This window comes from Leifsonia sp. CL147 (genome assembly GCF_900114565.1).
GTDB lineage: Bacteria > Actinomycetota > Actinomycetes > Actinomycetales > Microbacteriaceae > Leifsonia.
Genome location: NZ_FOTM01000006.1, coordinates 74,247 through 189,589, shown reverse-complemented (window position 1 = coordinate 189,589; position 115,343 = coordinate 74,247). Strand labels below are relative to the sequence as shown.

Here is a 115,343-nt window from a genome sequence, read left to right as displayed (position 1 = left end):
TCAGGAACGCCAGGAAGACCGCGGCCAGCACGACATCCAGCGGGTCGAGCGGCGCCCGGTGCTGATACGCGGTCCAGGCGGGGAGCGCGATGAGCAGGAGCAGCACGTTCTGGTAGATGACGATGAAGAACAGGTTGAACGCGTGGAAGGCCCCGGGGGTCATCCGCGCCCGCAGCACCTGCCAGCGGTAGTCCTCGCCGCCCGGCGCGTAGCCGCCCTTGCGCGCGAAGTTGAACGTCAGCCGCGCACCCCAGAGGGTGACGAGCACAGCCATGAGGGTGAGGCGCGGGTTGCCCGGACCCGCAGCGAGGGCGAAGACCCACACGTAGACGACCGGGATGATCGACCAGATGCGGTCCACCCAGGAGTGCTCGCCGGTGACGAGGGACGACACCCAGGTGAGGATGCAGGCCGCGACGAGGATCCAGAGGCAGACGACGAAGGGCTCCACGTGCACATCCTAGAACCCCGGATGGCCGCCGGGAGCGCCCCGGAACCTTCTGGAGGCTCGCTGCGCCCGGTCAGGGCTGCAGCACCGAGAGCACGTTCCCGGCCGGGTCGCGGAACCAGGCGATGTCGGGTCCGCGGTCCGCCGAGCGGCCGCGGGCGATCCCCTTCTCGTCGGTCGGCAGCGACGGATCGTCGTAGATCCGGGTGACGACACCTTTCGCGTTGAGGTCGTCGACCGCCTCATCGATGTCGGCGACGACCAGGTTCAGGATGGTGAACGTCGCCGGGACATGGTCGGCCTTCGGATAGACGAAGACATGACCGCCGGAGGGCAGCTCGAGGTCGAGGTTGCCCATGGGGCCATCCGACACCGTGAGGCCGAGGGTGCCGGCGTAGAAGGATTTGGCGGCGGGGACGTCGTCCACGCTGAAGCCGGAGAAGATATCGAGTGGGGTGACCATGGCGACCACTCTGCTCGTGACCGTCGAGCCGTGTCTATAGGGAATCCGAAGCTGTGGACAACGGGGTTCCGGGCAGGAGGACTGGGGAGGAGGACCGGCGAGGGACCCGTGCGCGCTCAGACGAAGCGCACGGCCTCCTGGAGCCGGGTCCGCAGCTCGAACGCACGGTCGACGCTCTCCCGGCCGGCAGCGTTCGCACCGTCGCGCAGCACGCGGGGCAGAAGGGAGCGGCGCACCAGCATCGAACCGGCCAGCCGGCCCCGGCGCACCACGTCGAACGGGAGCTCCAGGTCGCCGTCCGGCACCACGACGATGTATCCGGTGAAGCGGACCCCCGCCCGTCGTCCGAAGGTCTTGGCCGAGTGGTACAGGTCGTGGAACGGCGCATCGCCGGGCGCTATGCCCTCCCCGACGACCTCGCCCTTGGCGAGTTTGACGGGTCCGCCCCAGTCGGCCGAGCGGAGGGCGAACAGCCCGGCCGGCCCGAGCACGATGTGGTCCAGCTTCTCGGCGGAGGATGAATGGACCTCCACGTCGTTCCAGAGGGTGAAGCCGATCCCGAGGCCGGTGACCGCGCGGGCCGTCGCCTCCTCGGCGAGCGCGACGGCGAGCAGCTGGCGGATCTCGCGGGGAGCCGAGCGCACGAGCCCCGGATCGTACGGGTCCCGGTCGTCGGTGCCACGCCCCATCCACTCGCGCATCAGTGTGAGGAAGCGCTCGCGGGAGCGGCCGCCGGGATGTCCGTAGCTGCGGGCGCGGACGGTGGCGCCCCGTTGCGACGGGCGTCCTGCGTGGAAGGTCGCGCTGAAGCCGCCGGAGGCCGACTCGCCGGACACGGCATCCACCGTGATGCTCTCGCCGCGGTCGTAGCGGGCACGGTCGTCCGGGTCGCCGACGAGCTCCCAGGCCTGCTGGACCGCCTGGAACGCCGCAGCGGTGCCTCCCGTATCGGGATGCGTCTCGCGCAGGAGCCGGCGGTAGGCGCGACGAAGGTCGTCGTGGCTGACGTCCGGGCGGACGCCGAGCACCTCATACGGGCTGGGCGAGGCCGGAGAATCGCTCATCGCTCGGTGTTCGCTTTCGGTACACGGTGGTCGGATTTCTGACAGTAGCGTGCTTATCCACAAAAATGGCCCAATTCGAATTGCGGCCGGAATCTGACCGCATGCGTTCATAGGCTGGAGGCAACCGAACACACGAAAGGTGGAACATCATGACCATCAGCGACTGGCGCATCGAGCTCATCATCGTCCCCGTCACCGATGTCGACCGCGCGAAAGCCTTCTACGTGGATGCGCTGGGCTGGAACGCCGACCACGACCAGCGGGTCTCGCCCGAGCTCCGCTTCGTCCAGATCACTCCTCCCGGATCGGCCTGCTCGATCGCCATCGGGCAAGGCATCACGGACATGACGCCCGGCACCATGAAAGGCCTGCAGATCGTGATCCCGAACGCGGATGACGCACTCGCGCACCTGACAGAGCACGGCGTCGAGGCGCGCGGCGTGGCCGAGCTCGCCTGGGGACGCTTCGTCGAATTCACGGATCCGGACGGCAATGCGTGGAGCCTGCAGGAGCTGCCGCCCCGGCCGTAGCGAACATCCACGTCCGGCTGGATGGCTCGACAGACCGAACGTCCTGTACGTTGCTGGAATGGGCAAGCTCATCTATGGGGGTACCACGGAGATCGGTTTCGAGGACCGCGTCCTCGCGCACCTGCAGATCGTGATCGGGCTGAAGCTCCGGCGCAAAGAAGGCTTCTTCTTCTCGTGGCGGGATGAGCAGGGCGTCGGCGACGGGCGCAGCGCGATCTGGATCGACCCGGCCATCCCGCTGCTCTTCCGTTACAGCGGAGGGCGCCACCCGCGCATCAACAAGACCTGGCTCGAGCAGCTCACCATGTCCTCCAACAGCGCGCAGGGCCTGCAGCTGACCGAGGAGATCGGCGCGCTCGGTGCCGACGAGGTGGATGCGGACTCGCCTCCCGGCCACTGACCCCGGCCACTGACCCCGGCGGCCGCGCGGCAGCCGCTGAGCTCAGTGGCGAGGACTCTCCCCGATAGGCGAGTCCTTCGTCGTTTCGGGATCCGGCCATACCGCGTGTGCCGGATGACGTTCACGTGCGATCGATCCGGACATTTCCGGACAGGGTGATCTTGGTCCGATCGTTGCCGCGCCCGTAGCCTCGCGGACGCCACCGGGAGTCGGTGGCGCCCGAACGAGAGAGAACGAATGCGGATCGCAGAACCGGTCGAACGCGACGAGTCCATGGAGTCCGGCGGCGTCACACATCCTTGCGCGGCCGTGCTGCCTCACAACCATGAGGTGGCGGGCCGGTGAGTGTGGTGGAGTTTTCGGCGGATGCTTGGCAGGCGTCGTCGCCGGGCCTGCAGAGGGGACTTGCTCATCGGGTTGAGGCGGTGAGTGAGTTGTTGCAGGGGTTGGATTCTCTTGCGGGTTCTGCGCAGATCAGTGGTGAGGGTGCGGATGCGATGCGTGCATATATCCGTGAGGTGCATGTGCCGATCTTGCAGTCATTGTTGGTGGGTTTGTCGACGTTTCAGACCGCGATCGGTGTGTATTGGCGCGGGTATGCGCAGGTGGATGCTGACGGCAACTTCCGGCTGGTGAGGGACGAGTACGAGATGCATCTGGCCCGACTGGATCGGGGGGTGGAGCAGGTGCAGGGGTTCGGGGACCAGTTGCGCCGGATCACAGCGGACGCGTCCCATCTGGTGTCTCTTGGCGGAGTGGGCGCGGTGGGGCAATTACTGGATGCGTTGCAGGGGATGCACGCGGTCGCGAGGGCCCAGAAGGACGCTTGGGAGGCTTATGAGGCCTCCGATCCGGGGTTCGGGCAGGTGCGGACCCTGATCGCCGAGTTGGGCCGGATAGTGAAGAACGTGGGCGCTGTCTCGGTGGGGCGGGGACGCTCCTACACGGCGGGGAGTTTCGGAGCAGAGCTGGACCGGTTGGGGGAGATGATCTCGGGCATGTTCGAGTATTGCAAGGAGAATCAGAAAGTCGCCGCCCAGGGGTGGGAGAGCATGTTCTCCGGGTACGCGGAGGATGTTGAGGCGGCCCGGCGGGAGCAGGCCGCCCAGGACCTGTTGTGGGACGGGTTGCAGATACTCGCCGGCGCGGTGGTCACCGTGATTGGCTTGGGGTTGACCCCGTTCACCGGCGGTTCTCCCTCGGCTTGACCGTTCTGGGTGGTTCGCTGCTGGTCGGTGGGGTCAACAGTGCGATCAACCACGCCTCGATCGCGACAAGCGGGCAAGAACTCAACCTGACCGGGATGGCCAGCGACGCCGTCGGGAAATGGTATGACGCGAACGTAGTGAAACCGGCCGCCGACTCCGGCAGCTGGGCGTTGCAGTTCCTTGCCGGTGTCGGCTCCGGCATCGGGGACGCCATCAGCGGCGGAGCCCAACTCAACGTGCATCAGATCGGGCAGGGCCTGACCAGCCTGTTCACCGACCAGAGCGCTAGGGACCGGTTATGGAACCAGCTGACCACCATCGCAGCCCAGGTCTTCACGCTGAACCCGGCCGCGACCGGGCAACTGGTCGGGAGCCTGCTCCCCGGCACGGCAGCCTTGAAAGCAGCCCGCGCCGCCGGCCCGATTGGCAGGGCCGGCGAACTCGCCGGCGCCCTCGGCAAACCCGTCACGATCGGAACCGCAGGCAAAGCCACCAGCGTCCTCAACGGGATCAAGAACCACCTCGGCGAGGGCACACCCGTCGTCAGCAAAGACTTCACCCCAACAACGAAAATATTCACCTCTTCCGACCCTCATGTCGCGGAAGCGGCGGGCGCGATTGAAAAGGCCATGCCGGGAGCGGTCAAGAATGTAAACGGTGACGTTCACATGATGGACGGACTCAGCCGAGAAGTTGATATCGACCTAGGTTCTCTCTTCGTGCAGGTCAAATCGGGCAACGCACGGGGATTGACGGGTCAAATCCAGAAAACGGTTGGCAGCACTGGCCGGACTACAGTCGGATACGCGCCCGACATGCCCACTGGTGCCTGGGAATCGGCAGCTAGACAAGGGATACCGATTGCGCGCACACCTGACGAGCTGGTTGCCATAGTGAAGGAGCTGCGATGAAAAGCGCGCTGGTCCTATCTGAAGACATGAATCTGTTTGAACACTTCGCGGCACTCATCACTGCCAACGGCGGTGTGCGCTCAGAGGACGGCGTCGCGCAACTTGTCGACCCCCAAGGAAGGATGCTTACCCTCTTCCATCTTGAGTCGGACAATGATCTCACCCTTCCGCCGACTCGGGTTGTTGGGATGTCTCCACCTGCATCGCTTACGTCGCTTGCCGTTTGCTCGGTGGAGTGCCGCTGGGAAGCGATGGTCGTCTACTGGGTCAGAAGGGTCGCAATAGAGACGACGTCAGAGGTTTGGTTGCTTGACAGCGATGGCGTGCTTTGGTCATCTGAAGCCGTCGACGCAACTGCTCTGCGGCTGTGACATCGTAACGGGTGCTGATACCAAGGCCATTCTTTGGCTTGCCATTGAAGACTCCGCTTAAGCGGCAACTGTTTTTCCCCTATGAAACCGATCCGGTCAACGCAACGAGAAGGACCCCGCACCGTCGGGTGCGAGGTCCTCGTCGTCAGCGCCTCAGCGCAGGTACTCGAGCAGCTCCGGGCAGCGGAGGCGCTTGAGGCTGCGGGTCTCCAGCTGCCGGACGCGCTCGCGGGTGATCCCGTAGACCTCGCCGACCTCATCCAGAGTCATCGGCTTCTGTCCGTCCAGGCCGAAGCGCATGCGCACCACCTTGGCGTCGCGCGGCGGCAGTTCCCGGAGGCGATCCTCCAGATCGCGGTGCCGGAACTCCACCTCGACCGCCTCCGGCGGCCCGGCGAAGTCACCGTCCTCGATCAGATCGCCCAGCTCCGCACCCTCGTTCTCACCCACAGGAACCGCCAGCGACACCGTCTCGGAGTCGCTCATCTGCAGCTTGTGGACTTCCGCCGGGTCGAGGTTCGACGCCTCGGCCATCTCCTCCAGGGTGGGGGTGCGGCCGAGCTCGCCGCCGAGGTCGCGGCGGATGCGGTCCAGCTTGTCGATCTTCTCGACCGTGTGCACGGGGATGCGGATCAGCCGGGCCGTGTCCGCGATCCCGCGGAGGATCGACTGGCGGATCCACCAGGTGGCGTACGTGGAGAACTTGTTGCCTGTGCGGTAATCGAACTTCTCCACCGCGCGCACCAGCCCGAGGTTGCCCTCCTGGATCAGGTCCATCACCGGGAGGCCGCGGCCGGCGTAGCGCTTGGCGATGCTGACCACCAGGCGCAGGTTGGCCTCGATGAAGCGCTCGAACGCACGCTTGCCGTCGTCGGCCAGGTACTGCAGTTCGCGCTTCTCGCGGGGGGTCAGGTTGGGACGGATCGAGAGACGCTCACCGGCGAGCACTCCCACTTCGATCCTCTTGGCCAGAGCCACTTCCTCGTCGGCCGTCAGCAGGCGCGTCCGCCCGATCGAGTTCAAATAGTCCCTGACCGGGTCACTGGTCACTTCGAGAGTAGTCATCGTGTCATCCCATCAGCCCGTCTTCAAACGGGCGCTGCCATCGTTGGTGCTCTCACTCCTGCGGCCTCCGCCCCTCACGGAGAGGAGGTCGTGAACAACGATAGGCAGCACACCCTGTCCCCCGACAAGGGGTTGACACGGGGAGCCGGGGTACGCTAGGCGCCCGCATACGATGCTCAGGCCAATTTGTCAAGTCTCGCCACAAAATACACAGGTTGTTCGGATCTGACGGTGGCCGCCGGTCCGCCGTCAGCTCGTCGAGAGGAGCTCCAGCAATGCCGGCTCCGGCGCACGGCCACCCGAGATGTCGATGACCTCGCCGTTGCGGTAGCGGTCGAAGACACGCGGGTCGATGTAGCTGTTTCGCGCGATGGCCGGCGTGTTGCCCAGGGCGGCAGCGGCCTCGTTGACGGCGGCGACGATCCGCTTCTTCCGCTGCCCGTCGGTGCCCGCCACCCCGAGTTCGGCGAGCGCCTGCGCCGCGACGATCGTGCCGTGCAGCGTCCGGAAGTCCTTCGCTGTGAACTCCCCGCGCGTCTGCCGCCGGATGTACTCGTTGAGGGAGGCCGGGCGGATGGTGTGCCAGGTCGAGTTCTTCCAGGACAGCAGGCGCGACCGGGGCCCGCGCAGCGCCTGGATCTGACGCAGCAGCTCGGCCAGGTCCGCATCCGTGATGGTGCTGATCCACTTCTGCGCCGACTTGGCGGGGAAGGTCAGGGTGATCTCGTCCCCGTCGATGCGGGCGTGCCGGCAGAGCAGCGTCGTCAGTCCCCGGCTTCCGTTCGCGTGCAGGTACTCCTCGCTGCCGATCCGGACGCTGCCCAGATCGATGATGCGGAACGCCGCGGCCAGGATGCGGTCCCGTCCGAACCCCTCCTCCCGCAGGTCCATCGTCACCTTCCGGCGCGCTGACGGCAGTGTCTCCGCCAACTGTGCCGCCCGATCGAACTTGAGGCGGTCCTGATGCAGCCGCCAGGCGTCGTGGTAGCGGTACTGCCGGCGGCCCGCCTGGTCGGTGCCGACCGCCTGGATGTGCCCCCGGGCGTCGGGCGAGATCCACACGTCCTTCCAGGCGGGAGGGATGACCAGCGACCGGATGCGCTCCAGCTCGCGGTCGTCGACGATCCTGTTGCCCGCTTCGTCCTCGTAGACCGGACCTGCGTCGGTGATCCTGCGGTGGTAGCCGGGGCCGGACGGGTTGCTGCGCCGCAGGCGCGTCACGCAGGCTTCTTCGCGGACTTCTTGGGCGCAGCCTTCCGCGCGGTGGAGGTGGACGCGGTGGACTTGGATGCGGTCGACTTCGCCGCGGTGGACTTGGACGCAGCCGACTTGGACTCGGCCGACTTGGACGCCGGCTTCTTCTCCGCGCCCGACGAGCCCGGCTTCGACGAGCGGCTCCGCTCCACGCTGCGCTGCAGCGCCTCCATCAGGTCGATGACCTCGCCTCCGCCCTTCTTCTCGGGCTCCTCGCCGAAGGTGGCCGCGGTGTCCACGCTTTCGCCCTGCTCGAGCTTCGCATCGATGAGCTTGCGGAGCTCCTCCTGGTACTCGTCGCTGAACTTCTCGGGCTCGAAGTCGCCGGCGAAGCTCTCCATCAGCGCGCTCGAGAGCTGCAGCTCGCGATCGGTGACCCGCGGCGACTGCTCAAGGGCCGGGAAGTCGGCCGCGCGGATCTCGTCGTGCCACAGCAGCGTCTGCAGCACCAGCACGTTGCCCCGGACGCGCAGCGCGCCGAGCCGGGTCTTCTGGCGGAGGGCGAACTCCACGATGGCCGTGCGCTCCTCATCCTCGAGGGTCTTGCGCAGCAGCGCGTACGCCTTGAGGGACTTCGAGTCCGGCTCCAGGTAGTAGCTGCGGTCGAACATGAGGGGGTCGAGCTGGTCGTTCGGCACGAACTCGACGACGTCGATCTCGCGGCTCCGCTCCGCCGGCAGCGAGGCGAGGTCCTCGGCGGAGAGGATCACGGTGCGCTCCCCGTCGTCGTAGGCCTTCGCGATGTGCTCGTAGGGGATGACCTTGCCGTCGATCTCGCAGCGGCGCTGATAGCGGATGCGGCCGCCGTCCGCGTCGTGCACCTGGTGCAGCGGGACGTCGTGATCCTCGGTCGCGCTGTACACCTTCACCGGCACGTTCACGAGCCCGAAGGTGATGGCGCCCGTCCAAATGGCCCTCATGTGCCCATCGTGTCCGGGGATGCGCTCATTTTCAAGGAGTGACCAGGGAATGCACGGAGGGCTTACGGTGATGGCATGGCCGCGCATGACACCGAGGTCGTCGAGATCGACGGCCGTCGCCTGAAGCTGACCAACCTCGACAAGGTCATGTATCCGGAGACCGGGACGACGAAAGCGGACATCTTCGGGTACTACAACGCCGTCGCCGACGCGATGATCCCGTACGTCCGCGACCGGATCGCCACGCGGAAACGGTGGGTGCACGGGGTGGGGACGCCCGACGATCCCGGCTCGGTGTTCTTCCAGAAGGACCTCGACCCGGCCTCCACGCCTGAGTGGGTGCGGCAGGCGACCATCCAGCACTCCTCCGGCCCGAAGACGTACCCGCTGGTGAACGACCGGGCCACGCTGATCTGGCTGGCGCAGATCGCCTCGCTCGAGATCCACGTCCCGCAGTGGCGGGTGGCGCCGGGTGGCGAACGGCAGAATCCCGACCGGCTGGTGCTCGATCTCGATCCCGGCGAGGGCGTGCAGCTCACCGAGTGCGCCGAGGTCGCCCGGCTGGCCCGCGCCATCCTGACCGACATGGGGCTGAACCCGATGCCGGTGACCTCCGGGTCCAAGGGAATCCACCTCTACGCGGCGCTCGACGGCTCGCAGACCAGTGACCAGATCTCGGCGGTCGCGCACGAGCTGGCGCGGGCGCTGGAGGCGGACCACCCGGATCTCATCGTCAGCGACATGAAGAAGTCCCTGCGCGCCGGCAAGGTGCTCGTCGACTGGAGCCAGAACAACGGAGCGAAGACGACCATCGCGCCCTACTCGCTGCGGGGCCGCTTCCAGCCCACGGTCGCAGCCCCACGGACGTGGCGGGAGCTCGCATCCCAGGACCTGCGACACCTCGACTACCGGGAGGTGATGGAGCGGCTGAAGCGGCGGGGCGACCCGCTGGCCGAGTTGTACGCCGGGCACGGCGGGCACGCGGGACCTGAGTCCGAACCCGATCGGCTGTCCACCTACCGCTCGATGCGCGACGCGAGCAGGACTCCCGAACCTGTGCCCGAAGATCGGCCGGATGCGGGCGAGGGACGCTCGTTCGTCATCCAGGAGCACCACGCCCGCCGGCTGCACTGGGACTTCCGGCTGGAGAACGACGGCGTGCTGGTCAGCTGGGCGCTGCCCAAGGGCACTCCCACGGACACGAAGCAGAACCACCTCGCTGTGCACACCGAGGACCATCCCCTGGAGTACGGGAGCTTCGCCGGCGACATCCCGCACGGCGAGTACGGCGCGGGCCACGTCGACATCTGGGACCACGGCGACTACGAGCTGGAGAAGTGGCGCGACGACGAGGTGATCGCGACGCTCCACGGTCAGCCCGACGGGGGGCTCGGCGGGGCGCCGAGGAAGTTCGCACTGATCAGGACGGGACGCGACGGCGACGAGAAGAACTGGCTCATCCACCTGATGAAGACGGAGCCGGACGGCGGGGAGCGTGCGGCAGCCCCGGGGCCGGCGATCACGGGCGATCCCATCTCCCCCATGCTCGCCGCGCTGGGCTCGGAGGCGGACGTGACCGACGAAGGCGACTGGGCGTTCGAGATGAAGTGGGACGGCATCCGCGCCATCGCCGCGGTGCGCCAGGGCAGGCTCCGCCTCACCACGCGCAACGGGAACGACGTGACCGGGACCTATCCCGACCTCGCCGGGCTCGTCGACCTCGCCGGCTCGCACGACCTCGTCCTCGACGGGGAGATCGTCACCCTGAACCCGAAGGGGCGGCCCGACTTCGGCCTGCTGCAGACCCGGATGGGCCTGACCCGGCCGGGCGACGTGCAGTCCGCGCTCAAGCGGGCGCCTGCGCACTACCTCGTGTTCGACGTGCTCGAGGCGGATGGGCGCACGCACACCGGCGACCGGTACGACGCGCGCAGGGAGCTGCTCCTCGATGTCCTGCATCCGGGCCCCCACGACCCGGTGCAGGTGCCTCCCGCGTTCGACGGCGACCTCGAGCACGCGATCGAGTCCAGCCGGCAGCTGGGACTCGAAGGCGTGATGGCGAAGCGCCGGGACAGCACGTATTCCGTGGGCCGACGCAGCCGGGCGTGGATCAAGATCAAGCACCACCAGACGCAGGAGGTCGTCATCGGTGGCTGGACTCCGGGCAACGGCCGCCGCGAGAACACCATCGGCGCCCTCCTGCTCGGGATCCCGGACGGCGACACGCTTCGCTATGTCGGCAAGGTCGGGACCGGGTTCACGGACCGGGTGCTCGACGACCTCCTGGCCAAGCTGGGCGAGTACGCGGTGAAGACCAGCCCGATGGAGGGTGTGCCGACGGCGGATGCGCGCGGCGCGCACTGGGTGCGGCCGGAGCTCGTCGGCGAGGTGGAGTTCGCCGAGTGGACGGGGCCCGGGAGGCTGCGTCAACCGTCGTGGCGAGGACTTCGCCCGGACAAGCGCGCCGATCAGGTGGTGCGGGAGAGCTGAGCGCGCGGCGTCCTCGCGGGGCCGTCTCGCCCTGCGACCTCGCCGGCGCCGGTCAGAACCGCGGCTGCTTGCTGAGGTGCACGGCCGCGGTCGAGAACACGACGCCGCCGAGCATGATCACCACGGTGACGGCCTGCAGCAGCACCTGGAAGAACGGCAGGAACGGCGTCACGGACACCCAGAGCCAGAGGATCGCGCCGATGAGCGTGATCACGTAGCTGAAGGTGCGCCGCGCGTACAGCGCGTTCAACGACACGACGGTCGCCGCGACGGTGACCTGGAAGAAGGGGAGGAAGGAGCCGGCGTGGCCCGACCAGGTCGCGACGAGGCTCCAGATCCCGAGGACCAGTGAGACCAGCACCACGATGGTGGCGAGCAGGTTGCCGAGTGCGGTCGGCAGGGTCGTGCTCAGGCTGCGGACGAGCGAGCCGTGCTCGTCGCTGCCGGGGACGACGGCCTGGGGATCATGGGGCTGGGAGATGACGTGCGTGCTCACGCCGTCGATCCTATCGCCCGCGCGGGCAGGCGTGGGCGGCGACGCGTGCGTGGGCGCGTGGATGCGCGGGACGAGGGTCGATGTGCCCCGCGCGCGTCGGCGTACATTGACGACATGGCCGCCTCCCGTCACCGACCGCACCGGCGCATCCCGCTCCCCGCCCGCCTGAAACGGATGGATGCGCGGGTCGCGGCACGCATCAACGCCCGCACCACGGGGGCTGCGTCCGACGGGTTCTGGCGCGGCATGACCCGGGCCGCCAACCACGGCAAGCTCTGGTTCGGCGTGGCCGCCGCGCTGCTGGTGCTGGGACGTCCGCGTGCGGCGGTGCGCGGACTCGCGTCCCTCGGCCTCGCGAGCCTTTCGGCCAACGTGATCGGCAAGCGGCTGATCGGCGGCGACCGTCCGGCGCTCACGTCCATCCCGATCGCCCGGCGCCTCGAACGCTCCCCGACCTCGCCGTCGTTCCCCTCCGGCCATACGGCGAGCGCCGCCGCCTTCGCCACCGGCGTCGGACTGGAGTGGCCGGCTGCCGGGGCCGCACTTGCACCGGTCGCCGCAGGCGTCGGCTACTCCCGGCTGCACACCGGAGCCCACTGGATGTCGGATGTCGCGGGAGGGGCCGCCATCGGAGCGGGCGCAGCCCTGGCTCTACGGGCGGTCGCGCCCGCCGTGAAGCCGGTCGTGCGGCGCGATCCCCCGACCGCGCGGATGGTCGGACTGCCTGCCACGGAAACCGGCGAGGGCGTCTTCCTCGTGGTGAACTCCACGTCCGGACGCGGTCTCATCCGGCCGGCCCCGGGTCCGCTGCTCCGCGAGCGGCTGCCTCAGGCGCGCATCCACGAACTGAGCGACGGCGAGGATGCCTCGGCCGTCATCCAGCGGGAGCTCGGCTCACCGTCGCCGCCCGCCGTGCTCGGAGTCTACGGAGGGGACGGGACCGTCGCCGCGGTGGCGCAGGAGGCGCGCGCCGCCGGCCTCCCGCTGCTCGTGCTCCCCGGCGGAACGTTCAACCACTTCGCCAAGGCGGCCCTGCTCGACTCGGTCGATGCGGCACTCGGCGCCCTCGCCGCCGGCAGCGGACGGGAGGTCGACGTGGCGGACCTCGGGTTCGCCGACGGCGAGACCCGGACGGTGCTCAACACGGCCTCGGTGGGGATCTATCCCTCCTTCGTCGAGGAGCGCGAAAAGCACGAGAAGCGGCTGGGCAAGCCGATCGCGGCACTCGTCGCCGCCATCCGGGTGGTTCGGCGCAGCAGCCCCCTCGAAGTGGAGATCGACGGACAGCGCAGGCAGGTCTGGTCGGTCTTCGTCGGCGTCGATCGCTACTACCCGGTCACGGTCGCGCCGATCGAGCGCCGGCGACTGGACGACCATCTGCTGGATGTGCGCATCCTGTTCGCCGGCGGACGCCCGCGCACGCGGGGCGCGGTCGCGCTGGCCTTCGGCGGGCGGACCGACGCGCTGGTCGCCCGCCTGCCGTTCCTGCAGGGGCCCCCGGCGCTGGACGCGCGGACCGTGCCGGAGATCACCATCGCGGCCCGCGGCGAGGACCCCGGGTACGCGCACGACGGCGAGGCATCGACCGCGACGCCGGGCGAGCCGAAGCGGCTCACGGTCCGCATCCGGCCGGGCGCACTGCGGGTGTACTCGCCGCGCGCGTAGTCGCGCCCTCCCGACGCAACATTCGTCACGAATGTCGCCCCCGCGGCCTCCCAACGCAACATTCGTCACGAATGTCGCCCTCGCGCCCTCCCAACGCAACATTCGTCACGAATGTCGCCCTCGCGGCCTCCCAGGGCAACATTCGTGACGAATGTCGCCTGGGGCGTCAGGAGGGGACCGGCAGGCGGGTCGGCAGGGGTTCGGGCGCGGCGGGGCCCACGTAACGTGACGACGGGCGCAGGATCTTGCCGTCGGCCGCCTGCTCGAGGATGTGCGCCGTCCACCCGACGACACGGGCCGCCGCGAACGTCGGCGTGAACAGGGAGCGAGGGATCCCGCAGAGTTCCATGACGACGCCGGCGTAGAACTCCACGTTCGTGTGCAGCTCGCGTCCGGGCTTCAACTCGGCCAGGAGCTCCTGCACGCGCCGCTCGACCTGGACGGCGAACTCCACGCGCGGTCCCCCGAACCCTTGCGCGAACTCGCGGAGCATCCGCGAGCGCGGGTCCTCCGTCCGATAGACCGCGTGGCCGAACCCCATGACCCGGCCGCCGTCCGCGAGCGTGCGCCGCACCCACTCGTCCGTCCGGTCCGGCGTGCCGATCTCATCCAGTGTGTCCAATGCCCGGCTGGGTGCGCCTCCGTGCAGCGGACCCGCGAGGGCGCCCAGCGCGCCCACAACCGCCGAGGACAGGTCGGCGCCGGTCGAGGCGATGACGCGGGCGGTGAACGTGGATGCGTTGAACCCGTGGTCGATCGCCGCTGTCATGTAGGCGCTCAGCGCGTGCTCCTGCTGCGGCGTCGGCACCCGGCCGGTCACCAGGTAGAGGTAGCTGGCGACGTGTCCGAGATCGTCGCGCGGCGGCAGCGGTTCCCGCCCTTCCGCGAGCGCGTGAAGGGACGCGAGCAGCACGGGCGTCACGGCGGCGACGCGGATCGCATCGTCGAGGCGCTGATCCGGCCCCTCGTCGTAGAGCGGGCGCTCATGATCCGCGGCGGCGACGGCGGCAAGGGCCATGCGGAGGCCGGCGAGACCGTCACCCTCCGCTGTGAGGCGTGCAATCGCGGGCAGCATCGCGCTGACGCCCGCCGGGATGCCGCGCGAGGCGCGGATGCGGGCGCGGAACGCCTCCAGCTCGTCCGCAGACGGCAGGCCGCCGAAGAGGAGCAGGTGCCATGCCTCCTCGAAGGTCCGCTCGCGGGCGAGGTCGACGGCGGAGTACTGCCGGTAGTGGTAAAAGCCCTCGTGCCCGCGCACATCGCCGAGTTCGGTCCTCGCCGCGACCACGTTGGTGAGCCCGCGGGGCACATCGATGAGGGTGTCGTCCATCCTGTCCATACCGGTAGTGTGAGCGTGGATGCAACACCTCGTCAACGTTGATCGGATCAATATGGATGCGCTGCCGCGTTTGACCGCCGAACAGACCGCCGAGCGCCTCGGCGTCAAGCTCGAGACCCTGTACGCCTACGTCGCCCGGGGCCGGCTCGGCCGCGAGCGCAACGCGGACGGATCCAGCTTCGACCCGCTCGAGGTCGAACGGTTCGCCGCGGGGAGGCGCCGTCGCACCGTGACCGGGACGGCCCACTCCGAAGGCCGTCCGCTCATGGTCATCGAGACGAGCTTCGCTCTGATCGAGGACGGCGAGCTCGCCTACCGGGGCCGGCCGGTCGCCGAGCTCGCGGGCGAGAGCTTCGAGACGGTCGCGCGCTGGGCTCTCACCGGCGACTGGGATGCGGCGGCGCGGTTCACGCCGGGTGCAGGAGTGGAGGTGGCGCGCGTGCTCGCGGACGCACTCCCGGCCTCCGCCGGCGACCGCGATCGACAACTCGTCGCGGTCAGTGCATTCGCGGCGGCGGATCCGCTGCGCGCCTCCATCGATCCGGCGGTGGTCGCGACAGCTGCCGAGCGGCTGGTCGCCGGGATGGTGGCGGTCCTGCCCGAGCGCGGCCACGCCGACCCGGAATCAGACACGACGACCCCGGATCCGCTCGCCCGACGGCTCTTCGCCCGCCTGACCGGCACGGCACCATCCCGGGCCGACGTCGAGCTGCTCAACGCGGCCCTCGTGGTGCTGCTCGACCACGACATCGCCGTGTCGACCCTCGCCGCCCGCGCCGCGGCTTCGGCGCGGGCCACGCCCTACGGCGTCGTCATCGCCGGACTCGGTGCGCTCGACTCGCCGCTGCACGGCAACGCCAGCCGCGCCGCGTACCGCCTGCTCGAACGGGTCGCGCGCGGCGAGGACCCCGCGCGCGCGATCACCGACACCGTCGTGAGCACCCACGGGCCGGTTCCCGGTTTCGGCCAGCCGCTCTACCCCGACGGCGACCCGCGGGCGCGCATCCTGCTCGGGATGCTCGCCGGCGATGAACGGCACGCGGCCGTCTCGGCGGCGGTGGAGGCCGTGTCCGGCGTCATCGGGGACCGGACCGGAGGCCGTCCCAACGTCGACCTCGCACTGGGCGCGCTGGCACTGGCGCTCGGGATGCGCGACGATGCCGGCGAGGTCGTGTTCGCCACCGCGCGTGCGATCGGCTGGGTGGTGCACGCCCTCCACGAGTACGCGCAACCGCCCCTGCGGCTGCGTCCGGTCGGGCGCTACATCGGTCCGTGACGATTCTCCAGGGCGCTGAGGTCAGCGGCGCAGTGCCTTGCGCGCCAGCCAGTTGCCGAGGAACTGCGCCGCCTGCACGAGCACCACGATCGTGATGACCGCGATCCAGGTGACCGCCCAGTTGTACCGCTGGTAGCCGTAGGAGATCGCGAAGTCGCCGAGGCCACCCCCGCCGATGCTGCCGGCGATCGCAGACAGGTCCACGATCGCGACGAAGATGAACGTGTAGCCGAGGATGAGCGGGCCGAGAGCCTCCGGGATGAGCAGCGTCGTGATGATGCGCCACGGGCTCGACCCCATCGCCCGCGCCGCCTCGATGACGCCCGGCTCGATGGTGACGAGGTTCTGCTCCACGATCCGCGAGATGCCGAACGTCGCGGCGATCGTCATCGGGAAAATCGCCGCCGGCGTTCCCAGGAACGTGCCGAGGACGAGCTGCGTGAGCGGCGCGATCGCGGTCATGAAGATGATGAACGGGATCGGCCGGATGAAGTTCACCACCACGTTGAGGACGGCGGACAACGCCCGGTTCTCCAGCAGCCCGCCGCGACGGGTGGTGTAGAGGAGGACGCCGAGGGCGAGGCCCAGGATGCCACCGAGGACGAGCGTCGCGACGACCATCCAGAGCGTCTGCCCGATGGACTGGAGGTACACGGGCCACAGGGTCGGCCACTCGGTCATGCGGCCACCTCCTCGACCTCGGTCACCGAGCGGAGGTCGGCGATCAGTGCATCCACGTCCGCCGGCTCGCCGAGCAGCTCGAGGGTGAGACTGCCGAACGAGCGGCCCTGCAGCGCCGAGATGCCGCCGTAGACGATCTCGAAGCGGACATTGTGCCGTCCGACCGCATCCGACAGCACGGAGCCGAGCCGGCCGTCGTCGTGGATGCGCGCGGACACGATGCGGCCGGCGTGCTTGCCGCGCAGTCGCTCGATGTCGGCCTCGCCCGGCCGGTTGCGCAGCACGGTGCCGACGAAGCGCTGCGCGGTCGGGGTCCGAGGGTCGGAGAACACCTGGAAGACGCTGCCCGACTCGATCACGCGCCCGGCGTCGAGCACCGCAACGCGATCCGCGATGGAGCGGACCACCTCCATCTCGTGCGTGATGACGACGATCGTGACCCCGAGCTCGCGGTTGACCCGCTTGAGCAGAGCCAGGACGTCAGACGTGGTCTCGGGATCGAGCGCGCTCGTCGCCTCGTCGGCGAGCAGGATGTCGGGGTTCGTAGCGAGGGCCCGGGCGATTCCGACGCGCTGCTTCTGCCCGCCGGACAACTGGTCGGGATAGCTCCACGCCTTCTCGGTCAAGCCGACGAAGGCGAGCAGTTCGGCGACCCGCTGCTTGCGCTTGTCCGCGGGCCAGCCCGCGACCTTCAGCGGGTACGCGACATTGCCGAACACCGTGCGGGAACGGAACAGATTGAACTGCTGGAAGATCATGCCGATGCCCGCGCGGACCCGGCGCAGCTCGCGCTCGGTGAGCGTGGTCAGGTCGCGGCCCTCGACGATCACCGAGCCGGCGGTCGGATGCTCCAGCGCGTTGATCAGTCGCACCAGCGTGCTCTTCCCGGCTCCCGAGTAGCCGATGATGCCGAAGATCTCACCGCGTCCGATCTCCAGATCGAGTCGGTCGACGGCGGGAACCGCGGCGTCACCCGAGCCGAAGCTCTTGGTGACGCCACGGAACTCGATGATGGGAGCCGCGGTGTCGCTCGCCGGCACTACTTCGCCGCCTGGATGGTCTTCTTCAGTCCGTCGAGGATGCCGATCAGGTCGGATTCGGGCCGCTGGACGATGACCGCGGTGTTCTTGGACTCCGCGAGGACCGCATCCGTGACGGCCTTCGTGTGGTAGAGCTCGGCGATCTTCTTGTACGTCGCGTTGTCCTTGTCCTTCGCGCGGGCGACGAAGGCGTTGACATAGGGCTCGGCCGTCTTCGACGTCGGGTCGTCCTGGAAGATCGCCGACTTGGGATCGATGCCTGCGGTCAGCGCGAAGTTGTTGTTCACGATGGCACCGTCCGCAGAGCCGAGCGCAGGCGCCGTCTGGGCCGCATCCACCGGGATCACCGTCACCTTGGACGCCGAGGCCTCGATGTCAGCCGGAGTCGCGAGCGTGCTCCCGCCGTTCTTCAGCTTCAGGAGGCCCGCCTTCTGCAGCACGAGGAGGGCGCGCGCCTGGTTGGTGGCATCGTTCGGGATGGCGATGGTGCCGCCCTGAGGGATGTCCTGGACGCTCGCGTGCTTCTTCGAGTACAGCGGGAGCGGGACGACGAGCGTCGAACCGATCGGGACCAGATCCTGCTTGGTCTGCACGTCGTAGTTGGCGAGGAACTGCAGGTGCTGGAACAGGTTGAGGTCGATCTGGCCGTCGGCCAGCGCCGGGTTCGCCTGCGTGTAGTCGCGGAAGTTCACGGTCTGGATGTCGATGCCCTCCTTGGCCGCCTCCTGCTTGAGGACGGGCCAGTACGGGGAGGACGCCTCGGTCGTGCCGATCTTCACGGTGACGGTCTTCGCCGTCGCGCTGCCCGAACCGGTGAGATTCACGACGACGAGTACGACCGCCGCGATCACGGCGACGACGGCGATGCCGATTCCGACGAACCAGCCGGTGCGCGAGCGCTTCGGCTTCTCCGGAAGTGCGGGGGTGGGTGGGGTGGCGTCGGACATGGCTGTGCCTCTCTCGTGAAGGGGAAGGGGTGCCGGCGGACGGTTGGCGGCACACCGAGCCTCTCGCGAGCCTGGGACATGGGTCAAAACGTCTTGCGAACTATGACACCGATGTCGTTCCGGGTGGCGGCACGCGGGGATCCGGCCCACCAGGGTGTCGGTGCGCCGGGTCCGCTCCGGCGATCAGGCGTTCTGCGTGGCCGGGGCGGCCTGCAGGATCCGGACCATATTGCCCGACGGGTCGCGGAAGGCGCAGTCCCGCGGACCCCACGGCTGGTCGATCGGCTCCTGGAGCACTTCGGCGCCGGCCGCCCGCACCTTCTCGAATGCGGCATCGAGGTCGTCGGTGCGGAAGACGATCGGACCGAGGGAGCCCTTGACGACGAGCTGCTGCAGCGCGTCGCCATCGGCCTGGGAGCGGCCGGCGTGCGGGTCGCTGAGGACGACGGACGCGCCGTCGTCGCCGGCGACACCGAGCGTGATCCAGCGGTGGTCACCGGAGGTGACATCCTGGATGACGTCGAGACCCAGGGCGTCGCGGTAGAAGGCGAGCGACTCCTCGGGGTCGAGGACGGTGATCTGCGAGTACTGGAGTGAAGTGGTCATGACTCGACTCTAGGAAGAGGCCAGCAGGGGCGCTTCTCCAAAACTGCTTTCTGTGGAGAAGCGGTCACGGATGCGGTCTGTGGACGGACCCCGACGCGGCCGACCGCGCTCAGACGGCCCGCGAGCGGACCGGACGGGTGCGTTCCTTCGCGATGCAGTCCGGCATGGCGAGCACTGCCGCATGCTCGCGAGCCCGGTACTCGGTCGGCGTCATCCCGACGACCTCGCTGAACTTGGAGCTGAAGGAGCCGAGCGAGGTACAGCCGACGGCCATGCAGGCGTCGGTGACGCTCATCCCGCCGCGGAGGAGCGCCATCGCCCGCTCGATGCGGCGGGTCATGAGGTAGCTGTACGGGGTCTCGCCGTAGGCGGCCCGGAACTGCCGCGAGAAGTGCGAGGGCGACATGTAGGCGCGGGACGCCATGGTCGGGACGTCGAGCGGCTTGGCGTAGTCGCGGTCGATCAGGTCCCGGGCCCGGCGCAGGTGCGCCAGCGTCTGCAGCTCTTCCGGTGACACGCCCCGAGCGTAACACCGCCCGCACCCGCCGGGCAGGCCTCCGGAGGCCGGCGGGCTGTCCGATGCGAGCCGAATGTCCGGGCGCCACCGACGAACGGCCCGTCACCTCGCACTACCCCACTGTGCAGCTACCCCACTGTGCCGCTACCCCACTGTGCGCGTTACCCCACGGCGATGACCGCCGGCCGGTCCGCCGGCTCGACGAGGCGGATGAACGCGCTCAGCTCCCCCACGCCGGCCGGCGTCGTCGGCAGGAACTCCGTCAGTTCGGGCGAGTGCACGAGGTAGGCGGACCATTTCGCCCGCGAGATGGCCACGTTGAGCCGGTTCTTCATCAGCAGGAACGACATGCCGCGCGGCACGTCGACCGCGGACGATGCGGCGAGACTGACGATGGCGACCGCCGCCTCCTGCCCCTGGAATTTGTCGACCGTACCGACCCGCACCCCGCGGTAGCCCTCGGCGTCGAGGAGGGCTCGCACCTCGGCCAGCTGTGCGTTGTACGGCGTGACGACGATCACGTCGTCCTCGCCGAGCGGGTCGTCGTCCCGCCCGGTCTCCGGGTCGGTCCAGGAGCGTCCGAGGAGGTCGCGTACCAGGTCGACGACGATCTCCGCCTCCTCCGGCGACGCCGTGGAGTTCCCCACGTGGAGGACGGGCACGGGATGCACTCCCGGGGCCACCCCGCTCAACTCGCGCTCCGACGCGCACGCGTGGGCCCGGAGTTTGCCTTCGTACGACAACACTGAAACGGCTTCCGCGAGGGCCGGATGCATCCGCCGCGTCTCCGCGAGGAAGTACCCGTACTCGGGCGGTAGGACGTCGTGCCCGTCGCTCACCCATCCGAGCGCCGAGCCGTCCACCGGTTCGGGATGTCGCCCCTGGCTGACCTGCGGCAGTTGCTGCGGGTCTCCGAGCAGCAGCAGGTTCTTCGCAGCGACGCCGACCGCGATGGTCGAGGCGAGCGAGAACTGGCCGGCCTCGTCGATGACGACGAGGTCGAGGCTGCCCCGCGGCACACGGGCCGCGTTGGCGAAGTCCCACGCCGTTCCGCCGAGCACGAAGCCGCGCTCCTCGTTGACGCCGGCGAACTCGAGGTGCCCGTTCGCAGGCAGCCAGGTGAAACGATGCGTGACCTCGGTCTCGACGTCGGCGCCGGCATCCTCCGCCTTCGGTCCGCCGCTGGCGGATCCCGGCGCCTTCCCGACCATCGAGGCATCGAGCCCGGCGGTCACCACGCGGTCGAGGAGGTTCTCGACGACCGCGTGCGATTGCGCCACCACCCCGACCTTCCAGCCGTGCTCCGCGACGAGGCGGGCGATGACGTGAGCGCCGAGGTACGACTTGCCCGTCCCGGGCGGGCCCTGGACGGCGAGGTACGACCGGTCGAGGTCGAGGAGGCTCGCCACGACGGCCTCGATCCGTCCGTCTCCGTCGTCGCTCTTCGGCTCCGATCGCGAAGTCTCCGATCGCGACGTCTCCGATCGCGACGTCTGCGACCGCGAAGTCTCCGGTCGCTCCGGGCCTACGGCATCCTCCGGCGTCAAACTCCCCGACCGTGTCCGCGGCGGCGTGCGCCGCAACAGGTCGATCGTCGCGTCCACCGGCCAGGCCTCATGGTGACGGGCGATCAGGAGCGCGGTCCCCCACTCGCGGATCGCCTCCCCCAGCCTTCGGGAATCCGGCGGAGCAGAGGGCGTGAGCGCGCTCGGGAGCTCGCTGTACGGCGGGACCTCGGGCGGAAGCGTCTCCCGGACGACGATCGACCCGTCCGGGAGCGCGTCGATCACCGAGACCGTGCGTGCCGCCCGCGATCCGGGCTGTGCGCGCGACTGCCGGAACGGACCCGGGTACTCGTAGAGCAGAAAGGGGCCGGTGCGCTCGCTGACCCGGACCGTACTGCCCGCGCCCCACGACCCCGAGAGCAGCAGTTCCCGCCGCTCGACGCGCTGCCCTTCGTCGCAGTACCAGTCGCGGATCACGGCCGCCTTCTCGACAACCAGGACGTCGCGGGTCTCGGCCCATTCCTCGATGGGCTGGACGAGGCGCGCGAAGTGGGACTGCCAGAAGCTCTTCTGCTCGCGCCGGTGGAAGTCGATCGCCGCCGCGGCGAGCGCCATCGCGCGACGATCGGGACTGCGGCCCGGATCGAGCGGGTCGCCCGCGAAGGCCAGGAGACCGGCGCGCAGCGGCGACTCCTCGGCCGCCAGCTCGGTCTCCTCCATCGGCGCCGTGCCGATCGGGACGCCGTTCTCCTCCGCGCGGGCGATCAACCAGTCGCGCAAGCGCAGGGTCGAGACGCAGTCGTAGCGGTTGTACTGCCCGATGTCGTCGAGGAGCTGCTGCGCCTCGTCGAGGCGGCCGAGGGCGAGGAGATCGCGAGCGTTCGCGTACTCGGTGATGGAATCGGCGCCGTTGGTCACCTCACTCTCGCGCAGCTCGTCGCCCATGTAGAGCGGCTCGAGCTTCTTGATCGAGTACGAGCGCGAACCGATACGCACCGCCTTGCGCACGAGCGGATAGAGGTCGACCATCACGTTGTCGCGCAGCAGGCCGTCCACCTCCTCCTCGCCGACGCCGTGCCGTGCGGCCAGGGCGAGCAGATGCGTCTGCTCGTAGGCGGCGTAGTGGTAGATGTGCATGCCCGGGTGCTGTGCCCGGCGCTCTCGCACGAACGCGAGGAACGCCTCCAGGGCCACCCTCTCGGCCGCGAAGTCATGCGCCCAGAAGGCGGTGAAACGCTCCTCCTGATCGACCAGGCCGAAGAGGTAGTCGAGGTTCCACCGTTCGCCCGCTCCCTCCGTATAGAGGGGATCGCCTTCGAAGTCGAAGAAGATGTCGCCGGCATCGGGCTGCGGCAGGACGGCGAGCACGGGAGCGTTGAAGACGCGGATCGGCGGCGGGCTCCCGGGCGCCGCCTGCAGCTGCAGCCGCGCCTGCTCCCTCAGTCCGTCGAGCGTCCCCTCGGGGATGCCGTCGATCGCTCCGCTGGATGCGGCGAGCGCGTCGATCGTCGCGATGCCCGCCGCGAGCAGGTGCTCGCGCTGGGTCACGCGCATCCCGGCGACGAGGAGGACATCCCGCGACTCCTGCACCTCGGCGTCGCACGTGTCGCAGCGACCGTCCACGGTGAATCGCGGATCGCCCCAGGCGACCGGTCCCGCATCGGCGACGTGCTCGTGGATGATGGACAGCAGCCGGGCGCGCCGCTTCCGGTACACCGGCTCGATGTCGGCCAGTGAGTGCTCGCTGACCGAGCCGTCGCCGAGCAGCAGCTCGACCGTGTCGTCGACGTCTACACCCATCCCCCGCAGCTGCTCCGCATAGGCGGCCAGCTGCAGCAGCGCCGTGACCCGTGCGCTGCGCGCGAGCTTGGAATCCTGCACGCGGTACCGGCCATCGGGCATCCGGACGACGAAGTCGGCGAAACCGACGAACGATCCGTCGAAGAAGGTCGCCTGGAACACGACCTGCGCCCCGCGCTCGAATGCCTCGGACGTACGCCTGACGGCCTCCGCCAGCGACTCCCCCGTCAGCTGCGGCGGACGCTCGATCTCGGCGACGCCGGCGCCGAACCGCTCGCGGTACCGCTCCAGGATGCGGTGCTCGTGCTCGTCGCCCATCCGCGACGACCGCATATACATCGGGTCTTCGATCACCTCGGTCTTCTCGAGGCGACCGAGCTTGACGTCGACCGTCCGGAGGAAGGCGAACTCGCACTTGGACGCCTCGGTGAGGTCACTGGCGCTCGTGACGATGATCCCGTCGAGCAGGAACACGGCGACCTCCTTTGCCGGACGATGCCGGCAGCTCAGCACGGCTGACCGCCGTGGTGGGCGACCATCCCGTCACCCGCCCTGCGAGACTATCGGCGACCACCGACACAGCGACCTTATCCACAGGCCGGGCCTGCGAGGCGAGCGGTTTGGCCTCCTGTGGTCAGTGGCCCTTCGCTGCGGCCTTCATCGCACGCTTGTGCTCGCGGACGCGCGTGAGCGATTCGGCGTCGACGATGTCCGCCACCGAGCGGTACCCGGGCATCCCGTAGTCGCCGGCCGCTTCCTGCCAGCCGGCGGCACTCAGCCCCTTCTGCTTGCCGAGCAGGGCGAGGAAGATCTTGGCCTTCTGCTCGCCGAATCCCGGAAGGGCCTTGAGGCGGCGCAGCACTTCGGCCCCGTCGGGCTCCCCCTGCGTCCAGATCGCCGCCGTGTCGCCTCCCCAGTCCGAGACGATCGCCGCCGCGAGCGCCTGCACCCGAGCGGCCATCGACCCCGGGAACCGGTGCACCGCCGGCGTCTGCTTCATCACCTCCGCGAGGTGCTCGGGATCGGTCCCGGAAACCGTCGCCGGGTCGAGCGACCCGAGCCGGTCGCGGAGTTTGGCGGGGCCGGCGAACGCGGTCTCCATCGGCACCTGCTGGTCCAGCAGCATCCCGGTCAGCAGAGCGAACGGCGACTGGTCGAGGAGGGCGTCCGCTTCAGGATCGCCGGTGATGTTCAGAGCCATGGACTCATGCTGCCACCCGCGACCGGACCGCCGCCACAGCGGTCAGCAGCGGTCAGGCGCGGAGTCAGTCCTGGGATGCCACCAGCTGCACCCGGAGCGAGTCCACCCGGGTGGTGATCACGTCGTCCGCCGCCCAGCGCTGCGCGAGCCGGGCGAGGATCGCATCCAGCTCCTCGCGCGTCAGACCCGCCGCGAGCGCCAGCCGCACCACGAGCTCCTCGCCTGCGAGCCGACTGGCCGGGTCTCCCGCGACGAGGGTGACCTCATGGACCCCGAGCTCCGGGCCGATGGAGGCGCGGAACGCCTCCGCCACCCCCGGGTCGCGGTCGCTCGGCAGCCAAGGGGCGCCCTGCGCCACCGCCCACACCGCCGGGCGGCGCAGCACGAACTCCGTCTCGGACGTCGGGTCGAGGACGATCAGCTCGGTGCCCTCCGCCGCGGCGGCGAGCGCCACCCGCCGCCCCGCGGTCGGGACGGGGCGGGCAGCGGGATTCCAGGCCCGCAGCGCGGTGACGGACGTGAAGACCGGTTGCACCGTCCGTCCATCCGGGCCCGCCACGGTGACGATGGACAGCTCCTGCGTCTTGTCGACGAGCATCCCGGCCGCGTTCTCGCCCTCCTCGCCCAGCTCCGCCATCAGAGGAACGAGCAGTCGCGCATCGCGCAGAGCGTCCACGACGGCTTCGGCACCCGCCTGTCCGGCACGGAACGCAACCAGTGCGGCGAGGAGCGCGGGAGGAGCCGAGCCGTCATCGTCGGCGAAGGGCGCGTCCTCGAAATGCCGGCCCTCCCACGACTGGCCGGCGGAGTCCGCGAGCGAAGCGGCGAAACCCGCCAGCCGTGCGGCGCCGGTATCGCTGGGACGCGGTGCCTGCGTGGATGCGTCGGTCACGCTCTCCGGGACCGCGTCGCCCTCCGGCTCGGCGTCGCCGCCTGGCTCCGCGCCGCCCGCGGGCGACACCGCGTCACCGTCCGGCGACACCGCGTCATCGCCCGGCGACACCGCGTCATCGCCCGGCGACACCGCGTCATCGCCCGGCGACATCCAGCGCCTCGGGCAGCGTGAACGCGCCGGCGTAGAGCGCCTTCCCGACGATCGCGCCCTCGAGCCCCAGCGGAACGAGCTCGCGCAGGGCCGCGATGTCGTCGAGGTTGGAGATGCCGCCCGACGCCACGACGGGACGCTCCGTCCGATCGAGCACCAGGCGCAGGAGGTCGAGGTTGGGGCCGCGCAGCGTGCCGTCCTTGGTGACGTCCGTGACGACATAGCGGGCACACCCCGCGTCCTCCAGCCGGTCGAGCACCTCCCACAGGTCGCCGCCCTCGCGCGTCCACCCGCGCGCCGCGAGCGTCGTGCCGCGCACATCCAGTCCCACCGCGATCGCCTCGCCGTACTCGCTGATCGCACTGGCCGCCCACTCCGGGTTCTCCAGCGCGGCGGTCCCCAGGTTGACGCGGGTGGCGCCCGCCTCGAGGGCCTGCGCCAGCGATGCGTCGTCGCGGATGCCGCCCGACAGCTCGATCTTCACGCCGTGGACGTGGTGGATGACACGCTTCAGCAACGAACGGTTCTCGCCCCGGCCGAACGCGGCGTCGAGGTCGACGAGGTGGATCCACTCGGCGCCCGCGTCCGCCCACTCGGCGGCCGCATCCACCGGGTCCCCGTAGCTGGTCTCGCTGCCCGCCTCGCCCTGGGTGAGGCGCACGGCCTGGCCATCGGCCACATCGACCGCGGGAAGGAGGACGAGTGGGGGCGTGCTGAGAAGATCGGTCATGTGGTTCCTCGTGTCGGTCCGCGCATGCGGAGGGGGTGCACCCGGGGCTAGAGCGAGCCGATCCAGTTGCGGAGCAGCTGGATGCCGGCGCGGCCGGACTTCTCGGGGTGGAATTGCGTCGCGCTCAGCGGCCCGTTCTCGACGGCGGCGATGAACGGCGAGCCGTGCTCGGCCCAGGTCACTCGCGGCTCCGGGAACGGAGGGGTGGTCTCCAGCGTCCAGACCTGAGCGGCGTAGGAGTGGACGAAGTAGAAGCGCTCGTCCTCGAGCCCCGCGAAGAGGGCGGAGTCCTGGGGCGTCCGGACGGTGTTCCAGCCCATGTGCGGAACCACCTCGGCGTGGAGCCGCTCGACCGTTCCCGGCCACTCGCCGAGGCCTTCGGTCTCGACGCCGTGCTCCACGCCCCGCTCGAACATGACCTGCATGCCGACGCAGATGCCGAGCACCGGACGGCCCCCGGCGAGACGCCGGTCGATGACCTCGTCGCCGTGGGAGGCGCGGAGGGCCTGCGTGACCGCGGCGAACGCGCCGACGCCCGGGACCAGCAGCCCGTCGGCCTCCTGCGCACGCTTCCGGTTGCCGGTCAGCTCGACCCGCGCGCCGGCGGCCTCCACGGCCTTGACCGCCGAGTGGACGTTGCCCGTCCCGTAATCGAAGACGACGACCTCCGGCGTCCGGCCCAGGGTCACAGCGCGCCCTTGGTGGACGGGATGCCGGTGACCTGCGGGTCGTACGCCTTCGCCTGGCGGAAGGCGCGGGCGAACGCCTTGAACTCGGCCTCCGCGATGTGGTGCGGATCGCGACCGCCCACGACGGTGATGTGGGTCGTGAGGCGGGCGTTGAACGTGATCGCCTCGAAGACGTGCCGCACCATCGAACCGGTGAAGTGGCCGCCGATGCGGTGCAGCTCGAAGCCGGCCGGCTCTCCGCTGTGCACCAGATACGGGCGTCCGGAGATGTCGACGACCGCCTGGACGAGCGCCTCGTCCAACGGCACGAGCGCGTCGCCGTACCGCGAGATGCCGGCCTTGTCGCCGAGTGCTTCCAGGATGGCCTGGCCGAGGACGATGCCGACGTCCTCCGCCGTGTGGTGGACGTCGATGTGGGTGTCGCCGGACGCGCGGATACGCAGATCGGTCAGCGAGTGCTTGGCGAACGCGGTGAGCAGGTGGTCGTAGAACGGGACGCTCGTCTGGATGTCGGAGGTGCCGGTGCCGTCGAGGTCGAGGCTGAGCTCGATGCTCGACTCGCTCGTCTCCCGCGTGACCGTGGCGGCGCGATTCGTCATGCGTCCGAGTCTACCGGGGCGTTCTCGTCCCGCTCCGGGGCCTCCTCGACGGAGGCCGCTGCCGTCGGCCGGCCGAGAGCGGCCAGCGCGTCGAGGAACGCGGTCGTCTCCTCCTTGGTCCCCGCGGTCACCCGGAGGTGGTGCGGGATGCCGACATCGCGGATGAGGATGCCGCGCTCGGCGAGTGCCTCGAACACGGCGTGCGGGTCGTCCACGCCGCCGAAGAGCACGAAGTTGCTCCCGCTGGGGTGGGGTGTGTAACCCAGGCCGGCGAGCTCCGTGACGAGCCGGTCGCGCTGCCGGCGGATCTGGCCGACCATCGCGAGCATCTCGTCCGCGTGCGCGAGCGCCCCGAGGGCGGCCGCCTGGGTGAGAGCCGACAGGTGGTACGGCAGGCGCACCAGGCGGAGGGCGTCGGTGACGGCCGGGTCGGCGGCCAGGTATCCGACACGTGCGCCGGCGAACGCGAACGCCTTGCTCATCGTCCGGGAGACCAGGAGCCGGGGCCGGCCCTCGAGAAGCGTCAGAGCGGAGGCGGCGCCGTCGGGCAGGAACTCGGCGTACGCCTCATCCACGACCACGATTCCGCGCGCGGCCTCGTAGGCGGCCTCGATCGTGTCGAGGCCGAGAGTTGTGCCTGTCGGGTTGTTCGGCGAACAGAGGATGACGATGTCCGGGTCGAGGCGACGGATCTCTGCGGCCGCCGTTGCGGGCGAGAGCTCGTAATCGGCGTCGCGCACTCCGGCGAGATACTCCGTGCCGGTGCCCGAGGCGAGCAGCGGGTACATGGAGTAGGTCGGAGCGAACCCCAGGACGCTGCGACCGGGTCCGCCGAACGCCTGCAGGATCTGCTGCAGCACCTCGTTCGAACCGTTGGCCGCCCAGATGTTGTCGGCAGTGAGGCCGTGGCCCAGGTACCGCGCGAAGGCCTCGCGCAGCTCCGTGAACTCCCGGTCGGGGTAGCGGTTGACCCCGCCGATCGCCGTGACGATCCGGTCGACGATGTCGGCTGCGACGTCCGCGGGCACCGGATGCGTGTTCTCGTTCACGTTGAGCGCGATGGGCACCGGACGCTGCGGAGCGCCGTACGGGGAACGACCGCGCAGGTCATCCCGGAGCGGCAGCTCGGAGAGGGAAGTCACCCGTCAATCGTACTGAGCGACCACGGCCCGGCCACGCCGGATGACGTTGTGTGCCGACACCGCTTCACCGCCTGCCCACTCCGCACGCGAGGAGTGCGCTGGAATCGGAGGACTTCTGGCGTGGGAGGGCCGGGATCACCTCCCTTTCGAGGCTGCTGCCGGGCCAGCCAGCGAGAACTCCTCCGTTCTCAACGCACCCCACCGCACCCGACCGCGCCTCAGCGGGCGGATGCAGCCGGCGGAACGGGAGGAGATTCCGTCGCCAGACGCGGTCAGCGCGAGGAAAGGGAGGACACTGAGCCCGGATCCCGCCCGACTCCCTCCCTTTGCTACCCGGCCCCGCGGGAGTCTGCTACTCGGCCCGGAGGGTGTCTGCAACCCGGCCCCGCGGGAGTCGCATCGGTCCGAGATCGAGCGCAGCCGTGACGACAGAACGGGAGGCGCCGCGCAGGGCCGCTAGTGCGCGTACTTCGCGGGGACGGCGAGCTGCTGCCCGGGCGAGACGACCGCCGAGTCCAGGCCGTTGAGGGAGACGATGTCGGCGATGACATCCCGCGGGTCCGCGTCCGGCGCGACGCGCTCGGCGACGGACCAGAGGGAATCGCCGGACTGCACCGTCACGTACTGGAAGCTGACGTGCGTCTGCTGACTCGTCGCGACGGCGCCGCCGCCGTTGAGCGCGAACACGAGCGCGCCGATCACCAGCGGAAGCGCGACGAGAGCGGACAGCACGGCACGTCCGCGTCGCGTGAGCCGCAGCCGCACGCGGGCGGTGGCGGGCAGCGGCGGGACGGCGTGCAAGCGTGGCGAGGACGCCGCCGACGCTGCGCCCGCGGACCGCGGGAACATCGTGGGTGCTGCATCGCTGATCAGTGCTGCGCTCATGACCGTGACCTCCTCAGACTCGCGGGTGCGAAACTGTGTTCCGAATGTATCTTCGAATGTCGAAAACCGCAAGACGCCCTGTTGTGGGGACTTTCCGGAGGAAGTTCGCGACACACTCGAACACATGTTTGTCTTCCTCTCGTGACGCGGATACAGTTTCGACTGTCTGAGAACATCAGATCAGGGACCACCGACATTCCTGCCGGGGAGCCCCTGGGGGACGGCCCACGTCAGGAGAGGACGCCCGTGTCGAACGAGAACCAGGCCCGCGGAGGCACGCGCCGCCGCAAGAACCTGAGCGACAAGCAACTGGCGATCCTCGATGTGATCCAGCGCTCGGTCAGCCAGCGAGGCTATCCGCCGAGCATGCGCGAGATCGGCGATGCCGTCGGGCTCTCCTCGCTGTCCTCGGTGACGCACCAGCTCAACCAGCTCGAGCTGAGCGGCTACCTCCGCCGCGACCCGAACCGGCCGCGGGCGCTCGAGATCCTGATCGACCTGCCCTCCTCGTCATCCCCGGCCCCCGACTACGAGAACCAGACGCCCGTCGGGGACGCGGCGATGGTGCCCCTGGTCGGTCGGATCGCGGCCGGCATCCCCATCACCGCCGAGCAGCAGGTCGACGAGGTCTTCCCCCTCCCCCGCCAGCTGGTCGGGAACGGCGAGCTGTTCATGCTCAAGGTCGTCGGGGAGTCGATGATCGACGCCGCGATCTGCGACGGCGACTGGGTCGTCATCCGCGCTCAGAACACGGCGGAGAACGGGGACATCGTCGCGGCGATGCTCGACGAGGAGGCGACGGTCAAGGTCTTCCGCCAGCGCGACGGGCACACGTGGCTGCTGCCGCGCAACTCCAACTTCGAGCCGATTCTGGGCGACTTCGCTCAGGTGCTCGGCAAGGTCGTGGCGGTCCTTCGCGCCGTCTGAGCCGGCCCGCGGCGCCGCGAGCTCAAGCCCAGCCGCGCCGCCAACCCCAGCCGAGCCGTCAGGCCCAGCCGAGCTCGCCGAGCCGCTGGTCGGAGAGCCCGAAGTAGTGCCCGATCTCGTGCACGAGGGTCACCCGGACCCGCGCGCGCAGTTCCTCCTCGGTCGCCGCGGACGCCTCGAGGTTGTTGCGGTACAGCGTGATCCGATCCGGCAGCTCGCCGAACCCGTACACCGACCGGCGCGTCAGCGGGCGTCCGCTGTACAGTCCGAACAGCCGTGGCCGCGCCCCGGGAGGCTGGTCCTCGATCAGGATCGCGACGTTCTCGAGCGGCCCGACCATGTCGTCCGGCAGCGCTTCGAAGATGTCGCCGACCATCCGCTCGAAGTCCTCGTCCGGGATGCGCACCATGCGCTCATCCTGACACGGCGGCGGCCCCGGTTCGCTGTGCGCGTACCGGGGCCGCCGTCGTTCTGGGACAGGACCGGTCAGGCCGTGACCGCCGCGCGCTCGCGCACGGCCCGCGTCGCCTCGATGATGTTGCGCAGCGACGCGACCGTCTCGTCGTATCCACGCGTCTTCAGCCCGCAGTCCGGGTTCACCCAGAGCTGGCGGCCCGGGATGGCGCTCAGCGCGGTCTCGAGCAGCTCGGTGACCTCGGCGACCGACGGCACGCGCGGCGAGTGGATGTCGTACACGCCCGGCCCGATGCCGTGCTCGAAGCCGGAGCTCTGGATGTCGTGCACGACCTCCATGCGGCTCCGCGCCGCCTCGATGCTGGTCACGTCGGCGTCGAGGTTGCGGATCGCGTCGATGACCACGCCGAACTCGGAGTAGCAGAGGTGCGTGTGGATCTGCGTCTCGTCCGCGACACCGGCGGTGGCGAGGCGGAACGACCCGACCGACCACTCCAGGTAGTCGCCCTGCGCGGCCTTCTTCAGCGGCAGCAGCTCGCGGAGGGCGGGCTCGTCCACCTGCACGACGCGGATCCCGGCCTGCTCCAGGTCGGCGATCTCGTCGCGCAGCGCGAGCGCCACCTGGCGGGCGGTCTCGCCGAGCGGCTGGTCGTCGCGCACGAAGGACCACGCGAGGATCGTGACCGGGCCGGTCAGCATCCCCTTCACCGGCTTCTCGGTGAGGCTCTGCGTGTACGCCGACCACTCGACCGTGATGGGCGCCGGGCGCGACACGTCGCCCCAGAGGATCGACGGGCGCGTGCAGCGGGAGCCGTACGACTGCACCCAGCCGTTCTGCGTGACCGCGAAGCCGTCCAGGTTCTCGGCGAAGTACTGCACCATGTCGTTGCGCTCGGGCTCGCCGTGCACGATGACGTCGATCCCGATCTCCTCCTGGAGGTCGACGACGCGCTTGATCTCCTCGCGCATCCGGCCCAGGTACTCGGCCTCGGTGATGAGGCCCTTGGCGAGCTGGGCGCGGGCGCGCCGGATGTCCGGCGTCTGCGGGAACGACCCGATGGTCGTCGTGGGGAGGAACGGCAGCGCAAGCGCCTCGTCCTGGGCCGCCAGGCGCGAGGCGTAGTCGCCGCGGCGGAAGTCCGCCCGGGTCAGCGCGGCCTCGCGCTCGCGCACGGCCGGAACGCGGACGCCCGGCGCGGACGCACGGTCGGCGAGCGCAGCGGTCGCAGCGGTCAGCTCGTCCTGGATCGCCTCGTGCCCGTCGACGATGCCGCGCGCGAGCACGGCGACCTGGGCCACCTTCTGGTCGGCGAACGCCAGCCACGACTTCAGCCGCGCATCCAGGTTCGGCTCGTCGTCCACATCGTGCGGAACGTGCAGCAGCGACGTCGACGTCGAGACCGCGACGTCGGGGCTGAGCGAGAGGAGCTCGGTGAGCGTCCCGAAGGCCGCCTCCAGGTCGCCTCGCCAGATGTTGTGGCCGTCGATCACGCCGCCCACGATCGTCTTCCGGCGAAGAGCGGATGCGGTGGCCGCGTCGAGCCCCGAGGGAACCGTTCCGCGGACCAGGTCGAGGGAGATCGCCTCGACCGGCGTGGCGGCGAGGACGGGGAGGGCGTCGTCCAGGCTGTTGTAGGGCGCCGCGACGAAGATCGCCGGCCGGTCGGCTGCTGCACCCAGCTGGTCGTAGGCGGTCCGCACGGCGGCGAGCACCGCATCCCGGGACTCGTCGATGCTCTCGCTGACGAGGGCCGGCTCGTCCAGCTGCACCCACGGCGCTCCGGCGGCGGCCAGGCGGGCGAGGAGCTCGCGGTAGACGGGCAGGAGGTCCGCCAGCCGCGACAGCGGGCGGAAGCCCTCCGGCGCGTCGTCGCTCGGCTTGCTGAGCAGCAGGAACGTGACCGGCCCGACCACGACGGGGCGGGTGACGAATCCGGCGGCCCGGCTCTCCTCGAACTCGCGCACGATCCGGTCGGAGGCGAGGCGGAAGTCCGTCTCCGGCCCGATCTCCGGCACCAGGTAGTGGTAGTTCGAGTCGAACCACTTGGTCATCTCCAGCGGCGCGTTGTCCCCCTCGCCGCGGGCGATCGTGAAGTAGCCCGCCAGATCGAGCGACCCGTCGGCCGCCGCGAGCGCGGCGAAACGCGACGGCACGGCACCGACGGTGACGGCCGCATCCAGCACCTGGTCGTAGAAGCTGAAGCTCTCGGGGATGGAGGCGTCGGTCCGGCCGAGGCCGAGCGAGGCCAGGCGCTCCCGCGTCGTCGCGCGAAGCTGTGCTGCGGTCGCCTCCAGCTCGTCGGCGCCGATGCTGCCCGCCCAGAAGGCCTCGACGGCCTTCTTGAGCTCACGGCGGCGGCCGATGCGCGGGTAGCCGATGATCGTGCCCGCCGGGAAGGGGGCTCGTGTGCTGTCGGTCATGCTGGTTCCTTTTCAGTGGCCGATTTCTCGGGGAGGGTGCTGTCACGGTGGTCGGAAGAGGGGAGGGCGCCGATGCGGTCGAGAACCGAGAGGACCGCCTCGTGCTGGTTGAACGTATACAGGTGGAGGCCGGGAGCGCCGCCCGCCAGGAGCCTCTCGCCGAGGCGAGCGGCCCAGGCGACGCCGATCTCGCGCCGGCCCTCGTCGGTCGGCTCGACCTCCAGCTCGATCGCCAGATCGCTCGGGAGGTCCTCGCCGCTCAGCTCGAGCATCCGCTTCAGGCGCGCGGGGCTGGTGACCGGCATGATGCCGGGCAGGATGGGGAACGCGACGCCGGCCTCGGCCGCACGCTGCGCGAAGTGCAGGTAGTCCTCGGCGTGGAAGAACAGCTGGGTGATCCCGAGATTCGCGCCGGCGGCCTGCTTGGCGAGCAGCGCGTCGATGTCCTGCGACACGGAGTGGGAGGACGGGTGCCCGTTCGGGAACGCGGCGACGGCGATCTGGACGTGCTCCCGGTGCTGGAGCACGGCCTGCGCGCGCAGCTCGGGCACGACCAGCTCGCCGTACGGCGACCGCTCGGCCTGCACCCGGTGGATGAGCTGCACCAGCTCTGCTGTCGTCCGGATGTCGCCGATGCCGTCGTCGCCCTCCGGCAGACCGGCGGGCGGGTCGCCCCGCACGGCGAGGAAGCGCCGGACGCCGGCATCCAGGAACTCCCGGATGAGCCGGTTGGCCTCCTCATGCGACGAGCCGACGCAGGTCAGGTGCGCCATCGGGCTGACGTCCGTGTTGTCGATGATGTAGCGCAGGACCTCGAGGGATGCGCTGCGCGAGGAGCCGCCGGCACCGTAGGTCACCGAGATGAAGTCCGGGTGCGTGGCAGCCAGGCGGTCGATCGTCGCGGGAAGGGACGCGGCCGCACGCTCGGAGCGCGGAGGGTACAGCTCGAAGGAGTACCGGACGTCGGTACAGCTCATGGAATCCTCGGAGGGTTGACAGCGGCACGGGACACCCCGCACACAGGCTTGCGGGATCGCACGGGCGGGTGCCGGGCTCGGCTGTCGCACCACGTCAGCGGTCGCCCGCTTCGGTTGACTGGCAATCTAGCAAGCGGAGAGGCCGGACGGAATCGTCCGCGTCATCCTTCGACACAGTCGGTCCCGTCCGGCCTCGATTCCGCTCGCCGGGCGTGCTGGCCGCGGCGTTCGGCCTATGCTGTCGGCGTCACTTCGAACGGTTCGAACGCCGCGTGGTACTCCGGCATGATCCGGGCGGTGACGCGCGTGCCCTCCTCCACGTACTCGGTCGAGATGACCCGGCCGCGCTCGTGCAGAGCCGAGATCAGGTCGCCGCGGTCGTACGGCACGACCAGCTCGACCTGGAGGGACGGGTCGGGCAGCAGCCGCGCGATCGCGGCGAGCACCTCATCCACGCCCTCGCCGGTGCGCGCCGACACGAAGATCGCATCCGGCTCGAGACCACGCAGGACCAGCCGGTCGTCCGCGGGGATCAGGTCGGCCTTGTTGAAGACCACGATCTCCGGGATCTCCCGCGCGCCCACCTCGCCGATCACGTCGCGCACCGTCGCCAGCTGCGACGCGGGGTCGGGATGCGAGCCGTCCACCACGTGGAGGATGACGTCCGAATCGGCGACCTCCTCCAGCGTCGAGCGGAACGCCTCCACCAGCTGGTGCGGCAGGTTGCGGACGAAGCCGACGGTGTCCGCCAGCGTGTAGAGGCGGCCGTCGGCCGTGACCGAGCGGCGCACGGTCGCATCCAGCGTCGCGAACAGCGCGTTCTCGACCAGCACGCCGGCCTTCGTCACGCGGTTCAGGAGGCTCGACTTCCCCGCGTTGGTGTAGCCGGCGATGGCCACCGACGGCACCGAGTTGCGGTTGCGGTTCGCGCGCTTCGCCTCGCGGGCCGGCTTGAAGCCCGCGATCTGCTTGCGCAGCCGGGCCATCCGGGTGTGGATGCGGCGGCGATCCAACTCGATCTTCGTCTCACCGGGACCGCGCGAGCCCATGCCGGCTCCCGCGCCGCCCACCTGGCCACCGGCCTGACGGGACATCGACTCGCCCCACCCGCGCAGACGCGGCAGCAGGTACTCGAGCTGTGCGAGCTCCACCTGCGCCTTGCCCTCACGGCTCTTGGCGTGCTGGCTGAAGATGTCGAGGATCACGGCCGTGCGGTCGATCACCTTCACCTTCACGACGTCCTCCAGCGCGCGGCGCTGGCTCGGTGCCAGTTCGGTGTCGGCGATCACGGTGTCGGCGCCCAGCGCCCGGACGATCCCGGCCAGCTCCTCTGCCTTGCCCCGGCCGAGGTACGTGCTCGGGTCGGGATGCGGACGGCGCTGCAGCAGTCCGTCGAGGACGGCCGCTCCGGCCGTCTCGGCGAGAGCGGCGAGTTCGCGCATCGAGTTCTCCGCATCCTGCAGCGAACCCTGCGAGTAGACGCCGATCAGCACGACGTTCTCCAGGCGCAGCTGCCGGTACTCGACCTCGGTGACGTCCTGCAGCTCGGTCGAGAGGCCGGCGACGCGGCGGAGGGCGGCGCGCTCCTCGCGCTCCAGCTGCTCGCCGTCGTGGAGGCCGCCTGCAGTCGTGTCCGCCTGCAGAGCCTGAGCGCGGGACGTGTCCCCGCCGAAGAGCGTCACCGTCGCGCGGTTGTGCTCGGTGGCGAGCACGCGGGCGACGACGTCGTCGGCGGCGTGGTCGCGGGTGTCAGTGTCATCAGTCATTCAGTTCCCCTGATCCGGGTTAACCCTAGTTTGTTCGTGTCCTGTACGGTCTGCATATGGCCAGCGGAGATCACTACTTTTCCCCGGCGCCCGAGAGCGAGCTGAACCTGCGCCCGTTCACCGCGCGCCTGGCCGGGCAGAGCTACGAGCTCATGACGGCCAACGGGATCTTCAGCCCGGAGCGCATCGATATGGGCACACGTGTGCTGCTGGACCATGTCCCCGCGGCGCCGCCCGGCGGTCAGTTGCTCGACCTCGGCTGCGGCTGGGGGCCGCTGGCTCTCACACTTGCTCTCGAATCCCCTCACGCGACCGTCTGGGCCGTCGATGTCAATACCCGAGCGCTGGATGTGGTGCGCAGGAATGCGCAGAAGCTCGGTCTCACCAATGTAAACCCCGTGACGCCCGATAATGTTCCGGACGACGTCCGATTCACGACGATCTGGTCGAACCCGCCCATCCGGGTCGGCAAGAACGAGCTGCACAACATCCTGGAGCGCTGGCTGCCGCGTCTGGAGCCCGGCTCGGATGCGTGGCTCGTCATCCAGCGGAACCTGGGCAGCGACTCCCTCCACCGCTGGATGCAGACCACGTTCCCGGAGCTGTCCACGAGCCGCGCCGCCACCTCCAAGGGCTACCGCGTCCTCCGCGTCCGCGCCCGCCCCTGACGTCCTGCCCCCTGCGCCCCACCATCGAGTCCGCAGAGACTGCACGCTCGAGGGGCGTGTCGCGTGCAAACTTTGTGTACTCGACGGTGGGGCTTGGGGGGCGGGGGCGGGTCAGGCGAGGTCGAGGGTGCCGGTGAAGGTGAGGGCGGCGGGGCCCGAGAGGGCCACGTGCTCGCCGTCCTCAGTGGGGAACATGCGGACGCCGACGGTTCCGCCGGGGACCTCGACGCGCCAGTTGTTCGGCGCCGCCTCTCCGGCCCAATAGCGGACAGCGAGGGCCGCGGCCGCCGCTCCGGTACCGCAGGAGAGGGTCTCGCCGCTGCCGCGCTCGTGCACGCGCATGCGGATCCGGCCGACGCCGTCCTTCACCAGCGGATCGAGCGGCACCACGAACTCCACGTTGGCACCGTGCTCCGGAACGGGATCCAGGTGAGGGATGTACGAGAGGTCGGCGGCCTCGAGCTCGGATTCGTCGGCGAGGGCGACCACCACGTGCGGGTTCCCCATATCGATGCCGAGGCCCGGACGCGCGACGGGCAGCTCCTTCGCCCGCACCAGCGGCTCGCCGCCCGCGAGGTCCCAGCGGCCCAGGTCGACCTGGAAGCCGTTCGTGCTGCGTTGCACATCGCGCACCCCGGACCGGGTGCCGATGGCGAGCGTCGCGCCCTCGTCCAGCTCCGCGAGTCCGGTCTCGAGCAGGTAGCGGACGTAGACGCGGATGCCGTTGCCGCACATCTCGGCGGGCGAGCCGTCGGCGTTGGAGTAGTCCATGAACCAGGTGGCGCCGTCGTCCTCCGCCAGCGCCGCCTCCCCTTCGGGCAGGTGCTCGGAGCGGATCGCGCGGATGACGCCGTCGGCCCCGACGCCGAAGTGGCGGTCGCAGATCTCGGCGATCTGCGCCGGTGTGAGCGGCAGGCGTCCCTCCGGGTCGGAGTACAGCACGAAATCGTTGCCCGTGCCCTGACCCTTGGTGAAGTGGATGGTCGCCATGCGTCCCAGCCTAGCGATCCTCCGCGGGTGCTCCGTCGACGCCTGAGCCGTCGACGAGCGCGAGCGCCGCATCCACCAGATCGGGGGCGTCGTAATCGAGCCACCGGATGCGGGGGTAGCGCTTGAACCAGCTGACCTGGCGCCGCGCGTAGCGGCGGGTCAGCTGCTGGGTCTGCGCGATCGCCTCGGCGCGGGTGAGTTCGCCGCGGAGCTCGGCCAGCGCCTGCGCGTAGCCGATGGCGCGGCGCGCGGTGACGCCGCGGTCGAGGCCGCGCGGGATCAGGTCGGTCACTTCGGCGAGGAGCCCGTCGGCCCACATGCGCTCGACCCGGGCATCGAGCCGCGCAACGAGCTCGTCCCGGGGAGCGGCGAGGCCGACGATGGCGGTGCGCTCATGCCAGAGCGGTGCCTCGTCCGGGAGTGCGCCGCTCACCGCTGTCCCGGTGAGTTCGGCGACCTCGAGCGCGCGGACGATGCGACGGCCGTTGCGCGAGCCGATTCGTGCCGCGGCGCCCGGGTCGAGCTCGGCGAGACGCTGGAACAGCATCCCGGGTCCGTGCTCCGTGAGCTCCGCCTCGAGCCGGGCGCGGAGCTCGGGGTCGGTTCCGGGGAAGCGCAGGTCGAAGAGCACGCTCGAGACGTACAACCCGGAACCGCCGACGAGGATGGGCACCGCGCCTCGCTCCAGGATGTCCCGGATCGTGGACCGCGCCTGGGCTTGATAGGCGGCGACCGTCGCCTCGTCGGTGACGTCGAGCACGTCGAGGAGGTGGTGCGGGATGCCGCGCCACTGGTCGGACGGCAGCTTGGCCGTTCCGATGTCCATGCCGCGGTAGAGCTGCATCGCATCCGAATTGACGATCTCGGCCGGCTGCCCTGCGGCGAGGAGGCGTTCGGCGACGGCGAGGGACAGGTCGGTCTTGCCGGTCCCCGTCGGGCCGACGATGGCGACGAGCGGCCGAATGGATGTCTCGCTCAGCGCTGCGCGTCCGTCGGGTCGTAGATCGGCATCGTGCCGACGCCCGGCGACGTGAGTGGTTCGCGCACGCGCAGGCTCGGGAGACCGAGCGAGACGCGGCCGGCCGAGGCGCCGGCCTCCGAGCCGTGCGCGGGGACCGCACAGGACTCGGCCTCCGCGCGATCCCAGGCGTCGCCTGCGCGCGTCCGGCGGATGCGCAGTGGAGAACCGTCGGTCGCATCGGCGATGAGGTGATGCGGCGCCGCCTGGGTCACACGGACGGTGACGACATCGCCGGGGCGCGGCGTCGCAGAACCGGCCGGTACGTCGAAATGAACGAGGCGGCTGTCGCGCGCGCGTCCGCTGAGCCGGTGGGTGTCGGCGTCTTTGCGTCCTTCGCCGTTGGCGACGAGCAGCTCGACTTCGCGACCGATCAGCTTCTGGTTCTCTTCCCAGGAGATGCGCTCCTGCAGCGCGGCGAGGCGCTCGTAGCGGTCCTGCACGATCTCCTTGGGCACCTGGTCCGCCATGGTGGCGGCCGGTGTGCCCGGTCGGATCGAGTACTGGAACGTGAAGGCAGATGCGAACCGTGCGGCCTCGACGACGCGCATCGTCTCGAGGAAGTCCTCTTCGGTCTCGCCCGGGAAGCCGACGATGATGTCCGTGCTGATGGCGGCGTCCGGCATCGAGGCGCGCACGCGATCGAGGATCCCGAGGAACTTCTCGGAGCGGTAGGACCGCCGCATGGAGCGCAGGATGCGGTCGGAGCCGGACTGCAGCGGCATGTGCAGCTGCGGCATGACGTTCGGCGTCTCCGCCATCGCGTCGATGACATCGTCCGTGAATGCGGCGGGATGCGGACTGGTGAAGCGGATCCGCTCCAAGCCGTCGATCTGCCCGGCCGCGCGCAACAGCTTGCTGAACGCCTGACGGTCTCCGAACTCGACGCCGTACGAGTTGACGTTCTGGCCGAGGAGCGTCACCTCGATGGCGCCGTCGTCCACGAGCGCCTGGATCTCGGCGAGGATGTCCCCCGGCCTCCGGTCCTTCTCTTTGCCTCGGAGGGACGGCACGATGCAGAACGTGCAGGTGTTGTTGCAGCCCACCGAGATGGAGACCCAGCCGGAGTACGAGGAATCCCGCTTGGTGGGGAGTGTCGAGGGGAACGTCTCGAGCGATTCGAGGATCTCGATCTCCGCGGCGTCATTGTGACGGGCGCGCTCGAGAAGGCTCGGCAGCGAGCCCATGTTGTGGGTGCCGAACACGACATCCACCCAGGGCGCCTTCTCGAGGATGACGTTCTTGTCCTTCTGTGCGAGGCACCCGCCGACCGCGATCTGCATGCCCTCGTGGTGCCTCTTGACACCCGCGAGGTGTCCGAGGTTGCCGTACAGCTTGTTGTCGGCGTTCTCGCGCACGGCGCACGTGTTGATGACGACGATGTCCGCTTCTTCCCCGTCGGCCGGGATGTAGCCGGCCGCTTCGAGGGAGCCGCTGAGTCGCTCGGAGTCGTGGACGTTCATCTGGCAGCCGAACGTGCGCACCTCGTACGTCCGCGCCCGGCCGTCCGGGCGGACGGCCGCCTCCGAGGGCTCGATGACGCTGCGTTGTTCCAGGATGCTCATGATGGCGACAAGTCTACGCAGCCGTCACTGGAAGCGGACGCCCGAGCCGCCACGGGAACGTCGGCCGCTGAAGGCGGCCTCCATCGCCTGACGGACGACCTCGGACGCGTATCCCTTGCGGGCGAGAAACGCGTGCAGCCGCCGGCGTGCCGTCTCGTCGTCGTAGCCTTCAAGCTGGCCGATCCGCTTCGTGGCGAGCTCGATCGCGCGTTCCAGCTCATCGTCCTGGCCGATGTCGGCCAGGGCCAGCCCGATCAGCTCGGGGTCGATGTGGCGGCGCTTCAACTCCTGCTCGATCGCCGAACGCCCCAGTCCCTTGCGGCTGTGCTGCGTGAACGCCAGCGTCGTCGCCAGGGACGCATCGTCGATCACACCCAACGTCTCGAGCCGGTCGAGCTCCGGACCGTAGACCTCCGGCGGGATCTCGCGACGGATCAGCACCTGTTCCAGTTCCCACCGCGACATCCCGCGCCGTGCGAGTTGGCGGATGGCGACGCCGGACGTCTTGCGCGCCTGGCATGCCGTCTCCTCGTCCTCCTCAGCGGCAGCTTCTGCCGTTGTCGAGCTGGGTCCCCCGCCCCAGGTGTTGTTCCACCCGCCGTTGGACACCGTGGAGTCGCGTTGCCTGCTCTCACTCGGCCGGCCGGCTCGTGGCTCGCCGCCACTCGGCTCTGCGGAGCGCAGTCCGACGACCGGACGAGCGACCTTCCCCCGCGACGGATGGTCGTCGCCGGCGCTCCGGCCCGGCGCGGATCGCCGGAGAGGAGTCACCGGAGCGAGACGCTCCTGCGCGTCGCCCGACGACGCGTCGCCCTCAGACGACGACGGAAACTTCACCACCACGAGGATCTCCTTCGGGAGGCGACGGACACGCTCAAGCGCCCTTGCGCGCCTGCAGCTTCTCTTCGATCGACCCGACGTTCGACGGCGCTTCCACCACCGCGTTCGGGTCGGCGACGATGCCCAGCTTGATCTTGATCTTCTGCTCGATCTCCGCCGCGACGTCCGGGTTCGCGATCAGGAAGTTGCGCGAGTTCTCCTTGCCCTGGCCGAGCTGGTCGCCCTCGTAGGTGTACCAGGCGCCCGACTTCTTGACGAGACCGTGCTCGACACCGAAGTCGAGCAGGCTGCCCTCACGCGAGATACCGACACCGTAGAGGATGTCGAACTCGGCCTGCTTAAAGGGCGGAGCCATCTTGTTCTTGACGACCTTGACGCGGGTTCGGTTGCCGACCGCTTCAGTGCCGTCCTTCAGAGTCTCGATGCGCCGGATGTCGAGGCGGACCGAGGCGTAGAACTTGAGCGCCTTACCACCGGCCGTCGTCTCGGGGCTGCCGAAGAACACACCGATCTTCTCGCGCAGCTGGTTGATGAAGATCATCGTGGTGTTGGTCTGGCTGAGACCGCCGGTGAGCTTGCGGAGCGCCTGCGACATCAGTCGGGCCTGAAGGCCGACGTGCGAGTCGCCCATCTCGCCCTCGATCTCGGCGCGCGGCACGAGGGCCGCCACGGAGTCGATGACGATGAGGTCGATGGACCCCGAACGCACCAGCATGTCTGCGATCTCGAGCGCCTGCTCACCGGTGTCGGGCTGTGACACCAAGAGCGCGTCGATGTCGACGCCGAGCTTGCGGGCGTACTCCGGGTCGAGCGCGTGCTCGGCGTCGATGAAGGCGGCGATGCCGCCTGCGCGCTGCGCGTTGGCGATCGCATGGAGCGTCAGCGTGGTCTTACCCGACGACTCCGGGCCGTAGATCTCGATGATGCGGCCGCGCGGGAGACCGCCGATGCCGAGTGCGACGTCGAGTGCGATCGATCCGGTGGGAACGACCTCGACCGGTGCACGCTCGTCGCTGCCCAGTCGCATGACCGAGCCTTTTCCGAACTGGCGGTCGATCTGCGCGAGGGCGGTCTCAAGCGCCTTCTCGCGGTCTGCGGGTGATGGCATTGCGGTTCTCCTTCGTGGCTTCGCTACGGTTCGACTCTAGGAGTGACGTCCGACACTCGAAGCGAAGGACGTGCGATCTGTGGACAACCGGTTTTCGACTGCCGTTGTGAAGAAGTGTAGCCAGATCCGAACATATCTTCGAGAGGTCGGGATCGGCGTGTCGCAAGCCCTCAGCGCTTGGGCGCGGGCTTTCCCGCCCCGTACCAATGCGAGGCCGGCACCCCGGCCTCCTTGCACAGGGCCAGCCAGACCTCGCGCGGCGCTCTGCCGGCGGCGAGGGCCTCCGCGGCTGTCCGGCCACCGAGCTCGCCGAGCACGAGATCGGTGAGGAGCGCCTGGCCGTAGGAGCGGCCGAACTCGTCCGACACGGCTCGCTGGAACTCGCTGAGCTTCATGGGTCCTTACTTCAGAAGAGTGGAGGGAGGGAAAACGAAGGACGCCCCGCAGTCGCGGGGCGTCCTCCCAGGCGTTCTGATCAGCGCGCGACCAGATCCGAGCCCATCGCGGTGACGAACTCGTCCGGAACGGTATCCGGAATCACCGGCTCGAGACCCTCGAGGACGGCGATCCGATCACCGACCTCGCGCATGATGACGGAGACCGGGGTCTCCAGCGCGTCGGCCACCGAGGCGAGGATCTCACTCGACGCCTCCTTCTGACCGCGCTCGACCTCGCTGAGATAGCCCAGCGCGACGCTCGCCTTACTGGCGACCTGGCGGAGCGTGCGACCCTTTTGCAGGCGGAAGTCCCTGAGCACGTCGCCGATTTCCTGACGTACAAGAATCATTCGGAGCCTCCCTCTCTTACCCTGCCGACGTATCGATGGGATACGAATGTACCGCATCCTCTGTTCCACGATATCGAGGGCTACTGGGCTTTTCTTGTGAATGCAGCAGGTGTAACGAGCCGGAAACGCCCCGTATTCCCGCGGTAATACGGCTATTTATACAATCGTTATGCCAAGCTCGGAGGCCAGCGCCCCGACGGCCTCGGCGACCGTCCGGCGGCGGATCTCTTCACGGTTCCCGGACAGGCTCAGCGCGATCGAACGCGCCCCCGCCGCCGTTGCGATCCCGAGGTAGACGGTGCCCACCGGCTGGCCGCCTTGCGGGTCCGGCCCGGCGACCCCGGTCGTGGCGACGCCGAGATCCGCCGGACGCCCATCCACCGCGAGCCGCTCCCGCACGCCGGCTGCGAGCTGGCGCGCGACCTTGGGATGCACGGGCCCTTCGGCGGCGAGCAGCGCGGCATCCACGCCGAGGAGCGAGTGCTTGAGCTCGGTGGCGTAGACGACGGCTCCCCCGAGCACGACAGCGGACGCGCCGGGCACGCTCGTCAGCTCAGCGGTCAGCATCCCTCCGGTCAAGGACTCGGCGACAGCGATGGTGAGGCCTCGGTCGATCAGCGCGCGGACCACCCGGACCGTGCCGTCCCGCTCAGCCGACGGCACGCTTCGCCCTCCGCCCCTTCCAGGCCTGCCAGAGGTAGTCGATGCCCGTCCACACCGTCAGGACGACGGCCGCCGTCATGACGATGCCGTTCACCCAGAAGACCCAGTCCCCCAGGATCGTCCAGAGCGGCGCGAGCGCCAGCGAGATGGCGACGGACTGGACGATGGTCTTGATCTTGCCTCCGCGCGATGCTGCGATGACGCCCTGGCGGATGACGACGAAGCGGTAGACGGTGATGCCGACCTCGCGCACGAGGATGACGACCGTGACCCACCACGGCAGCTCGCCGAGCAGCGAGAGCGCGATGAGCGCACCCCCGGTCAGCACCTTGTCGGCGATCGGGTCGAGGAGCTTGCCGAGATCGGTGACCGTTCCGTTGCGGCGGGCGAGCGCCCCATCCACACCGTCCGTCGCGATCGCCAGGATGAACAGCACGGTCGCGGCCCAGCGCAGCCACCCGTCGTGGCCGGCGTCGGCGAGCAGCATCCAGAAGAACAGCGGAGCGAGCAGGATGCGCACGATCGTGATCGCGTTGGGCAGGTTCCAGTTGCTCACGCGGTCTGCTCCGCCGTCCGCCGCAGCGGGCGGAGGCGTGTCGGGCACCGACATCGCGGTCTTCTACTCTCTGCCGGTCAACTGCCAGGCGTCGTCGTCCGAGTCGCCGTCGACCTCAGGATAACCCGCGGTCATCTCGGCGACGGGGTCGACGCCGTACCGGTCCTCCTCGGCCGCGGGTACCGGCTCGACCGGACGCGGCACGGGCGACGCCGCCTGGGGCGCACCACCGGGCGGCTCCTCGCCTCGCAGCCGGGCGATGACCTGCGGGAGCTGCTCGGCAGTGACCAGCACGTCGCGGGCCTTCGATCCCTCGGACGGCCCGACGATCTCGCGCGACTCCAGCAGGTCCATGAGGCGGCCGGCCTTGGCGAAGCCCACCCGCAGCTTGCGCTGCAGCATCGACGTGGAACCGAACTGCGAGGACACGACCAGCTCGGCCGCCGCGAGCAGAAGCTCGAGGTCGTCGCCGATGTCGGAGTCGATCTGCTTGCGCTCCGCACCGACCGTGACATCCTGCCGGTACTCCGGCCGCGCCTGCCGCGTGACGTGCTCGACCACCTTCTGGATCTCGGCCTCGTTGACCCATGCGCCCTGCACGCGGATCGCCTTGGACGCGCCCATCGGCAGGAAGAGCCCGTCGCCCTGCCCGATCAGCTTGTCCGCACCCGGCTGGTCGAGGATGACGCGCGAGTCGGTGACGCTGGTGACCGCGAACGCGAGGCGGGACGGCACGTTCGCCTTGATGAGGCCGGTGACGACGTCGACCGACGGCCGCTGCGTCGCGAGGACCAGGTGGATGCCGGAGGCACGCGCGAGCTGGGTGATGCGGACGATCGAGTCCTCCACATCGCGCGGAGCGACCATCATCAGGTCGGCGAGCTCATCGACGACCACGAGGAGGTAGGGGTACGGCTTGAGCTTCCGCTCGCTTCCCGCCGGCAGCACGATCTCGTTGTCGACCACGGCGCGGTTGAAGTCGTCGATGTGACGGAAGCCGAAGCTCGCCAGGTCGTCGTACCGCATGTCCATCTCCTTCACGACCCACTGCAGCGCTTCCGCCGCCTTCTTCGGGTTCGTGATGATGGGGGTGATGAGGTGCGGGACGCCGCCGTAGATCGTCAGCTCGACGCGCTTGGGGTCGATGAGCACCATCCGCACCTCGGACGGCTTTGCACGCATCAGGAGGCTCGTGATCATCGAGTTGACGAAGCTGGACTTTCCGGAGCCGGTGGAGCCGGCGACCAGGAGGTGCGGCATCTTCGCCAGGTTCGCCACCACGTAGCCGCCGCCGACGTCCTTGCCGACGCCGATCGTCATCGGGTGGACGCTCTTGGTCGCGGCCGGCGAGCGCAGGACATCGCCGAGCGACACGATCTCGCGGTCGCTGTTGGGGATCTCCACGCCGATCGCGCTCTTGCCCGGGATGGGCGACAGGATGCGCACCTCGTTGCTCGCCACGGCGTACGAGAGGTTCTTGCTGAGGGCGGTGACGCGCTCGACCTTGACGCCCGGGCCGAGCTCGATCTCGTACTGCGTGACGGTCGGGCCGCGGGAGTAGCCGGTGACCTTCGCATCCACCCCGAACTGCGTCAGCACCTCGGTGATGGCCGCGACGATCTCGTCGTTCGCGCCCGAGCGCGTCTTGGCGGGCGTCCCGGCCGAGAGCATGGACGCCGATGGCAGGTTGTAGGGGGCCGTCGGCTGCGGCAGAGCCGGCGGTGCGGCGTCCTCGTCGAAGTCCTCGGCGCCCGCCTGGAAACCCGGAAGCACCGCGGCAGCGCCGGGGAGGCCGGCAGCACCGGCAAGGCCGGCAGCACCAGGAAGCGGCGCCACGGCGGTGGGCGGCTGCTCTCCCGTGAACCGCTGCAGCGCGTCCTCGGCGTGCGCGAGCTCGCTCAGCACCTCGGTGTTGTAATGATCGCTCGTCGGGTCGGGCTCGAGGGCCGTCGCAAACTCGCCCTTCCCGCGCTCGCCCTTCCCGAAGACCTCCGTGAGTCCGTCCACCGGCTCCGCGTCGTACTCGGGGTCCTCCTCGCGCTGCGACTTGTTGCGCCGCCACCACGGGAGGTTGCCCTCCGGTTCCGGCTCGTCGTCCACACCGTCGAGCTCGACCTGCTTGGTGCGCGCCTCTTTGCCGCTCTTCGCCTCCTGGCGCTCGTCCTCCGTCGGGAGCTGGGCCCCGAACAGGTAGGCGTACAACTCGCGGATGCGCGCCGGCAGCTTGTTCGGCGGCGTCTTGGTGATGATGAACAGGCTCAGGATGAGCAGCAGGATGACGACGGCGCCCGCGCCGTACGGCGTGATCACCAGGGAGAGCGGCGCCGAGACCAGCCAGCCGAGCACGCCGCCCGCCTGAGCCAGCGCCGCCATACCGTCGCTGGGCGAGGGATGCGGGCTGAACAGGTGGCAGAGGCCGGACACCATGAGGAGCAGGATGCTGAGGCCGATCCCGATCCTCGTGTTGTCGTCGACGGAACTGGGATGCCGGAACAGCCAGGCGGCGAACAGCACCATCACGACGGGCAGGGCGAAGGCGACGCGGCCGAACAGGCCGCCGAAGGTCCACGCGTCGAGCATGCGGGCGACCTGGTCGTTGATCAGGAACCACTCCACGACGGCGCCGGCGATGGCGAGCAGGACGAGGAAGAAGGGGAAGCCGTCGCGCCGCTCCTCTTTGCTGAGCTTCTCGGGCCCGAGCGCGCGGAAGGCGGCGCCCGTGAGGTGCGCCAGGCCCATCCACGCGCGGAGGAGAGGACTCGACCCCGCGTCGGCTGCCGGGTAGGCGACCGTCTTCTGCTGGGCGGTCTTCGCTGCCGGCTTGCGCGCGGTCGACCCGCCGCGACCGGAGTTCCGGGCGCGGGAATTCGACTTGGTGCTCGTGGCCATGGAGTCCACGCTACGGCGTACCCCCGTCATCCCGGGGTTCCCGCGCCTGGATTGTGGAAAATCCGCTCCGTCAGCGGACGGTGCGCACCATCGTGTCGGCGTTCGCGCCGGATGCGACGGCGACGTAACCCTCGCTCGTGTAGAGGCGCTGCGCGAAGTTCGTCCGCTCGACGCTGAGGCTGAGCCGTGCGTACCCGTGCGCGGAGGCGGCGAGGGCGAGCTCACGCAGCAACGCGCGCCCGGCGCCCTGTGCCCGCCACTGCCGGTAGACGCCGAGGGTGAGCTCGGGCACGCCGACCGCGACGAACCCGGACCCCGGGTCGTCGGCCGGGAACAGGCGCGCCCAGCATGCACCGACCGCCACACCGTTGGCATCCTCGGCGACACAGCCGAAATCGCCCGGCCGCTTCCAGCCCGCGATGTAGCGCACGAAGGAGGGGTCTTCCAGGACGTTCACCCGGGAGCGCGCCCTCTCCGCGTTCCCGTTGACCGCCTCCACGAGCATGTCCGCGAGCACGCGGGAATCCTCGCCGGTGGCGGGACGGATGCGGAACGCGCTCATGCAGGAACGCTACCGGCCGCCGCGTTTCCGCGGTGTAACGATCCCTGTCGCCACGGCGGAGCCGCCTACGCCTCGATGACGAGCGGGACGATCATCGGCCGGCGCCGGTAGCTCGTGTTCACCCAGCGGCCGACGGTGCGCCGCACCACCTGCGAGAGGGCGTGCGAGTCACGGACGCCGTTGTGAGCGGCCTCGGACAGCGCCGCGGCGATCTTCGGCTTGACGTCGTCGAACACTGCGTCGTCCTCGGCGAAGCCCCGGGCGTGCACCTCGGGCCCGGTGACGATGCGGCCGGTCGCCGCCTCCACCACCACGATGATCGAGATGAAGCCCTCCTCGCCGAGGATGCGGCGGTCCTTCAGATCGGCGTCCGTGATCTCGCCGACGCTGGCGCCGTCGACGTACACGAAGCCGAGGTCGAGCTGACCGACGACGCGGGCGACGCCGTCGCGCAGGTCGATGACCGAGCCGTCCTCGGCGAGGATCGTGTTCTCCTCCGGTACGCCCGTGTCCATCGCCAGGCGCGCGTTGGCGACCAGGTGGCGGTACTCGCCGTGCACCGGCATCACGTTCTTCGGCTTCAGGATGTTGTAGCAGTAGAGCAGTTCGCCGGCGGCGGCGTGGCCGGAGACATGCACCTTCGCGTTGCCCTTGTGGACGACGTTCGCGCCGAGCTTCGTGAGCCCGTCGATGACCCGGTAGACCGCGTTCTCGTTGCCCGGGATGAGACTCGAGGCGAGGATTACGGTGTCGCCCTGCCCGACCTCGATCTGGTGGTCGAGGTTCGCCATGCGCGCGAGCACCGCCATCGGCTCGCCCTGCGAGCCGGTCGACATGTAGACGATCTCGTCGTCGGGCAGGTCGGCCGCCTTCTTGTAGTCGATGAGCACGCCTTCCGGCACCTTCAGGTAGCCGAGCTCGGCGGCGATCGTCATGTTCCGGACCATCGAGCGGCCGAGCAGCGCGACGCGCCGGCCGTTCGAGGCGGCGGCGTCGAGCACCTGCTGGACGCGGTGGACGTGGCTGGAGAAGCTCGCCACGATGACCCGCCGCGGCGCCCGCGCGATCACGGCGTCGAGCACGGGGCCGATGGACCGCTCCAGCGGGGTGAACCCGGGGACGTCGGCGTTGGTGGAGTCGGCCAGGAAGAGGTCGACGCCCTTCTCGCCGAGGCGCGCGAAGGCGCGGAGATCGGTGATCCGGTCATCCAGCGGCAGCTGGTCCATCTTGAAGTCGCCGGTGTGCAGCACCACGCCGGCCGGCGTGGTGATCGCGACCGCGAGCGCATCGGGGATCGAGTGGTTGACGGCGACGAACTCGAGCGAGAACGGACCCAGCTGCTCGACCTGTCCCTCCTTCACCGTGAGGGAATACGGCTGGATGCGGTGCTCCTTGAGCTTGGCCTCCACGAGCGCCAGCGTCAGACCCGATCCGATGAGCGGGATGTCGCGACGGAGCTTGAGGAGATACGGCACCGCGCCGATGTGATCCTCGTGCCCGTGGGTCAGGACGACGCCGACGACGTCGTCCAGCCGGTCGCGCACCGGTGCGAAATCGGGCAGGATCAGGTCGACGCCCGGCTGGTCCTGCTCGGGGAAGAGCACGCCGCAGTCGACGATGAGGAGCTTCCCCTCGTACTCGAAGACGGTCATGTTGCGGCCGATCTCGCCGAGACCCCCGGTCGGGATGACGCGGAGTGTTCCTGGGGCGAGCGCCGGAGGCGCGGCGACGGGGTTGGGCATGGGCCCTCCTGATTTCTGTGTTCGGTGTGCCTGTGTGGGGTGCGGGGCTTCACGCACCCGCGGCAGAGTTCTGTGTCAGCGCTCGTCGGCCGCCTGGGCGACCGTCAGCGCGTGGTCCCGGCGATCTTCGGGAGCGCCCCGCCGGCGGCCGCGTTGCGGTCGGGGCGGAAGTTGGAGAAGTCGACTCCGGGGATGTCCTTCACGAGGTCGAGCTCGTCCTCGATCTGCGCGGCCTCCCACTCCTCCGGCCCGACGAGCGGCAGGCGCACGCGCGGGCTGGAGATGCGGCCGAGTCCGTGGAGGATGTACTTCGTGGCCACTGTACCGGGCACATGCGTCATGACGGCACGCACCAGCGGTTCGAGCTTGCGGTGGGCGGCGGTGGCGGTGGCCAGGTCGCCGGCGTTCACCGCATCGACCATCTGCCGGTACGGTGTCGCCGCGATGTTGGCCGTCACGCCGATGAGACCGCTCGCACCGATGGAGAGATGGGGCAGGACGTTCGCGTCGTCGCCGCAGAAGTACATGAGGTCGGTCTGGTTCAGGACGCGGCTGACCTCGCTGAAGTCGCCCTTCGCATCCTTGATCGCGAGCACGTTCGGGTGCTTGGCGATGCGCAGGATGGTCTCGTACTTGATGGGCACGCCCGTGCGGCCGGGGATGTCGTAGAGGATCACCGGAAGGTCGGTCGAGTCCGCGATCATCCGGAAATGGGTCAGGATGCCCGCCTGGGTCGGCTTGTTGTAATACGGGGTGACGACCATGACGCCGTCCGCACCCGCCTTCTGGCTCTGCTGGTAGAGCTGGATGGCGTGCGCCGTCTCGTTCGAACCGCCGCCCGTGATGATCTTGGCGCGCTCGCCGGCGACCGCCTTGCCGACCTCGACCAGCCGCAGCTTCTCGTGGTCGGTGAGGGTGGAGGTCTCCCCCGTCGTGCCGGTGACGACGATTCCGTCGGCTCCGGCCTGGATGACGTCGTCGATGTGCTTTTCGACCGCGGCCCAGTCCACTTCGCCATCGGCGGTGAAAGGAGTGACCAGGGCGACGAGGACCTGGCCGAAGGGGTTCGGGGAAGCAGCCATGGCACCAGGGTATCGGGTCCATGTCACGAGAGGTCACAATCTCTGCACTGTGGAGAACCCCGGCGTAACGTCCCCTCCTGTGAACGGATTGCTCGCGCTCGGTGTCCTGCTGGCGCTCGTCGCCGCCGCGACGGCGGCCGGGCTCGTCTGGCGCGCGACCACGGGCCGCGCCAGGACCACCCGCGCCGGCCAGGTGGTGCACGCAGCGGAAGTCGGCGCGGAGGCGCTCGGCGATCGTGCCACTCTCCTGCAGTTCTCCACGGAGTTCTGCGCGCCGTGCCGGTCCACGGCGCGCGTGCTCGGCGCCGCTGCGGACGACGTCGACGGCGTCCGCCATGTGGATGTCGACCTCACCCACCGACCGGACCTCGCCAGCCGCTTCGGCGTGCTGCAGACACCGACGACGCTCGTTCTCGACGCCGCCGGCGCGGTGCGTGCGCGCATCGGCGGGGCCGCACGACCGGACGATGTCCGGGCCACCCTCGACCGAATCCTCGGGAGCGACCATGTCTCAGCCTGACCCGAAGTCCCAACCCACGGCGAACCCCGGCACCGGCGGTGGCGCCCCCCGGGGCATCGACCCGCGGTCGCCCCGTTTCGGAGCGGGAATCACCGCGGTGCTCCTCCTGATCGACCTGTTCCTCGCGCTCGTCGGCGCGGCGACCGCGGCGTCCGCGCTCCTGCTGGTCATCGCGCTCCTCTTCGCCTGGGGCGCCTTCGCGGGCGTCCGGCGGCATCCCTACGGCGTGCTCTACCGTCGGCTGGTGCGGCCGCGCCTCTCGCCGCCGACCGAGCTGGAGGACCCGGCGCCGCCGACCTTCGCGCAGGCGGTCGGGCTCGTCGTGACGGCGCTCGGGCTGCTGCTCGCGCTCGTCGGCGTCCCGTTCGCCGTGCCCGTGGCAGCGGGGCTGGCCTTCGTCGCCGCGTTCCTCAACTCGGTGTTCGGATACTGCATCGGCTGCCAGCTCTACCTGCTTCTCGTGCGTGCTCGCCTGATCCGGCGCGGCGCGGCCGCCTGAACGCGGCAGCCACGACACCGGGGCCGGAATGCTGATCCTCGCTATTGGGGCATCAGCCGAGAATCCGCCGAGCGCCGTCGCCGCTGTCGGACCCCCTCACTAGGGTGGATCACGCCCGTCCGCATCCGGCGGCGGCACGTCTCGAGGAGGCCTTCATGGCAGTGACCAGCGAATCCACCACCGTCTGGAGCGGCGACCTGAAGAGCGGATCCGGCAGGGTGACGCTCGACTCGTCCCGCGCGGCCGACCTGACGGTGAACTGGAAGGCGCGCTCCGAAGGCGGCGCCGAGGTCACCACCCCGGAGGAGCTCCTGGGTGCGGCGCACGCCGCCTGCTTCTCGATGGCGTTCTCGAACGTCCTCACGCAGTTCGGGACGACGCCGGACAGCATCCAGACGACCGCCGCCGTGACCTTCGACCCGGCCCAGGGCATCACCGGGAGCCGTCTGCGCGTCAACGCGACCGTCCCCGGGCTGTCGGAGGAGGACTTCCAGCGACTCGCCGAGGAGGCCAAGACCACGTGCCCGGTGTCGCGAGCGCTGGTCGGCATCCCGATCACGCTGGAAGCCACGCTCGCCTGACCGCGGCGGGCTTCCGATGCGGGTACTGCTGGCCGGTTCCTCCGGCTTCATCGGCGGTGAACTGCGCGCTCAGCTCGCAGCCGCCGGTCACGAGACGCGCCGGCTGGTGAGGCGCGAGCCGGCCGACGCGGACGAGTTCCGCTGGGCGCCGGAGAAGCGCGTGGTCGACGGCGAGGTGTTCGAGTGGGCGGATGCCGTCGTCGATCTGGCGGGTGCGTCGCTGCAGCGGCTGCCCTGGACACGGGCGACCAAGCGCCGCATCCTGTCGTCGCGTCTGGAGGCGACCGGGACGCTGACGGAGGCGATGCGCCGGGCAGCGAATGCGCCGGCTGTCCTCGTGAATGCGTCGGCCGTGGGTTTCTACGGCGACCGCCCGGGGCAGGAACTGACGGAGTCGTCTCAGCCGGGACGCGGGTTCCTCACCGAGGTCGTGCAGGCGTGGGAGGCGGCCGCCCGCCTCGCCCCCGCCTCGACGCGGGTGGTCCTCGCGCGCACGGGCGTCGTCATCGGCCGGGGTGGGGCCCTCGCGCCGCTCCTCCCGCTCGCGAAGGCGGGCCTCGCCGGCCCCATCGGAGGAGGTCGTCAGCACTGGCCGTGGGTGAGCATCCACGATGAGGCCGCCGCCCTCGTGCACCTGCTCACGTCGCAGCTCGAGGGACCGGTCAACATCGCGGGTCCCACGCCCGCCACCGCCGGCGAGGTCGTCCGGGCGCTCGCGCGGGCCGTGCGGCGACCGTATCTGGTTCCGCTCCCCCGCTTCGCGATCGAGCTCGCTCTGCGGGATGCCGGGCGCGAGCTGCTGCTCGCCGACCAGCTGGTCGTCCCGCGGGCGCTGCTCGACGACGGGTTCGTGTTCCGCGACACCACGATCGAGGATGCGATGGACAGGCTGATGGAGGCGCGGGCCGTCTAACGCGCGGGCAGTTCGCCCTTCGCCTCGACCCGTTCCAGCCGGATCGCCCGGCGGAGGGCGTCGCGCGCCCGGCGGCGGTCCCCCGACGCGTCATACGCGAGCCCCAGCCGGAACCAGGCACGCCAGCTCTCGGGCTCGGCCTCGACCTCGGCCTGGTACTGCGGGAACTGCTCGTCCGCGGCGTCGCGCAGCGGACGGCCGCTCGCCCGGGTGGGGAGGTCTTCGACGGGAAGCCCGCCCTCCGCGTCCAGGCGGCGCACGAGACGTTCGGTGTGCACCCCGAAGAGCAGTTCCCGTGCGATCGCCCAGGCGCCGATGATCGGCAGCACGATCAGCGCCACGCCCATGGCGATGCCCACGGCCTGGCCCGACGCGATCAGGAGCACTGCCCGCTGCGTGACCAGCACCAGGTACACCAGCAGGACGAGCGCCATGAGGATGGCGGTGAGCCTGCCCCTCATCGCGGCCGCCCGCCTGTCGTCGGACGAGGCGACAGCGCGGCGGGAGTCACGGGCATCACGGCGTCCACTGCCCTCACTGCCGCTGCCATCATGGGCATCACGGGCATCACGGGCATCACGGGACCAGCTCGGTACCGTCGTGACCCGCGTCGCGCACGACCGGGCGCGGCGGCTCACCGCTCGGCTCGGGGATGCCGAGATCGATCAGCTTGTCGAGCCCGACGGTCACCCCCGTGGCCGAGGCCGCCGCACGCACCGCCACGAGGATCCCCGCTTCGTACGCCTCCGCCCCGACCGTGTCGTGCCGGATGGTCAGCTGCTCCCCGGCACCGCCGAAGATCACCTGCTGCTGAGCGATGACCCCGCGCATCCGGAGGCTGTGGATGGGCACGCTCGCCACCTGCTGCCCGCGGGCGCGCTGGTCGGAGTGCGGCGCCTCCACCGGTCCCTTCCGGGCGCGCGCGGCGGCGATCAACTCGGCAGTGCGGACGGCGGTCCCCGACGGCGAGTCGATCTTTCCGGCGCCGTGCGCCTCCACGATCTCGATCGAGTCGAAGAAGCGGGCGGCGGCGGTCGCGAAGGCGGTGCCGAGCGCCGAGCCGAGGGAGAAGTTCGGGATGACGACAGCGCCCTGGCCCTCGTATTGCGCCACGCGTCGCTCCAGGTCGAGGATGCGGTCGGCCGACCAGCCGGAGGTCCCCACGAGCACGTTCAGGCCGTGATCGACCGCGAACGCGACGATGGCCGGGCTGACCTGCGGGAGGGTCATATCCACCAGGACATCGGCGCCGAGCATGTCCTCGAGCGGCGAGCGCGAGCCCAGCTGCGCGACCAGCTCGAGGTCGTCGGCCTGCTCGATGAGGCGCACCGCCACGCTTCCCAGTTTTCCGGTCGCTCCGGCGACGGCCACGCGAATGCTCACCCGCCCAGCCTACCTGCGCGCTCGACAGCCTCCTGCTGGTCCGGCGCCCGCGGGGATACCCTGGGTCGATGGTCTCCTTCGCAGACGTCGCCGTCACCGACGCGACCGCCCACCGGATGCTCTCCGACTATTTCGCGGAACGCGCCGGGAGTTTTCCCGCCGCCCAGGGCGCGTACCGGACGACGTTCCCCGATCCGGGCCAGTTCGTCGCACCCGACGGCGTCTTCCTGCTCGCCTACGACGACGGCGCCGCGGCCGGCTGCGGTGGCATCCGTGAGCTCCCCGTCCCGCTGTCGGACGCCGAGGAGGCCGCGCCGGTGGTGCGCTACGAGGTCAAGCATCTGTGGGTCGTGCCGGAGCGGCGCGGGAGCGGCCTCGGGCGCGCGATCCTCGCCGAGCTGGAGCACCGCGCCCGCGGCTTCGGCGCCACCGAGCTCGTGCTCGACACGAACGCGAGCCTCGAAGCAGCGGGCGCCCTCTACCGCTCTCACGGCTACGAGCCCATCCAGCCCTACAACGACAACCCCAACGCCACCGACTGGTTCCGCAAGTCCCTCACCTGACCCAGCGCCTCCTCCCGGACAGGGCGGCTCAGACGGGCTGGAGTTCCGGCAGCCCGGTGCGCAGCTCCACCGGGAGGTGCCCGAGATCGTTGTGGACGACGAGGACCGGCGGTTTCGCGGAGCGGACGCGGATGATGGTCAGGCCGCAGTTCGCCTGATTCAGACCCAGCCAGCGCCAGTCGGGAGCGTCGAAGACGTGCCGGACGAACCATCCGATCACGAAGTTGTGGGTGACGAGCAGGTCATGCCGGTCGCCCAGCGCCGGGGTCAGGAACTCGTGGACCGCGTCCTCCATCTGCGCCCGTCCCGCCTCGATCTCCGCCTCGGTCACCGGGCCGAAGAACGACTCGAACGCCTTCGGCATGTCCGGCGTCGGCCCCGACGGGATGCAGTCGAACAGCAGGCTCGACGGCTGCGGCACGAGGGCCGGCATCCGCTCGGCCATGATCGCCGCGGTCTCGGCCGCCCGATTCAGCGGCGAGTGGTACATCGACGTGAACGGGATGCCGCTCAACCGCTCTGCGATCAGTTGCGCCTGGCGCTTCCCGCGCGGCGAGAGCGGGCCGTCCGGCAGTCCGTGCTGGGCATCCTGCTGCTCGCCGTGACGCACGAGGTAGAGGTAGTGGGGCACGAGGAAGGACCTTTCAGGATGGAGCGGGAAGGAGGCGATCAGGAAGCGAGGCCGGCGAACACGTCGTCGGTCAGGCTCCCCACCGCGGCGACGGAGACCGGCCGGCCCGCCAGGTCGGCGGCGAGGTCGCGCACATCGTCGACGGTGACGAGGTGGAGGCGGCGGAGGCTCTCATCGAGATCGGCGAACTCGCCGAGGGTGATCTCGGCACGGCCGAGCCGGGACATGCGCGTGTCCGAGTCCTCCAGTGCGAGGGCCGCACCGCCGGAGAGCTGCCCGACAGCGCGGCGCAGCTCGTCCGCCGTCACGCCGTCGGAGGCGAGCCGGCGCAGCTCGTCGAGCATCAGCTCGGTGACCTGGCGCGCCTTGGCGGGTGCGCATCCGGCGTAGAGGCCGAACACGCCGGCGTCCGAGTACGAGCCGGAGAACGAGTAGACGGCGTACGCCAGGCCGCGGCGCTCCCGGACTTCCTGGAACAAACGGCTCGACATCCCGCCGCCGAGGATGGAGTTGAGCACGCTCATCGCCGTGCGGCGCTCATCCGTGGCGACGATGCCCGGCATCCCGACGAACACGTTGGCCTGTTCGGTCGGGCGCTCCACCGTGACGATCGCGCTGCGCCGCTCGATCGTCGCCGGTACGGCCGGGCGCCGCGGAACCGGCGCTGCCGCGTGGTCCAGCTCCCAGCCGGCGGAGGTCAGCGCCCGTTCGACACCCGCGACGAGGAGGTCGTGATCGACCGCGCCGGCCGCGGTGACGACCAGGTCCTGCGGGCGGTAACTGGCGCGGTAATGCGCCCAGACGCCGTCACGGGTGGCGGCGCGGATGGTGTCCGGGCGCCCGCCGATGGGCCGGCCCAGGGGGTGGTCGCCGAGCACGGCCTGGAACATCCGCTCGTTGGCCACATCGCCCGGGTCGTCCTCGGCCATGGAGAGCTCTTCGAGGATGACGCCCCGCTCGTTCTCGAACTCGGCGGGATCGAGCACCGACGACGTGAGCATGTCGCCGATGACCTCGACCGCCATCGCGAGGTCGCGATCCTGGACTTTGGCGTAGTAACAGGTGTATTCCTTGGCAGTCATGGCATTATGCTCGCCGCCGACCGAGTCGAACGATACCGCGATGTCCAGCGCCGTACGCGTTCGCGTGCCCTTGAAGAGGAGGTGCTCGAGGAAGTGGGTGGATCCCAGCGTGCCGGCATGGTCGGCGAGGCCCGGCACCGCCTCGCTCTCGTCGCGCGAGCCCACGGCGACCCAGTAGCCCAGGGTGGCGCTGCGCGCCCCCGGGACCTGTTCGCTCAGGATGCGCACGCCGCTCGGCAGAACAGTGCGACGGACCAGCGCATCCCCCGAGGCCGCGAAGGTCAGGTCGGCCAAACCGAGCGGAAGGTCGACTGCGCTGTTCATCCCCTCCACCCTACGCCAGGGCACTTGTAACCCTTGTCTGGGAAATTGAGGACAGACAGAGTCTTCTGTCTATGGCTATACTGAGACCAGCCACCGGGTCCGGTATCCCCTGCGCCGGACTCCGGTGGCCCCTGAACCACTATCGGAGGCTCGCGCCTCCTCGTCAAAAGGAGTCGTGCGAAATGGTCGTAAGTGCCCGAGCGACCATCCGGCCGCCCGCACCATCGAAGATCAAGATCCTGGCGACGGCGGACGAGCTCTTCTACCAGGAGGGCATCCACACGGTCGGCGTCGACCGCATCATCGCGGGTGCCCGCGTCACCAAGGCCACCTTCTACAAGCACTACCGCTCGAAGGACCTCCTCATCATCGCGTATGTCGAGGGCCGCGACCGTCAGGTGCGCGAGTGGTTCGCCGAACAGGAGGCGAAGCACTCCGACCCGCGCGACATCGCCCGTGAGCTCGTCGACTCGATCAACGAGGAAGCAGTGCAGCCCGGCTTCCACGGCGACCCGTTCATCAACGCGGCCGCCCAGTTCTCCGACGAGACCGACCCCGTCCGCGTCGCCGTCACGGCGCACCGCGACTGGTATGCGGACCACATCGAGGAGCTGTTCCGCCGGATGGGACACCCCCGGCCCGGCGACGCGGCGGACGATCTCATCCTCGCCCGGGACGGTGCGCTCGCGGGCGGCTACGTCGGCGACCCGATCGCCGCCGGCGCCGCCCTGCACCGCGCGCTCACCCGCATCTTCGCCGAGCTGTAAGCCGGCTGGCGGCCGCGGGCGGCCGCCGCGCGTAGCGACCCATAGATGAACGAGTGGTCCCGACACGCCGTTATACGAATGCCGAAACGGCATGTTGGGACCACTAGATGGATGCCGTGCGCCCGGCGCGCGTGCGCGGCACGCGTGCATGGCACGCGTGGCAAGCGCGCAAGGCAAGCGTGCGCGAGGCGCGCGTGCGCGGCACGCGTGCCGGCGCGCGTGCATGGCAGGCGTGCGCCAGGCGCGCGTCTCGCAGCGCGCGCAGTACGCGCGACAAGCGAGGCGCGCGTGCCGAGCGCGCCCGGCTACTCCGAGACGCGGTCGAGCTCGAGCATCTGGGCGCGGGTCAGGCGGACGCCGGCCGCGGCCATGAGCGCGCCGACCTGGTCCGGGCGGCTCGCGCTCGCGACCGGGGCGACGACGGTGCGCTTGGCGAGCAGCCAGGCGAGCGCAATGGTCGCCGGTGCGACGCGGTGTTCCGCCGCGATGCGGTCGAGGGCCGCGAGGACGCGCTGGCCGCGCCGGTTCACGTAGGCCGATGCGCGCACGCTGCGAGCGCCCGCCGTCAGGTCGCCCTTCGACCGGTACTTGCCGGTCAGGAAGCCGTTGGCGAGGGCGTAGTACGGCATCACTCCGAGGCCCTGCGCCGCGGCGACGATGCGCGGAGCGCTCTCGAACTCGGTCCGGTGCATCAGGTTGTACTGGGTCTGGATGGCGACGAACTTGGGCAGACCCGAGGAGGCCAGGATGCGTGCCTCGATCAGGCGGTCCGCGGAGAAGTTGGAGGCGCCCAGGTAGCGCACCTTCCCGCTCTCGATCAGCCATTCCGCCGTCGCCAGGCTGTCCTCGAGGGGTGTCTCGGGGTCGTCGTCGTGGAAGTACAGCAGGTCGATGTGATCGGTCTGCAGACGCTCCAGCGACGCCTCCACGGCGCGCACGATGCTGACAGCCCCCAGACCGCGGTTCTCGTGGTGGCGGCCCACCTTGGTCGCGACGGTGACACGGTCGCGGTTGCCGCGCTCGTGCATCCACCTGCCGATCAGGACCTCGCTGCGGCCGCCGACATAGCTGTCGGCGGTGTCGATGAAGTCGCCGCCCAGCTCCGTGAACCGGTCGAGGATGGCCAGGGAGGTCTCGCCGTCGGCGGTCCAGCCGAAGACGCTCGCACCGAGGGACAGCGGGTAGACGGTGAGATCGCTCTCGCCGATCCGGCGCGGGGCAATGATCGACAGCGGTCCGGTGCTCTCGATCGCGGGGTCGATGTCCACGACGCCGGTCGGAGGCTGGGCCGAGCCGGCGCGCGCGGCGTCACGGTGCGAGACCTCAGGCTGCGACGCCTGCGACCGCGCGTCCTGCGACGGCTGCGACACCTCCTTCCGCGACGCGTCAGGCCGCGCGGAACGGTCCTCGGATCCGCCCGCGCCGGACACATCGCCGGCGGCGGAGGCTGCACGCTCGGCCGCCCGCGCGGCGCGGGCGTCGGCCGCGCGGAGACCCACGGTCTCGAGCAGGCGCAGGGGAAGCGACTGTGGCATCTCGCCCCCTCCCCGCGACACGACCTCGACGATCTCGACGCACTCGTAACAACCGGCGTTCACCGGGGAACCCGCCGTTCTCGAATCGATTCGAGAACGCCGGATCACCAGCCAACACTTGCAGATTACGTCACGCCACCGACAGCACCCGGACGAAACGGGTGAACCGCAGAGGAAAGGTTGGTCACAGTTTCATCACGAACGGCGGAGCACCGCCCGGGCGTGCGCCAGTACCGGTCCGTCGACCATCCGGCCCTCGTAACGGAAGACTCCCCCGCCCGCTTCCTCGGCTGCTGCCAGGAGCGCACGGGCGGCCTCCACCTCGGAGGAATCCGGACGATAGGCGGCACGGATCGTCTCCACCTGCCCGGGATGGATGCACACGCTCGCCGCGAAGCCCACGGCGGCCGCATCCTCCGCTTCGGCCGCCAGGCCCTCCAGGTCGGCGATGTCGAGGTGAACGGTGTCGATGGCAGCGACGCCGGCCGCTCCCGCGGCGAGCAGCACGGCCGATCGGGCGTATCGCGCGACCTCTCGGTAGCCGCCATCGCCGTGGCGGCTGGAGGTCCCGCCGAGGGACGCGACGAGGTCCTCCGCTCCCCACATCAGCGCCATCACGCCGGGCGCCTGAGCCAGCTCGGAGGCCGCGAGCACACCGGCGGCCGTCTCGCACAGCGCGATCACGTCGTAGGCACGCAGTTCGGCGAGGTCCGCGAGGCGCTCGGCTTTGGGCAGCATCGCGGTGCGGTACGGCGTCGCGGCGAGCGCCGACAGGTCCACCTCGTGGTCGGTGCTGCTCGCGGGATTGACGCGGACGATCACGCGTTCGGGATCGAGGTCGGAAGCCACGAGCGCTTCACGGGCGAGAGGGCGACGGGCAGGATCGACGGCGTCCTCGAGGTCCAGGATGACCGCATCCGCCCGCTCCAGCGCCTTCGCGAAACGTTCCGGCCGGTCCGCCGGGCAGAACAGCAGGGCCGGCCCCCAGGGGAACCCGGCGCCCTCCGTCCGCGAGGTCACAGGAGCCCGTCCGGCCCGATGTCCCCGGGATCCAGCTCGTCCGCATCCAGGGTCCCGCGCCCGCCGAAGCCGGCAGCGGACCCAGCCCCGGAATCGGCACCGGCCCCGGAGGTCTTGTCCACACCGTCGACCCCGTCGATCCCCCCGCCCGGTGTGCGCCCACCGGGGTCCGGGGGCACCGGCGACGCATCCTTGCACCACACCATCACCTGGCGGGTGGCCGTCGCGACGACGACTCCGTCCTGATTGCGACCGGTGTGCTCCAGCGTCACGATGCCCTGGCCGGGACGGGAGGCGGACAGCCGCTTCGCGAGCACCACGGTCTCCGAGTACAGCGTGTCGCCGTGGTGAAGTGGATGCGGGAACGCCACGTCGCTGAAGCCCAGGTTCGCGACGATCGTGCCCTGGGTGAGCTGCGCGACGGACGCGCCGACGATGGTCGCCAGGGTGAACATGGAGTTGACCAGCCGCTCGCCGAACGGCTGCCGCGCCGACCAGGCGGCGTCGAGGTGCAGCGCCTGCGTGTTCATCGTCAGCGTCGTGAAGAAGACATTGTCCGCTTCCGTCACGGTCCGCCCCGGCCGGTGGAGGTAGCGGGTCTCCGGCTCGAACTCCTCGTAGTACAGGCCGCGCTGTTCGATCTCTTTCATGTGTCCAGCTCCACTCTCGTCCGGCTCCAGTGTCAGTCCAGCTCGACTCGGAGGGGCGCGCCGGTCGCGGCGACCACCTCATCCACGGTCACGCCCGGCGCGACCTCCCGCAGGACCAGCCCGTCGTCCGTCACATCGATCACGGCGAGGTCCGTGATGATGCGGTCGACGCATCCCGTGCCCGTCAGCGGGAGGGTGCATTCGCGGAGGATCTTGGGGCGGCCCTCCCTGTCCACATGCTCCATCATGACGATGAGCCGCTTCGCGCCGAAGACGAGGTCCATCGCCCCGCCCATGCCCTTGACCATCTTGCCGGGGATCATCCAGTTGGCGAGGTCGCCGCCCTCGGACACCTCCATCGCGCCGAGGACGGCCAGGTCCACGTGGCCGCCGCGCACCATCCCGAACGACAGCGCGGAGTCGAAGAAGGCGGCACCGCGGTTGATGGTGACCGTCTCCTTGCCCGCATTGATGAGGTCGGGGTCGACCGCGTCGTCGGTGGGATAGGGGCCGACGCCGAGGATGCCGTTCTCGGAGTGCAGGATGACCTCCACGCCGTCGGGGACGTAGTTCGGGATCAGCGTGGGCATCCCGATCCCGAGGTTGACGTACTGGCCGTTCTCGAGCTCCCGCGCCACGCGGGCGGCGAGCTCGGTCCGTGTGAGGCTCATCGTGCGCTCCCTTCCGCGCCGGATGCTTCCGCCACCGTCCGCCGCTCGATCCGCTTCTCGACGTCCGGCGTGTGCACCACGCGCTGGACGAAGATCCCCGGGCAGTGGATGGATCCGGCATCGAGCTCGCCCGGCTCCACCAGCTCCTCGACCTCCGCGATCGTGATGCGCCCCGCCATCGCGGCGAGCGGGTTGAAGTTCATGGCCGCAGCGTGGAAGACCAGGTTGCCGTGCCGATCCCCCGTCGCCGCGTGCACGAGCGCGAAGTCGGGACGGAGGGACCGCTCCAGCACATAGGCGGCGTCGTCGAACGTCCGCACCTCCCTGGGCTCGCTCGCCACCGCGACGGACCCGTCGGCGGCATACCGGCGGGGCAGTCCGCCGCTCGCGATCTGCGTGCCGACGCCCGCCGGCGTGTAGAAGGCCGGTATCCCGGCGCCGCCCGCCCGCAGCTTCTCGGCGAGGGTGCCCTGCGGGGTCAGTTCCACCTCCAGCTCCCCGGAGAGGAACTGGCGCGCGAACTCCTTGTTCTCGCCGACGTACGAGCTGATCATCTTGCGGATGCGGCGCTGGGCGAGCAGCAGGCCGAGACCCCAGTCGTCCACACCGCAGTTGTTGCTGACCACCTCGAGGCCGGTCGTGCCCGCGTCCAGCAGCGCTTGGATGAGCGCGCTCGGGATGCCGCAGAGCCCGAAGCCCCCGACGGCGAGCGTGCTGCCGTCCGGGATGTCGGCGACCGCCTCCCGGGCGCTCCCCACTGTCTTGTCGATCATCCGTCCTCCTCGTCGAGTACAGCCCCAGCCAACAGTTCCTGAGTTCTTCCGGCCCTTTCAGGCTAGGCCGAGAATCCGAGAGCGCGCGAGATGATCATGAGCTGCACCTCGCTGGTGCCTTCGCCGATCTCCAGGATCTTGGAGTCGCGGTAGTGGCGCGCGACCGGGTTCTCGTTGAGGAAGCCGTAGCCGCCGAAGATCTGCGTGGCGTCGCGCGCGTTGTCCATCGCGGCCTCGCTGGCGGTCAGCTTGGCGATCGACGCCTCCAGCTTGAACGGCTTGCCCGCCATCAGCTTGAAGCAGGCGTCGTAGTAGGCGAGCCGGGCGGCGTGCACCCGCGCCTGCATCCGCGCGATCTTGAAGGCGATGTACTGGTTGGAGCCGATCGCCCGGCCGAACACGTTCCGGCTCTGCGCGTAGCGGATGGCCTCCTCGAGGCAGCCCTGCGCAGCGCCCGTGCAGAGCGCGGCGAAGGCGACACGGCCCTCATCCAGGGTGATGAGGAAGTTCGCGTACCCGCGCCCGCGCTCCCCCAGCAGGTTCTCCTCCGGGACGTGCACGTCGGTGAGCGTCAGCGGGTGCGTGTCGGAGGTGTGCCAGCCGACCTTGTCGTAGACCGGCTCTGCCACGAACCCCGGGGTGCCGCTCGGGACGATGATCGCCGAGAGCTCCTTCTTCACGGAGCCGTCCTGGCGGCGGGATTCGCCGGTCACCGCGGTGATGGTGACCAGCCGCGTGATCTCCGATCCGGAGTTCGTGATGAACTGCTTCGTCCCGTTGATCACCCACTCGCCGTCGCGCAGTTCGGCGGTGGTCTTGGTCCCGGACGCGTCGGAGCCGGCCTCGGCCTCCGTCAGCCCGAACCCGGCGAGCGCCTCGCCGCGCGCCAGCATCGGCAGCCACTCCTGCTTCTGGGCCTCGGTGCCGTTGCGGAAGATCGGCATGGCGCCGAGCCCCACTCCGGCCTCCAGGGTGACGCCGATGGACTGGTCCACCCGGCCGAGCTGCTCCACGGCGAGGCAGAGCGAGAGGTAGTCCTTTCCCTGGCCGCCGTACTCGACCGGGAACGGCAGGCCGAACAGGCCCATGCGTCCCATCTCGGCGATGATGTCGTACGGGAGGCTGCGCTTGGTGTCGTACTCGTAGGCCGCGGGCGCGACGACGGTGTCGGCGAAGTCGCGGACCGTGTCACGGAGGCGCCGCTGCTCGTCGGTGAGCTGGAAGCCCGCGACGTCGGTGTCGGCGGCGCCGTCCGCGGGGTGGCCGGCGGGGTGGCCTGCGGGGCCGCCGGCGGGGTTGCCTGCGGGGTTGCCGGTGGGGTGGGTCATCTGCATGGTCATGCGGGTCCTGTCTCTCGTGGTGACTATCGCTGTGCGGCGGCCGGTCGTGTCGGCGCCGCGTCCGCCTCTTCGGGCGGCACATCGGAAGGGGATGCGGTGGATGCGGTGGATGCGGTGGATGCGGTGGGCGCGGCCGTCCCGGGCGGCTCGGCCTCGGCTTCGTCGGCATCCACCCGGGCCAGCACCTGATCGAGCCGGACCAGGTCGCCCGGCGCGACGCGGACGGTCACGGTTCCGGCGACCGGGGCGACCAGGCGGTGCTCCATCTTCATGGCCTCGACGACCACGACGGTCTCCCCCTGCTCCAGCCGTGCTCCGGTCTCGACCGGCACCGCGACGACGGTGCCCGGCATGGGCGAGCGGAGTTCGGGATGCGCGACCGACGATCCCCGCTCCATCGCCGCCAGCCGCTCGGCCAGGCGGGTCGCGCGGTCGCGCAGGCGCAGCGGCCGGGACCGCCCCTCACGGCCGAGCCAGACGGTGTCGCCGTCGCGCGCGGCGTCGAAACGGAGGACCCGGCCGTCGAGCTCGAGCAGCAGGAGGACGGGTTCGCCGGCGGCGACCGGCTCCTGCGAGCGCAGGGCAGCGCGGCGCCAGCCGGCGTGGGCGGTACCCGGGCCGGAAGTGCGCGTGGCGGTCGCGGAGGCACCCCCGTCAGCATTGACGGCACCGCCGGCATTCCCCGCGGCATCGCCGGCATTCCCCGCGGCATCGCCTGCATTCCCAGCGGCATCGCCGACGCGCACGAGCACGCCCTCGGCGCTACCGCTGACGGCCACCGTGACGCCGTCCACGTCGTAGCGGACCGGTCGCGCCTGCCCGAGCCGCCATCCCGTCGGGGCTCCCCAGACGCTGCCGACGGCCGGCGGAGTGCGCCGGCGGTCGGCGTGCGCGAGCAGCGCGGCCGCGATCGTCTCCTCCTCCGTGACCGGCGCCGGTTCGAGCTCGGAGAAGCGGCGGTCGATCAGGGTCGTGTCCATCCGGCCGGCACGGACCTCCTCGTCGTCCAGCAGCTCCCGCAACCAGGCGACATTGGACACGGTCCCGAGGATGCTCGTCGCGGCGAGCGCGCCGCGCAGCCGCGCCAGGGCCTGCGGCCGGTCCTCCCCCCAGGCGATGACCTTGGCCAGCATCGGGTCGTAGTCCGTCACGATCCGCGACCCCGCGACGAGGCCGCTGTCGACGCGCACGCCCTCGCCGCCCGGCTCCCGCAACGCGAGCACCCGGCCGGCGGCCGGGAGGAACCCGCGCTCGGGGTCCTCCGCGTACACGCGCGCCTCGATGGCGTGTCCTTGCAAACCCAGGTCCGCCTGTCCGAAGGCGAGCGGGGAGCCGGCGGCGATCCGCAGCTGCTGCTCCACGAGGTCCAGCCCGCGGACGCCCCGTACGGTGCTGACCAGCTCGGTGACGGGATGCTCGACCTGCAGGCGCGTGTTCATCTCCATGAAGAAGAACTCGTCCGGGGCCTCCGCGGAGACGAGGAACTCGACGGTTCCGGCTCCGACGTAGTCGACGCTGGCGGCGACCCGGCACGCGGCCTGGCCGATCCGCTCCCGCGTCGCCGCGTCGAGCAGCGGGGACGGAGCCTCCTCGATGACCTTCTGGTGGCGTCGCTGCAGCGAGCACTCGCGCTCGCCGAGGTGGACGATCCCGCCGTGACGGTCCGCGAGCACCTGCACCTCGATGTGCCGCGGGGAGGCGACCAGCCGCTCCAGGAACAGCGTGTCGTCGCCGAACGCCGCGGCCGCCACGCGCCGGGCGGCCCGCAGAGCCTCCGGCAGCTCGGCAGCGGCGCGCACGGCCTGCATCCCCTTGCCCCCGCCGCCCGCCGACGGCTTGACGAGGACGGGGTAGCCGATACGCCCGGCCGCCGCGATCAGCTCGGCGTCGCCGAGGCCCGGTTCCGCGATCCCCGGGATGGTCGGCACGCCGTACTCCGCGACGGCGTGCTTCGCGGTGATCTTGTCGCCCATCACCTCCAGCGCGTGGATGCCCGGGCCGACGAACACGATGCCCGCGCGCTCGCAGGCGTCGGCGAGCGCGGGGTTCTCCGAGAGGAATCCGTACCCGGGATGCACGGCCTCAGCGCCGGTGCGGCGCGCAGCCTCCACGATCGCCTCCACGTTCAGGTAGCTCTCGCGGGCGGGGGCGGGGCCGAGGCGCACGGCGACATCCGCAAGGGCGACATGCGACGCATCCCGATCGGCGTCGCTGTAGACCGCGACGGAGCGGATGCCGAGGCGCTTCAGGGTGCGGAGGACACGGCAGGCGATCTCGCCGCGGTTCGCGACCAGCACGGTGTGGAAGAGTGCGGGGACGGACGGGGATGCAGAGGTCATGGCGTCACATCCGGAAGAGCCCGAAGGCGGTGTCGGGGAGCGGCGAGCGGGCGACGACATCCAGGGCGAGGCCCAGCACGGTCCGGGTCTCGGCGGGGTCGATGACGCCGTCGTCCCAGAGCCGCGCGGTCGAGTAGTACGGATTGCCCTGCTCCTCGTACTGCTCGGCGATGGGAGCGCGGAAGGCGGCCTCGTCGTCGGCCGACCACTCCTCGCCCCGCGCCTCCAGCTGGTCCCGCTTGACGGTGGCGAGCACGCTCGACGCCTGCTGGCCGCCCATCACCGAGATCCGCGCGGCGGGCCACATCCACAGGAAGCGCGGCGAGTAGGCGCGACCGCACATGGAGTAGTTGCCCGCCCCGAAGGAGCCGCCGATCACGACGGTCAGCTTGGGCACACGGGCCGTTGCGACCGCGGTCACCATCTTCGCGCCGTTCTTCGCGATGCCGCCCGCCTCGTAGTCGCGGCCGACCATGAAGCCGGAGATGTTCTGCAGGAACAAGAGCGGGATGCCGCGCTGGTCGCACAGCTCGATGAAATGCGCGCCCTTGAGCGCCGACTCGCTGAACAGCACGCCGTTGTTGGCGACGATTCCGACGGGATGCCCGTGGATGCGCGCGAAGCCGGTGACGAGGGTCGTCCCGTATTCGGGCTTGAACTCCTCGAATCCGCTGCCGTCGACGATCCGCGCGATGACCTCGTGGACGTCGTAGGGCGCCTGAACGTCGACCGGGACCACGCCGTACAGCTCGGCCGGGTCGGCCGCCGGGTCCACAGCCGGGCCGACCGGCCAGGCCGGCGCGAGCGGCGGCGGGAGGGTCGCGACGATGTCGCGCACGATCGCGAGGGCGTGCTCGTCGTCCTCGGCCAGGTGGTCGACGACTCCGGAGGTCCGGGCGTGGAGGTCGCCGCCGCCCAGCTCCTCGGCGGTCACCACCTCGCCGATGGCCGCTTTCACCAGCGGAGGGCCGCCGAGGAAGATCGTGCCCTGGTTGCGCACGATCACCGTCTCATCGCTCATCGCCGGAACGTAGGCGCCACCCGCCGTGCACGATCCGAGGACCGCGGCGATCTGCGGGATCTTGGCCGCCGAGAGCCGCGCCTGGTTGTAGAAGATACGGCCGAAGTGGTCGCGGTCCGGGAACACCTCGTCCTGCATCGGCAGGAACGCTCCCCCGGAATCCACGAGGTAGATGCACGGCAGCCGGTTCTCCAGGGCGACCTCCTGAGCGCGGAGGTGCTTCTTCACGGTCATCGGGTAGTACGTGCCGCCCTTGACCGTCGCGTCGTTGCAGACGATCATCACGTGACGTCCCGCGACCAGCCCGATCCCGGCGATCACGCCCGCCGCCGGGCTCTCGTCGTCGTACATCCCGGTGGCGGCGAGGGGCGCCAGTTCGAGGAACGGACTGCCCTCGTCCAGCAGAGCGTCGATGCGGTCCCGCGGGAGGAGCTTGCCGCGCGCGACGTGCCGCTCGCGCGCCCGCTCGGGGCCGCCGGCCGCCGCCGTGGCGAGACGCCGCCGCAGGTCGGCCACCAGCTCGCGCTGGGCCGCGTCGTTCTGCTCGAACCGGGTGTCCGTGGCGGACGCCTCACTGGTCAGGATCGGCATGCTGCTCCGTGTGTGTCGTCGTCGACAATCGGTTAGTGGTTACTAACTCGATTTTAGGTTAGTGTTCATTAACCGAAAAGTCCAGCACCGCCGCCGAAGGGCGCCGACCCCACCGAGGACGATGACCCAGCTCGACCCCGCGACTCCCCTGGAGCGACCGACGCAGCGCTCCCTTGCCAAGGCCGACCGCCGTGCCGCGCTGCTCGAAGCAGCCGCGGGCCTCTTCGCCGAACGCGGCTTCAACGGCGTCTCGATCGAAGACCTGGGCACCGCCGTGGGCGTCAGCGGTCCGGCGGTCTACCGGCACTTCTCCTCCAAGCGGGCCGTGCTCGAGGCGCTCCTCGTCGGCGTCAGCGAGCGACTCCTCGCCGGCGGCCAGGCGGTCGAGGACGCCGGAGCGGATGCGGCCGCCGCCCTCCGCTCGCTCATCGGCTTCCACGTCGATTTCGCCCTCACCGAGCCGGACACCATCCGCGTCCAGGACCGCGACCTCGACGCCCTCACGGACTCGGCCCGCCGTCAGGTGCGCCGGCTCCAGCGGCGGTACATCGAGGTGTGGATGCGCGTCCTCGCCGGCCTGCATCCCGCCCTCGCCGAGGATGAGCTGCGCGTGCGCGTGCAGGGCACCTTCGGCCTCCTGAACTCGACCCCGCACACCGCGCGCGTCGGCTCCGCGCATGTCGCCTCCGAGGCGGTCCGGCCCGTGCTCGAACGGATGGCCTGGGCGGCGCTGACCTCTCCCTGAGGTCGCCCCGAGGTCGCCCCGAGGTCGCCCGTGGGCCGGAGGCCGGGGCCGGAGGCCGCCCGGGGCAGGAGGCCGGAGGCCGCCCGGAGGCCGGAGGTCGCCCGGAGTTCGCGCCGAGGTCGCCCGGGGCCGACTGCGTGGCGGGGCTGCTGTCCGCGTTTCGTGGAGACCGTGGATCGAAGGAGATCGGGTGTCGAATCTCCTTCGAATGGCAGTAGTGAAGGAGATTCGAACGGCATCCGTTCGAATCTCCTTCGCCGGCAGCGCAGCGACGCGCACGCCGCGGCCGCCGGGCAAATGCGGGTCTGCGGAACGTGTGCGGCGGGGCGAGCAACCGCACACGTTACGAACGGCAGCAGACACTGCGGGACGCGCGCACCGCATCCACTCGCCATCGGCGGGAGCCCCGGAGTGATCCCGGAGTGATCCCGGAGTGATCCCGGAGCGGCCCCGGAGCGTGTCACCGAAATGCACTTTATGCCCGTAGCGGCGACTGCGGGTCTGCGGAACGTGTGCGGCGGGGCGAGCAGCCGCACACGTTACGAAAGGCAGCAGACAACGTTACGAACGCGGAACGAACGAAAGCAGACACGGAACGGACGGCAGCAGACACGGTACGGACCCGACCACCCCGGCTACCGCGGCCACCGCCGCCACCGCCGCCACCGCCGCCACCGCCGCCACCGCGGCCACCGCGGGCGCCGCGGCCACCGCGGGCGCCGCCGTCCGCGGCGACCCGGGGGACGGTTCCGAGCGCGTCACCGGGATGCACTACAGTCCCAAGGAACGGCGGAAACGGCCCGATGAAGGAGCGACGTGGGCGACGACACCCCCCGGCTGAGACGGCACCATCGGGTTCTCCGGGTCGTCGGCGGCGTCCTCGCGGTGCTGCTCATCCTCGTGGTGGTCGCCGGCGGCGTGGGCGTCTGGACGGTCACGCGCTCGTTCCCGCAGACCGCGGGCAGCGTGGATGTGCCGGGCCTTCAACATCCCGTCACCGTGTACCGCGACGACGCCGGGGTGCCGCAGCTGGTCGCCTCCACTGCGGACGACCTGTTCCGCGCGCAGGGCTTCGTGCATGCGCAGGACCGGTTCTGGGAGATGGACTTCCGGCGGCACGTCACGGCCGGCCGGCTGTCGGAGATGTTCGGCGCGAGCCAGGTGCCGACCGACACGTTCATCCGCACCCTGGGCTGGCGGCGGGTGGCGGAAGAGGAGGTGAAGCTCCTCGATCCGACCTCGCGGCGGTACTACCAGGACTACGCGGATGGTGTGAACGCCTACCTGAAGCAGCGGTCGGGCGCCGCGCTGTCGCTCGAGTACGCGGTGCTCGGGCTTCAGAACCCGTCCTACACGCCGGAGCCGTGGACCCCCGCCGACTCGATCGCCTGGCTGAAGGCCATGGCCTGGGATCTCCGTTCCAACCTCGAGGACGAGATCGACCGGGCGCTGCTCGCCACCAAGCTGAAGCCGCAGCAGGTCGCGGAACTCCACCCGGGCTACCCGTACCAGGGCCACCCGACGATCACCGACCAGGGCGGAGGCGACCCGCGCACGGCGACGCCGGACGTCGCTCCCGGAGCGGTCGCCCGGGAGGCGAGCGCCGGCGGGGATGCGAGCGCGGCAGCTCAGCCGGGCACGACAGCCCAGCCGGGCGCCGCAGCCCAACCGGACGCCGCAGCCCAACCGGACGCCGCAGCCCAGCCGGGCGCGTACGGGAGCCAGCTGCAGCAGGTCGCCGCCAGCGTGGAGGCGCTCCCCCAGCTCATGGGCCCGGCGGGCGACGACATCGGCTCGAACTCGTGGGTGGTGGCCGGCAGCCACACCGCGAGCGGCAAGCCCCTGCTCGCGAACGATCCCCACCTCGGCGCGGCGCTGCCGTCGGTCTGGTACCAGATGGGATTGCACTGCACGACCGTCGGGCCGGCATGCCCGTTCGACGTGGCCGGCTTCAGCTTCTCCGGGTTCCCGGGGATCATCATCGGCCACAACGACCGGGTCTCCTGGGGTTTCACCAACCTCGGCCCCGATGTCGCCGACCTGTTCGTCGAGAAGGTCAGCGGCGACACCTACGAGTACGACGGCAAGCAGGTCCCGCTTCAGAAGCGCACCGAGCGCATCCACGTCGCCGGCGGCCGCGACGTCACCATCACCGTGCGGTCGACCCTGCACGGGCCCATCGTCACCGACATCGGCGACGCCTACGCCGTCATCGCCAAGGATCAGGCCGGGAAGCTCGGCATCCCGGCGCAGGAGTTCCAGCTCTCGCTCGCCTGGACCGCCCTCACCCCGGGCACGACCGCGAACGCGATCTTCGCCTTCGACACCGCACACGACTGGGCGAGCTTCCGCAACGCCGCCCGCCAGTTCCAGGTGCCGTCGCAGAACCTCGTCTACGCCGACGTGGATGGGCACATCGGCTATCAGGCGCCGGGCCTCATCCCGACGCGGGCGGGCGGCGACGGCACGACTCCGGTGCCGGGATGGAGCAGCCGCTACGCCTGGACGGGCACCATCCCGTTCGACCAGCTGCCGTCCGTGCTCGATCCTCCCGCCGGCTACATCGTGACCGCGAACAACGCGGCCGTCGGTCCCGGCTTCCCAGCGCTGATCACGGCCGATTGGGACCACGGGTACCGCGCGAACCAGCTGGAGCTGCGGCTGTCGCGGCTGTTCCACGAGGGCCGGAAGGTCACGGCGGCCGACATGTCGGCGATCCAGGCGGACACGTACGACGCGAACGCCGCGAACCTCGTCCCGGTGCTGCGCGCCGTCGCCGCCAGACCCGGCGCCTCGACCGAGCTGAGGCAGGCGGTCCGGGTCCTTGCGGGATGGGACTACCGCGACACCGCAGGCAGCGCGGCTGCCGCGTACTTCGCCGTGTTCTGGAAGGAACTGCTGCACGACGCGTTCGGGCGCAAGCTCCCGGCAGGAGCGACGGTGAGCGGCGGAGACCGCTGGTTCGCGGTCGTCGGCGCCCTGCTAGCCGAACCGGAATCGTCCTGGTGGGCCGATTCGGCCCTCGGGACCTCCGGTCGCGACTCGATGCTCGCCTACGCGGCCGAGCAAGCCTGGGGCGAGACGCGCCGGCTGCTCGGCGGGGACACCTCCGCCTGGCGGTGGGACCGTCTCCACACGCTCACGTTGCGGAACGCGAGCCTCGGCACGTCCGGCGTCGCGCCGATCGAGTGGCTGTTCAACCGCGGACCGTGGCCTGTCGGCGGCAGCAGCAGCGTCGTGGACGCTGTGGGCTGGGACGCGTCCGAGGGCTTCGGGGCGGACCGCGTGCCGTCGATGCGCATGGTCGTCGACCTCTCCGACTTCGACAAGAGCACCTGGATCAACCTGACCGGCGCCTCCGGCCACGCCTTCGACGCGCACTACACCGATCAGACCGACCTGTGGGCGGCCGGAAAGACGCGACCATGGCCGTTCTCCGCGGCAGCGATCCAGGCCGCGGCGCGTCAGACCCTCACGCTGCGACCGCCCGGCTGACGCTGAGGCGGCTCAGCGACCGAGGTCGCGCTCCGGCGAGCCGACATACAGCTGCTGCGGGCGCCCGATCTTGGTCTGCGGGTCGAGGTTCATCTCGCGCCAGTGCGCGATCCATCCCGGAAGCCGGCCGATCGCGAAGAGGACCGTGAACATCCGCGTCGGGAAGCCCATCGCCTTGTAGATCACGCCCGTGTAGAAGTCGACGTTCGGGTAGAGCTTGCGGTCGGCGAAGTACGGATCGGCGAGCGCGACCTCCTCGAGCTCCTTGGCGATGTCGAGCAGCGGGTCATGGACGCCCAGCGCCTCGAGCACCTCGTCGGCCGACTGCTTCACGAGTCTCGCGCGCGGGTCGAAGTTCTTGTAGACCCGGTGGCCGAAGCCCATCAGCTTGACGCCGGACTCCTTGTTCTTGACCCGCTCGACGAACTTCTGGACGCTCTCGCCCGAGTCGCGGATGCCGGCGAGCATCTGCAGCACGGCCTCGTTCGCGCCGCCGTGCAGCGGGCCGTAGAGGGCGTTGATCCCGGCCGAGATCGAGGCGAACATGTTGGCCTGCGTGGAGCCGACCAGCCGGACGGTCGAAGTGGATGCGTTCTGCTCGTGGTCCTCGTGCAGGATCAGCAGGCGCTCGAGCGCACGCGAGAGGACCGGGTTCACCTCGTACGGCTCGGCAAGCGTGCCGAAGTTGAGGCGGAGGAAGTTGTCCACGAAGCTGAGCGAGTTGTCCGGGTAGAGGAAGGCCTGGCCGAGGCTCTTCTTGTGCGCGTAGGCCGCGATCACCGGAAGCTTGGCGAGCAGCCGGACGGTCGACAGCTCGACCTGCTCCGGATCCTGGACGCTCAGCGAGTCCTGATAGAAGGTCGACAGCGCCGACACGGCGCTCGACAGCACCGACATGGGGTGGGCGTCGTGCGGCAGCGCGTCGAAGAAGCGGCGCAGGTCTTCGTGGAGGAGCGTGTGACGACGCACCTTCTCGTCGAACTCGGCCAGCTCGGCCGGCGACGGGAGTTCGCCGTGGATCAGCAGCCAGGCGACCTCGAGGAAGGTGGACTTCTCGGCGAGCTGCTCGATCGGGTAGCCGCGGTAGCGCAGGATGCCCTGCTCGCCATCGATGTACGTGATCGACGAGCGCGTGGCCGCCGTGTTCACGAAACCGTAGTCGAGGCTGGTGAGCCCGGTCTGCCGGGTGAGCGACGAGAAGTCGATGCTCGAAGCGCCGTCGACGCTCGGGCGGATCGGGAACTCGGCGACGCCGCCGGGGAAGGTCAGCGATGCGGTGGCCAGGTCGGCCTCGTCCGCCTCGGCGCCCAGCGGCGCTCCCTCGTTCGTGCCCGCAGCCTCGCTCGTGGGGGGCTTCCGGGTGCCCGTGCTTTCGGTGCCGAGTCCGCTCACAACGCCTCCTGGTGGGAAAATCGGGCCCTCATAGGGTGATCTGTGGCCCGCCCGTCGGAGCGGCGCCGCACGGTCCCCGCTTCGTGAACGGGTCGTGCCCATACAGCCTAACGAACGCCGGCGACAACTGCCGCATCGGGCAAAGCCGGGGCCGATCGGTTAGAGGGTGTCTCCAAAAGCGCGCAGCCGACGGGCCGCCGCGTCGATCCGTTCGTCCGTCGCCGTCAGGGACAGGCGGACGTGCTGCGGATACGCGTTGCCGTAGAAGTGACCGGGGCCGGCGAGGATTCCCAGGTCGGCGAGGCGTCCGATGCTCTCCCAGGCGTCGCGTCCCTCGGTCGCCCACAGGTACAGGCCGCCCTCGCTGCGGTCGACGCGGAAGCCGGCCGCCTCCAACGCCGGCTTCAGCAGGTCGCGCCGCGCGCGGTACCGCGCCTTCTGCGCCTCGACGTGCGCGTCGTCGCCCAGCGCGGCCACCATCGCCGCCTGCAGCGGACCGGGCAGCATCAGGCCGGCGTGCTTCCGGACGTTCACCAGGCGGCCGACGATCGAACGGCAGCCCGCCACGAACGCGGCGCGGTAGCCGGCGAGATTCGACTGCTTGCTCAGGGAGTACACCGCCAGGACCTTCCGGCGGTCCTCGCCGATCACCCGCGGGTCGAGGATGCTCGGGACGCGTTCGGCATCCCACGGCGCCTCCCAGCCCAGCTCGGCGTAGCACTCGTCACTGGCGATGTACGCATCCAGCTCCCGGGCTCGGGCGACGGCGGCGCGCAGCTCCTCGACCGACAGGATGCGGCCGTCGGGATTGCCGGGAGAGTTCAGCCAGATCAGCCGCGTGCCTTCGGGCCACTCCGCCGGGTCGTCGCTCGCGACGGCCGTCGCTCCCGCGATCGTGGCGCCGATGGCGTAGGTCGGGTAGGCGGCGCGCGGGTGAACGACGATGTCGCCATCCCCGAGACCCAGCATGAACGGGAGCAGGGCCACCAGCTCTTTCGAGCCGATGGTCGGGAGCACATTCTCGACGGTGAGGCCGGGAACGCCCCGGCGGCGCTCGAACCACTCCACGATCGCCTCGCGCAGCGCCGGAGTGCCGACCGTCTGCGGGTAGGCATGGGCGTCGGTCGCGGCGGCCAGCGCATCCCGGATCACGTCCGGCGTCGCATCGACCGGCGAGCCGATCGACAGGTCGACGAGTCCGGAGTCGTCGCCGAACGGCACAGCCTCTCGGGCGCGCGCCGCGAACGGCGTCATGAGATCCCAGGGGTAGTCCGGGAGCTCCTGGAGCGCCACGGTCAGTGCGCCTGCGGAGGCAGCGCTGCGACGACCGGGTGGTCCTTCTGGAGCACGCCGATCTTCGAGGCGCCGCCGGGCGAGCCGATGTCGTCGAAGAACTCCACGTTCGCGCGGTAGTAGTCCTTCCACTCCTCGGGCAGGTCGTCCTCGTAGTAGATCGCCTCGACCGGGCAGACCGGTTCGCAGGCGCCGCAGTCGACGCACTCGTCGGGGTGGATGTACAGCGACCGTTCGCCCTCGTAGATGCAGTCGACAGGGCACTCGTCGATACAGGCCCTGTCCTTCACATCGACGCACGGGAGAGCGATGACATAGGTCACGGTGGTTCGGATCCCTTCACGAAGAGCGGTACTCCTAGCTTAGACGCCGCACGGGGAGGGGTGCGCCCTCGACGGCAGCGCCCCCTCCGCGGTTCGCACATTCGTCACGAATGTGCACTTAGGCGACTCGTAAGTGCACATTCGTCACGAATCCCGCGTTGAGGCGACCCCGAGCGGGAGGTGCACATTCGTGACGAATGTGCAGTTCAGCGCGCGGGAGGCGCACATTCGTCACGAATGTGCAGTTCAGCGCGCGGTAGGTGCACATTCGTGACGAATGTGCGGTTCAGCGCGCAGTAGGTGCACATTCGTGACGAATGTGCGTTATCGGCGGGGCAGCCGGGGCACGCCGGGAGGCGGGGCGGGCGGGGCTCAGTAGGTGTTCGGGTCGCGGGGGTCGGCCGCGGGCGGGCGGTGGCCACGGACGTCGGGCCAGGCGACCACGATCGCCGCGATCAGGATGGGACCGGCCAGCCATGCCATCCCGGGCAGGTTGTTCGGGATGAGCACAGAGCCTCCCGCGCTCTCCTGGGTGAACAGCAGGATGAGCACGATCGCGCCGAGCGCGGCCAGCAGCGCCGGCAGGCGGCTGTGTCCGAGCAGCCGGAGGCCGACGAGCAGGGCCGCGAAGGCTGCGAGCGAACCGATGAGCCCGAGCGGGATCGCGACGCCCCAGGTGACGGAGCTCTGGTGCGCGACGGTCCCGATCGCGCCGAAGACGGCCCCGGCGAGCACGAGGAGGACTCCGCTGACGATCCGGCTGAGCATCCCCGCATCCTATCCGGGCGACCCGGCAGCGGGCCGTGAGATCGCGGCTGGACAGGCGGCGAAGAGTGATCTACGCTCGAAAAGTAAGGTTAGCCTTACCAACATTCGCCCCCGATACCTCTGAGGTTCTCTGTGCTCGCGAACTACCTGATCGGCCTCCGCGAAGGCCTCGAGATGGCGCTCATCGTCACCATCCTGGTCGCCTACGTGGTCAAGCTCGGCCGTACCGACGTGCTCTCCAAGCTCTGGATCGGCGTCGGCGTCGCCCTCGTCATCCCGCTCGCCATCGGGGCCCTGCTCACCTGGGGGCCGTACGGCATGAGCTTCGAGGCGCAGGAGATCCTCGGCGGCACACTGTCCCTGGTCGCGGTCGGCTTCGTGACGTGGATGGTGTTCTGGATGGGCAAGACCGCCCGCACCATGAAATCCACTCTTCACGAGCGTCTGGACTCCGCCCTCGTCGGCGCCGGCTGGGGCGTCGTGGTGCTCGCGATGCTCAGCGTGGGCCGGGAAGGGATCGAGACCTCGCTCTTCGTCTGGGCGACCGTCTCCAGCACCGGCGGGAGCTGGGAGCCGGCCGTCGGCGCGCTGCTCGGACTGCTCACGGCCGCCGTGCTCGGCGTCCTGCTCTACCGCGGCATGGTCAAGATCAACCTCGGCGCGTTCTTCACGTGGACCGGAGCCTTCCTCATCCTCGTCGCCGCCGGCGTCTTCGCCTACGGCCTGGGCGATCTGCAGGAGGCCGGCATCATCGCCGGCGGCGCCCACGCCTACGACATCAGCGGCGCCATCCCGTCCTCCAGCTGGTACGGAACGCTCGCCGCCGGCATCCTCAACTTCAACCCGTCGCCGACGTGGCTCCAGGTGATCGCCTGGATCGGCTACCTCGCGATCGTCGGGTACTTCTACGTCCGTCAGCACCGCTCCTCGGGCCGGACGGCACCGGTGGCCAAGGCTGCCGAGGCCTCCGCACCACAGGCGCCGATCGCCTCCTGAGTCCCCCTTTTCCCTCGTCACCAGAAAGCCCACTACACCTATGCCTCGACTCCGCCCTGCCCGCCGACGCCTGCCTGCCCGCCGCCTGCCTGCCCGCCGCAGCCTGGTCGCCCTCGCCGGATCCCTCGCCGGGAGCGCCGCCCTCGCGGCCACGCTCACCGGCTGCGTCCCGAACGAGGCGACCGCCTCGGACGAAGCCATCGCCGTCACGCTGACGGACACGAGGTGCACCGTCTCCACCGACCGCGCCACGGCCGGCCCGATCACGTTCCAGGTGACGAACAGCGGGAGTGACGTCAACGAGTTCGAACTGCTCGCCAGGGACAAGCTGCGGATCGTCGGCGAGAAGGAGAACATCGGCCCGGGCACGACGGTCAACTACGTCGTCCAGCTGGCCGAGGGCGACTACTTCTCCGCCTGCCGGAAGGGGATGGTCGGCGAGCCGAACCACGTCACGGCCTTCACCGTGACGCCCGGGTCCGGCAAGACCGCGTCGCAGAGCGAGAACAAGCAGGTGGCCCAGGCTGTGGACGACTATCTCGGCTACGTGAGGGACCAGTCGGGCGCCCTCGTGACCGCGACGCAGAAGTTCGCGGCGGCCTACGCCGGCGGCGACGACGCGTCCGCACGGGCGCAGTACGCCTCCGCCCGCTCCTTCTACGAGCGGATCGAGCCGACGGCCGAGCAGTTCGGCGACATCGACCCGGCGCTCGACCTGCGCGAAGCCGACCTCGCCCAGGGGCAGGAGTGGACCGGCTGGCACCGGATCGAGAAGGACCTGTGGCCGCCGGCCGGTTACACCGCGGCCGACCCGGCGACACGCACGAAGCTCGCCGACACGCTCGTCGCGGACACGCAGCGGCTGTACGACCTCGTCCACGCGAAGGACTTCACTCTCACCATCGACCAGATCTCGAACGGCGCGATCGGGCTGATGGAGGAGGTCGCGAGCTCGAAGATCACCGGCGAGGAGGAGGCGTTCTCGCACACCGACCTGCAGGACTTCCAGGCGAACCTCGAGGGCGCGCAGGTCGCCTACGGTGTCGTCCGCGACATCGCCGCGAAGAAGGGAAGCACCGGTACGGACGTCGTGAAGAAGCTGGATGCGGAGTTCGCGACGGTCGCCGCGACGCTGACCCGCTACCGGTCCGGCGACGGCTTCGTGAACTACACGGAACTGAGCACCGCACAGGTGAAGGAGCTCTCCGACCAGGTCAACGCGCTGAGCGAGCCGCTCAGCCGGCTGACCTCGACGATCGTCAAGTAGTGCAGATGAGCAGCGAGGATCGCCCCACGCTCTCGCGGCGCGCCGCACTCGGCCTGGCCGGTGCCACGGTGGGCGCCGGGGTGGTCGGGATCGGTGCGGGCGTCGCGGCGGACCGCGCGGTGCTGGGCGCCTCCACCGCATCCTCGACGACGTACCCGTTCTACGGCGCGCAGCAGGCCGGCATCACCACGCCCGCGCAGGACCGCCTCCACTTCGCCGCTTTCGACGCGGCTCCGGGGCTCGATCGCGACGGACTGATCGAGCTGCTGCACGACTGGACCGTCGCCGCCGCACGCATGACGCAGGGTCGCCCGGCCGGGAAGTACGGCCCCGCCTCCGGCCCGATGGATGCTCCTCCGGACGACACGGGCGAAGCTCTCGACCTGCCCGCTGCCGGCCTGACGCTGACCTTCGGATTCGGCCCCACGCTGTTCCGGACGGCCGCCGGCGAGGACCGGTTCGGGATCGCGTCCCGCCGCCCGGCCGCTCTGGTCGACCTGCCGCGGTTCCCGGGAGACGCCCTCGTGGAGGCGATCAGCGGAGGCGACCTGTGCGTGCAGGCCTGCAGCGACGACCCGCAGGTCGCGGTCCACGCCATCCGCAACCTGTCGCGCATCGCGTTCGGCCGGGCGGCCATCCGCTGGTCGCAGCTGGGATTCGGCCGCACCTCCTCGACGTCCCGGGCGCAGGTCACTCCGCGGAACCTGTTCGGCTTCAAGGACGGGACGGCGAACATCAAGTCGGAGGACGCCTCCATCGTCGAGGACCAGGTCTGGGCCGGGTCCGGCGACGGCGCCCCGTGGATGGCCGGCGGCTCCTACCTCGTCGCCCGCAAGATCCGCATGGTCATCGAGACGTGGGACCGGCAGCAGCTCGGCGAGCAGGAACGCATCATCGGCCGCGACAAGGGCGAGGGCGCGCCGCTCTCCGGAGGGACCGAGTTCACGGCACCGAACTTCCTCGCGCTCGCGAAGGACGGCGGCACGAAGATCGACCCGGCGTCGCATGTGCGGCTCGCGCATCCCTCGGTCAACTCCGGCGCCCAGCTCCTGCGGCGCGGGTACAACTTCGTGGACGGCAACGACGAGCTGGGGAGGCTCAACGCCGGGCTGTTCTTCATCGCGTTCCAGCGGGATCCACGGAAGCAGTTCATCCCGATCCAGCAGCGCCTGGCGTCCAGCGATCTGATGAACGAGTACACCCGCCATGTGGGTTCGGGCGTGTTCGCCGTGCCGCCCGGGGCGAAGGAGGGGTCGTTCGTGGGGGCGGGGCTGTTCGCGTAGTCCTGTTTCAGGGGCCTGTTTCGGTGGCCTGTTTCAGGGGACTGTTTCGGGGGCCTGTTTCAGGGGCTCGGGGTCGGCGTCGGGGTGGGCGCCGATCCCTTCGACACGGAGTAGTTGGCGACCCAGCCGTTGCTGCCCGCGTCCGTGACGACGACGAGCACGCCGTAGGTTCCGTTGGTGAACGTGCCGGTTCCGCCTCCGTCGGGCGCTTTCGTGCCGAACTCGCCCGTGAAGCCGGCGTCGGTGAGCTGCTTGCCGATCGCGGTGTACGCATCGGCGCCGCCGACCTTCACGGTCACATTCCAGACCTTGTCCGCGCCCGAGCCGAGCGCCGCGCCGAAGACGACGGAGCCGGGTGCGAGCGGGACCGCCTTCGGAAAGTCCGTGGGCACGGATGCGCCGCCGAGATCGACATTGCCTCCCGTCACGTTCTTCACGACCGTCTGGAAACTGCAGGCAGTGAGGGCGGGCGCGACGCCCAGCAGCAGGGCTGCGGCGAGCGGCAGCGCGACAAGGCGGCGGTTCATGGTCCCATTCTGGCCGACGCCTCCGCTGGTGTGAGGTGGGGATGCGCGGGTTACGGAGGAGATTCGGCGCGAATCGGCCGGAAATGGCGGAAAGGGAGGAGATCCAGCCCGGGTGGGGGCGGGATCTCCTCCCTTTCGGCGACGAGCGCGAGCGGCAGCGACGCGGCAGCGACGTGCGCGAGCGGCGTCAGACCGCGGCGGCGGCGTCCTGGCGCTTCAGACGCGAGGCGGCGCGGCCGCGGGCGGTCGCATCCAGCTCGACCTTGCGGATGCGGACGGCCTCCGGGGTCACCTCGACGCACTCGTCGTCGCGGGCGAACTCCAGGCACTCCTCGAGTGTCAGCTGACGGGACGGCGTCATCGACTCGAAGTTGTCGGCGGTCGACTGACGCATGTTGGTCAGCTTCTTCTCCTTGGTGATGTTCACGTCCATGTCGTCGGCGCGCGAGTTCTCGCCGATGACCATGCCCTCGTAGACCTCTTCGGTCGGGTTCACGAAGAAGGTCATGCGCTCCTGGAGGGCGATGATCGCGAACGGGGTGACCACGCCGGAACGGTCGGCGACGATCGAGCCGTTGCTGCGCGTGACGATGTGCCCGGCCCAGTCGTCGTATCCGTGGGCGATCGCGTTCGCGATCCCGGTTCCGCGGGTGGTCGTCAGGAACTCGGTGCGGAAACCGATCAGCCCGCGCGACGGGACGATGAACTCCATGCGCACCCAGCCGGTGCCGTGGTTCGCCATGTTCTCCATGCGGCCCTTGCGGGATGCGAGCAGCTGCGTGATCGCGCCGAGGTACTCCTCGGGCGCGTCGATCGTGAGGTGCTCGAACGGCTCCTGCAGCTTGCCGTCGACGCGCTTGGTGACCACCTGCGGCTTGCCGACGGTCAGCTCGTAACCCTCGCGGCGCATCTGCTCGACGAGGATGGCCAGCGCCAGCTCGCCGCGGCCCTGCACCTCCCAGGCGTCGGGGCGTCCGATGTCGAGCACGCGGAGCGAGACGTTGCCGACGAGCTCGCGGTCGAGGCGGTCCTTGACCATGCGCGCGGTGAGCTTGTGGCCCTTCACCTTGCCGACGAGTGGGGAGGTGTTGGTGCCGATGGTCATCGAGATCGCCGGCTCGTCGACGTGGATGGCGGGCAGCGGACGCACGTCGTCGGGGTCGGCCAGCGTGTCGCCGATCATGATGTCGGCGAAGCCCGCCACCGCGACGATGTCGCCGGGACCCCCGGACTCGGCCGGGTAGCGGTCGAGCGCCTTCGTCATCAGCAGCTCGGTGACGCGGACATTGTGCACATCCCCGTCGTGACGCACCCAGGCGACGGTCTGGCCCTTCTTGAGGGTGCCGTTGAAGATGCGGAGGAGTGCCAGACGGCCGAGGAACGGCGAGGCGTCGAGGTTGGTGACGTGCGCCTGCAGCGGCGCCTCCGGGTCGTAGCTGGGGGCCGGGATGTGCTCGAGGATCGCCTCGAACAGCGGCTCGAGGTCGTCGTTGTCGGGCAGCTCGCCGTTGGCCGGCTGGGTGCGGCTGGCGGCGCCGGCGCGGCCGGACGCGTACACGACCGGAACGTCGAGGATCGCGTCGAGGTCGAGGTCGGGAACGTCGTCGGCGAGGTCGCTGGCGAGGCCCAGCAGCAGGTCCTGGCTCTCGCTCACGACCTCCTCGATGCGCGCGTCGGAGCGGTCGGTCTTGTTCACCGCGAGGATCACGGGGAGCTTCGCCTCGAGCGCCTTGCGCAGCACGAAACGGGTCTGCGGCAGCGGGCCCTCGGACGCATCCACCAGCAGCACGACGCCGTCGACCATGGACAGGCCGCGCTCGACCTCGCCGCCGAAGTCGGCGTGGCCCGGGGTGTCGATCACGTTGATGGTGATCGGGCCGTTCGGTGCGTGGATGCCCTTGTACGAGATCGCCGTGTTCTTGGCGAGGATCGTGATGCCCTTCTCACGCTCCAGCTCGTTGGAGTCCATGGCCCGCTCCTCGACGTGCGCATGCGCATCGAACGAGTTGGTCTGCTTGAGCATGGCGTCGACCAGCGTGGTCTTGCCGTGGTCGACGTGTGCGACGATCGCGACATTGCGCAGATCGTCGCGGCGGGCGACGGCGTTCTCGGACATGCGTACAGACTCGACTCTCGTCAGAAGGAAGGGGAACGGTCCATTCTATCGTGGATCCGCTCCCCTTCTCCTGTGTGCGCTGACAGCATGCGCGGGATGCGGTCGCCCGGGGCTCGAAGTGGGCTCAGCTCGCTGCCGACCCGTCGGCTTCCTCCGTGCCCAGGAGGCGGATGCGCTCCTCGCGGCGCGAGCGCTGCGCTGCCGGATCCGGCAGCGGGACGGCGGCCAGGAGGCGCTGCGTGTACGCCTCTTGCGGGGATCGGAGGATCTGGTCACTGCTGCCCTGCTCGACGATGTGACCGCGGTGCATCACGACGATCCGGTCGGCGAGCTGGTCGACGACCGCCAGATCGTGGCTGACGAAGAGGCAGGCGAAGCCCATCTCGCGCTGCAGCTCCTGAAGGAGCACGAGGAAGCGCGCCTGCACCGAGACGTCCAGGGCCGACGTCGGCTCGTCGGCGACCAGCAGCTTCGGACGCAGCGCCAGAGCGCGGGCGATCCCGACGCGCTGCCGCTGCCCGCCGGAGAGCTCGTGCGGGTAGCGGTTGCGGAAGCTGCGCGGCAGCTCCACCTGGTCGAGCAGCGACTCCACGACCCGATCGAGCTTGTCGCCCTTGGTGCCGGTCGCGAGCATGAGCGGCTCACCGATGCTCTGGCCGATCGGGAAACGCGGGTTGAGGGAGGAGCCGGGATCCTGGAAGACGATGCCGATCTCTTTCCGGGCGGCTCGCAATTGGCGACTGGACATCGCCGCCAGATTGTGACCGCCCACGAGCAGCTCGCCCTCCGCGACGGGGAGCAGCCCGACGGCCGCCCGGCCCAGCGTGGTCTTGCCCGAGCCGGACTCCCCCACCAGACCGACGATCTCTCCCGGGTAGACATCGATGTCGATGTTCTCGGCCGCACGGAATGCGGGGATCCTGCCGCGCTTGGGGTATTCGATGGCCACATTCCGGAAGGACAGATAGGGCTGGACGCCCCCTTCCATGTCGGTCTGCAGCGCCGTCGACACCTCGCCCTCCAGCCGGAGGTGGGGCACCGAGGCGAGCAGCTGCTGGGTGTACGTCTCGGTGGGCGCGTGGAAGATCTGCTCGACGGAGCCGGACTCGACGATCCGGCCATCCTTCATCACGATGACCTTGTCGGCCAGGTCCGCCACGACTCCCATGTCGTGGGTGATCAGAACGATGGCGCTGTCGAGACGGTCCCGCAGGTTCCGGAGGAGTTCCAGGATCTCCGCCTGGACGGTGACGTCGAGCGCCGTGGTCGGCTCGTCGGCGATCAGCAGCTTCGGGTCGCACGAGACCGACATGGCGATCATGGCGCGCTGGCGCTGGCCTCCCGACAGTTGATGGGGATACTTGTCGAACGTCAGCTCGGGAGTCGGCATCTCGACCAGATCGAGCAACTCGATGGCGCGTGCCTTCGCCTCCGACGGCGACATGTCGAAGTGGGTGCGGAGCGTCTCGACGATCTGGAACCCGATGCTGTAGACGGGGTTGAGCGCTGTCATCGGCTCCTGGAAGATGACCGCGATGTCCCGGCCGCGCACGCGGCGGAGCGCCGTGCCGGACATGCCGATCAATTCCCGGCCGAGCAGCTTCGCACTGCCGGCGACCCGGCCGTTCGGCGGGGTCAGCCCGAGCAGCGCCATCGAACTCGAGCTCTTGCCCGATCCGGACTCTCCGACGATGGCGAGGATCTCGCCGGCCTTCACGTCGTACTCCAGGTCGACCGCCGCCGGATACCACTGGCCGTCGACCCAGAAGTCGACGTCCAGACCCGAGACCTCCAGGATGGCCGGTGTCCCTGCGATGCGCGCTTCAGTAGTCATCGGTTCTTCTGCTTCCCGTGGGCGACAATGGGGGTATGGCTGTCGGCCCACAAACTTCTGTCCTTGCTCCACGCTTCTCGCGCTTCGTATGCATTGCGGTGCTCGTCGTCTGCGCCATCACCGCGGTGTCGCTCGTCGAATACGGTCACGTCGAGGTGACACTGCGCGCGCTCCCGGCGGTGCTCTTCGCGGCGGCGACCTCGTACGTGGTCCTCTGGCAGCCGCATGTCGTGCTCACACCGCAAAGCCTGATCGCCGTGAACCCGTTCCGGACGCTGGTGGCGCCCTGGTCGGCCGTCGACGCGATGACCGCGCGGTGGACGCTGACCGTGAGGACCACTGCCGGTGCTTTCGCCGTATGGTCGGCTCCCGCCCAGAGCCCCTGGAGCGCCGTCGGCACGCTTCGTCGTGACGCACTCGGGCGTCCGTCCCTCGCAGGCGCAGGGACGCCCACGACGGCCATCGCCCCGCTGGTGAACCAGCAGTGGGCCGCTCATCGCGAAGGGCCGGAGGCCGCGGGCGAGGCGACGATCCGCTGGAATCGCCGCTCCGTGATCGTGGTAACGGCGCTCGGCGCGCTGACGCTCGTCGGCATCCTGTGGCCGTGAGACGGGGATGAGCACGAGGCTCACGACTTGACCGGCTTCTGCCGGAGCGCAGCCTGCTCCTTGCGGGCGCTGCGCTTCAATCCACGGCGCTGACGCGGGTCGTACGCATCCCGCAGCCCGTCGCCGATGAAGTTGATGGTCAGCGCGATGATGACGATGAACAGACCGGGCCACCAGAACAGCCAGGGCCGGGTGGTGAACGCCGTCTGATAGTTCGAGATGAGGAGGCCCAGCGAAACGTCCGGCGCGTGCACACCGAAGCCGAGGTAGCTGATCGCCGTCTCCAGCAGGATCGTCGCCGACATCGTGAGGGTCGCGCTGACCACGATCACGCCGACGGTGTTCGGAAGGATGTGACGGAACATGATCCGGAGAGGGCTCGCGCCCGCGACACGTGCCGCGTCGACGAACTCGCGCTCGCGGAGCGCCAGCACTTCACCGCGAACGAGGCGCGCGAGCGTTGTCCACACCAGCAGCCCGAGCACGATCGCGAGGATGACGGACGGCCCGTTGACGGAGCGCCCGACGATCGCGGCCAGGAGCAGCAGCGGAACGATGATGACCATGTCGGTGAGGCGCATCAGCAGCGCGTCCGTCGTACCGCCGAAGTAGCCGGCGACCGCCCCGAGGACGGCGCCGATGACGGTGGAGATCGCGCCCGTGACGACGACGATCATGATCGACTGCTGAATGCCGCGCATCACCATCGCGAACATGTCGTGGCCGACCGAGTCCTGGCCGAACGGGTGGTCGCCGAGGCTCGGCGGCCACAGGGTCATCGTCGGAGCGCCGCCGTTGACGATGGCGGGAACGTCGTCGAAGTTCCAGTGCCACCAGCCGCCGGTGTTGATCCCGAACGCATGGATGCCGATCGAGCTGAACGACAGGATGATCACGATGACCAGCAGCACCAGGCTGATGATCGCGGCGCGGTGGCGGAGGAAGCGGCGGAAGACGATGCGACCGAGGCTGAGGCCTTCGACCTCTCTCGTCTCGATCGACGAGGACTCGATCCCCGCCTCCACGGCCGTTGCATCGAAGGTGCTGATGGTGGCGCGCGGGTCCACGCCGTCGCGGCCGAGGCCGGCGTCAGAGTTCTCCGGGGGAAGCGGTCCGATTGTCATGCGCTTACTCGAATTCTGGGGTCGAGGGCCGAGTAGATCACGTCGGCGAGGAAGTTGAACAAGATTGCGGCGATCGCCGTGACCAGGAAGAAGCCCATGATGGGGTTGAGGTCGACCCGGTTGAGCGCCTGATTGAACAGCGCACCCATCCCGGACCAGGCGAACACGTTCTCGGTGACGATCGCACCGCTGATCAGAGCTCCGAAGTCCAGCGCGATGACCGTAGTGATCGGGATGAGGGCGTTGCGGAACGCGTGGCGCATCACCACCGTGCGCTCATTCAGGCCCTTCGCCCGGGCGGTCCGGATGTAGTCCTGGTTCATCACCTCGAGCAGGCTGGCGCGCGAGTAGCGGCTGTAGCCGGCCAGAGAGGCGAGGATGAGGGCCAGCGTCGGAAGCGCGAGGTGCGTGAAGGTGTCGATCCCCTCGATCCAGAACGACCCGGTGAGATCCGGCGTCGACGCCCCGATCGTGCTGATCGGCCTGCCCTGTGCCACCTGAGTCACATAGATGTTCCAGGAAGCGAGGTACCGATCGAGCAGCATGATCAGGCCGACGATAAAGGCCGTGATCGCGCCGGTCCGGACGGACTGCCAGCGATCGAGCCCGCCCCACAGCCAGCCGGTGAGCCCGCCGAGTGCCGTGAGCACGATGAGCATCAGGAGGATGGACCAGAAGTTGACGATCCCGAACTGCTCGAAGAAGAGGTGCAGCGGGAGGTACAGCACCAGCCCGAGACCGGCCACGGTCAACGCCGTGTAGCGCGACCGCTTGTTCTGCCAGCCCGTCGACAGCACGGTCACGATCACGGCGGCGCCGACGGACAAGCCTGTCGTGATGACGGGGCCGAGGTTCGGGTTCAAGAACCACCCGGTCAGGGAGACATAGCCGAGCACCGCGAGCGCTGCGACCGTGCCGATGGCGAAGGTCAGCAGCCTCCGTCTGGCAGAGCCCCCGACGATGCCCATCCACACGATTCCTGACAACACTGACAGGATCACGAGAGCCGGAATGGACACGACCGGGTTGGTGAGGAAGTTGTTGAAGCCGATGGCGCCGAACTGCTTCAGCATGACCGCGATCCAGAACACGGGCAGCGAGAAGAAGAGGAACGACAGAAAGGTGACGGAGTAGTCGAAGCCGGAATACTGCCGCAGCGCCGTAGCAATGCCGAGAGTGATGCCGATCACGATGCCGATCAGGAGCGAACCGGTGACCAGCTGCAGGGTCGACCCCATCGCCGAGGCGAGCTGCTCGGTCACCTGCTGGCCGTCGACGGTCTTGCCGAGGTCGAACTTGCCGACCACGAAGCCGAGCACTCCGCCGAGCCAGAGGAAGTAGCGGAGGAACGGGGGAACATCCAGGTGGAGGAGCTCGGTCCGCTGCTGGATCAGGGTCGCCTTGTTGGGAAGACTGCTCTGCCGCAGATCGGAGAGGGGGTCGCCTGACCCGGCCGCGAGGATGTAGACGATATAGGAGGCGACAAGGAGTACGGCCAGGGATGCCAGGAGCCGTCGGGTTATGAACGAGAGCACGTCGTTGGGGACCTTTTGAGTAGACGTATCGTGGGGGTTCCGCAGATTGGGCCGTGCTCGCGCACGGCCCAATCTGCGGATTGCGGTAGTTTACGCCGCTGGAATCCGAACTACTTCTTGACTTCCCAGTCCCAGAAGTTCCAGAAGATGTTGGGCGCGTACGGAGCGTCCTTCACGTTCGAGATCTTCGTCGACCATGCCGATACGTCCGGCAGCTGGAAGAGGGTGAGGGTCGAGGCGTCCTTCCAGAGGTACGCGTCGATCTTCTGCTGGAGCGGGATCGCCGAGGGGATGTCCTTGGCGACCTTGGCCTGCGACCACAGCTGGTCGACTGCCGGGTTGGAGTATCCCTGGTAGTTGTAGGCGTTGCCCGTCGTCGTGTTCGCCTCGCTCTGGGTCACAGTCGATGAGGTGAGCTGGTACGCGAACACCGTGGCGTCGTACTGGTACTTGCCCGAACCGATACCCACCGTCGGGTCGAAGAACTGGTCGGTCGGCTTTCCGACGTCGGTGACGTTGAAGCCGGCGGCCTTCGCCGACGCCTGGATGAGCTGGAACTCGCCCTGGCGGCGCGGGTTGTCGTTCGCGTAGGCGAAGCGGACCGTGATCGGAGCCGTCACGCCGGCCTTGGCCAGCAGGTCCTTGGCTGCGGCTACATCGACCTTCTGGTACTCGGAAGAGCCGTTGTTCTTCGCGGATTCGGCGTAGCCGTCCTGGCCGGGGATGAAGAGCGACGAGTCATCCAGGGTCGCGTTCGAGGCCAGCGGCTTGATCAGGCGGTCGAGCATCTCCTGACGGGGAACCACCTTGAAGAACGCCTGGCGGACCTCGAGGGCCTTCTGGGCGTCTCCGCCGTACGTCTTCGGGTCGAACGGACCGCCGTTGTTGAAGGTCAGGTCTACGTGCTCGAAAGTAGCGGTCGGAGTGGTGGTCGACTCAACGCCCTTCAGCCCCTTCAGAGCCTTGACCGTGTCCGCGGTCGCCTGGCCGTAGAGGACACTGATCTCGCCGTTCTGGAGAGCCTGCACCTGCGCGGTCTGGTCGGGGATGAAGCGGACCGTGATCTTCTCGATCTTGGGCTTCGGACCCCAGTTGAAGTCCTTGTTGGCCTGCAGGGTCACGTACTGCTTCGTGAGCTTGACGACCTCGTACGGACCATCCGTCACCAGGAGGCGCTTGTCGGCCGGCGTGGTGGTGAAGTTCCACTTGTTCTTCCACGCGTCCGCGACCTTGGCGAGGTCAGCCGTGTTGTTGTCCTGGATCGCCTTGATCAGCGCTTGCTGAGCATCGGTGCCGGTCTTCTTGTCGATTCCCGCAAGCTCCCATGCGATGTGAGCAGGCAGGTTCGGGTTGAGAGCGGTGACCGGCTCCCAGTCGACGTACGGCTTGTCGAAGATGACGGTCATCGAGCGACCGCCATCGGAGATGGTCGGCGTCTTCGTGATCAGGTCGGTGCCGCTCCCGGCGTTGACCGAACCGAAGTTGACCTTGTCCTTGTTGTACTTGGTGATGCTCGATGCCCAGGCGAGGAGCATGTCCGACGCGTTCACCGGAACCCCGTCGCTCCACTTCACGCCGTCGTTGATCGTGTACTTGATCGTGAGGGGGCTGGTGGACTCGACCTTGTAGGTTCCGAACTGGGTGTTCTTCACCAGCTTCGGCTTGTCGTCGTAGTAGTTGAAGGTCGACTGGAACATGTACGAGATGTTGGAGTTGTACGTTGCGTACCCGGTCGCGGTCAGAGCGTTCATGGTCGTCATCGCGCCGTTCTGGGCCACGCTGATCGATGTTCCGCTCTGCACTTCTGAGCCGCCTGAGGTGCTGCATCCTGCGAGCGCGAGGGCCGCCGTCGCGACGATCGCGCCCAGGAGCGCCAGCCGTTTGGTCTTCAATGATCCTCCTGTGCAAAAGTAAGCGCGACGACACTTCAAGCCTCCGCCACGCGAGATAGAACGACACTAAGGATCACATGGGGCGATTGCAAAATAGGGCGGGAAAACGTTACACACTGGTAATTGAAATCGGAGGATCGTTGCGTGATTAGCCAGAAAATGCGCGATTCGCGCGTCTTGCGCGAGAATCCGGAGCGTTCTGCACATTCGCGCATCTGGTGGGAGATCGCCATCGTTCTCGGGCTCTCCCTGGGGCAGGCGGCCGTGTACGCCATCGTCTCGATCATCGACCGGTCCACCCAGAGCACGCCGCTCGCGCAGCAGAAGACCCAGGTCAATCCGGTCCAGTCCAGCCGCGAGGTGTTCGACTTCCTGTACCAGGTGCTCGGCAATCTCTTCCCGCTGTTCGCCGTCGCGCTGGTGATCTTCCTGCTCTGGCAGCCGCGGCGCAGCGGCTTCCGCCGGATCGGGCTCGACCTGACGCAGCCCTGGCGGGACGCGGGCGGCGCGGCGCTGCTGTTCCTCGCGATCGGGGTGCCGGGCATCCTGTTCTACGCGATCACCCGGCTGCTCGGGATCACCGTCACCGTCGAGGCGTCGACCCTCGACACGCACTGGTGGACGGTGCCGGTCCTCATCCTCGCGGCGCTTCGTGCGGGTCTGCAGGAGGAGGTCATCATCGTCGGCTACCTCTTCACCCGGCTGCGTCAGCTGGGCTGGGGGACGTGGCCGATCATCCTGGCCGCCGCCGTGCTGCGCGGCAGCTACCACCTGTACCAGGGCTTCGGCCCGTTCGTCGGCAACGCGATCATGGGGGTCGTCTTCGGCTGGTGCTACACCCGCTGGGGCCGGGTCGCCCCCCTCGTCATCGCCCACACGCTGATCGACATCGTCTCCTTCGTCGGCTACCCCCTCGCCGTCCACCTCTTCCCCCACATCTTCGCCTGACCCCCTCCCCCTCCCCCCCTCCGCCCCACCGTCGAGTCCGCACAGACTGCACGAAAATCAGCCGAAACTGTGCAATCTTTGGGGACTCGACGGTGGGGCGGGAGGCGCGAGGAGGCGCGAGGAGGCGCGAGGAGGCGCGAGGAGGGGGGCGGGGGTTAGGCGAAGGCTTCGGGCGGGGGGCAGGCGCAGAAGAGGTTGCGGTCGCCGTAGGCCTGGTCGACGCGGCGGACGGGCGGCCAGTACTTGGCGCGCACGAGAGCCGGGACGGGATAGACGGCCTGCTCGCGGGAGTAGGGGTGAGCCCAGTCCGAGGAGACGACGGATTCGGCCGTGTGCGGGGCGTTGCGCAGCAGATTGTCGTCCGCGGGCCAGTCTCCGGAGGCCACGGCGTCCGCCTCCGCGCGGATCGCCACCATCGCGGCGACGAAACGGTCGAGCTCGGCGAGGTCCTCGCTCTCCGTCGGCTCCACCATGAGCGTCCCGGCGACCGGGAACGACATGGTCGGCGCGTGGAAGCCGTAGTCGATGAGCCGCTTGGCGACGTCGTCCACCGTCACGCCGGTCCGCTCCGTCAGCGGGCGCACGTCCAGGATGCACTCGTGCGCGACCAAGCCGTCCTCCCCCGCGTAGAGCACCGGGAAGGAATCGCGCAGGCGCGCGGCGACGTAGTTGGCGGCCAGCACGGCTGCGCCGGTCGCGTCCTTGAGGCCGTCGGCGCCCATCATCCGCACGTACGCCCAGCTGATCGGGAGGATGCTGGGGCTGCCGTAGGGCGCCGCCGAGACGGGCGCTCCGCCGTGCTCGACCCGGCCGCCGCCCACGAGTGGATGCGTCGCATCCTGAGCGAGCGGATGCCCGGGCAGGAACGGCGCGAGGTGCGCCTTCGCCGCGACCGGCCCGACTCCGGGGCCGCCGCCGCCGTGCGGGATGCAGAACGTCTTGTGCAGGTTGAGGTGGCTGACGTCGCCGCCGAAGTCGCCGAACCGCGCGTAGCCGAGCAGTGCGTTGAGATTCGCACCGTCGACGTAGACCTGGCCGCCGGCGTCGTGGACGGCCTGCGTGATCGCCACGACCTCGTGCTCGTAGACGCCGTGCGTCGACGGGTACGTGATCATCAGGGCCGCCAGCTCATCCGCATGCTGCGCGATCTTGGCACGCAGATCGTCGAGGTCCACGTTGCCGAGCTCATCGGTCGCGACGACCACGACGCTCATCCCGGCGAGGACCGCCGAGGCCGCGTTCGTGCCGTGGGCGGACTGCGGGATGAGGCACACGGTCCGCGCCTCGTCGCCGCGTGCGCGGTGGTACCCGCGGATCGCGAGCAGTCCGGCGAGCTCCCCCTGGCTGCCCGCGTTCGGCTGCAGCGAGACGGTGTCGTATCCGGTGACGTCGGCGAGCCAGCGCTCCAGCTGGTCGATCAGCTCGAGCGAGCCGGCGACGTCGGCGGCCGGGGCGAAGGGATGGAGGGCCGCGAACTCGGGCCAGGTCACCGCCTCCATCTCGGTCGCGGCGTTCAGCTTCATGGTGCAGGAGCCGAGCGGGATCATGCCGCGGTCGAGGGCGTAGTCGCGGTCCTGCAGGAGGCGCAGGTAGCGCATCATCGCGGTCTCGGAGTGGTGCGTGTTGAAGACGGGATGCGTCAGGTAGCCGGTGTCGCGCGCGACGGCCGCGTCGAACGATTCCTCGGCGCCGAGGTCGAGGACGACCTCGCCGTCGACCGTCCCGCCGAGCGCCTCGATCAGGTCCGCCAGCGGGAAGGTTCCGTCGCGGAGGTCGGCCGCCGACTCCTCGTCGATGCTGAGCGAGACGAGGCCCGCGTCGGTGGCGTGCAGCAGCAGCCCACGGTCGTGCGCCCGCGCGACCACGGTGGCCGCGTCGTCCACCTCGACCTGGAGGGTGTCGAAGAACGATCGCGACACGACCTCGACGCCGGCGGCTCGGAGCGCACGGGCGACCGCCGCCGTCGACAGGTGCACCTGCCGACCGATCGCGCGGAGTCCCGCCGGGCCGTGGTACACCGCGTACATCGCCGCCATGACGGCGAGGAGCACCTGGGCGGTGCAGATGTTGGAGGTCGCCTTCTCGCGCCGGATGTGCTGCTCGCGCGTCTGCAGCGTCAGCCGGTAGGCGGGCTTGCCGACGGCATCCTGCGAGACGCCGACGAGTCGGCCGGGAAGCTGCCGCTCCAGGCCTTTCCGAACGGCCATGTAGCCGGCGTGGGGACCGCCGAAGCCCATCGGGACGCCGAAGCGCTGGCTCGTACCCACCGCGACATCCGCGCCGAGCTCGCCCGGCGCGCGCAGCAGGGTCAGCGCGAGAAGGTCGGCAGCGGCGACGATGACCGCGCCCGCCTCCTTCGCCGTGCGGATGACGGCGCTCGGATCCCAGACGCGCCCGGAGGCGCCGGGGTACTGGACGAACAGCCCGAACGCGTCCGACAGCTCGGGCGCGTCGGCCGGCAGCCCGGCGAGGTCGAGCACGACGAGCTCGATCCCGACCACCTCCGCCCGGTTGCGCAGCAGGGCGAGGGTCTGCGGGAAGGTGTCGGCATCCACGATGAACCGGCCGGATGCCGCCTTGGATGCGCGGCGCGCCAGCAGCATCCCCTCCACCACCGCTGTGCCTTCGTCGAGCATCGACGCGTTGGCCGTGTCGAGCCCCGTGAGGTCGGAGACCATCGTCTGGAAGTTGATCAGCGCCTCCAGCCGGCCCTGCGAGATCTCCGGCTGGTACGGCGTGTAGGCGGTGTACCAGCCGGGGTTCTCGAGCACGTTCCGCTTGATCACCGCCGGCGTGATGGTGCCGTAGTAGCCGAGTCCGATGAGGCTGCGGTTCACGGTGTTGCGCGAGGCGATCGCACGCAGCTCGCGGAGGGCGGCGCGTTCGCTCAGCGGCGCCGGCAGCGCCGAGAGGCGGTCTCCGTCGCTGCGGATCGAGTCGGGGACGGCCGCGGCCACGAGGTCCTCGACGGAGGACCAGTCGCGGGAGGCCGCGGCGCCGATCGCGGACAGCATGGTGCTCTGCGCATCCCCATCGGTGCCGATGTGACGCGTCGGGAAGTGGTCGGTCATGTCAGGGTCGAATGCCTTACTCGCCGGTCAGGGCGGCGTACTCGTCGTAGCTCAGGAGGTTCGCGGGCAGCTCGGTGAAGCGGACCTTCACCAGCCAGCCGTCGCCGAAGGGGTCGGAGTTGACGAGCTCGGGAGCGTCCACCACCGCGGTGTTCGCCTCGGCGACCGTGCCGTCGACCGGCGCGAACAGCTCGCCGACGGACTTCGTCGACTCGATCTCGCCGACGACGCGGCCCGCGGTCACGTCGCTGCCGACCTCCGGCAGCTCGACGAACACGACGTCGCCCAGCTTCTCGGCGGCGTAGGCGGTGATGCCGACGGTCGCCACGTCGCCCTCGACGAGGAGCCACTCGTGCTCGGCGGTGTACTTCAGGTCTCGTTCTGCGGCCATGGCTAGCGCTTCTTTCTGCTGTAGAAGGGGAGGGCGGTGACGGTGAACTTCAGGCGGGAGCCGCGCACATCCACGTCGAGGACGGTGTTCTCGCGGGCGAAGCGGGGCGCGACGTACGCCATCGCGATCGGCACGCCGAGCGTGGGAGAGAGCGCACCGGAGGTGACGATCCCGACCTCCGCGTCCTCCCCCGTGCTGTCGTCGCGGGCGAAGACGGGGTAGCCGGCGCGTGCGGCGCGCTTGCCTTCTCCGGCGAGGCCGACGAGGACGGGCGCCTGCGCGTCGGGTCCCTCTTCGCTGGCGGCCCGGCCGACGAAGTCGGTCGCCTTGGCGAGGTTGACGACGCGGCCGAGACCCGCCTGGGCCGGCATCGTGGCGAGGCCCAGCTCGTGGCCGTACAGCGGCATCCCCGCTTCGAGCCGGAGGGTGTCGCGGCTCGCGAGGCCCGCGGGCACGAGGCCCTGCTCGGCGCCGACCTCCAGCAGCGCATCCCAGAGGGCGCGCGCGTCATCGGGGGCGACGTACAGCTCGAACCCGTCCTCGCCGGTGTAGCCGGTGCGGGCGATGAGCGCGGGATGCGTCTGGAACTCCGCCGGCAGCGAGCGGTAGTACTTCAGAGCCGAGAGGCGTTCTCCGAAGTCCTCCCCGTCGAGGGCGCCCTCGTCGGCGGCGAGGCCCGGCGTCGCGAGGAGGATGGAGAGCGCGGCCGGACCCTGGACGGCGATGAGGGCGATGTCGTCGGACTCGTCGAACACCTCGACGTCGAACGGCGCGGTGCGGTCGCGCAGCTCCTGCGCCACCGCATCCCGGTTGGACGCGTTCGCGACCACCATGTAGCGGTCGTCGCCCGTGCGGTAGACGACCAGGTCATCCACGATTCCGCCGGTGCGGGAGAGCAGGAGGCTGTACTTGGCCTGGTCCACCGCGATAGAGGAGAGCTTCCCGGCGAGCGCGTAGTCGAGCGCCTGCCCCGCCTCAGGTCCGAGGACGACGATCTCGCCCATGTGCGAGAGGTCGAAGAGGCCCGCGGCTGTGCGCACGGCGTGGTGCTCGGCCAGGTCGGACGAGTAGCGGACCGGCATCTGCCATCCGGCGAAATCGGTGAAGGAGGCGCCGGCCGCGACGTGGGCGGCGTGCAGAGGGGAGGTGTGTGCGCTCGGCGCTTCCTGCTGCTGCGCTCGCTCGGTCTGCGCTTCATCGCTCTGCGCTTCGTGGCTCTGCTGCGAGGTCATGAGTTCTCCGATTCGCCGGCCATCCGGCCGGGGGCGGCGGGAGCGACGAGCTCCCGGAAAGAACTCCCCCTCTGTCATCCGGCCTGAGAGTTTCACCGCGGCACCCTGCTGGACGACGCGGCTTTCACCGTGGGCGAGGACGGCGGGCGCCGTCCTGCTTTTCAGAGTGGCCAGTTCGATGCGGTACGCGTACCTGAGAGATTGTCGGGGAGGATTGCTCCTTCGGTGTCGCCCGCCTGCGCGTGCGACTCTCCCGCATCGACCTCGTTGGCCCGGTATTCAGTTGGATGTCGGCCAGCATATCCGGTTCGACGGCGTACCGCTCGCAGCACCGGTTTGTGGTTCGGGTCTGGATGACACTAAGATGGTGGGAACGTTAGAGTCACGTTGACCTTTAGGTGGGAGTGCGGCATGGCGGCACGGCATGAGCGCGAGAGCGCGATCCTCGCCGTGTCGACGGTCATCTTCGCGCTGCGCACGGACGACGAGACCGCCGGAGTGCCCCAGGTGTGGCTGCCGCTGGTGCGACGCATCCGGGAGCCGTTCGACGGGCGGTGGGCGCTGCCCGGCGGCCCCTTGCGCGTCGGCGAGGACCTCGCCTTCGCCGCCGCCCGCACCCTCAACGACACGACCGGCCTCACCCCGCGCTACCTGGAGCAGCTGTACGCCTTCGGGGACGCCGACCGCTCCCCCGGCGCCGAGCGCGTCGTCTCCGTCGTGTACTGGGCGCTGGTCCGAAGCGAAGAGGCGGAGCGCGCGAGCGTCGGCGAGAACGTCCGCTGGTTCCCGGCCGACGACCTCCCCGAGCTGGCGTTCGACCACAACGTCATCGTCGAGTACGCCCTCTGGCGCCTCCGCACCAAGATGGAGTACTCGCGGATCGCCCACGCGTTCCTCGGCGACCGCTTCACCCTGGCCCAGCTCCGCGCCGTGCACGAGGCCGTGCTCGGGAGGCCCCTCGACCCGGCGAACTTCCGGCGCACGATCGAGGGATCCGGCGCCGTCGTCGCCACCGACGAGTACCTGACCGGCACCCCCCACCGGCCGCCGCGGCTCTACCGCTACAACGACCAGATCGACCTCGCCGACGCGGGGCCGCTTCCCCGCCAGCAGCATCCGTTCGAAGGAAGAAGCGAATCATGACCACAGCTTCGGTCGACACCACCATCCGGCTCATCGCCGCCGGCGAGCTCGCCGGCGAGACCTGCACTCCGGAGCTGGCGGAGGCGCCGTGGGCGTTCGACGCGGCACCGCCCTCCTACGGCCCTGGCGCCTCCATGGCCGATCCGATCCCCGCGCAGACGCCGCGTCAGGGCGAACTCCCGGAGGAGTACCGCACCGCCTCCGCGCAGGAGCTGGCCGAGCGCATCCGGATCGCCAAAGAGACGCTGGGCGACCGCGTCGCCGTCATGGGCCACTTCTACCAGCGCGAGGAGGTGGTGCAGTACGCCGACTTCGTGGGCGACTCGTTCCAGCTCGCGAACGCCGCGAAGGCCCGGCCGGAGGCGGAGGCGATCGTCTTCTGCGGCGTCCACTTCATGGCCGAGACGGCCGACATCGTGTCGCGTCCCGACCAGCGGGTCATCCTCCCGAACCTGGCCGCGGGATGCTCGATGGCCGACATGGCCGACCTCGACTCGGTGCAGGAGTGCTGGGAGCAGCTGGAGGAGCTGTACGGCACCGAGCCCGATGCGGACGGCCGCGTCCCGGTCATCCCGGTCACCTACATGAACTCGTCGGCCGCTCTGAAGGCGTTCTGCGGCGAGCACGGCGGGATCGTGTGCACCTCCTCGAACGCCGCCACCGTGCTGCAGTGGGCGTTCGAGCGGGGGCAGCGCGTCCTCTTCTTCCCCGACCAGCACCTGGGCCGCAACACGGCCAAGGCGATGGGCGTCCCCCTCGAGCGGATGCCGCTCTGGAACCCGCGCAAGGCCTGGGGCGGGACGGACGCCGAGACCCTCCAGGAGGCGCAGGTCATCCTGTGGCACGGCTTCTGCTCGGTGCACAAGCGCTTCACGGTCGGCCAGATCGAGCACGCACGGGCCGAATTCCCCGGGGTCCGGGTGATCGTGCATCCCGAGTGCCCGATGGAGGTGGTGGATGCGGCCGACGAGTACGGCTCGACCGACTACATCGTCAAGGCGATCCAGGCGGCGCCGGCCGGCTCCACGTTCGCGATCGGCACCGAGATCAACCTGGTGCAGCGGCTGGCCGCGCAGTTCCCGCAGCACACCATCTTCTGCCTCGACGCGGTCGTGTGCCCGTGCTCGACGATGTACCGCATCCACCCCGGCTACCTGGCCTGGGTGCTGGAGGGGCTGGTCCGCGGCGAGGTGCTCAACCAGGTGAGCGTGCCTGCGACGGTCGCCGAGCCGGCACGGGTGGCCCTCGAGCGGATGCTCGCCGCGCGGCCCGACACCACGATGGCGGCGTGACATGACCCGCGTCGTCGTCGTCGGCAGCGGGATCGCAGGCCTGACGGCCGCGCTCCGGGCGCACACGCTCGGGCACCACGTGACGATCGTCACCAAGTCCGCACTGTCGGACGGCAGCACCCGGTATGCGCAGGGCGGGATCGCCGCAGCGCTGTTCCCGGACGACAGCGTCGCCGCGCACGTCGCCGACACGCTGCGCGCCGGCGCCGGGCTGAACGTACGGGAGGCGGTGGAGGCGCTCTGCGCCGACGGACCGGATCGCGTCCGCGAGCTGATCGCGCGCGGTGCCGCGTTCGACCGCGACGGCGACGCACTCGCCCGCGGGCTGGAGGCGGCCCACTCCTCGGCCCGGGTGCTCCACGCGGGCGGCGATGCGACCGGCGCCGAGCTCGAGCGCGCGCTGGTCGCGGCCGTGCGGGCGGCGGGCATCCCGGTCGTCGAGGGCGTCTTCCTGCGCGATGTGATCCTGCGCGACGGCCGAGCCGCCGGGGTGTCGCTGCGCCCGGCGGAGGGCGCGGACCTCGCCGTGGACGCCGACGCGGTGATCCTGGCGACCGGCGGGTGGGGGCAGCTCTACGCGCACACCACCAACCCGGCGGTGGCCACCGGAGACGGCGTGGCCGCCGCGTGGCGCGCGGGCGCCGTGCTCGCCGACCTGGAGTTCACCCAGTTCCACCCGACCGCGCTCGCCGCCTCGGTCGCGGGCGGCACCGCGGGTGCCTTCCTCGTCTCGGAGGCGGTGCGCGGCGAAGGAGCGGTCCTCCGCAACGCCGCCGGCGAGCGCTTCATGCTCGACGTCCATCCGGATGGGGAGCTGGCGCCGCGCGACGTGGTCGCCCGCGGCATCGCGGTCGAGATGGCCGCGCAGGGCGGGCATCCCGTGCTGCTGGATGCGACGGCGCTGGGTGCGGACTTCCTCGCCCGCCGCTTCCCCACGATCGATGCGGCGTGCCGGGCGACGGGCTACGACTGGGGCCGCGAGCCGATCCCCGTCACGCCCGCGGCGCACTACGCCATGGGCGGCGTGGCGACGGACACGGAGGGGCGGACCAGCGTCCCCGGGCTCTTCGCCGTCGGCGAGGTGGCCTGCACCGGCGCGCACGGCGGCAACCGGCTCGCCTCCAACTCACTGCTGGAGGGGCTCGTGTTCGCGCATCGCGCGGCCGGGGCGATCGACGAGCCGTGGATGGCGTCGCCGGCCTGGGTGCAGGACGCGGCGGTCGCCGGCGCGGCGCGTTCGGGCGGTGCGGTGCGTTCGGGCGGCGCAGTGCGTTCGGGCGGCGCGGACGCGCATCCCGCATCCGTCCCCTACGACCGCGAGCGGCTGCAGCGGCTGATGTTGGAGGCGGCTGGCGTCCACCGCGACGGCGCCCGGCTCGCTGCCGCCGCGGACGAACTCGCGGCGACCGCCGATCCTGTCTCGGGCGACCCCGCCTCCGCCGATCCCGCCTCGGGCGACCCCGCCTCCGCCGATCCCGCCTCGGGCGACCCCACCTCCGGCGAGGACGCGAACCTCCTCACGCTGGCGCGGCTCGTCGTGGCTGCGGCGCTCGCCCGCGAGGAGTCGCGGGGCGCGCACTTCCGGTCCGACTTCCCGCTCCCGGCCGACGGCACGCCGGCCCACACCGTCCTTGTTCCGCAGTCGACCCGTCTCGAGGTTTCCGCAGCATGCTGACCCGCCAGCTCATCCACACCGTCGTCCAGGCCGCCCTCGTCGAGGACGCGCCGTGGGGCGATGTGACCAGCCAGCTGCTGATCCCGGAGGCGGCGCGCGCGACCGCCCGGCTGGTCGCGCGCGAGTCCGGCACCTTCGCCGGCGGAGAGGTCTTCGCGGCGGCGATGACGCTCACGGACCCCTCCATCGAGGTGATTCTGCACGTCCCGGACGGCGCCGTCTTCGCGGCCGGGGATGCGCTGGCGACGGTGACCGGACCGGCGCGCTCCGTGCTGCAGGGCGAGCGCGTCGCCCTCAACTTCACCCAGCGGATGAGCGGCATCGCGACGCTCACGGCCGCCTTCGTCGCCGAGGTGGCCCACACCTCCGCGCGGATCGTGGACACCCGCAAGACCACGCCCGGGCTGCGGGCGTTCGAGCGGCACGCCGTGCGGGCGGGCGGCGGCCACAACCACCGCTACTCCCTCTCGGACGCCGTGATGGCCAAGGACAACCACCTCGCCGTCCTCACCGCCCAGACCGGGCTGACGGTGACCGAGGCGCTGCTGCGTGTGCGGGAGCAGCTCTCCCACACCACCCACCTGGAGGTCGAGGTCGACCGGATCGACCAGATCGAGCCGGTGCTGGCCGCGGGCGTGGACACGATCATGCTCGACAACTTCACGCTCGACGAGCTCCGCGAGGGCGTCGCGCGCGTCGGGGGCCGGGCGATCGTGGAGGCGAGCGGAAACGTCGGCCTCGGCACCGTCCGCAGCATCGCCGAGACCGGCGTCGACGTCATCTCGGCGGGATCCCTCACCCACAGCGTCCGCTCGCTCGACCTGGGACTTGACGTGGTGGTGGAGTGATCTACCTCGACGCCGCCGCCACCTCACCGGTTCGCCGCGAGGTGCTGGAGGCGATGTGGCCGTACCTGACCGGCGACTTCGGCAATCCGTCCAGCCACCACAGCGTCGGCGAGTCGGCGGCGCACGCCCTCGCGGATGCGCGTGCGGCGGTCGCATCCTGGCTCGGCTGCCGCTCGTCGGAGGTGACCTTCACCTCCGGAGGCACGGAGGCGGACAATCTCGCCGTCAAAGGGATCGCGCTGGCGAACCCGCGCGGCCGTCACATCGTGACGACGAGGATCGAGCACGAGGCCGTGCTCGCGTCCGTGGACTATCTGGTGCGGCTGCACGCCTTCGAGGTGACGTTCGTCCCGGTCGGCCGTGACGGGATGGTGGCGCCCGAGGATTTCGCGGCGGCGCTCCGGCCCGGCACCACCCTGGCCTCGGTGATGCTCGCGAACAACGAGGTCGGGACGGTGCAGCCGATCGCGGCGCTCGCCGGTCTCGCGCATGAGCACGGCATCCCCCTCCACACGGACGCCGTTCAGGCGGCGGGCTGGCTGCCGCTCGACGTCGGGACGCTGGGGGTGGATGCGCTCAGCGTCTCCGGCCACAAACTCGGTGCGCCCAAGGGGGTGGGCGCCCTGTTCGTGCGCGGGCGCATCCCGCTGGAGCCCGTGATCCACGGCGGCGGACAGGAGCGGGGCCGGCGGTCGGGAACGGAGAACGTCGCCGGCGCGGTGGGGCTGGCCACGGCGGCGCGACTGGCTTCGGACGGCAGGGATGCGCGGGCGCGGGCGGCGGCGGAGGCACGGGATGCGTTCGTGACCGCCGTGCTCACGGAGGCGCCGGGGGCGGCGCTCACCGGGCATCCCTCGTCGCGGCTGCCGGGAACCGCCTCCTTCGTCTTCCCGGGCACGAACGGCGAGGCCGTGCTCCTGGAGCTGGAACGGCGTGGCGTGGTCTCCTCCAGCGGGTCGGCCTGCGCGGCCGGCAGCGAGGACGCGTCGCACGTGCTGCTGGCGCTCGGGTACCCGGAGGACGTCGCGCGGACCGCCGTGCGGTTCTCGTGGGGGCCCGAGGTGCCGGCGGCGCAGCTCGCGGCGGTCGCGCCTGCGGTCGGCGAGGCGGTGCGGGTGGTGCGCGGGCTGTCGGGGTGAGCGGCGGCGCCGGGGGTGGATGCGGTGGCTCGGCCGTCGAGCTCGATGCGGCGAACCACTGCTTTGCTCAGGGGATGTTTATTCCCCCGTTCTGCCCAGAGCGAACTTCTCCACAGTTCACGAGAACGACACTCGCGATGTCGGTGCTGATCGATACGGTGTACCGGTGACTGAGAAGACCTCACCTGCGCCTTCGATCGATACCGGCGCCCTCCCGCTGCCCGCCGACCCCGCACCACGGATCTCGCCACGCGACCAGCGGGTGATCTGGCTGCTCCTGGCGGCCACGTTCGTGGTGATCCTCAACGAGACGATCATGGCGGTCGCCATCCCCCGGCTGATGGACGACCTGCACATCGATGCCCTTGCCGCGCAGTGGCTCTCGACGGCCTTCATGCTGACGATGGCGGTGGTCATCCCGATCACCGGCTTCCTGCTGCAGCGATACACGACCCGGCAGATGTTCATCGCCGCCATGTCGCTGTTCTCGCTCGGCACGCTGGCCGCGGCACTCGCGCCAGGGTTCGCGGTCCTGGTTGCCGCCCGCGTGATCCAGGCGAGCGGCACGGCCATCATGATCCCGCTGCTCATGACGACGCTGATGACGCTGGTGCCCCCGGCGATGCGCGGCCGGACGATGGGCAATGTCTCGATCGTCATCTCGGTCGCTCCCGCGATCGGACCGACGATCTCCGGCCTCATCCTCAACTTCCTGGCCTGGCGGTGGATCTTCCTGATCGTGCTGCCGATCGCCCTGGTGATGCTGCTGATCGGCATGCGGTTCGTCGAGAACGTGACCGAGCCGCAGAAGGTCCGGATCGACGTGATCTCGGTGATCCTGTCGGCGTTCGGCTTCGGAGGGCTGGTCTACGGGCTGACCCTCTCCGGCGAGTCCGGGCCCGCGTCCGCGAGCCCGTTCATGCTCTGGGGCTCGCTGGTGGTCGGCGTGATCGGTCTCGCTGCCTTCATCACCCGGCAGCTGCTCCTGCAGCGACGGGACCGCGCCCTGCTCGACCTGCGGACCTTCCGCTACCCGATCTTCACGGTGTCGATCGTCCTGATGTCGATCACCACCGCATCCATGTTCGGCGTCATCATCGTGCTTCCGCTGTACCTCCAGCACGTGCTGCACCTCGACACGCTGTCCACCGGGCTCATCCTGCTCCCGGGCGGACTCATCATGGGGCTCGCGGCGCCATTCGTCGGGCGGTTGTACGACCGGTACGATCCGCGCGTGCTCGTCGTTCCCGGGTCGATCCTGGTGAGCCTCGTGCTGTGGTCGCTGACCATGCTGACCGAGCACACGCCGGTCGGCCTCGTCATCGCGGCGCACGTCGTGATGAGCCTGGGGCTCGCGATGATGTTCACCCCGCTGTTCACAGCCGGGCTCGGAGCGGTACCACCGCACCTCTACTCGCACGGCAGCGCCATCCTCGGCACGATCCAGCAGGTCGGCGGGGCGGCCGGTACGGCCCTCCTCGTCGCGGTCCTCACCCTTCAGGCCACCGGACTCGCGGCCGGCGGTGCGGGAGTGGATGCGGCGCAGGCCGGCGGCATCCGCGCCGCCTTCGTGGCCGGCGCGATCATCTCCCTGTTCGCCGTCGCCGGCTCCTTCTTCCTGCGCAAGCCCGCCGACCTCCCCTCCGAGGCCCCGTCACTCGCGCACTGAGCCGTCCCTCCCTCCATCGAGTCCGCACAGATTGCACGCGACACGCCGCCTCGACGTGCAATCTCTGCGGACTCGCCGTTGCGCCCCCTCGAGTCATCGCGCCCCTCCATCGAGTCCGCACAGATTGCACGCGACTCGCCGCGTCGGCGTGCAATCTCTGCGGACTCGGCATTGCGTCCCCACATCAAGTCGTTGCACCCCCGCATTGCGCACCTCCATCGAGTCCGCACAGACTGCACGCGACACGCCGCGTCGGCGTGCAACCTCTGCGGACTCGCCGTTGCGCCCCACCTCGAGTCGTTGCGTCCCCGCATCGCGCCCCTGCATCGAGTCCGCACAGACTGCACGCGACACGCCGCGGCGGCGTGCAATCTCCGCGGACTCGATGGCGGGGCGGCGAGCGCGCGAGAATGGGAGGGACAGCACGCAAGGAGGCAGCCGTGAGCATCATCCGCACCCCTGAACCGTCCGACGCGCGGGTCCGCGCGATGGCGGCGCTGTGAGGGACAGCGCACGCGCCCGGTCCCTCGCTGCCCTCCACGGCCTGGCGCTGGGCGACGCTCTCGGGATGCCGACGCAGTCGATGTCGCGGGACCGCATCCACGCCGACCACGGCCGGATCGGTGGCCTCGTGGCGGCGGGTCCGCACCAGCAGATCGCTGCGGGCATGCCGGCCGGCTCCGTGACGGACGACACCGAGCAGGCCGTGCTGCTCGCGCGGCTGCTCATCGACGGCGGCGGCACCGTACGTCCGGCCGCCTTCGCCGCCGAGCTCCTCGCCTGGGAGCGGGCGATGGAGGCGCGCGGCTCGCTCGACCTGCTCGGTCCCAGCACCCGCGCGGCGCTGCAGCGCCTCCAGGACGGCATGCCGCCCGAGGAAGCCGGACGCTTCGGCGCGACGAACGGCGCCGCCATGCGGATCGCGCCGGTCGGGATCGCCGTCCCCGTCGAACCCCTCGGCGAGTTCGTGGATGCGGTCGCCCACGTGAGCACGCTGACGCACAACACCGGGATCGGCATCGCGAGCGCCGCCGCCGTGGGGGCCGCGGTGAGCGCCGGGATCGACGGCGCCGACACGCCGGAGGCTCTGGAGCTGGCGGTCGCGGCGGCCCGCGAAGGCGGTCGACGCGGCCACTGGGTCGCGGGCGGCGACATCGCCGAGCGGCTGGCGTGGGCCGTCCCCTTCCTCCTCGGCCTCTCCGCCGATGAGCAGGACGACGCGCTCGCGGAGGTGATCGGCACCTCCGTCGCCGCCCAGGAGTCGGTGGTGGCGGCACTCGCGCTGGTCGCCGTGACCGTCGAGAGCGGCGAGGCCACCGATCCGGATGCGGCGTGGGACACGCTCTGCCGCGCCGCGGGTCTCGGCGGCGACACCGACACGATCGCGGCGATGGCCGGTGCGGTGCTCGGCGCGACCGGTGCGGCGGACTGGCCGCGGACGGCCCTGGACACCGTCCGCCGCGTGAACGCTCTCGACTTCGAGCGGCTCGTCGACGGACTGCTGCAGCTGAGGACGCGACATGGCTGACGGACGCCTGATCTTCACCGGGACGGTCGTAGTCGATCTGCTGCTGCAGGTGGATGCGCTTCCCGAGCGCGGCGGCGACGTCCTGGCCTCGTCGGCCGGGATGACCGCGGGCGGCGGCTTCAACGTCATGGCGGCGGCCGCGCGCGACGGCGCGGAGGTGGTCTTCGCCGGCCGGTCGGGCAGCGGGCCCTTCGGCGAAGTCGTGGCCGAGGCGCTCTGGCGGGAGGGGATCGGCGTCGCCAACCCGCCTCTGGAGTCCGCCGACAACGGCTACTGCGTGGTCCTGGTCGACGCGGACGCCGAGCGCACGTTCGTCACAGCGCCGGGCGCCGAGGGGATGCTGACCCGCGCCGACCTGGAGGCGGTACGACCCACGGCGAGCGATGTCGTGTACGTGTCCGGGTACAGCCTCGCCCATCCCGTCGCGGGTGCCGCCGTCGCCGGCTGGCTCACGACGTTACGGACTGAGACCCAGGTGGTGTTCGACCCGTCGCCGCTGGTCGGCTCGCTCGATGCCGACCTGCTCGAGGCGACGCTGCGCCGCACGGACGTGCTCAGCACGAACGCGCGCGAAGCCCGCATCCTCCGCAGCAACGCGCATCCCGCTCCGGCCGCCGGCGCCCTGCGCGGGATGCTGCGCACGGGCGGGGTCGCCGTGGTGCGCGATGGGGCGTCGGGATGCTGGGTCGCCACGGAGGAGCCGGCGCCGGCGCACCTGCCGGCGTTCCCCGTCACCGCGGTGGATACGACGGGGGCGGGCGATGCGTTCGGAGGCGTTCTGGCCGCCGCGCTGACCCGCGGCCTCCCGCCGCTCGAGGCCGCACGGCGGGCGAACGCCGCGGCGGCGCTCTCCGTCTCGCGACGAGGACCGGCGACCGCGCCGCGGGCGGCCGAGACGGACGCGCTGCTGGGCGGCGAGTGAGGGACCGGCAAGCCGCAGAAGAGAGGGGCATCACATGTTCACGGTGAAGCGCATCTACGATCCGCCGGCACCCGAGGACGGGTTCCGCGTGCTCGTCGACCGGCTCTGGCCGAGGGGTCTCAGCAAGGAGCGCGCCGACATCGACCTGTGGCTGAAGGAGGTGGCGCCCTCCACGGAGTTGCGCCGGTGGTTCCATCAGAACCCGTCCGGCGAGCACCAGGCCTTCGACGAGTTCCGCGCTCGCTATGAGAGCGAGCTCGACACGAATCCGGCCGTGGAGGAGCTGCGGACGCTCGCGCGGCAGCATCCCGTGATCACGCTGCTGGTCGGGCTTCGCGACCCGGAGGTGAACCACGGAAAGGTGCTCGAGGAGTACCTCGAGCACCATCCGTAATCCATCAGCCGGCGAGCGCCAGGTCGGGCGTTCCCGCATCCACCAGGTACCGCGCGTAGGCCGGGATCGTGAGGAACGTCGGGAACTCCTCCCCCAGTGCCACCTCGCGCAGCAGCTCGGCGGCGTCCGCGAACCGGGTGCCCTCGTCGTCCAGCCGTGAGAGCTCCTCGTCCAGGATGCGCGCGACCGTCTCGTGCGAGACCGCCGTGCCCTCCGCCGTGACGATCCGGTTGTCGATCCACTGCCGCAGCAGCGAGCGGGAGATCTCGGCTGTCGCCGCATCCTCCATCAGCCCGTCGATCGCGACGGCGCCGGTTCCGCGCAGCCAGGCTTCGATGTACCGGAGGGCGACCGAGACGTTCGACCGCACCCCCGCATCCGTCACGGTGGCGTCGGCGTCGCCCACGGCGAGCAGGTCGTCCGCGCTGACCCGCACGTCGTCCCGCCGCCGCGACACCTGGTGGGGCCGCTCCCCCAGGACCGCGTCGAACTCGGCGAGCGCCGTCGGGATGAGATCGGGATGCGCCACCCAGGTGCCGTCGAAGCCGTCCCCGGCCTCGCGCCGCTTGTCCTCGGCGACCCGCGCCAGTGCTCGCGTCGTGGCCTCGGCATCCCTCCGGTTCGGGATGAACGCGCTCATCCCGCCGATCGCGTGCGCCCCGCGGCGGTGGCAGGTCGCGACCAGCAGCTCGGTGTACGCCCGCATGAAGGGGACCGTCATCGTGATGCGGTCGCGGTCTCCGAAGGCGAACCGGCGCCCGCGGCCCTGGAACGTCTTGATCATGGAGAAGATGTAGTCCCAGCGTCCCGCGTTGAGGCCGGCGCAGTGCTCGCGCAGTTCGTAGAGGATCTCCTCCATCTCGAACGCCGCCGGGATCGTCTCGATCAGCACGGTCGCGCGGATGGTGCCGACGGGCATCCCGATGCGCTGCTGTGCGAAGACGAAGATGTCGTTCCACAGCCGCGCCTCGTGGTGCGACTCCAGCTTGGGCAGGTAGAAGTAGGGGCCGCGTCCCACATCCACCAGGGCCTGCGCGTTGTGCCAGAAGTACAGGCCGAAGTCGGTGAGGGAGGCGCTGGCGGGCGACGTGCGACCGGCCCGGTCGGTGAACGCGAGATGCTTCTCGACCAGGTGCCAGCCGCGCGGGCGCATCACGATCGTCGGTGTGTGGGCGAACGGCGTGGTGACCCGGTACTCCTTGCCCTCCGGGCTGGTGAAGGCGAGGCGTCCGCGCACGGCGTCGTGCAACGTCCGCTGGCCGCCGGCGATGTTCTCCCAGGTGGGACTCGTCGCGTCCTCCAGGTCGGCGAGCCAGACGCGGGCGCCGGAGTTGAGGGCGTTGATCGCCATCTTGGGATCGGTGGGTCCGGTGATCTCGACACGGCGGTCCGCGAGGCCGGGACCCGCTCCGGCCACGCGCCAGGAGTCGTCGTCGCGGATCGCGGCGGTGCTGCTCAGGAATCGCGGGTCGCGGCCGTTGCCGGCGTCCGCGCGGTGCCGCTGACGTTCCGCCAGCAGTTCCTGCCGCCGGCCGGCGAAGGCCTGGTGCAGGTGGTCGACGAAGGCGATCGCCTCCGGAGTCAGGATGTGGTCGGTGCCGTCGATGCGCGGCCCGGTGATCTCGATCATGTGCGTGTCTCCTTCAGGAACAGCTGGGGCTGGGGTCAGAACTGGTGTGCTTCGGTGGAGCCGACCAGGGCGAGCGTGGCGCTGTCGGGGTTGAGCGCGGTCGCGATGCGGTCGAAATAGCCGGTGCCGACCTCCCGCTGGTGGCGGGTGGCGGTGTAGCCGTCGGCCTCGGAGGCGAATTCCGCATCCTGCAGGTCGACGTAGGCGCTCATCTGCCGGGTGGCGTAGTCCCGGGCGAGCGTGAACATGGAGTGGTTGAGGGCGTGGAAGCCGGCCAGCGTGATGAACTGGAAGGCGTATCCCATCGCTGCGAGCTCCCGCTGGAACCGGGCGATGGTCTCGTCGTCGAGGTGGCTGCGCCAGTTGAACGACGGGGAGCAGTTGTAGGCGAGCTTCTTGCCCGGGAACTCGGCGTGCACGGCTTCGGCGAATCGCCGGGCGAGGTCGAGGTCCGGTTCGGCGGACTCCACCCAGAGCAGGTCGGCGTAGGGCGCGTACGCGAGGCCGCGGGCGATGACCGGCTCGATGCCGTTCGTGACCTCGTAGAAGCCCTCGGCGGTCCGGGTCCCGGTGAGGAACGGCCGGTCCCGCTCGTCGTGGTCGCTCGTCAGCAGCGTCGCGGCCAGCGCATCCGTCCGGGCGATCACGATGGTCGGGACCCCCGCGACGTCCGCGGCGAGGCGCGCAGCGTTGAGCGTGCGGATGTGCTGCCCGGTTGGGATGAGGACCTTGCCGCCCATGTGGCCGCACTTCTTCTCGCTCGCCAGCTGGTCCTCCCAGTGGACGCCCGCGGCGCCCGCCTGGATCATCGCGTGCATCAGCTCGTAGGCGTTGAGGGGACCGCCGAAACCGGCCTCGGCGTCGGCGACGATGGGAGCCATCCACTCGGGCACCGGGCCGTCGGTTCCCTCGACCTGGCCCGCGCGCAGGAGCGCGTTGTTGATGCGGCGGACGACGGCCGGCACCGAGTTGACCGGGTACAGGCTCTGGTCGGGGTAGGTCTGCCCGGCGAGATTCGCGTCGGCGGCCACCTGCCAGCCGGACAGGTAGATCGCCTGCAGGCCGGCGCGGACCTGCTGCACCGCCTGATTGCCGGTCAGCGCCCCGAGCGCGGCGACCCAGCGCGGGTCGTCCGTTGCGCCTTCGCGCTGGAGGAGCTCCCAGAGCCGCTCGGCGCCGCGGCGGGCGAGCGTCTGCTCCTCGCGGACCGGGCCGCGGAGCGCCACGACGTCGGCCGCCGTGTAGTCGCGGCGGATGCCGGACCAGCGCGGGTCGGCATCCCACTCCAGTTGCAGTCCGGCGGCGGTCTGGATGATGTCGCCGGGGCGGTGGGCGGGCGTGCGGTCTGCCGGCGTCGGCTGCCCGGGCGTCGGCTGCCCGGGCGTCGGCTGCGCCGGCGTCGGCTGCGCGGGGATCGGCTGCGCGGGGATCGGCTGGTCGGGCATGGGGACCTCCATCGGTCGGGATCTCTCGGATCGGATGACTCGATCCTTCGCCCTGCCGCGAACCGCGCATCCACCTCCATCGGGAGAAATCCGGCCGTTCTTCTGTTTGCCAGAACTTCGGCGCAGTGTCACGATGGCCACCATGACCGTCATCGAGGACGTGCACGACGACCACCCCGCAGCCGACGCGCTCACCCTGGGCCGGCGCATCCGCGCGTTCCGCCAGAAGCGCGGGATGACGCTGGAGGCGCTGGCCGCGGCCGTCGACCGGGCGCCGTCGCAGGTGTCGACGATCGAGAACGGCAACCGCGAGCCGCGCCTCGCCCTGCTGCGCGGGATCGCCGCGGCGCTCGACGTGACAGTCGACGACCTGCTCGCGCCCGAGGCGCCGGACGAGCGCGCGGCGCTCGAGATCGCGGTCGAGCGGGCGCAGCGCGGACCGGTGTTCGCCTCCCTCGGCATCGAGCCGACCCGCGTCTCGCGGACCGTGCCCGACACGACGCTGCACGCCATCCTCGCCCTGCACCAGGAGGTGGAGCGGCTGCACCGGGAGCGGGCCGCGACGCCCGAGGAGGCACGGCGCGCCAACGCGGAACTGCGCGCCACGATGCGGGCGCGCGACAACCACTTCCCCGAACTGGAGGCGATCGCCGCGAAGCTCCTCGCGGTCGTCGGGCACACCGGAGGGCCGGTCTCGCACCAGACCGTCTCCGACATGGCCGACCACCTCGGCTACTCGCTGCACTACGTCGGCGACCTGCCGCACTCCACCCGCTCGGTCACCGACCGGCGGAACGGACGCATCTACCTGCCGACCGAGCGGTCGGCCTCCCGCGACTCGCGCTCGCCGATCCTGCAGGCGTTCGCCTCGCACCTGCTCGATCACGACGAGCCGGGAAATTACGCCGATTTTCTGCGGCAGCGCATCGAGACCAACTACCTGACGGCGGCGCTCCTGCTGCCGGAGAAGGATGCGGTCGCGTTCCTCACCGAGGCGAAGAACTTCCGCCGCATCTCGATGGAGGACCTGCGGGATGCGTTCGCGGTGTCGTACGAGACGGCGGCGCACCGGTTCACCAACCTCGCCACCGCGCGGCTCGGCATCCCGGTGCACTTCATGAAGGTGCACGAGTCGGGGACGATCATCAAGGCGTACGAGAACGACTCCGTCGCCTTCCCCTCCGATGCGCTCGGCGCGGTCGAGGGGACGCCGGTCTGCCGCAGCTGGACCGCGCGCACCGTGTTCGACGTCGCCGACCGCTTCAGCCCGTACTACCAGTACACGGACACGCCGAGCGGAACCTTCTGGTGCACGTCACGCGTCGAGAAGGCCAAGGAGGGCGACTACTCGGTCAGCGTCGGCGTGCCGTTCGCGCACGTGAAGTGGTTCCGCGGACGCGAGACCGTGCACCGCGCCGTCTCGCGGTGCCCCGAGGAGTCCTGCTGCCGCCGGCCGCCCTCCGCCCTCGCCGGTCGCTGGGAGGGGATGGCGTGGCCCGCTGCCCGGACCCCCACCTCCCTGCTCGCCGCCCTCCCGACGGGCACCTTCCCCGGCGTCGACCCCACCGAGGTCTACGCCTTCCTCGACCGCCACGCCCCCACCTCCGCCTCGGCGTAACCCCCACCGTCGAGTACACACAGATTGCACGCTCCCCCGGCGTGTCGCGTGCAATCTCTGTGGACTCGATGGTGGGGCGGGAGCGGTGGGGCGGGGGGTCAGTCGTGGGTGAGGAGGCGGAGGGCGACGCCGTAGGGGGCGAGGGAGACGGTCGGCGAGGGTTCGCCGTCGAGGGTGACCAGGGCGCCACCGGGGACGGACGGGGTCACGGTCGCGGGGGTCTCGTGCTGCGAGACGAAGACGACGAAGCGGCGGCCGTCGTCGTGCACCAGCGCATCTGTGAACACGCGCGGGTCGTCGAGCCGCACATCCCGCTCCACGTCCGCCACGTCGGCGAGCGCGTCGTACAGCCGCCAGGTCTGCTCGGGATTCACCCGCGCCTGCGCCGACGCGAAGTACTCGAGTGGATAGGTGCTCAGCACCGCGCGCCCCGCACCGTGGTCCTGCACGACGAGAGCGGGACGGCCGTGCGCATCCACCGCCACCACCCGTCCCGAGGTCGCCCGCACCGGCAGGTAGGTGCGCCCGTTCTCGGTGCCCGCGGCCGTGAACGACAGCGTGGTCCCGGCCGCGAGCGGCCCGAACGACTCGGTGAACCGCACCTCGACGGTCTCGTCGGGCACCGGCTCGGCGAGCCCGTACGCGCTCTCCATCCGGACGCCGAACAGCTCCTCGGTGTGCGCCCACCACGGTCCGCGCTGCACTCCTCCCGGGCCGTGCGAGTACGACGCGTAGACGGTCGCGCCCTCCTGCGCCAGCGCGATCAACTGCTGCCAGGAGGATGCGCACAGCTGCTTCACCGACGGCAGCACGTACAGCCCGTATCCGGCCGGCAGTCCGCCGTCCGCCTTCTCGCGGACCACGGCGACCGGGATGTGCGCTTCGTGCGCTGCGACGTACGCCTGCTCGCCGGTCGCGACGATGTGCGCCCGCTCCTCCTCCTGCGTGAAGGGATAATCCTCCGCGAGGTGCGACGGAACGACGAGAGCCGCATCCACCGGCGCCCTCCGCGCCGACGGCAGGTCGATCGCGGCGAGATCCGACGCGAACCGCGCCAGTTCGCGCAGCGGCGGCTTGGGCGCTCCGTGGCGGTCGGTGATCCCGAAGTGCATCTCGAAGGGATGGTGCGAGTACGGCCGCTGGTCGGCGAGGTCGTCGTAGTCGGTGTTGTTCCAGGCGATCCACCCGGTCGCGCCGGCCAGCAGCGTCGAGTAGAGCAGCTGCCGGTAGTAGGAGGCCGCTCCGGCGTCCGACACGAAATCGCTCGTCAGCCCGAACTCCTCCATGATCACGGGAAGTCCGTCCGTCGCCGCGAGCTCCGCGATATAGGCCGCCTTCAGGTGCTGCCGGACCTGGTCGGTCTCCATCCGGTACACGTGCGGCCCGATGAAGTCGGTGAACTTCGCCAGGTCGCGCACCGAGAAGCCGTTGTCGTGCCCCGTCGTCTCGATGCCCCACGCCCCGTCCCCGACCGCGACCGGCTGCGTCCCGCCGCCCGCGCGCACCGCATCCACCAGCAGCGACGCCCACGCATCCACGACGGGACGCGGCGCCTCGCCGCCGTAGATCGGCACCTCGTTGGTCAGCAGCCACCCGGCGACCGCCGGATGCGCGGCGAACCGCGAGGTCAGCTCCCGCACGTACCACGCCTGCCGGCCGACGAACCAGACGTCGTGGTACAGGTCGCGCCCGTCGCGCCAGGCGGGGTCCCAGTTCTCGCCGGACATGTGTCCGACGAGGAACGTCGGGACGGTCGTCATCCCGATCTCCGAATGGGCGTCGAGGAAGTCGGCGAAGTTGGCGATGCACTGCTCGTCGAGCGAGTCGGGCGTCGGGTGGAAGTCGGGCCAGTAGAAGAACGACCGCGTCATGTTGAGGCCGTGCTCGGCGAGCACGCGCAGCTCGTCCCGCACGATGCCCGCGTCGTAGCGCGTCCACATGAGGGGGCCGCCGGTGCGCGACCAGAAGTTGGCGCCGAGCCACACCGCCGGGGCGTCGTCGACCTGCAAGACCGGGGAAGGACGATCCATGATGCCTTTCAGTGGGAGGTGCGGGCGTGCGTCACTTGACCGCACCGGCCGTGAGACCTGCGACGAAGTTGCGCTGCAGCAGCAGGAACGCGACGACGATCGGGATGGACACCACCAGCGACGCCGCCATGATCTGGTTCCAGTACACGTTCGTCTGCGTGGAGTAGAGCTGCAGGCCGACCGCGAGCGTCCGGTTCTCATCCGTCGTCATCACCGACGCGAACAGCACCTCGCCCCAGCTTGTCATGAACGAGTAGATCGCGACGGCGATGAGGCCGGGACGGGCCGCGGGCAGCACGACGTGCCACAGCGCGCCCATCGGGCCCGACCCATCCACCTTCGCGGCCTCGTCGAGGTCGCGCGGGATGCCGTCGAAGTAGCCGGCGAGCATCCAGATCGAGAAGGGAAGCACGAACGTGAAGTACGTGATGATCAGGCCCCAGCGCGTGCCGACCAGCTGGATCCCGGTCGCCTGGTTGATGTTGACGAAGATGAGGAACAGCGGCAGCAGGAACAGCACGCCGGGGAACATCTGCGTGGACAGCACCGTCGTCGTGAACGCCGTCCGGCCCTTGAAGCGGTAGCGCGACACCGCATAGGCGGCGAACACGGCGATCACGAGCGAGATCAGGGTCGCAGCGCTCGACACGATCAGGCTGTTCACGAAATAGTTCGCCAGCGGCACCGTCGACCACATGTCGATGAACGGCTGGATGGTGAACGTCTGCGGCCACCAGGTGAAGGCGGACTGCACCTCGGACAGCGGCTTCACCGACGAGGTGATCATCACGTAGAGCGGCACGACCGTGAACACGGTCAGCACGGCGATGGTCACCCAGCGGAAGACGTGGGATGAGCGGGTCTCACGCATTGCGGTTCCTCCGGTTCACGAAGATCAGGTAGATGCCGGTCACGATCAGCAGGAACAGCAGCAGGAGGACGCTCATCGCGGCTCCCGAGCCGAAGTTCCAGGTCAGGAACGACGCGTTGTAGATGTGGAACGAGATCAGGTCGCCTGCGGCGGGTTGGGCGGTGCTCCCGAAGAGGACGTAGGGCGTGTTGAAGTCGTTGAACGTCCACAGGAACATCACCAGGAGCAGCACGGCGTTCACCGGGCGCAGCATCGGGAGGGTGATGGCGCGCCACTGCCGGAACGGCTTCGCGCCATCCACCGCCGAGGCCTCGTACACGTCCGTCGGGATGGACTGCAGGCCCGCCATCAGCATCAGGAACGCGAACGGCCACAGCCGCCAGATCGCGACGATGACGATCGACCAGAACGCGTTCCCGCCGATCAGCCAGAACGGCTTGTCGCCGGGCAGGTGCAGGTTGTCGAACAGGAAGTGGTTGATCGCGCCTGTGTCCTTCTGGAACATGAACTTCCAGGTGATGATGCCCGCGTAGAGCGGCAGCGCGTACGGCACGAGGAACAGCGTGCGGAAGAACGAACGCCCCCGGAACCGGCCCTGCAGCGCGACGGCGGCGGCCATCCCGAGCACCCAGGACAGGCCGACGACCAGGATGGTGAACCCGACCGTCACGAAGAACGACTTGTACAGTCCCGAGCCGATCGAGCTCGTGAAGTCGAGGGCGACCGTGTAGTTCTTGAAACCGACGAACGGCGCTTCGCCCCAGTTGGCGATGAAGAACTTGGTCAGCTGGGTGAAGCTGATCCAGATGCCCGTGAGCATCGGGACGACGTGGATGAGCAGCTCGAACAGGATGGCCGGGAGCAGCAGCAGAAACGGCAGCCACCATCCCTTCGGCCGACGGCGCTTGGGCTTGGGGGGTGCGGCGGGCGGCGTCGTGGTCGCCGGCCCGCGGACGTCTGTCGTCGTCGACATGAGTCTCCTTGAGGATGTGGCGGTTCGCCGGGCGGGATGCAGCGGGGGCGCATCCCGCCCGGCGAGTTGTCGTGATCGGCGGATCAGCCGCCCAGGGACTGCTTGACCTGGTCCTGCGCGTTCTGCATCGCCGTCTTGATGTCGGCGTCGCTGATCGTGCTGCCGGTGGCGATCTTGGCGAACATGTCGTTCATCGCCTTTCCGACCGTGTTCTCGAACTGGTCCTCGGCGGGCACCAGCGGCAACGGCTTCGTCATGTCGTTGTAGATCTTCTGGAAGGTCGCCGCCTCGTCGGCGTTGTCCGTGAAGCCCGGCTTGAGGCCGTTCAGCACGGGGAGCACCGCGTACGGCTTCGCCAGCTTGCCCTGGGTGGATTCGCTCGTCATGTACTTGACGAACTTGAGGGCCGCATCCTTGTTCTTCGTGTTCTTGAAGATGGAGAGGTTGATGCCGGCCGGGAAGCTGGCGATCTTCTTCGCACCCTCCGGCGCGGGGAACGGGACGACGCCGTACTGGTCGCTCTTCATGCCGTTGGAGACGATGGAGGCGTCCGCGTTGTTCTGGCTGAGGATCATCGCGACCTTGCCGGTGGCGAAGTCGTTGACCGCCTGCACGCCGTTGTCGTACTGGGCGTTGGAGGGGTTGACCACCTTGTCCGTCTGCATCAGGTCGAGGTAGCGCTTGATGCCGTCGATGTTCGCCTGCTGCGTGAACGTCGGGTTGCCCTTGCTGTCGAACCACTCGCCGCCGTTCTGCGACGCGTTGATGAAGGCGAAGTGAACGTTCTCGGTGTAGCTGCCCGCCGCGAGCGAGAATCCGTACTGGCTGCCGGTGGTGAGCTTCTTGGCTGCGGTCACCAGCTCCTCCCACGTCGTCGGCGGCTGCAGGCCGGCGTCGCTGTACATCTTCTTGTTGTAGTAGAGGCCGTAGGCGAGGCCGTAGAGCGGGACGCTGGTGACGGGCTTGCCGGGGGCGCCGCCGGTCTCGAGCGCGGTCTTCACGAACTTGTCGCTGCCGCCGATGCTCTTCATGTTGGCGTCGTCGAACGGCAGGAACGCTCCGGTCGCCTGCAGGGAGGCCGCCCACGTGTTGCCGATGTTCAGCACGTCCGGCCCCTGGCCGGAGGTGACGGCCGTCTGGATGCGCGTCTGCAGGTCGTTCCAGCCGATGACCTCGAGCTTGACCTTGACGCCGGTCTCTTTCGTGAACTCGTCGAGCACCGGGGTGAGGACCTGCTTGTCGTTGGCGAGGCTGGTGCCCTGGTTGCTCGCCCAGTACGTGATCGTCGCGCCGCTGGACGACGATCCGGACCCCGAGCTGCTGCAGCCCGCGACCACGAGCGAGACCGCCGCGGCTACTGCCGCTGCGGCGATGGCGCGTTTCCTCATTGTGTGACTCCTTCGTCTCTTGATGGGGGCGCGTGCCGGCCCGGTGCGAGTCCGGGCGGGGTGCGCCAGGGGAAGCCTAACTTAACCGGTTCAGGTGTCAATCCTTGACTTCACCCGTCCGAGGGTATACGTGCCGTTCCCCCGTCCCGGGGGCGGCCGGCGGCGCCCGCGCGGCCGGGGCGGGCGCCGGCGCGCCCGGCGCCGCGGACGGGGGTGGGCGCCGGCGCGGCCGGCGCCGCGGACGGGGACGGCCGGCGGCGAGGCCGGTGCCGCTCATCCCTGTGCCACCGCCTCCGGTCGCCCGGGCCTCGGTTCCGCGCTCCCCTCTCGCCGAAGTGCTCGTTGTTGCACACGCACACGGCGTGTCGACTACAACAACGAGCACCTCAGCAGACGCACCTGAGTGGATGCCCGTGCGGCAGAGACCCGCTCCGCCAGCTCCGCGCCACCGGCCCCGCACCGGCGCCGGGCAT

The 115,343-nt window shown here is 70.0% G+C and carries 101 protein-coding genes, 1 pseudogene and 2 riboswitches (1 of these 104 only partly in view); of the genes and pseudogenes, 33 read left to right on the top strand and 69 right to left on the bottom strand.

The features are described 5' to 3' along the window. From BM287_RS07845 to BM287_RS07835, 3 genes are all read right to left on the bottom strand, one after another. A protein-coding gene (locus tag BM287_RS07845) for a DUF1295 domain-containing protein (RefSeq protein WP_090037353.1) crosses the window boundary here: on the bottom strand, nt 1-457 show its 5' portion. 377 nt of this gene lie to the left of the window's left edge; 457 of the gene's 834 nt are visible here — the first part of the coding sequence; the start codon lies at nt 455-457; the stop codon falls past the left edge of the window. Nucleotides 458-521: 64 nt separating this feature from the next. Beyond that, entirely contained in the window at nt 522-911 is a 390-nt protein-coding gene (locus BM287_RS07840) for a VOC family protein (protein WP_090037768.1), read from the bottom strand. Between the two features lie 116 nt (nt 912-1,027). Then, nucleotides 1,028-1,975: a J domain-containing protein gene (locus tag BM287_RS07835; protein WP_090037354.1), complete on the bottom strand. Its 948-nt coding sequence runs from the start codon at nt 1,973-1,975 to the stop codon at nt 1,028-1,030. A gap of 149 nt (nt 1,976-2,124) precedes the next feature. Between BM287_RS07835 and BM287_RS07830 the strand changes: the two genes are divergently transcribed. The 5 genes from BM287_RS07830 (at nt 2,125) to BM287_RS07810 (ending at nt 5,395) form a co-directional block, all read left to right on the top strand. Beyond that, on the top strand, nt 2,125-2,505 hold the full coding sequence (locus BM287_RS07830; RefSeq protein ID WP_090037355.1) for a glyoxalase superfamily protein: 381 nt from the start codon (nt 2,125-2,127) through the stop codon (nt 2,503-2,505). Between the two features lie 58 nt (nt 2,506-2,563). Further along, complete coding sequence (locus BM287_RS07825) at nt 2,564-2,905, top strand: DUF7882 family protein (RefSeq protein ID WP_090037357.1); 342 nt, start codon at nt 2,564-2,566, stop codon at nt 2,903-2,905. Nucleotides 2,906-3,246: 341 nt separating this feature from the next. Beyond that, complete coding sequence (locus tag BM287_RS07820; protein ID WP_090037359.1) at nt 3,247-4,113, top strand: LXG domain-containing protein; 867 nt, start codon at nt 3,247-3,249, stop codon at nt 4,111-4,113. Beyond that, nucleotides 4,110-5,024 (top strand): hypothetical protein, encoded by a 915-nt coding sequence (locus tag BM287_RS07815; RefSeq protein WP_139230633.1) that lies wholly within the window; start codon nt 4,110-4,112, stop codon nt 5,022-5,024. Before BM287_RS07820 ends, BM287_RS07815 begins: the two co-directional genes overlap by 4 nt. Continuing rightward, nucleotides 5,021-5,395: a hypothetical protein gene (locus tag BM287_RS07810; RefSeq protein WP_090037362.1), complete on the top strand. Its 375-nt coding sequence runs from the start codon at nt 5,021-5,023 to the stop codon at nt 5,393-5,395. Before BM287_RS07815 ends, BM287_RS07810 begins: the two co-directional genes overlap by 4 nt. A 153-nt stretch (nt 5,396-5,548) precedes the next feature. On the opposite strand, the gene BM287_RS07805 is transcribed toward BM287_RS07810, so the two are convergent. The 3 genes from BM287_RS07805 to BM287_RS07795 form a co-directional block, all read right to left on the bottom strand. Continuing rightward, nucleotides 5,549-6,460 carry a sigma-70 family RNA polymerase sigma factor gene (locus BM287_RS07805; protein ID WP_090037363.1) on the bottom strand — a complete coding sequence of 304 codons (912 nt, stop codon included), beginning with the start codon at nt 6,458-6,460 and terminating at the stop codon, nt 5,549-5,551. A 249-nt stretch (nt 6,461-6,709) separates the two neighbouring features. Next, nucleotides 6,710-7,681, bottom strand: a complete 972-nt coding sequence (locus tag BM287_RS07800; protein WP_090037364.1) for a DNA topoisomerase IB — start codon at nt 7,679-7,681, stop codon at nt 6,710-6,712. After that, a complete protein-coding gene (locus tag BM287_RS07795; RefSeq protein ID WP_090037365.1) occupies nt 7,678-8,634 on the bottom strand; it encodes a non-homologous end joining protein Ku in 957 nt (318 codons plus the stop codon). The genes BM287_RS07800 and BM287_RS07795 overlap by 4 nt, the downstream gene beginning before the upstream one ends. Before the next feature lie 75 nt (nt 8,635-8,709). Between BM287_RS07795 and BM287_RS07790 the strand changes: the two genes are divergently transcribed. Further along, a complete protein-coding gene (locus BM287_RS07790; protein WP_090037367.1) occupies nt 8,710-11,124 on the top strand; it encodes an ATP-dependent DNA ligase in 2,415 nt (804 codons plus the stop codon). A gap of 52 nt (nt 11,125-11,176) precedes the next feature. On the opposite strand, the gene BM287_RS07785 is transcribed toward BM287_RS07790, so the two are convergent. Then, nucleotides 11,177-11,620, bottom strand: coding sequence for a hypothetical protein (locus BM287_RS07785; protein WP_090037369.1), 444 nt, complete (start codon nt 11,618-11,620; stop codon nt 11,177-11,179). Nucleotides 11,621-11,734: 114 nt separating this feature from the next. Here BM287_RS07785 and BM287_RS07780 point away from each other — a divergent pair, with 114 nt between their 5' ends. Beyond that, nucleotides 11,735-13,285, top strand: coding sequence for a bifunctional phosphatase PAP2/diacylglycerol kinase family protein (locus tag BM287_RS07780; RefSeq protein ID WP_244528018.1), 1,551 nt, complete (start codon nt 11,735-11,737; stop codon nt 13,283-13,285). A gap of 166 nt (nt 13,286-13,451) precedes the next feature. On the opposite strand, the gene BM287_RS07775 is transcribed toward BM287_RS07780, so the two are convergent. Continuing rightward, a complete protein-coding gene (locus tag BM287_RS07775) occupies nt 13,452-14,624 on the bottom strand; it encodes a citrate/2-methylcitrate synthase (protein ID WP_090037370.1) in 1,173 nt (390 codons plus the stop codon). A gap of 19 nt (nt 14,625-14,643) precedes the next feature. Between BM287_RS07775 and BM287_RS07770 the strand changes: the two genes are divergently transcribed. Next, nucleotides 14,644-15,900, top strand: coding sequence for a citrate synthase (locus tag BM287_RS07770; RefSeq protein WP_244528017.1), 1,257 nt, complete (start codon nt 14,644-14,646; stop codon nt 15,898-15,900). A gap of 21 nt (nt 15,901-15,921) precedes the next feature. Here the strand turns inward: BM287_RS07770 and BM287_RS07765 are convergent, their stop codons facing one another. The 13 genes from BM287_RS07765 to BM287_RS07705 all read right to left on the bottom strand — a co-directional run bounded on the left by BM287_RS07765 (nt 15,922) and on the right by BM287_RS07705 (nt 29,251). Then, on the bottom strand, nt 15,922-16,581 hold the full coding sequence (locus BM287_RS07765) for a methionine ABC transporter permease (protein WP_090037374.1): 660 nt from the start codon (nt 16,579-16,581) through the stop codon (nt 15,922-15,924). Then, nucleotides 16,578-17,621, bottom strand: a complete 1,044-nt coding sequence (locus tag BM287_RS07760; protein WP_090037376.1) for a methionine ABC transporter ATP-binding protein — start codon at nt 17,619-17,621, stop codon at nt 16,578-16,580. Before BM287_RS07760 ends, BM287_RS07765 begins: the two co-directional genes overlap by 4 nt. Then, on the bottom strand, nt 17,621-18,568 hold the full coding sequence (locus tag BM287_RS07755) for a MetQ/NlpA family ABC transporter substrate-binding protein (protein ID WP_090037379.1): 948 nt from the start codon (nt 18,566-18,568) through the stop codon (nt 17,621-17,623). The genes BM287_RS07760 and BM287_RS07755 overlap by 1 nt, the downstream gene beginning before the upstream one ends. 183 nt (nt 18,569-18,751) lie before the next feature. Then, complete coding sequence (locus BM287_RS07750) at nt 18,752-19,174, bottom strand: VOC family protein (RefSeq protein WP_090037382.1); 423 nt, start codon at nt 19,172-19,174, stop codon at nt 18,752-18,754. A gap of 109 nt (nt 19,175-19,283) precedes the next feature. Beyond that, nucleotides 19,284-19,691, bottom strand: coding sequence for a helix-turn-helix transcriptional regulator (locus BM287_RS07745; protein WP_090037385.1), 408 nt, complete (start codon nt 19,689-19,691; stop codon nt 19,284-19,286). Nucleotides 19,692-19,852: 161 nt separating this feature from the next. Continuing rightward, nucleotides 19,853-23,470 carry a TM0106 family RecB-like putative nuclease gene (locus BM287_RS07740; RefSeq protein ID WP_090037387.1) on the bottom strand — a complete coding sequence of 1,206 codons (3,618 nt, stop codon included), beginning with the start codon at nt 23,468-23,470 and terminating at the stop codon, nt 19,853-19,855. 160 nt (nt 23,471-23,630) lie between these two features. Next, nucleotides 23,631-24,197 (bottom strand): HhH-GPD-type base excision DNA repair protein, encoded by a 567-nt coding sequence (locus BM287_RS07735; RefSeq protein WP_090037390.1) that lies wholly within the window; start codon nt 24,195-24,197, stop codon nt 23,631-23,633. Between the two features lie 64 nt (nt 24,198-24,261). Then, nucleotides 24,262-25,242, bottom strand: a complete 981-nt coding sequence (locus BM287_RS07730) for an SseB family protein (protein WP_090037393.1) — start codon at nt 25,240-25,242, stop codon at nt 24,262-24,264. Then, complete coding sequence (gene priA, locus BM287_RS07725) at nt 25,226-25,972, bottom strand: bifunctional 1-(5-phosphoribosyl)-5-((5-phosphoribosylamino)methylideneamino)imidazole-4-carboxamide isomerase/phosphoribosylanthranilate isomerase PriA (RefSeq protein WP_090037395.1); 747 nt, start codon at nt 25,970-25,972, stop codon at nt 25,226-25,228. Before priA ends, BM287_RS07730 begins: the two co-directional genes overlap by 17 nt. 47 nt (nt 25,973-26,019) lie before the next feature. After that, nucleotides 26,020-26,655, bottom strand: a complete 636-nt coding sequence (gene hisH, locus BM287_RS07720) for an imidazole glycerol phosphate synthase subunit HisH (protein ID WP_090037774.1) — start codon at nt 26,653-26,655, stop codon at nt 26,020-26,022. A 2-nt stretch (nt 26,656-26,657) separates the two neighbouring features. Next, a complete protein-coding gene (gene hisB, locus BM287_RS07715; RefSeq protein WP_090037398.1) occupies nt 26,658-27,260 on the bottom strand; it encodes an imidazoleglycerol-phosphate dehydratase HisB in 603 nt (200 codons plus the stop codon). After that, nucleotides 27,257-28,402 carry a histidinol-phosphate transaminase gene (locus BM287_RS07710; protein ID WP_090037400.1) on the bottom strand — a complete coding sequence of 382 codons (1,146 nt, stop codon included), beginning with the start codon at nt 28,400-28,402 and terminating at the stop codon, nt 27,257-27,259. Before BM287_RS07710 ends, hisB begins: the two co-directional genes overlap by 4 nt. A gap of 456 nt (nt 28,403-28,858) precedes the next feature. Next, nucleotides 28,859-29,251, bottom strand: coding sequence for a LysM peptidoglycan-binding domain-containing protein (locus BM287_RS07705; RefSeq protein ID WP_090037777.1), 393 nt, complete (start codon nt 29,249-29,251; stop codon nt 28,859-28,861). Between the two features lie 282 nt (nt 29,252-29,533). On the opposite strand from BM287_RS07705, the gene lexA reads away from it, so the two are divergent. After that, on the top strand, nt 29,534-30,214 hold the full coding sequence (lexA, locus tag BM287_RS07700; protein WP_090037403.1) for a transcriptional repressor LexA: 681 nt from the start codon (nt 29,534-29,536) through the stop codon (nt 30,212-30,214). 58 nt (nt 30,215-30,272) lie between these two features. On the opposite strand, the gene BM287_RS07695 is transcribed toward lexA, so the two are convergent. The 4 genes from BM287_RS07695 to hflX form a co-directional block, all read right to left on the bottom strand. Next, on the bottom strand, nt 30,273-30,623 hold the full coding sequence (locus tag BM287_RS07695; RefSeq protein WP_090037406.1) for a metallopeptidase family protein: 351 nt from the start codon (nt 30,621-30,623) through the stop codon (nt 30,273-30,275). Nucleotides 30,624-30,700: 77 nt separating this feature from the next. Next, complete coding sequence (gene metE, locus BM287_RS07690) at nt 30,701-33,049, bottom strand: 5-methyltetrahydropteroyltriglutamate--homocysteine S-methyltransferase (RefSeq protein WP_090037409.1); 2,349 nt, start codon at nt 33,047-33,049, stop codon at nt 30,701-30,703. Beyond that, on the bottom strand, nt 33,046-34,026 hold the full coding sequence (locus tag BM287_RS07685) for a methylenetetrahydrofolate reductase (protein ID WP_090037411.1): 981 nt from the start codon (nt 34,024-34,026) through the stop codon (nt 33,046-33,048). The genes metE and BM287_RS07685 overlap by 4 nt, the downstream gene beginning before the upstream one ends. 233 nt (nt 34,027-34,259) lie before the next feature. Next, entirely contained in the window at nt 34,260-35,792 is a 1,533-nt protein-coding gene (hflX, locus tag BM287_RS07680; RefSeq protein WP_090037413.1) for a GTPase HflX, read from the bottom strand. Between the two features lie 56 nt (nt 35,793-35,848). On the opposite strand from hflX, the gene BM287_RS07675 reads away from it, so the two are divergent. After that, entirely contained in the window at nt 35,849-36,460 is a 612-nt protein-coding gene (locus tag BM287_RS07675; RefSeq protein ID WP_170857466.1) for a class I SAM-dependent methyltransferase, read from the top strand. 111 nt (nt 36,461-36,571) lie between these two features. Here BM287_RS07675 and dapF read toward each other — a convergent pair whose 3' ends face one another. From dapF to dapA, 13 genes are all read right to left on the bottom strand, one after another. Continuing rightward, entirely contained in the window at nt 36,572-37,450 is an 879-nt protein-coding gene (gene dapF, locus BM287_RS07670) for a diaminopimelate epimerase (RefSeq protein ID WP_090037415.1), read from the bottom strand. Nucleotides 37,451-37,460: 10 nt separating this feature from the next. Further along, complete coding sequence (gene miaA, locus BM287_RS07665; RefSeq protein WP_090037417.1) at nt 37,461-38,414, bottom strand: tRNA (adenosine(37)-N6)-dimethylallyltransferase MiaA; 954 nt, start codon at nt 38,412-38,414, stop codon at nt 37,461-37,463. 11 nt (nt 38,415-38,425) lie between these two features. Then, on the bottom strand, nt 38,426-40,033 hold the full coding sequence (gene miaB / locus BM287_RS07660) for a tRNA (N6-isopentenyl adenosine(37)-C2)-methylthiotransferase MiaB (RefSeq protein ID WP_090037419.1): 1,608 nt from the start codon (nt 40,031-40,033) through the stop codon (nt 38,426-38,428). A 24-nt stretch (nt 40,034-40,057) separates the two neighbouring features. Beyond that, a complete protein-coding gene (locus BM287_RS07655) occupies nt 40,058-40,876 on the bottom strand; it encodes a regulatory protein RecX (RefSeq protein ID WP_244528015.1) in 819 nt (272 codons plus the stop codon). A 31-nt stretch (nt 40,877-40,907) separates the two neighbouring features. Beyond that, nucleotides 40,908-41,981 carry a recombinase RecA gene (gene recA / locus BM287_RS07650; RefSeq protein WP_090037422.1) on the bottom strand — a complete coding sequence of 358 codons (1,074 nt, stop codon included), beginning with the start codon at nt 41,979-41,981 and terminating at the stop codon, nt 40,908-40,910. A 170-nt stretch (nt 41,982-42,151) separates the two neighbouring features. After that, nucleotides 42,152-42,376: a DUF3046 domain-containing protein gene (locus BM287_RS07645; RefSeq protein WP_090037424.1), complete on the bottom strand. Its 225-nt coding sequence runs from the start codon at nt 42,374-42,376 to the stop codon at nt 42,152-42,154. Nucleotides 42,377-42,456: 80 nt separating this feature from the next. Then, nucleotides 42,457-42,768, bottom strand: coding sequence for a helix-turn-helix domain-containing protein (locus BM287_RS07640; protein WP_090037427.1), 312 nt, complete (start codon nt 42,766-42,768; stop codon nt 42,457-42,459). A 156-nt stretch (nt 42,769-42,924) separates the two neighbouring features. After that, nucleotides 42,925-43,398 carry a CinA family protein gene (locus BM287_RS07635; RefSeq protein ID WP_170857473.1) on the bottom strand — a complete coding sequence of 158 codons (474 nt, stop codon included), beginning with the start codon at nt 43,396-43,398 and terminating at the stop codon, nt 42,925-42,927. Between the two features lie 19 nt (nt 43,399-43,417). Next, nucleotides 43,418-44,041, bottom strand: a complete 624-nt coding sequence (gene pgsA / locus BM287_RS07630) for a CDP-diacylglycerol--glycerol-3-phosphate 3-phosphatidyltransferase (protein WP_090037432.1) — start codon at nt 44,039-44,041, stop codon at nt 43,418-43,420. Between the two features lie 9 nt (nt 44,042-44,050). Then, nucleotides 44,051-46,876: an FtsK/SpoIIIE family DNA translocase gene (locus BM287_RS07625; RefSeq protein WP_090037435.1), complete on the bottom strand. Its 2,826-nt coding sequence runs from the start codon at nt 46,874-46,876 to the stop codon at nt 44,051-44,053. Between the two features lie 70 nt (nt 46,877-46,946). Beyond that, complete coding sequence (locus tag BM287_RS07620; protein WP_090037437.1) at nt 46,947-47,438, bottom strand: GNAT family N-acetyltransferase; 492 nt, start codon at nt 47,436-47,438, stop codon at nt 46,947-46,949. 65 nt (nt 47,439-47,503) lie between these two features. Then, nucleotides 47,504-49,180, bottom strand: a complete 1,677-nt coding sequence (locus tag BM287_RS07615; RefSeq protein ID WP_090037440.1) for a ribonuclease J — start codon at nt 49,178-49,180, stop codon at nt 47,504-47,506. A 104-nt stretch (nt 49,181-49,284) separates the two neighbouring features. Beyond that, complete coding sequence (gene dapA / locus BM287_RS07610; protein ID WP_090037443.1) at nt 49,285-50,262, bottom strand: 4-hydroxy-tetrahydrodipicolinate synthase; 978 nt, start codon at nt 50,260-50,262, stop codon at nt 49,285-49,287. A 79-nt stretch (nt 50,263-50,341) separates the two neighbouring features. On the opposite strand from dapA, the gene BM287_RS07605 reads away from it, so the two are divergent. From BM287_RS07605 to BM287_RS07590, 4 genes are all read left to right on the top strand, one after another. Then, the gene (locus BM287_RS07605) at nt 50,342-50,782 is read left to right on the top strand and encodes a TlpA family protein disulfide reductase (protein ID WP_090037446.1); all 441 of its coding nucleotides are present in this window, start codon (nt 50,342-50,344) and stop codon (nt 50,780-50,782) included. Then, nucleotides 50,769-51,281: a DUF4395 domain-containing protein gene (locus BM287_RS07600; RefSeq protein WP_090037448.1), complete on the top strand. Its 513-nt coding sequence runs from the start codon at nt 50,769-50,771 to the stop codon at nt 51,279-51,281. Before BM287_RS07605 ends, BM287_RS07600 begins: the two co-directional genes overlap by 14 nt. A 155-nt stretch (nt 51,282-51,436) precedes the next feature. Next, complete coding sequence (locus BM287_RS07595; protein WP_090037451.1) at nt 51,437-51,862, top strand: OsmC family peroxiredoxin; 426 nt, start codon at nt 51,437-51,439, stop codon at nt 51,860-51,862. Nucleotides 51,863-51,878: 16 nt separating this feature from the next. Beyond that, nucleotides 51,879-52,775: a TIGR01777 family oxidoreductase gene (locus BM287_RS07590; RefSeq protein WP_090037454.1), complete on the top strand. Its 897-nt coding sequence runs from the start codon at nt 51,879-51,881 to the stop codon at nt 52,773-52,775. On the opposite strand, the gene BM287_RS07585 is transcribed toward BM287_RS07590, so the two are convergent. After that, the gene (locus tag BM287_RS07585; protein ID WP_090037456.1) at nt 52,772-53,236 is read right to left on the bottom strand and encodes a hypothetical protein; all 465 of its coding nucleotides are present in this window, start codon (nt 53,234-53,236) and stop codon (nt 52,772-52,774) included. The two genes, BM287_RS07590 and BM287_RS07585, sit on opposite strands and share 4 nt — an antisense overlap. Before the next feature lie 115 nt (nt 53,237-53,351). After that, nucleotides 53,352-54,158 (bottom strand): 4-hydroxy-tetrahydrodipicolinate reductase, encoded by an 807-nt coding sequence (dapB, locus tag BM287_RS07580; protein WP_090037459.1) that lies wholly within the window; start codon nt 54,156-54,158, stop codon nt 53,352-53,354. A gap of 68 nt (nt 54,159-54,226) precedes the next feature. Here dapB and BM287_RS07575 point away from each other — a divergent pair, with 68 nt between their 5' ends. After that, the gene (locus BM287_RS07575; RefSeq protein WP_090037462.1) at nt 54,227-54,721 is read left to right on the top strand and encodes a GNAT family N-acetyltransferase; all 495 of its coding nucleotides are present in this window, start codon (nt 54,227-54,229) and stop codon (nt 54,719-54,721) included. Nucleotides 54,722-54,749: 28 nt separating this feature from the next. Here BM287_RS07575 and BM287_RS07570 read toward each other — a convergent pair whose 3' ends face one another. Then, nucleotides 54,750-55,352, bottom strand: a complete 603-nt coding sequence (locus tag BM287_RS07570) for a histidine phosphatase family protein (protein ID WP_090037465.1) — start codon at nt 55,350-55,352, stop codon at nt 54,750-54,752. Between the two features lie 38 nt (nt 55,353-55,390). After that, nucleotides 55,391-56,758, bottom strand: coding sequence for a M16 family metallopeptidase (locus BM287_RS07565; RefSeq protein WP_090037467.1), 1,368 nt, complete (start codon nt 56,756-56,758; stop codon nt 55,391-55,393). Between the two features lie 182 nt (nt 56,759-56,940). Between BM287_RS07565 and BM287_RS07560 the strand changes: the two genes are divergently transcribed. Continuing rightward, complete coding sequence (locus BM287_RS07560; RefSeq protein WP_090037470.1) at nt 56,941-57,525, top strand: TetR/AcrR family transcriptional regulator; 585 nt, start codon at nt 56,941-56,943, stop codon at nt 57,523-57,525. A 305-nt stretch (nt 57,526-57,830) separates the two neighbouring features. Here the strand turns inward: BM287_RS07560 and BM287_RS07555 are convergent, their stop codons facing one another. From BM287_RS07555 to BM287_RS07520, 8 genes and pseudogenes are all read right to left on the bottom strand, one after another. Next, nucleotides 57,831-59,060, bottom strand: a complete 1,230-nt coding sequence (locus tag BM287_RS07555; RefSeq protein WP_244528013.1) for an aldo/keto reductase — start codon at nt 59,058-59,060, stop codon at nt 57,831-57,833. A gap of 195 nt (nt 59,061-59,255) precedes the next feature. Beyond that, nucleotides 59,256-60,080 (bottom strand): HpcH/HpaI aldolase/citrate lyase family protein, encoded by an 825-nt coding sequence (locus BM287_RS07550; RefSeq protein ID WP_090037473.1) that lies wholly within the window; start codon nt 60,078-60,080, stop codon nt 59,256-59,258. Between the two features lie 185 nt (nt 60,081-60,265). Continuing rightward, nucleotides 60,266-60,730: pseudogene (locus tag BM287_RS07545) on the bottom strand (MaoC family dehydratase); the annotation flags it as partial. Between the two features lie 32 nt (nt 60,731-60,762). After that, nucleotides 60,763-61,401 (bottom strand): CoA transferase subunit B, encoded by a 639-nt coding sequence (locus tag BM287_RS07540; RefSeq protein WP_090037475.1) that lies wholly within the window; start codon nt 61,399-61,401, stop codon nt 60,763-60,765. Continuing rightward, nucleotides 61,398-62,174, bottom strand: a complete 777-nt coding sequence (locus tag BM287_RS07535) for a CoA transferase subunit A (RefSeq protein ID WP_090037478.1) — start codon at nt 62,172-62,174, stop codon at nt 61,398-61,400. Before BM287_RS07535 ends, BM287_RS07540 begins: the two co-directional genes overlap by 4 nt. 62 nt (nt 62,175-62,236) lie before the next feature. After that, nucleotides 62,237-63,514, bottom strand: coding sequence for an acyl-CoA dehydrogenase family protein (locus BM287_RS07530; protein WP_244528011.1), 1,278 nt, complete (start codon nt 63,512-63,514; stop codon nt 62,237-62,239). A 23-nt stretch (nt 63,515-63,537) separates the two neighbouring features. Next, nucleotides 63,538-65,853 carry an ATP-binding protein gene (locus BM287_RS07525; RefSeq protein ID WP_090037480.1) on the bottom strand — a complete coding sequence of 772 codons (2,316 nt, stop codon included), beginning with the start codon at nt 65,851-65,853 and terminating at the stop codon, nt 63,538-63,540. Nucleotides 65,854-65,857: 4 nt separating this feature from the next. Further along, entirely contained in the window at nt 65,858-67,465 is a 1,608-nt protein-coding gene (locus tag BM287_RS07520; protein WP_090037483.1) for a carboxyl transferase domain-containing protein, read from the bottom strand. Nucleotides 67,466-67,586: 121 nt separating this feature from the next. Here BM287_RS07520 and BM287_RS07515 point away from each other — a divergent pair, with 121 nt between their 5' ends. Together BM287_RS07515 and BM287_RS07505 are read left to right on the top strand one after the other, a co-directional pair. Continuing rightward, the gene (locus tag BM287_RS07515; protein ID WP_090037486.1) at nt 67,587-68,210 is read left to right on the top strand and encodes an SACE_7040 family transcriptional regulator; all 624 of its coding nucleotides are present in this window, start codon (nt 67,587-67,589) and stop codon (nt 68,208-68,210) included. 816 nt (nt 68,211-69,026) lie between these two features. After that, a complete protein-coding gene (locus tag BM287_RS07505; protein ID WP_090037492.1) occupies nt 69,027-71,705 on the top strand; it encodes a penicillin acylase family protein in 2,679 nt (892 codons plus the stop codon). A gap of 12 nt (nt 71,706-71,717) precedes the next feature. Here the strand turns inward: BM287_RS07505 and BM287_RS07500 are convergent, their stop codons facing one another. From BM287_RS07500 to BM287_RS07485, 4 genes are all read right to left on the bottom strand, one after another. Next, on the bottom strand, nt 71,718-72,974 hold the full coding sequence (locus tag BM287_RS07500) for a citrate synthase (RefSeq protein ID WP_244528045.1): 1,257 nt from the start codon (nt 72,972-72,974) through the stop codon (nt 71,718-71,720). A gap of 282 nt (nt 72,975-73,256) precedes the next feature. Further along, nucleotides 73,257-74,390, bottom strand: a complete 1,134-nt coding sequence (gene dapC, locus BM287_RS07495; RefSeq protein ID WP_090037495.1) for a succinyldiaminopimelate transaminase — start codon at nt 74,388-74,390, stop codon at nt 73,257-73,259. A gap of 2 nt (nt 74,391-74,392) precedes the next feature. Next, on the bottom strand, nt 74,393-74,713 hold the full coding sequence (gene fdxA, locus BM287_RS07490) for a ferredoxin (protein ID WP_090037498.1): 321 nt from the start codon (nt 74,711-74,713) through the stop codon (nt 74,393-74,395). 372 nt (nt 74,714-75,085) lie between these two features. Further along, on the bottom strand, nt 75,086-75,481 hold the full coding sequence (locus tag BM287_RS07485) for a hypothetical protein (RefSeq protein WP_090037501.1): 396 nt from the start codon (nt 75,479-75,481) through the stop codon (nt 75,086-75,088). 132 nt (nt 75,482-75,613) lie between these two features. On the opposite strand from BM287_RS07485, the gene efeU reads away from it, so the two are divergent. The 3 genes from efeU to efeB are packed head-to-tail and all read left to right on the top strand — an operon-like array spanning nt 75,614 to nt 79,027. Then, nucleotides 75,614-76,477, top strand: a complete 864-nt coding sequence (efeU, locus tag BM287_RS07480; RefSeq protein WP_090037503.1) for an iron uptake transporter permease EfeU — start codon at nt 75,614-75,616, stop codon at nt 76,475-76,477. A 40-nt stretch (nt 76,478-76,517) separates the two neighbouring features. Further along, the gene (gene efeO / locus BM287_RS07475) at nt 76,518-77,744 is read left to right on the top strand and encodes an iron uptake system protein EfeO (RefSeq protein ID WP_090037506.1); all 1,227 of its coding nucleotides are present in this window, start codon (nt 76,518-76,520) and stop codon (nt 77,742-77,744) included. A 5-nt stretch (nt 77,745-77,749) separates the two neighbouring features. Next, complete coding sequence (efeB, locus tag BM287_RS07470; RefSeq protein ID WP_090037792.1) at nt 77,750-79,027, top strand: iron uptake transporter deferrochelatase/peroxidase subunit; 1,278 nt, start codon at nt 77,750-77,752, stop codon at nt 79,025-79,027. A gap of 59 nt (nt 79,028-79,086) precedes the next feature. On the opposite strand, the gene BM287_RS07465 is transcribed toward efeB, so the two are convergent. The 3 genes from BM287_RS07465 to BM287_RS07455 all read right to left on the bottom strand — a co-directional run bounded on the left by BM287_RS07465 (nt 79,087) and on the right by BM287_RS07455 (nt 83,504). Further along, a complete protein-coding gene (locus tag BM287_RS07465; protein ID WP_090037509.1) occupies nt 79,087-79,554 on the bottom strand; it encodes a hypothetical protein in 468 nt (155 codons plus the stop codon). A gap of 187 nt (nt 79,555-79,741) precedes the next feature. Beyond that, nucleotides 79,742-81,670 (bottom strand): translational GTPase TypA, encoded by a 1,929-nt coding sequence (gene typA, locus BM287_RS07460; protein WP_090037512.1) that lies wholly within the window; start codon nt 81,668-81,670, stop codon nt 79,742-79,744. Between the two features lie 124 nt (nt 81,671-81,794). Continuing rightward, complete coding sequence (locus BM287_RS07455; RefSeq protein WP_090037516.1) at nt 81,795-83,504, bottom strand: dipeptide ABC transporter ATP-binding protein; 1,710 nt, start codon at nt 83,502-83,504, stop codon at nt 81,795-81,797. A 35-nt stretch (nt 83,505-83,539) separates the two neighbouring features. Here BM287_RS07455 and BM287_RS07450 point away from each other — a divergent pair, with 35 nt between their 5' ends. Next, nucleotides 83,540-84,112 carry a hypothetical protein gene (locus BM287_RS07450; protein WP_139230632.1) on the top strand — a complete coding sequence of 191 codons (573 nt, stop codon included), beginning with the start codon at nt 83,540-83,542 and terminating at the stop codon, nt 84,110-84,112. 20 nt (nt 84,113-84,132) lie between these two features. Here BM287_RS07450 and BM287_RS07445 read toward each other — a convergent pair whose 3' ends face one another. The 3 genes from BM287_RS07445 to BM287_RS07435 all read right to left on the bottom strand — a co-directional run bounded on the left by BM287_RS07445 (nt 84,133) and on the right by BM287_RS07435 (nt 88,663). After that, on the bottom strand, nt 84,133-85,236 hold the full coding sequence (locus BM287_RS07445; protein WP_090037523.1) for an ABC transporter permease: 1,104 nt from the start codon (nt 85,234-85,236) through the stop codon (nt 84,133-84,135). Then, on the bottom strand, nt 85,233-86,771 hold the full coding sequence (locus BM287_RS07440; RefSeq protein ID WP_090037527.1) for an ABC transporter permease: 1,539 nt from the start codon (nt 86,769-86,771) through the stop codon (nt 85,233-85,235). Before BM287_RS07440 ends, BM287_RS07445 begins: the two co-directional genes overlap by 4 nt. A 110-nt stretch (nt 86,772-86,881) precedes the next feature. Then, on the bottom strand, nt 86,882-88,663 hold the full coding sequence (locus BM287_RS07435) for an ABC transporter family substrate-binding protein (RefSeq protein WP_090037530.1): 1,782 nt from the start codon (nt 88,661-88,663) through the stop codon (nt 86,882-86,884). A gap of 159 nt (nt 88,664-88,822) precedes the next feature. On the opposite strand from BM287_RS07435, the gene BM287_RS07430 reads away from it, so the two are divergent. Further along, entirely contained in the window at nt 88,823-89,611 is a 789-nt protein-coding gene (locus BM287_RS07430; RefSeq protein WP_090037533.1) for a CPBP family intramembrane glutamic endopeptidase, read from the top strand. Between the two features lie 155 nt (nt 89,612-89,766). On the opposite strand, the gene gcvP is transcribed toward BM287_RS07430, so the two are convergent. From gcvP to gcvT, 3 genes are read right to left on the bottom strand one after another with little or no spacing between them, the layout of a single operon-like run. Further along, entirely contained in the window at nt 89,767-92,682 is a 2,916-nt protein-coding gene (gcvP, locus tag BM287_RS07425) for an aminomethyl-transferring glycine dehydrogenase (protein WP_090037536.1), read from the bottom strand. 16 nt (nt 92,683-92,698) lie between these two features. Beyond that, nucleotides 92,699-93,073 carry a glycine cleavage system protein GcvH gene (gene gcvH / locus BM287_RS07420; RefSeq protein ID WP_090037538.1) on the bottom strand — a complete coding sequence of 125 codons (375 nt, stop codon included), beginning with the start codon at nt 93,071-93,073 and terminating at the stop codon, nt 92,699-92,701. A 2-nt stretch (nt 93,074-93,075) separates the two neighbouring features. Next, the gene (gene gcvT / locus BM287_RS07415; protein WP_244528009.1) at nt 93,076-94,305 is read right to left on the bottom strand and encodes a glycine cleavage system aminomethyltransferase GcvT; all 1,230 of its coding nucleotides are present in this window, start codon (nt 94,303-94,305) and stop codon (nt 93,076-93,078) included. 61 nt (nt 94,306-94,366) lie between these two features. After that, nucleotides 94,367-94,476: riboswitch (glycine riboswitch) on the bottom strand. Next, nucleotides 94,477-94,571, bottom strand: a riboswitch (glycine riboswitch). A gap of 145 nt (nt 94,572-94,716) precedes the next feature. Here gcvT and BM287_RS07410 point away from each other — a divergent pair. From BM287_RS07410 to BM287_RS07370, 9 genes are all read left to right on the top strand, one after another. After that, a complete protein-coding gene (locus BM287_RS07410; protein ID WP_090037541.1) occupies nt 94,717-95,448 on the top strand; it encodes an NUDIX hydrolase in 732 nt (243 codons plus the stop codon). Next, the gene (gene nadA, locus BM287_RS07405; RefSeq protein WP_090037544.1) at nt 95,445-96,740 is read left to right on the top strand and encodes a quinolinate synthase NadA; all 1,296 of its coding nucleotides are present in this window, start codon (nt 95,445-95,447) and stop codon (nt 96,738-96,740) included. Before BM287_RS07410 ends, nadA begins: the two co-directional genes overlap by 4 nt. A gap of 1 nt (nt 96,741) precedes the next feature. Continuing rightward, on the top strand, nt 96,742-98,415 hold the full coding sequence (gene nadB / locus BM287_RS07400) for an L-aspartate oxidase (RefSeq protein ID WP_090037547.1): 1,674 nt from the start codon (nt 96,742-96,744) through the stop codon (nt 98,413-98,415). Next, the gene (gene nadC / locus BM287_RS07395) at nt 98,409-99,263 is read left to right on the top strand and encodes a carboxylating nicotinate-nucleotide diphosphorylase (RefSeq protein WP_090037550.1); all 855 of its coding nucleotides are present in this window, start codon (nt 98,409-98,411) and stop codon (nt 99,261-99,263) included. Before nadB ends, nadC begins: the two co-directional genes overlap by 7 nt. Continuing rightward, the gene (locus BM287_RS07390; protein ID WP_090037552.1) at nt 99,260-100,402 is read left to right on the top strand and encodes a cysteine desulfurase family protein; all 1,143 of its coding nucleotides are present in this window, start codon (nt 99,260-99,262) and stop codon (nt 100,400-100,402) included. The genes nadC and BM287_RS07390 overlap by 4 nt, the downstream gene beginning before the upstream one ends. Before the next feature lie 166 nt (nt 100,403-100,568). Next, on the top strand, nt 100,569-102,071 hold the full coding sequence (locus tag BM287_RS07385; protein WP_090037555.1) for an MDR family MFS transporter: 1,503 nt from the start codon (nt 100,569-100,571) through the stop codon (nt 102,069-102,071). A gap of 499 nt (nt 102,072-102,570) precedes the next feature. Then, the gene (locus BM287_RS07380) at nt 102,571-103,599 is read left to right on the top strand and encodes an ADP-ribosylglycohydrolase family protein (protein WP_090037558.1); all 1,029 of its coding nucleotides are present in this window, start codon (nt 102,571-102,573) and stop codon (nt 103,597-103,599) included. Next, nucleotides 103,592-104,521 carry a PfkB family carbohydrate kinase gene (locus BM287_RS07375; protein WP_090037561.1) on the top strand — a complete coding sequence of 310 codons (930 nt, stop codon included), beginning with the start codon at nt 103,592-103,594 and terminating at the stop codon, nt 104,519-104,521. Before BM287_RS07380 ends, BM287_RS07375 begins: the two co-directional genes overlap by 8 nt. 34 nt (nt 104,522-104,555) lie before the next feature. Next, nucleotides 104,556-104,915, top strand: a complete 360-nt coding sequence (locus tag BM287_RS07370; RefSeq protein WP_090037565.1) for a DUF488 domain-containing protein — start codon at nt 104,556-104,558, stop codon at nt 104,913-104,915. 4 nt (nt 104,916-104,919) lie between these two features. On the opposite strand, the gene aceB is transcribed toward BM287_RS07370, so the two are convergent. Both aceB and aceA read right to left on the bottom strand, forming a co-directional pair. Continuing rightward, complete coding sequence (gene aceB, locus BM287_RS07365) at nt 104,920-106,545, bottom strand: malate synthase A (protein ID WP_090037568.1); 1,626 nt, start codon at nt 106,543-106,545, stop codon at nt 104,920-104,922. A gap of 35 nt (nt 106,546-106,580) precedes the next feature. Further along, entirely contained in the window at nt 106,581-107,990 is a 1,410-nt protein-coding gene (gene aceA, locus BM287_RS07360; RefSeq protein WP_244528007.1) for an isocitrate lyase, read from the bottom strand. Nucleotides 107,991-108,123: 133 nt separating this feature from the next. Here aceA and BM287_RS07355 point away from each other — a divergent pair, with 133 nt between their 5' ends. Further along, a complete protein-coding gene (locus BM287_RS07355; RefSeq protein WP_090037571.1) occupies nt 108,124-109,608 on the top strand; it encodes a helix-turn-helix transcriptional regulator in 1,485 nt (494 codons plus the stop codon). 98 nt (nt 109,609-109,706) lie between these two features. Here the strand turns inward: BM287_RS07355 and BM287_RS07350 are convergent, their stop codons facing one another. The 4 genes from BM287_RS07350 to BM287_RS07335 form a co-directional block, all read right to left on the bottom strand. After that, nucleotides 109,707-111,638 (bottom strand): cellulase family glycosylhydrolase, encoded by a 1,932-nt coding sequence (locus tag BM287_RS07350; RefSeq protein ID WP_090037574.1) that lies wholly within the window; start codon nt 111,636-111,638, stop codon nt 109,707-109,709. Between the two features lie 31 nt (nt 111,639-111,669). Then, the gene (locus BM287_RS07345; protein ID WP_090037577.1) at nt 111,670-112,509 is read right to left on the bottom strand and encodes a carbohydrate ABC transporter permease; all 840 of its coding nucleotides are present in this window, start codon (nt 112,507-112,509) and stop codon (nt 111,670-111,672) included. Continuing rightward, nucleotides 112,502-113,482, bottom strand: coding sequence for a carbohydrate ABC transporter permease (locus tag BM287_RS07340; protein WP_090037580.1), 981 nt, complete (start codon nt 113,480-113,482; stop codon nt 112,502-112,504). The genes BM287_RS07345 and BM287_RS07340 overlap by 8 nt, the downstream gene beginning before the upstream one ends. Before the next feature lie 83 nt (nt 113,483-113,565). Continuing rightward, entirely contained in the window at nt 113,566-114,870 is a 1,305-nt protein-coding gene (locus tag BM287_RS07335) for an ABC transporter substrate-binding protein (RefSeq protein ID WP_090037583.1), read from the bottom strand. Between the last annotated feature and the right edge of the window lie 473 nt (nt 114,871-115,343).

Bases quoted from the DNA above. Each gene is read 5' to 3' on its own strand.
- BM287_RS07735 (WP_090037390.1), bottom strand. From the start codon at position 24,197: ATGGCTCTGAACATCACCGGCGATCCTGAAGCGGACGCCCTCCTCGAC.
- BM287_RS07575 (WP_090037462.1), top strand. From the start codon at position 54,227: ATGGTCTCCTTCGCAGACGTCGCCGTCACCGACGCGACCGCCCACCGG.
- BM287_RS07370 (WP_090037565.1), top strand. From the start codon at position 104,556: ATGTTCACGGTGAAGCGCATCTACGATCCGCCGGCACCCGAGGACGGG.
- BM287_RS07555 (WP_244528013.1), bottom strand. From the start codon at position 59,060: ATGCCACAGTCGCTTCCCCTGCGCCTGCTCGAGACCGTGGGTCTCCGC.
- BM287_RS07515 (WP_090037486.1), top strand. From the start codon at position 67,587: ATGACCCAGCTCGACCCCGCGACTCCCCTGGAGCGACCGACGCAGCGC.
- BM287_RS07780 (WP_244528018.1), top strand. From the start codon at position 11,735: ATGGCCGCCTCCCGTCACCGACCGCACCGGCGCATCCCGCTCCCCGCC.
- hflX (WP_090037413.1), bottom strand. From the start codon at position 35,792: ATGACTGATGACACTGACACCCGCGACCACGCCGCCGACGACGTCGTC.
- BM287_RS07600 (WP_090037448.1), top strand. From the start codon at position 50,769: ATGTCTCAGCCTGACCCGAAGTCCCAACCCACGGCGAACCCCGGCACC.
- BM287_RS07530 (WP_244528011.1), bottom strand. From the start codon at position 63,514: ATGACCATGCAGATGACCCACCCCACCGGCAACCCCGCAGGCAACCCC.
- BM287_RS07375 (WP_090037561.1), top strand. From the start codon at position 103,592: ATGGCTGACGGACGCCTGATCTTCACCGGGACGGTCGTAGTCGATCTG.
- gcvT (WP_244528009.1), bottom strand. From the start codon at position 94,305: ATGACCTCGCAGCAGAGCCACGAAGCGCAGAGCGATGAAGCGCAGACC.
- gcvH (WP_090037538.1), bottom strand. From the start codon at position 93,073: ATGGCCGCAGAACGAGACCTGAAGTACACCGCCGAGCACGAGTGGCTC.
- BM287_RS07685 (WP_090037411.1), bottom strand. From the start codon at position 34,026: ATGAGCTGTACCGACGTCCGGTACTCCTTCGAGCTGTACCCTCCGCGC.
- BM287_RS07810 (WP_090037362.1), top strand. From the start codon at position 5,021: ATGAAAAGCGCGCTGGTCCTATCTGAAGACATGAATCTGTTTGAACAC.
- BM287_RS07615 (WP_090037440.1), bottom strand. From the start codon at position 49,180: ATGCCCAACCCCGTCGCCGCGCCTCCGGCGCTCGCCCCAGGAACACTC.
- BM287_RS07465 (WP_090037509.1), bottom strand. From the start codon at position 79,554: ATGAACCGCCGCCTTGTCGCGCTGCCGCTCGCCGCAGCCCTGCTGCTG.
- BM287_RS07675 (WP_170857466.1), top strand. From the start codon at position 35,849: ATGGCCAGCGGAGATCACTACTTTTCCCCGGCGCCCGAGAGCGAGCTG.
- BM287_RS07355 (WP_090037571.1), top strand. From the start codon at position 108,124: ATGGCCACCATGACCGTCATCGAGGACGTGCACGACGACCACCCCGCA.
- efeO (WP_090037506.1), top strand. From the start codon at position 76,518: ATGCCTCGACTCCGCCCTGCCCGCCGACGCCTGCCTGCCCGCCGCCTG.
- BM287_RS07695 (WP_090037406.1), bottom strand. From the start codon at position 30,623: ATGGTGCGCATCCCGGACGAGGACTTCGAGCGGATGGTCGGCGACATC.
- BM287_RS07565 (WP_090037467.1), bottom strand. From the start codon at position 56,758: ATGAACAGCGCAGTCGACCTTCCGCTCGGTTTGGCCGACCTGACCTTC.
- aceA (WP_244528007.1), bottom strand. From the start codon at position 107,990: ATGCCCGACCAGCCGATCCCCGCGCAGCCGATCCCCGCGCAGCCGACG.
- nadC (WP_090037550.1), top strand. From the start codon at position 98,409: ATGCTGACCCGCCAGCTCATCCACACCGTCGTCCAGGCCGCCCTCGTC.
- BM287_RS07770 (WP_244528017.1), top strand. From the start codon at position 14,644: ATGCAACACCTCGTCAACGTTGATCGGATCAATATGGATGCGCTGCCG.
- BM287_RS07620 (WP_090037437.1), bottom strand. From the start codon at position 47,438: ATGAGCGCGTTCCGCATCCGTCCCGCCACCGGCGAGGATTCCCGCGTG.
- BM287_RS07335 (WP_090037583.1), bottom strand. From the start codon at position 114,870: ATGAGGAAACGCGCCATCGCCGCAGCGGCAGTAGCCGCGGCGGTCTCG.
- BM287_RS07450 (WP_139230632.1), top strand. From the start codon at position 83,540: ATGGCTGTCGGCCCACAAACTTCTGTCCTTGCTCCACGCTTCTCGCGC.
- miaB (WP_090037419.1), bottom strand. From the start codon at position 40,033: ATGAGCATCCTGGAACAACGCAGCGTCATCGAGCCCTCGGAGGCGGCC.
- BM287_RS07705 (WP_090037777.1), bottom strand. From the start codon at position 29,251: ATGTTCCCGCGGTCCGCGGGCGCAGCGTCGGCGGCGTCCTCGCCACGC.
- BM287_RS07805 (WP_090037363.1), bottom strand. From the start codon at position 6,460: ATGACTACTCTCGAAGTGACCAGTGACCCGGTCAGGGACTATTTGAAC.
- BM287_RS07520 (WP_090037483.1), bottom strand. From the start codon at position 67,465: ATGCCGATCCTGACCAGTGAGGCGTCCGCCACGGACACCCGGTTCGAG.
- hisB (WP_090037398.1), bottom strand. From the start codon at position 27,260: ATGACGAATCGCGCCGCCACGGTCACGCGGGAGACGAGCGAGTCGAGC.
- gcvP (WP_090037536.1), bottom strand. From the start codon at position 92,682: ATGACCGACCACTTCCCGACGCGTCACATCGGCACCGATGGGGATGCG.
- nadA (WP_090037544.1), top strand. From the start codon at position 95,445: ATGACCACAGCTTCGGTCGACACCACCATCCGGCTCATCGCCGCCGGC.
- BM287_RS07410 (WP_090037541.1), top strand. From the start codon at position 94,717: ATGGCGGCACGGCATGAGCGCGAGAGCGCGATCCTCGCCGTGTCGACG.
- typA (WP_090037512.1), bottom strand. From the start codon at position 81,670: ATGTCCGAGAACGCCGTCGCCCGCCGCGACGATCTGCGCAATGTCGCG.
- BM287_RS07830 (WP_090037355.1), top strand. From the start codon at position 2,125: ATGACCATCAGCGACTGGCGCATCGAGCTCATCATCGTCCCCGTCACC.
- efeB (WP_090037792.1), top strand. From the start codon at position 77,750: ATGAGCAGCGAGGATCGCCCCACGCTCTCGCGGCGCGCCGCACTCGGC.
- BM287_RS07590 (WP_090037454.1), top strand. From the start codon at position 51,879: ATGCGGGTACTGCTGGCCGGTTCCTCCGGCTTCATCGGCGGTGAACTG.
- BM287_RS07835 (WP_090037354.1), bottom strand. From the start codon at position 1,975: ATGAGCGATTCTCCGGCCTCGCCCAGCCCGTATGAGGTGCTCGGCGTC.
- BM287_RS07755 (WP_090037379.1), bottom strand. From the start codon at position 18,568: ATGTCCGACGCCACCCCACCCACCCCCGCACTTCCGGAGAAGCCGAAG.
- BM287_RS07795 (WP_090037365.1), bottom strand. From the start codon at position 8,634: ATGAGGGCCATTTGGACGGGCGCCATCACCTTCGGGCTCGTGAACGTG.
- pgsA (WP_090037432.1), bottom strand. From the start codon at position 44,041: ATGTCGGTGCCCGACACGCCTCCGCCCGCTGCGGCGGACGGCGGAGCA.
- BM287_RS07595 (WP_090037451.1), top strand. From the start codon at position 51,437: ATGGCAGTGACCAGCGAATCCACCACCGTCTGGAGCGGCGACCTGAAG.
- BM287_RS07540 (WP_090037475.1), bottom strand. From the start codon at position 61,401: ATGAGCCTCACACGGACCGAGCTCGCCGCCCGCGTGGCGCGGGAGCTC.
- BM287_RS07790 (WP_090037367.1), top strand. From the start codon at position 8,710: ATGGCCGCGCATGACACCGAGGTCGTCGAGATCGACGGCCGTCGCCTG.
- BM287_RS07430 (WP_090037533.1), top strand. From the start codon at position 88,823: ATGCGCGATTCGCGCGTCTTGCGCGAGAATCCGGAGCGTTCTGCACAT.
- dapF (WP_090037415.1), bottom strand. From the start codon at position 37,450: ATGGCGACCATCCACTTCACCAAGGGTCAGGGCACGGGCAACGATTTC.
- BM287_RS07625 (WP_090037435.1), bottom strand. From the start codon at position 46,876: ATGGCCACGAGCACCAAGTCGAATTCCCGCGCCCGGAACTCCGGTCGC.
- BM287_RS07730 (WP_090037393.1), bottom strand. From the start codon at position 25,242: ATGTCGCCGGGCGATGACGCGGTGTCGCCGGGCGATGACGCGGTGTCG.
- BM287_RS07525 (WP_090037480.1), bottom strand. From the start codon at position 65,853: ATGACCTCTGCATCCCCGTCCGTCCCCGCACTCTTCCACACCGTGCTG.
- BM287_RS07775 (WP_090037370.1), bottom strand. From the start codon at position 14,624: ATGGACAGGATGGACGACACCCTCATCGATGTGCCCCGCGGGCTCACC.
- BM287_RS07340 (WP_090037580.1), bottom strand. From the start codon at position 113,482: ATGTCGACGACGACAGACGTCCGCGGGCCGGCGACCACGACGCCGCCC.
- priA (WP_090037395.1), bottom strand. From the start codon at position 25,972: ATGACCGATCTTCTCAGCACGCCCCCACTCGTCCTCCTTCCCGCGGTC.
- BM287_RS07560 (WP_090037470.1), top strand. From the start codon at position 56,941: ATGGTCGTAAGTGCCCGAGCGACCATCCGGCCGCCCGCACCATCGAAG.
- BM287_RS07485 (WP_090037501.1), bottom strand. From the start codon at position 75,481: ATGCTCAGCCGGATCGTCAGCGGAGTCCTCCTCGTGCTCGCCGGGGCC.
- BM287_RS07345 (WP_090037577.1), bottom strand. From the start codon at position 112,509: ATGCGTGAGACCCGCTCATCCCACGTCTTCCGCTGGGTGACCATCGCC.
- BM287_RS07825 (WP_090037357.1), top strand. From the start codon at position 2,564: ATGGGCAAGCTCATCTATGGGGGTACCACGGAGATCGGTTTCGAGGAC.
- metE (WP_090037409.1), bottom strand. From the start codon at position 33,049: ATGACCGACAGCACACGAGCCCCCTTCCCGGCGGGCACGATCATCGGC.
- BM287_RS07585 (WP_090037456.1), bottom strand. From the start codon at position 53,236: ATGAGGGGCAGGCTCACCGCCATCCTCATGGCGCTCGTCCTGCTGGTG.
- BM287_RS07535 (WP_090037478.1), bottom strand. From the start codon at position 62,174: ATGATCGACAAGACAGTGGGGAGCGCCCGGGAGGCGGTCGCCGACATC.
- BM287_RS07765 (WP_090037374.1), bottom strand. From the start codon at position 16,581: ATGACCGAGTGGCCGACCCTGTGGCCCGTGTACCTCCAGTCCATCGGG.
- BM287_RS07750 (WP_090037382.1), bottom strand. From the start codon at position 19,174: ATGACCACTTCACTCCAGTACTCGCAGATCACCGTCCTCGACCCCGAG.
- dapA (WP_090037443.1), bottom strand. From the start codon at position 50,262: ATGGCTGCTTCCCCGAACCCCTTCGGCCAGGTCCTCGTCGCCCTGGTC.
- BM287_RS07350 (WP_090037574.1), bottom strand. From the start codon at position 111,638: ATGGATCGTCCTTCCCCGGTCTTGCAGGTCGACGACGCCCCGGCGGTG.
- recA (WP_090037422.1), bottom strand. From the start codon at position 41,981: ATGCCATCACCCGCAGACCGCGAGAAGGCGCTTGAGACCGCCCTCGCG.
- BM287_RS07840 (WP_090037768.1), bottom strand. From the start codon at position 911: ATGGTCACCCCACTCGATATCTTCTCCGGCTTCAGCGTGGACGACGTC.
- nadB (WP_090037547.1), top strand. From the start codon at position 96,742: ATGACCCGCGTCGTCGTCGTCGGCAGCGGGATCGCAGGCCTGACGGCC.
- BM287_RS07645 (WP_090037424.1), bottom strand. From the start codon at position 42,376: ATGAAGCTCAGCGAGTTCCAGCGAGCCGTGTCGGACGAGTTCGGCCGC.
- BM287_RS07445 (WP_090037523.1), bottom strand. From the start codon at position 85,236: ATGACAATCGGACCGCTTCCCCCGGAGAACTCTGACGCCGGCCTCGGC.
- BM287_RS07455 (WP_090037516.1), bottom strand. From the start codon at position 83,504: ATGACTACTGAAGCGCGCATCGCAGGGACACCGGCCATCCTGGAGGTC.
- BM287_RS07640 (WP_090037427.1), bottom strand. From the start codon at position 42,768: ATGATTCTTGTACGTCAGGAAATCGGCGACGTGCTCAGGGACTTCCGC.
- aceB (WP_090037568.1), bottom strand. From the start codon at position 106,545: ATGATCGAGATCACCGGGCCGCGCATCGACGGCACCGACCACATCCTG.